Origin of the sequence: Devosia crocina, assembly GCF_900116545.1 — a bacterium.
GTDB lineage: Bacteria > Pseudomonadota > Alphaproteobacteria > Rhizobiales > Devosiaceae > Devosia > Devosia crocina.
This window is the reverse complement of the sequence record NZ_FPCK01000001.1, coordinates 1639853-1755195: the sequence shown is the minus strand read 5'-3', so window position 1 is coordinate 1755195 and position 115343 is coordinate 1639853. Positions and strand designations below refer to the sequence as shown.

Sequence of the window (115343 nt, the reverse complement as noted above, 5' to 3'; positions counted from 1 at the left end):
TCCCTATGCAAATCTGTTCCCGGCCCGGTAAAACTGTCTGGCAAATCCAAATCAGCGAGCCGAGCCATGCCCAACGCCGATATCCTTCTCACGCCACAAGAAATGGCACAGGCCGATCGTTTGGCCGTGGAATCGGGCGTAAAGTCGTTCCGCTTGATGGAGGCTGCCGGCAAAGCTCTCGCCGAGGCAATCATGGAGCGGTACTATCAGCGCTCTGTGCTGGTGCTCTGCGGCACGGGGAACAATGGTGGTGACGGCTTTGTCGCTGCCCGGCTTCTTCAGCAGCGCGGCTGGCCGGTTCAGGTGCGCATCCTGGGCGATCGCGGCTCGTTGCGCGGAGATGCCCTCGTGGCGGCCGAACAGTGGACCGGGCGAATCGACCCGCCGAGCCAGAAGGATATCGAGGACGCCGATCTTGTCATCGACGCCATCCTTGGCGCAGGCCTTGACCGCGACATCGAAGGCGAAACTGCCGACATTATAGGGCGCGTCAATGCTTCGACTCTGCCGGTGGTCAGCATAGACGTACCGAGCGGCATTGATGGCGCCACGGGCGCGGTGCGCGGTATCGCCATGATCGCCGATATGACGGTCACCTTCTTCCGTCTCAAGCCGGGTCACCTTCTTCTGCCGGGCCGGCAGCATTGCGGCGAGGTGATCCTCGCCGATATCGGTATTCCCGAAGCCGTGCTGGAGCGTATTCAGCCGCGTGCCTGGCAGAACACGCGTCAGCTCTGGACCATGCCCAATGCCATGGCGGACGGCCACAAATATGATCGCGGGCATGTCATCGTCTTGTCGGGCGATGAACTGCAGACGGGCGGCGCACGACTGGCGGCTCACGGCGCTTTCCGGGCCGGGGCCGGTGTTGTTTCCCTTGCAGGCGCAACCGACGCGTTACGGGTTCACGCAGCCCATGTTACGGCCATCATGCTCAAGCCCGTTTCAACTGCCGAAGCTTGGACGGAGCTTCTCGGTGACAAGCGCATCAACAGCGTGGTGATCGGACCTGCCGCCGGCATCGGCGAGCCAACCCGCAACATGATCCTGGCTGCGCTCCATGCAGGCCCCGCTCTGGTTATCGACGCAGATGGGATCACGAGCTTCGCCGATGACAGCCGGGCGCTGTTCGATGCTGTCCAGGCCGATCCGTCCCGCCCCGTTGTGCTGACGCCGCACGAAGGGGAATTCAACCGTCTCTTCGGTGCGGTCCCTGGTGGGAAGCTTGAACGCGCCCGCGCTGCTGCGCAGCATTCCGGCGCCATCGTACTCTACAAGGGCAGCGACACCGTCATCGCTGCGCCTGACGGGCGCGCGGCAATCAATGCCAACGCCCCGAACTGGTTGGGCACCGCAGGCTCTGGCGACGTCCTCGCCGGCATTATAGGTGGCCTGCTAGGTCAGGGCATGGACGGCTTCGAAGCTGCCTGCGCCGGTGCATGGATCCACGCAGAAGCCGCCAATCGCTTCGGCGGGCCTGGCATGATGAGTGAGGACATCCCCCTGCTGCTGCCGGGCGTCCTGGCCGGCCTCTGAAGCGGGCAGGGCGCCTAGGTCCAGCGCACGACGAGTTTCCGAAGACCATGGAAATGATAGACATCGTTATAGGCTGGAGGCTCGGCAAGGCGCAGTCGCGGCAGGCGCTCGAACAGCACTGACATGGCTTCCTGAAGCTCAATCCGTGCGAGCGGCGCCCCGATACAAAAGTGAATGCCAGCTCCGAAACTCACATTGGCACCGTCGCTGCGGAATGGATCGAAGCGATCTGGATCGGCAAAGCGCGCAGGGTCGCGATTGGCAGCGCCCAGCATCAGCCCGATGACGTCGCCTTTTCGCAGTGAGATACCCTCGACCTCGGTGTCCATCAGCGCATAGCGCGTAAACAGATGCAGCGGAGCATCGAAGCGCAGACATTCTTCGACCGTCGCTTCGGTTTGGTCCGGGCTTGCAAAGAGACTTGCGGGATCAAGACCGCTTTCGAGAATAGATTTAACCCCGTTCCCGGTGGTGTGCACCGTGGCCTCATGCCCGGCATTGAGCAAGAGGATGGCGGTGGACAGCACCTCTTCCTCGCTCAGTTTCTCGCCACCTTGTTCGGCAGAGAGCATGTGGCTGAGCAGATCCTCGCGGGGCGTCTTGCGGCGCTCGGTGATAACGCTGCGCAGATAGGCCACGAAATCGGCCGCTGCCTTGTTCGCATCGAGTTCGGTCTCGTGGGTCACCCCGAACATATACATGGTCACCATGCGGTTGGACCAGTCGAGCAGCTGCGGCGCGGCTTCTGCGGGCAGACCGATCATCTCGGCGATGATGATGGCGGGCAGAGGCGCGGCGAAGGCCTTGATCAGGTCGACCTGCTCATCGCCTTCGAAACCGTCGATGATCTCATTGGCAAGCTGACGGATTCGTGGCCGCAACTGCTCCACCTGCCTCGAAACGAAAGCCCTGTTGACCAGCGTGCGCAGGCGCGTGTGGTCTGGCGGTTCGAGGTTGAGCAGCGAATAGCGTTCCGTGAGGTCGAAGTCTGCCACGTGAGGTTTCGGCTCGGGCAACCCGATCTCCTCGCGCGTTGCAACATGCAGGATATCCCGACCGAACCGCTTGTCGCGCAGAAGCGCGGAGACCTCTCGGAACCCGGCAAAGCACCAGTGCCCGTATTCTTCCCAGAAAAAGCTCGGATTGCCGGCGTGGCGCTCTGCATAGAATGGGTATGGGTTGCCAAAAAATGCGGGGTCGCGCGGTGAGGCGCTGGCGCTGCGTTCCTTGGGGACCCCGGAGATCGGTTTGACTTGGATAATGGCGGCCATGCTCTTCCAGTATGATGTTTGACGCACTTTAGGGCGCCGTGAAAATCATGCAAACTGCTTGCCAAAAGCTAGGCATATGCAGCGGATAGAGTGCTGGTGCAGGTCGGGCCCCACCTGAAAAAACTTGGCAAGCGCCCACGAATAGGCTTGAAGGCGGGAAACGCGACAAAGGACTTCCCAGAGTGAGCGACATCACCGTTTCCGCTGCCACCGAGGCCATCTACACCTCGATCGCCAACAACAATGAAGACATCGATCTGCATATTGCCGCGCTCAAGGCTGCAATGGCGCGGGAAGGCGTAACGGAAGCCACGTTCGAGACCAGCAAGCTCGCCCAGCCCAACCGCCAGGGCCGCAAGCTCATGCAGAGCTATTTCAAGAAGAAGGGCGTGGCGGTCTCCTTCACGTGAAGTCTGAAGGCGGCATTCACCTTAGTGTCATCGCTGGGGGAGCCTGCTATTGAAGCGCGCCCCATTGCCGCCTATTTGTCGATTTACCGCCCGTTAAGGCGGTATCGCCTGTGATCGACCAGTCGCGTCGATTCGATTTTTCTGACACGCCTCTCGTCTTGCCAAGTGCGCGTTCGGGGCAGGGGCGTGTGTCAACCAAGTTCAGCCTGCCGTCCGCGAGCGACGCCGATGGGGGCCAAGGGGCAAAATATGCGGGATCCGCACGATCTTTACATGAACACGCTCGTTCCCATGGTGGTCGAGCAGTCGAACCGTGGCGAACGCGCTTTCGACATCTACTCGCGCCTCTTGCGCGAGCGCATCATTTTCGTGACGGGCGTCGTCGAGGACAATATGGCCTCGCTGATCGTCGCGCAGCTTCTGTTTCTCGAATCAGAGAACCCGAAGAAGGAAATCGCCATGTACATCAACTCGCCGGGCGGCGTGGTGACGGCTGGCCTTTCGATCTATGACACGATGCAGTTCATTCGCCCGGCCGTTGCGACCATGGTCATGGGTCAGGCTGCCTCCATGGGCTCGTTGCTGCTTGCCGCGGGCGAAAAGGGCATGCGCACTTCGCTGCCGAATTCGCGTATCATGGTGCACCAGCCTTCCGGCGGCTTCCAGGGTCAGGTGACCGACATCCTGATTCACGCCAAGGAAGTCGAGGGCTTGAAGCGCCGTCTTAATCAGATTTATGAAAAGCACACGGGCCGCACCTACGAGGAAATCGAAAACGCTCTCGAGCGCGATCGTTTCCTCTCGCCCGAAGAAGCCAAGACCTTTGGCCTCATCGACACGATCCACGAAAAGCGCGCCGCGCCTGAGGCATCTGCCTGATTTGACGCGCGTTAAGCACATCGCGGATGCGCCGTGGACTGTGATCCCGACGCAATTGCGTGCAGCCGGAACGGCCTTTAAGGTCGTTTCGGCTTAGACTTTCTTTATGCCTTGGGCGTTACGGTTTTCGATAACGCTGAATTTTGGGGGCGCTCAGCTCCCGGGAGTGACTGGATGTCCAAAGAGACAACGAACGGCGAAACCTCCAAGAACACGCTGTACTGCTCGTTCTGCGGCAAGTCCCAGCATGAGGTTCGCAAGCTGATCGCAGGGCCGACCGTATTCATCTGCGATGAATGCGTTGAGCTCTGCATGGACATCATCCGCGAAGAGAACAAGACCTCCATGGTCAAGTCCTCCGATGGCGTTCCGACCCCTGCGGAAATCTGCAAGGTGCTAGACGACTATGTCATCGGGCAGGGCCGCGCCAAGCGCGTGCTCTCCGTGGCTGTCCACAACCACTACAAGCGCCTGCACCATGCGAGCAAGAATCAGGACGTGGAACTGTCCAAGTCCAATATCCTGCTGATCGGCCCCACCGGTTCGGGCAAGACGCTTCTGGCCCAGACGTTGGCGCGCATCCTCGATGTGCCCTTTACCATGGCCGATGCGACGACCCTGACCGAAGCCGGCTATGTCGGTGAAGACGTCGAAAACATCATCCTGAAGCTTCTTCAGGCTGCCGACTACAATGTCGAGAAGGCCCAGCGCGGCATCGTCTATATCGACGAAGTCGACAAGATCTCTCGCAAGTCGGACAATCCGTCCATAACCCGCGACGTTTCGGGCGAAGGCGTGCAGCAGGCTCTTCTCAAGATCATGGAAGGCACCGTTGCCTCCGTGCCTCCGCAGGGCGGCCGCAAGCATCCGCAGCAGGAATTCCTGCAGGTCGACACGACCAATATCCTCTTCATCTGCGGTGGTGCTTTCGCGGGTCTCGAAAAGATCATCTCGGCCCGCGGCGAAGGTTCGGGCATTGGCTTCTCGGCAACCGTCAAGGATCCGCAGGACCGTCGCGTCGGCGATCTGCTCAAGGACGTCGCGCCTGAAGATCTGGTGCGTTTTGGCCTGATCCCGGAATTCATCGGTCGTCTGCCGGTCCTTGCGACCCTCGAAGACCTCGACATTCCGGCTCTGATCGAAATCCTGACTGCGCCGAAGAACGCCTTGGTGCGTCAGTATCAGCGCCTCTTCCAGATGGAAGAAGTCGAACTGACCTTCCACGAAGACGCGCTCAAGGCGATCGCGGAAAAGGCCATCGAACGCAAGACCGGTGCCCGTGGCCTCCGCTCGATCATGGAAGCGATCCTGCTCGACACCATGTACGACCTGCCCTCGCTCGAGGGTGTCGAAGAAGTGGTGATCTCGGAAGAAGTGGTTAAGGGCAAAGACGCGCGTCCACTCTACATCTATTCCGAACGCCAGAAGGACGAAGAGCCGGCTTCGGCTTGACGTCTTTGAATGTGCTAATTGAAACGCCGGGCTTAGTGCCCGGCGTTTTGCTTTTCGAGGATGGTTTTCCCCTCACCCTAACCCTCTCCCCGGAGGGGCGAGGGGACGTATCGAGTTTGGGGCAAGATCTATTCTCAACCACTGGAGCAGTCCCCTCGCCCCTCCGGGGAGAGGGTGAGGGTAGCCTTGGCAACTGCCAGCTACCCCTCCGTCACAAACTCAACCGGCCCGGGCTCTTCGCCCATGATGGATCGGCCAAACAGGCTCGCCACGAGATCGACCATCAGGGTTGCGGTCTTGCCGCCATGGTCGAGGAAGGGATTGAGTTCCACCACGTCGAGCGAGCCGACAATGCCGCTGTCGTGGAGCATCTCCATGATCAGATGGGCTTCGCGATAGGTGAGCCCGCCAGGGACCAGCGTGCCGCCGCCGGGGGCGATAGCAGGGTCGATCGCGTCCACATCGAAGCTGACATGCAGGTGGCCTTTGGCAGATTTGACCCGCTCGATGATGGGCTGCATCAGGGCGACGACTCCCACCTGATCGATTTTGCGCATGTCGATAACTTCTACCCCGCGAGCGTGCAGGAGGCGCCGCTCGTCGCGATCGATGGATCGGGCACCAAAGATGGTGACGTTCTTGGGATCGATCCTGCCCAGCCAGTCTCCCCCAAAACTGTCGTCGAACCCAGGCTCACCGCCAAGCAGCGCAAGGGGCATGCCGTGAAGGTTGCCTGAGGGCGAGGTGTCCGGGGTGTTGTAATCGGCATGGGCATCGACCCAGAGCACGTGCACCGGCTTGCCCGAGTTTTGGCAATGCCGCGACACGGCCGACAGCGTGCCCATGGCGATCGAATGATCGCCGCCGACAAAGAGCGGAAAATTGCCCTCGGCAAGAATGTCTTGTCCGGCTTGGCTCACCCGCGCCGCCAGATCCAGCACGTCGCCCTTGCGCTCCTCGGGCAGACGCCAGCTCGATGGGTTCGTGCTCATCTCGGGATGAACACGCCGTAGATCGCCATGATCCGCAACCGAGTGCTCGAGATCCACCAGAGCCTCGAGCAGACCGGCAACGCGCAGCGCCTCCGGCCCCATGCCGCAGCCGCGCACCGATGCGCCTGCTGCAGTCGCAATTCCGAGGATGTCGATGCGCTTGGGTTTGACGCTCATGGCAGCTTTCCTGTTTGGGATTGTCTTTGCTGAACCTGTAACCAGATGTGGACGGGTTATGGTTCCGCTGAACCTGCAGCACAGGCGGAACCAGATTCTCTTTTGCAGCCAAGGCACACGCGTGTTTCTGCTTCCGGCGCATGGCACCTCTGCTAAGTGAGGGGACAAGTCACAAAACGGCAATGATTGACTTGCGGGCAGGGCGCTCGACCCTATTTATTAACCTGAATCGCCCAGCCTCCAGTGTCTGGGCAGTCGCAATACGGGCGCGCTACCCCAGATTCCTCCCGGCGCGCCCCGGAAAGGAAAAATGATGTCGGACGTCAATCCCACCGGCGAAGTGAGCCGGGACCGGGTTTACCCGGTTCTTCCCCTGCGCGACATCGTGGTCTTCCCCGGAATGATCGTGCCGCTGTTTGTCGGCCGCGAAAAATCCGTCAAGGCTCTTGAAGAGGTCATGCGGGACGACAAGCACATCCTTGTCGTGACCCAGAAGAACGCGCAGGACGATGATCCCGCGCCCGATCAGATTTACTCGACCGGTACGATTGCCACGGTGCTGCAGTTGCTCAAGCTGCCCGATGGCACCGTCAAGGTGCTTGTCGAGGGCCTGAGCCGCGCGACCATCGATACCTACCTCCAGACGGAGGAATATTTCGAGGCCGAGGCCAGCCCGCTCGACGAGCCCGAAGAAGACGCGACCGAGCTTGAAGCCTTGGCGCGTTCGGCCCAGAGCGAGTTCGAAAATTACGTCAAGCTGAACAAGAAGATCTCGGCAGAGGTCGTGGCTGCGGTCGGTCAGATCGAAAGCCCGAGCAAGCTCGCTGATACCATTGCCAGCCATCTCGTGATCAAGATTCCTGAAAAGGAGGATCTGCTCTCGACCGTTTCGGTGATCGAACGTTTCCAGAAGGTCATCGGCCTGATGGAAGGCGAGATCGGCGTGCTGCAGGTCGAAAAGCGCATTCGCTCGCGCGTCAAGCGCCAGATGGAGAAGACCCAGCGCGAGTACTATCTGAATGAGCAGATGAAGGCCATTCAGAAGGAGCTCGGCGACGGCGAAGACGGCGCCAACGAGATCACCGAACTCGAAGAGCGGATTGCCAAGACCAAGCTTTCCAAGGAAGCGCGGGCCAAGGCCGATGGCGAAGTCAAAAAGCTCAAGGCCATGAGCCCGATGTCGGCTGAAGCGACGGTGGTTCGTAACTACCTTGATACGCTTCTCGGCCTGCCATGGGGCAAGAAGAGCAAGGTCAAGCGTGACCTGAACCTGGCCGAGAAGGTCCTCGACGAAGATCATTACGGCCTCGAAAAGGTCAAGGAACGCATCCTTGAATACCTGGCTGTCCAGGCCCGCACCGGCACGCTCAAGGGCCCGATCCTCTGCCTCGTTGGCCCTCCGGGTGTCGGCAAGACCTCGCTTGGCAAGTCGATCGCTAAGGCGACCGGCCGCGAATTCGTGCGCATGGCGCTCGGTGGCGTCCGTGACGAAGCCGAAATCCGCGGGCACCGCCGCACGTATATCGGCTCCATGCCCGGCAAGATCATCCAATCGCTCAAGAAGGTCGGCAAATCCAACCCGCTCTTCCTGCTCGATGAGATCGACAAGATGGGCCAGGATTTCCGCGGCGATCCGTCGTCCGCCCTGCTCGAAGTGCTCGATCCGGAACAGAACAACACGTTCGCCGATCACTACCTCGAGGTCGATTATGACCTTTCGGACGTGATGTTCGTGACGACCTCGAACACGCTCAACATCCCCGGCCCGCTGATGGACCGCATGGAGATCATCCGCCTCTCGGGCTACACCGAAGAGGAAAAGCACGCGATCTCCAAGCAGCACCTGATCCCGGAAGCCGCCAAGGAAAATGGCGTCGCGCATGGCGAATTCGTGCTCAGCGATGAGATGCTGATGAAGCTCATCCGCGGCTATACCCGCGAAGCCGGTGTCCGCAATCTCAAGCGCGAGATTTCCAAGCTCATGCGCAAGGCTGTCACCGACATCGTGCGCACCAAGGTCAAGTCGATCGAGATCACCGATGAAAGGCTCGCCGAATATCTCGGACCGCTGATCTTCAAACATGGTGAGATTGAAGCCGAATCGCAGGTCGGTCTCGTCACCGGTTTGGCCTGGACGTCTGTCGGCGGCGAAATCCTGACCATCGAAGGCGTGATGACGCCGGGCAAGGGCCGCATGTCGGTCACCGGCAACATCAAGGAAGTGATGAAGGAATCTCTGACTGCCGCCACGGCCTATGTGAAGTCCCGCTCGATCGACTACGGCATCAAGCCGCCCATGTTCGATACGCGTGACATTCATGTCCACCTGCCTGAAGGCGCCACGCCCAAGGATGGTCCCTCGGCCGGTATTGGCCTTGCCACAGCCATCGTGTCGGTGATGACCGGCATTCCGGTGCGCAACGATGTCGCGATGACTGGCGAAATCACGCTGCGGGGCAGGGTGCTTCCGATCGGTGGCCTCAAGGAGAAGCTGCTTGCAGCGCTCCGCGGTGGCATCAAGACCGTGCTGATCCCCGAGGAGAACATCCGCGATCTCCAGGAGATCCCGGACATCGTCAAGGAAGGTATGGAGATCGTGCCGGTGTCCCGCATGGGCCAGGTGATCGAGCGCGCTCTCGTGCGTGTGCCCGAGCCGATCGAGTGGAACTTCGACGAAGCTCCGGCTGTCGCAAAGACCGAAGCCACTGAAGACACCTCTGCAGGCATGACGCACTGAGCATAGCCAGAGCTGAACTGAAAACGGCGGTCCAAGGGGCCGCCGTTTTCGCTTGAATTTGCCCGTGTCGCTTTCGGGTCATCGGCAGGTGGCCCAAACGGGCGGAATGATGGTGAAAATGCCCGGAATCCGGTCTTTTCGGCCTTGTCGAGCTTAGGATTCCGCGCCATTAACATTTCCGTACCGTTCGGCCTCGCCAAAAGGGCGGAAACTCTTGCGTTTGAGCCAGAATCGACCAAGGGTTGCCGCCACCAAGCTTCGCCAGCGAGGGCGGGCATTCACTGTGAGGATACGCAATGAACAAGAACGATCTGGTTGGCGTCGTTGCCGACAAGGCTACGATCACCAAGGCTCAGGCTGCCGAGGCGGTTGACGCAGTGTTTGAGGCCATCACGGCTTCGCTCAAGGCCGGCGACGAAGTTCGTCTGGTTGGCTTCGGCACCTTTGCCGTTTCCCAGCGTAAGGCCTCCACCGGCCGCAATCCTGCCACCGGCGCCGAAATCCAAATTCCGGCCTCGAACCAGGCCAAGTTCAAGCCCGGCAAGGGCCTCAAGGACGCGATCAACTAAGACCGCGCTTCACTCGCAATTTGCCAACGGCCTCGACGTTCTGCGTCGGGGCCGTTTGCTTTTGTGCAAATTGCCTGTTGACGGCAGAGGCCCGGCACCCTAATCAGAGCGCCGTTCCAGACCAATGGTCGGACGGGCGATTAGCTCAGTTGGTAGAGCGTCTCGTTTACACCGAGAATGTCGGCGGTTCGAGTCCGTCATCGCCCACCATTTCCCCCTTCCTTTTGTGCCGCCATCTTCTTCCTCCAACCGGGGATGAAGAAACTCGGCTTGTGGCTTGAACGTAAATAGTTTTCCACAGGCTGGGGCTGTCATGTGAAGTTTTTATGAGAGTGTCGCTTGAGGCGCTTGACTTAGGAAAGGGGGCTGGGTACATCAGCCTCACGTTCAGCGAACAAGCGGTTGCAAACAACCGGTTCGCCGATGCGGGAGTAGCTCAGTTGGTTAGAGCGCCGGCCTGTCACGCCGGAGGTCGCGGGTTCGAGCCCCGTCTCTCGCGCCACCCTTTCTCTTTAAAAGTGCTAGGGAATTTATTAGGGTGGCGTCTCAGGGCTCGGCCCTGTTTCAACTTTTTTTCTGAACCAGTTTCAACTTTCTGAACTCGTTCTGTTCCGAAGCCAGCTTTTTGCGGCCGATCTTTCGAGCAAGGTCTGCCTCGCGCACGGCTGCGACCTTGACCGGCATGTAGGTCTTTTGCAGCTTCCGGTTCTCGTCGATCGAGTTGCCCATTTGGGCGGCGATCGAATGGACCGACGCGCCGCCGGCATTGGCTTCGACGGCGCCAGAGCGGCGCATATCCATTAGCCTGCGTTTTTCATCAGGGCCGAAAGTCCGCTTCCGCAAGTCGGCGAAATCATCGACGAGCGAGTCCTTCGTGTAGGGCGTAGGTGGGCGAGGTCGGCCGCCGTTGCCGGTTGGGGTAAACCCGCGCGTGCGGAACATCGGCGCGTCGTCGTGCAGCTCGAAGGGCAGGGAGGCGATATAGGTTTCGACCAGGCGACGGGTGCGGCGGGAGAGAATACCGAAGGCAGCTTCGCCGGTCTTGGCGCGATCGATTTCGAAGGCCATGTCCGATTCACTGAGCAGCGCCTTGCGCGGCGTAAGCGTTCTGGTGTCGACCGGGGCGAATTGGGTGTCCCATGAAATCGCGATTATGCAGGCAAGGCCGACATAGCCGTCGCGGATGGCCTGCTTGACCAGGCGGGCGACTTCGCCCTCGGTCCAAGTCTCAGTGCGGCCAGCGACGCCGATCTTACGGATGCCGAGCGAGGGATCATCGCCGTCGACGAGCTTGAGGCTGCGGAGCGCGCCCAGGTGAATGCAGCTGCGGGCGCGGCGGCGCTAAAAGAAGGCGAGCTGATCTATCTGACGGACGAGAAGGTGTTCGCTGGGGCTACGAGCGCGGGTGAATATGCCGGGCTGGTGGAATTCGCCACTCAGGAAGAAGCCGAAGCAGGCACGGTCGAGAACAAGGCTATGAACCCGCTGCGGGTGAAGCAGGCTGTTGCGGCTCTGGGCGGCGGTAAGGTCAGAACATCAATCAGTGGGAGCGTCCCATTACTAGCCAGTGATGCGAATGGCACGGTCATACAGAGCGGTTTTAGCTCTGCGGGATCAATTACCACCTTTCAGATTCCATCAGATGCAAACGCCACCATCGCGCAGGGTTCCATAATACGGGTGATATCCGCCAGACCGACACTTGCCTCCCGAGTGGAAGCTGATCCTGGTGTTACGCTCAATTTCATGGATGCGCCATTTATTAGCCCGCTTGGTAGCGCAGACCTTGTCAAAACAGGTGCAAACCAATGGTCGATTATCAACTATTCTGAACTTGATGGCCGCCCTACTATCTTAGGGTACTTTGCCTCTGCGACAGCTTCCGATCTCAACCTAGCCTTTGGCTCCATAGGGGTGCCCAATACGGCGGCGGGTGTGCTTCACGTGTTGTTTTGTGAAACGGCCGCACAGGCTGTCTCGACACCTGCTGGTTATACAGTCATTCCAGGGTTGCCCCAGACCACGGGGACAGCTGGAAGCACGTCCGCGACAGCCCTATATGGCTTCTATCGGGTGCTAGATGGATCCGAAACCTCCGTCAGTATTCCGGCCCCAGGCGACCATCTCGTTTATCAGTCTCTGTTCATTACCGGTGCTGACCCAGTCACGCCATTTGCTGTTGGGGCGGGAAACGTTGCAGGCACGGCAGCGACGGCGGTGTCTATGCCAACCGTAACAACGGTGCGAAACGACAATCTGGTGATTGCCGCAGTTGCCTATGCCACGGACACAAACGTTGCTCAGTTTTCCGGGCCGGTTAACACGAACCTCTCGTCGTTGATCGTTAAAAACGACCGTGCCTCTAACACTGGCAACGGCGGAGGCATTGCGCTGGTCACCGGCATCAAGGCCGCCCCTGGCGCAACGGGGATCACGACAGGCACCCTAGCCACGTCCTCTGTTCAAGCCAGATGGACTGGAGCGATCAACCCCAAGTAGCAGCTTAGCTCCCCCTCAGGAATCCCCATGCTCACCGCAACGTATAACGTCCCGGCGTCCGACTGGACGCGGGCGATCGATGCTGCTTTGCTGGAGTGGAGCGAGCATCTGGTTGGCAGCGCCAACTTCAATATTGAGCTGGCGTTCGACACTGAGACTGGCTTCCTCGCCTATGCTGGTCCGCGCCAATGGGTTGACGCTGACATTCTAGACGGCAAGACCGTTTGGCTTCCATCGGCGACAGCCGACCGGGTCACCGGAACGGACGTCGCGCCCGGTCGGGTCGACTTGCGGATCACGGTCAACCTAGACTGGCCGTGGTTCTTCGGTGAGACTGAAGCAACCCCGTCCAGCCATTATTCCGCCACTTCGGTCATGGTGCACGAACTCGCCCATGGCCTTTTCATGATCGGGTCTGAAAGTACCGTCACACCGTTCCGGCTTTGGGCTGACGCCCACCCGCATCACCACGACGACGACCACACTAATCATCTCGCAGATCGGTCGTCGGTTATGTTCTGGCAGGGGAAGCGCGGCCCAAGTTGGGAACTCTCCGACCTCGACATCATCGCAGCGGGCGGCTCCGGCTTGGCAACCCACGGCGACGATCTGATCTACCTGCCGCACTTGCCCGGCGCTACGGTAGACGACGGGCAGGGCGACGACACCGCGATCTGGCTCGGTCGGTTCAACGACTTTGACACCGTACTAGTCAACATCGAACGCCTCGAGCTGCGCGGGTCCGACCCGCTCACCACCCAGCAGCAAGAGCTTTACAGGATCTATGACGCTGCCTTTGGCCGGGTGCCTGACCTCGACGGCTTAAAATATTGGGCGGCCAGTGGCGAGGGCATCGAAAGTATGTCCGAACACTTCGTGGGATCGGACGAGTTCGCGGCGCTCTATCCGACGCGCGATCGCGGCGACTTTCTGACCGCGCTCTATGCCAATGTGCACGACCGCGCGCCGGACGAAGAGGGCTTCGCCTACTGGATGGGTCGAGTCGATTTGGACGATGCGGGGTTGCTGAAGAGCTTTGCGCTATCTGACGAAAATCGATCCGCTGACTACATCTTTCTTGCGTGAAATCCTTACCTCGTAAGGAGTAAAGTCAACCGATTTTAACTTCGGGAACTTTGCTTAATAATTTGTGGTAAAATAAAAAGTGCAAGGGTTAATGCTCTGTAAGTAATAGCATTTTTTCTTGTTTTTGAGCGATTGCCGTGGTTTACGCACACTCAGCCCAATTGACAGTCTCGGCTTACCCATAGTTATCGTTCCTCGAAATTCTTGGGAGACGAGACTTGGATACCGAAATCAGCGTAGAAATCGCCCGCCTTTATGTGTCTTTTTTTCACCGTGCGCCCGATCCGGAAGGGCTGCAGTACTGGATGGATCGCTATGAAGAAGAAGTAGCGAAGGGCCAGGATGCCGATCTGTTCCTGGAAAGCATTGCCGATAGCTTTGCCCAGAGCCCGGAAGCCAAGGCAATTTATGAAACGGTGGCTAACCCCACCCAGGCACAGCTGGAAGACTATGTTTCCGAGGCCTACAACAATCTCTTTGGTCGCGAGCCGGACGCCGAAGGTCTGGCCTACTGGACAGGACGCTGGCAGACCGAAGTCGAAGCCGGCCGCCCTGGTGTCCGCGTGCTCTTCGAGATCGAAAACGCAGCCCGTGGCAGCTCGAATGCTAATGACGTTGCTGCCCTGCAGAACAAGGCCGAAGTTGCTGCGAAATTTACCACGGACTTTATCGCCTCCAAGGCAACCTGGACACAGGCCGATATGGACAGGGCCGGCACGCTGCTCGAAGGCGTCGACCACACGCCGGCGTCAGTCGTGAAGGTGAATGAAGAAAACGCCAAGTATATCGAAGAGCGCACGCCAGTGGCTCCGGAAGAGCCTGGTCCGGTTACGCCTGGCCCAGGCCCCCAGCCTGAGCCTGATGCGACCAAAGTCACTACTGAGGCCGAGCTGCTTGCCGCACTGGAAGACAAGACGATCGAAACCATCACCGTTGCGGGCGACATAACGCTGACAGAGACGCTCGTCATTAACCGCGCGGTCACGATCTTGGGAGAGGAACTCCCGCAAATTGACAGGAAAGGCGTTGCTTACCACGAGATCACGCTGGCCGATCGCGATGTGGGCATTCAGGTTTATTCGAACGGCGTAACGTTGCAGAACCTGTACTACGACGCGTCTGCTGTGAATAAGTATGGCATCAAAGTTGAGCCAATCCATGGCTCAACCGAGAGGCTGTCCGACTTTAGTTTGAACGGTGGCTCGATCTCCGGCTCGGGCAGCTCCAACGTCGACCTGAACTCTGTCACCAAGTCGGCAATCACCAACTTTGGATCGACGTTCAGCGGCGGGAACGGCATCACTCTTACCGATAGCACTGAGGTCAGTCTCACCAATGTCAGTGTATATAGCAATGCTTGGGGCGGCGTAGCGCTTTACAGCAAGGGCGGGTATTTCCCCTTTGATGGAGGCACTTCCGGCATAACCATATCGGGTAACATTCACGACGTTCCTGCCGTTTACGCGCAGGAGCATAACTCGACTTCAGTCGAAGGCATCCGGCTAGACCTGTTTGGGAACAGCTCCGTTTACGGAGTGAGCATCGGCGACAAGACGATGTTCTTCCCGTCAGAGGGTCTGGCCTCGCAATATGCAGCTGCTCAAGTTGAGGGTAAGGCAGATATGGAAGCCATCGTTTCCCTGCTCAGCCCCAACCAAGCAGGCTACAGTGCGGACACGGGTAAAATCATTGGGGCCCACATCAGCGGCACCGATGGCTCAGATACAATTGAAGGCACCCTAGGCAACGACTTCATCTCTGCAGGAGCTGGCAACGACATTATTGACCTTACAGCACCAATGTCGGGGTCTGACACAGTCTACTTCGATACTGCGGACGGCGGCCACGACACGATCATCGGCTTCCGTGCGGCGGGTGAGGTGTTTCATCCACAGGACGATATACTCGTCCTGGAGGGCGCGGCAGATCTGCTTTCCGTTGCTTTTGTTTACGACGAAATTCACGCTGAAGAAGATGGATTTGATTTCGATCAAAACACTGTTGACGTCGTTCTGAACTTTGTTGCTGGCGGTTCTGTTACCTTTAAGGACTTCATTGGTCAAAAAACTAATACTGGTCCGTGGTTCAATAATGAGACTTCGTATCATTTTGAGGTCATCGGCGATGGTGCTATTGGTACCTACACCGGGCCCAACCTTATCGAGGACGTGAAGGCACTCTTTGGTGACTCGCTGGTTTACAGCTGGGAATACCAGTGACCGTTAGCTAGCCTGCAAGGATCGAGAAGCCCGGTGTTCGCATCGGGCTTTTTGTTGCACAATCCGCGCCAGCATCCAGAGTAACCTCAGAGACAAACATTGGGCAGGCACCGTAACCCCGAAGCGTCTGTAGAGCGCGTTCTTGAGTACAAGCGCTATTTGCGATCAATCGCAGATGAACGCCCGTTCGGGACATTGGCGCGTGTCGCGGCGGTCACCGGCGTCAGCGCCGGCCGGGTTTCGCATATGCTGAACCCGGAGAAGGGATCGCCGATCCCCGAAACACATGCCGATGCGCTGATGAATGCCATTGGCCTCAAAAGCAAAGAGCGGCGCAGGTTTGTGCAGCTCTATCTGCGCGCCCACACGGCCCGCGAAAGTGCCTTTCCGTCGCTTTTGCCACGGCCACCGACCCATCGCAGGATCTCCGTTCGCATCCCTGTTTCGCCAAGCGCCGAACTTGATGCGCTGATCGACCGAACGGTCCACAGGCTTGCCATGGAAGTCGTTCGCTCGATCATCCACGCTTCAGGCGCGCAGCCGCCTGAGGGCGACGACGAGAACTTCGACGATCTTCAATTCGTCGATGACACCGACACCTAACTAACCACGCCTCCCGCTCCGCTTTCCGCACCCGCGCCCTTCTGGTCCGCGGGCGCTTCTACGTGGGTCGACCCCAAATCGGCCGGCTGGCTGATCCTTCCCACCCCGGCCTCAGCGTCGGGTTTTTTCTTGCCTTCATCATCCAAAAGGAGACCCCGATGACCGCACCGGTTTTCGGCATGACTTTTTCGCGGCCGGACGACGAGCCGATCCCGGTCCTGGGCGCCGACTTTTCCAAGGCGCTTTTGATCGAAACTTCGGCGGATGCCGATGCGACGGCGTTTCCGCTGACGGACGCCAACAACTATGTGCCCGTGCGCATCTCGACGAGCGATGCGGCCATGGTGGCCAAGCTCGGCACAGGCGCGCTGCGCGATGCCGTCAACGCCATTAATGCCCAACTCTCGGGCCTCAATGCCGGTGGCGATGTGACTATCCTGCGTGTGGCCGAGGGGGCGAACGCGGCAGCGACGGCCGCCACTATTGCTGCAGCGCTCGATCCGGCAAAGATTGCGACGATCCCGTCGCTGGTCAATGCCACGCCGCGCCTGGTGTGGGCAGGACGCGGCGCCTATCGGCTCGACAATGAGACGGTCGGGCCGGTCGCGGCCGCCTATCACCCGGCGCTCGAGCGGCTCTTGGCCGTTGGTGTGCTCGATGTCGATGATACGTCGACGGCTAGTGCGATCAGTGCGCGCGAGACGCTCAATTCCGAGCGCATCATTCCTGTCGGCGTGGCGGCGCGGGTCTATGAGGGCGAAGACATAGTCACTCGCGCCATGGGGCCGCGCATCATCGGCCTCTTCATGCGCATCGACAATGCTAACGAAGGCAAGCCGTTCAACCCGATCGCCAATCGCACAATCTACGGTCTTGCAGGTCTCAGCCGGAGAATTCCGTTCTCGCTGCTCGATGGCTCGACCGAGGGTCAGCAGCTGCTTGAAAGCGAAGTCTCGATCGTCGTTGCCGGGGAAAGCGGTGTCGATGGCGCGATCGCCGATGGCGGTTTCAGTTTCATCGGCACAGACAACACGACGACGGGCGAGCTCTGGAAGCAGATCCACCAGGTGCGCGGAGCGGACTACCTGACCGTCAAGATGATGCAGATCACGCGGCCATTCTTTGGACGGAAGATCAGCGCCAGCATGGCGGAGGCCTGGCTGACCAGCATCAAGTTCATGCTGCGCGACCACAAGGCCGATGAAGACATCCTTGGCTACAAGGTCGAATTCCGTGCCAGCAAGAACAGCCCTGAAGAAATCCGGATGGGCAGGCTGACGGTCAATCTCAACATCGAGCCTGCGCCGGCCTTCAAGGTCGCCCATCACGAGGTGCGCCGCTATCGCCCGGCCGTCGAGGGCCTCGTCGCCGACATCATCGCGCGCCTCACCGCCGCCGCCTAAGGACAGACACCATGACACAAGCTGCACTTCACCTCCTGGTCAACGTCGATGTGCGTCGGGTTTCCAAGCCCGACTTCACGCGCAAGACCATGATCAGCACACTAACCATGCCGCCGCTGACGTTGATGACGGCCGAGCACAATCCCGGCGGCGGGACGGGCGCCGTCAACTTCACCAATCCACGCGTCGAGGCGCCTGAGCCGGCCCTTACCGCGAAGGGCATCGACACCGAGATCTTCACCGGCTTTGGCGAGGTCGATCGCTATGTGTTCGCTGCCAGCTACAAGAAGCGCGGATCTGGTGGCGGCGGCCTGGTTCCGGCCCGGGCGATCATCGAAGGCGCTGTCACGACCTGGGAGGCCGATGAGAGCGATCCGGCGGAAATGCAGGGCAGCACGCATGGCTTCAATGAAGTCACGCATTACGAGCTCGTCGTCGCCGGCGACGAGCTTTTCTATTGGGATTTCTGGGAAGGGGTGCTGCGCATGGGTGGCATTGACCTGACAGCCGCCCGTCGATCAGCGCTCGGCGCCTGATCCAAACCTTCTTTGCGGCGCCCGGGTGGCGCCGCTTTCCTTTTGAGGACGGACAATGACCGAAAATATCTCAGTGAAACTTTCCCGCCCCATCATGCACCATGGTCAGGAGGTCGCAGAGCTGACGTTCCGCGAGGCCAATGTCGGCGACATGATCGCCGCAGACGAAGTGCAGGGCGACTTTGCCAAGACGGCGGCCATGCTGGCCTCGATGGCGGGTGTCGATATCGACACGTTCAAACAGCTGCCGCTGCGCGATCTAAACAAGATCACCAAAGCGACGAACGGCTTTTTGGGAAACGACGATACCCCCGGAGGACAGTGGCTCCGCGTAGCCGTTCTCCTTTCGCACCATTGCTCGACCTCGATCTCTGAGGTTGAGCAGCTGCCGATCCGAAAAGCGGCTCGGTGGCATAACGAACTCTCGAAAATGCTGAGCGGAGGCCGCCGTGGCGAAACTCGAAAGTAGCCTGATCCTGTCGCTGATCGACAGGGTCAGCGCTCCGGCACGAAAGGTTTCCCGCGACCGTATCTCGCCTCAACGACGCCGCGAAAGCCAATCGCCGCGCGATGGAAGAGATGCAGGGTCAGGTGCTTGGTGCGGTCGGTGCCGGGTATGCGCTCTATCGTGGCCTGGCGGCGCCAGTGAATGCGGCCGTGGGCTTTGAGAGCGCCATGGCCGATATCGCCAAGGTCACCGATTTCAGCGCCGACGGCTTGAACGCTTATGGCAAGGAGCTGCGCGCCCTTGCCACGTCCGAAATTCCGATGGCTGTCAACGAACTTGCTGCGCTCTCGGCAGAAGCGGCGGCGGCCGGAATCGCGCAGGAAGACCTGCTCGAATTCACCCGCCTTACGGCCAAGGCTGCTGTTGCCTGGGGTGTTTCAGGCGCTCAAGCCGGCGAGGATCTGGCCAAGCTGCAAACGGCGCTCGGGATGACGGTGGAAGAAACGCAGAAGTATGCGGACGCCATCAATCATATCTCGGACAACACGGCTTCGACGGCGCCCAACCTGATCACATTCGCCAAGGAAGTCGCCGTTCAAGGCGAGTTCTTTGGTTTCAGCAAGGAACAGACCCTGGCCTTCGGTTCGGCCATGATCAGTGCTGGCGCTGAGGCGAATGTGGCGGGAACGTCTTTCCGCAATATGGGTCGGGCGCTGACCAAAGGAACGTCGGCCACCACAAGACAGCAGAAAGCCTTCAAAAGGCTCGGCATGGATGCGGCGAAAGTCGCCTCGGCCATGCAGGAAGATGCCGTCGGCACAACGCTCGAGGTCATCGATGCGATCGGCAGGCTGCCGGCGGAAACGCAAGCTGCTGCCATTTCCGATCTTTTCGGTGACGAAGCGCAGGCGTTGATCCCCTTGCTTGGCAATATCGACCTTTTGAAACAGTCCCTTGGGCTGGTCGGCAGCGAGATGGCCTATGTGGGCAGCGTTGGGCGAGAATTCGAGAACCGCGCTGCAAGGACCGAGTTTGCGATCCAGCGGTTCAAAAACCAGGTCAATGATCTCGGCATTACCGTTGGCAGCATCCTCTTGCCGCCTCTCAATGATTTTCTTGCGGTTGCGGGGCCGCTGGCCCTGTGGGTGGCCGAGCTGGCAGAGGCTCACCCGGACCTGACCCGAAACGTCCTTGGCGCTGCTGCCGCCCTTATCGCTGCGCGTTGCTGCCATTGGCCTCAAATTTCTCGGGCTGGTCGGCAAGGGTGGGGTCATCGATCTTCTGACCCTTGGAACCAAGGGGCTGATCGAGCCGCTTGGCAAGGTCCGCAAAGAGCTGGGCCTGATCTCGGCGCTTGCTTCAACCGGCGCTTTCAGTGGATTCGAAACCCTTGCAGCACGGCTGGGCGCCGTAGCCAAGGTGGTGCCAGGCCTGAGCCTGGCGGGGCCCGCGCTCGGCGCCATTGTGACGGCTCTTGCCGGCATTACCTTGCCTGTTGCCGCCGGCATTGCCGCGGTCGCTGGGGCTGGTTTCCTGATCTATAAATATTGGAATCGCATCGGCGCCTTTGTCAGCGGTTTTGCTTCGGCCATGGCAACGGAATTGCAGCCGGCACTTGATGCCATCAGGCCAGTCCTGGACTGGTTCGCGCCTCTTGGCGAGCTGATCGGGAACGGCTGGAACCTGGCCAAGTCGGCGCTTGATGGTGTGGGGAGCCTCCTGAGTGGATTGTTTTCGCAAGAGCAGCTTACTCCTGAACAGGAAGAAGCGCTCCGCTCATCAGGCCGCAGGCTCGCAGAGGCGCTCGTTGGCGCGTTTTCGGGCGTCGGCCAGATGTTGTCGGACGCGATCACTGGCTTCAACTGGGTGCAGACGGGTATCGACCTCATGAACGCGATCTGGAAAGGCATGAAATCCATTGCCTCCAAGATGGTGGCGGATCTCGCCAATCAGATTGCCAGCATCAACCCATTCGGAGGCGGCGGAGGCGGAGACGCTTCAGGGCCAAGGCAAGTCCAGCCTGGCGACAAAACGCCGGGAGGGGATGTCATAGGAGACGCCTTTGCCAAGGGAGGGCGGTTCAACAGCGGCGTCGCTCTGGTGGGCGAGGAGGGGCCGGAGCTTGTCGAATTTGGTGGTCCCGGAAATGTGCACACCGCTGCAGAGACGCGCGGCATCCTTGGTGGGGCAGGCGGCTCGGGTGTCGGGTCAATCACCATCGCGGCGCCCCTTATTGGCTCTGTGACTGTCCATAACATGGCCGACGTGGATCGGTTGATGAACGAGATTGGCCAGAAGCTCACCGACATGATCTCGGGTATTCAGGCCGACACGGGCTACAGGGTGGTGTGATGCTTTACTAGATCGGGTCGCTGACCCTCGACACACATCCGTTCAATGCGGACGAAATGAGCCGTTCGGCCTCGGCTGACTTTGCTGTCAAGGCGCTGGTCGGCACGCTACCGGGCCGCGAATTCATGGGAGAGGGTGACGATAAAATCACCCTCTCCGGCCAGTTGCTGCCGTTCAAAACCGGTGGCTTGACCGAGCTTCAAACGGCGCACGGCTTTCGCCAGTCGGGCCAGAAGCTGCCGGTCATGCGGGGCGACGGGAAGATGTTCGGATGGTTCGCCATTGAGAGTATTTCTGAAAGCCATCGTGACCTCATGAAAGACGGTGTCGGCTATCGCGTCATGCACACGATCGCGCTCATCAAGGTCGGTCCCGAGGGAGCTTCGCCGGGGATCATCGGCGGCATTCTTTCGCTGTTCAGCCAGGCAGGTCTTTGATGACGCAAAGCTTTACCATCAAGCGGGAGGGGGTGACCCTTGATCTCCTGCTTTATCAGGTGCACGGCGTCGAGGGGCCAGCGATGCTCGAGGTCGCGCTTGGCCTCAATCCCGGGCTGGCCGATATGGGGCCGTTCATTCCGCTCGGCACGACGGTGATCGTGCCCGACAAGCCGGCGCGGGACGTGTTCCGCGTTCGCCCGACCGTTTCTCTTTTCGGATAGTTCACATGCCATGGAAAGTGGATTGGCGTGTTCTGGTCGATGGCCAGGACATGACCTCGGCTATGCGGCCGTTCCTGATTTCGGTTTCGATCACTGATAAGGACGGCACGGCCGGCGATACCTGCCAGATGCAGTTCGACGACAGCGATGGGCAGATCAGCCTGCCCCAAGAGGGTGCAAAGGTGCAAGTCTATCTCGAGGGCGCGCTCAAGTTCGACGGGACCGTCGACACGGTGCGATTTGCGCTGTCGCGTGGCGGCGGTCGAACACTCAATGTCAGCGCCAAGGGACTTGATGCCAACGGCAAGGTCAAGCAGCCGCAGTCCTTTCATATGGATGATGCGTCGCTGCAGGGCTTTCTCGACAAGGCTGCGAGCAATGCGGGTCTTGCCGGCATCAAATTCGATCCGGCATTTGCCAATATCCAGCGAGACTATTGGTCTGCAGATTCGGAAAGCTTTCTGCACCTGGGGCAGAAGATCGCTCGGGAGGTTGGCGGGACGTTCAAGATCCGCGGCGACTGGGCCGTGGTGGCCAAGCGTGGGAGCGGGTTGTCGCCGAGCGGGGCAGCGCTGCCGCCCGTGATGGGTGTCGTTGGTGTGAACGTCATTCGCCTCGACATCGAACCGATCTCGATGCGCGATCGGTTCAAGACTTCGGTTGTGCGCTACTTCGACCGACCGGAGGCAATGTTCAAAACGGTGGAGGTGGGGACGGACGACGAGCGGGCGAAAGTTGACCGCGAAAGCCTGACCAGTGCTGTCGATGAAGCCCATGCGCGCGAGATTGCCGAGGGGCGAAAGTCAGACAGCAAGCGAGAGGGTGGCGACGGTTCGGCGGAGCTGGACCTCGACATCGACGCGCAGCCGGAAGCGCAGTTCATCCTGCGAGGTGCCCGGCCTGGGGTGGATGGCGCCTACAGGATTGCCAGCGTTGGTCATAAGGTCGATCGTGGTGGTGGCTCCACGACTTCGCTTGAGCTCAAGGAGCCGGGGCAGGGTGCGGGGTCCGATGATCGTGCGGCGTGAGGCTCTCTCAACTAGCTGCTGACGAGCGGCACAGTTGCAGGGTCCGATAGGTGGCTAGGCGGATTAGTCAGCCAGGCCCGGGGGCAACGTCCCAGATTTGAATAGGACCTTTGGCTCATCATAGGTGTCGGCCTCAACATCGACGTCAGCTGAATAGGCCCAGATACCGGCACGTGTCGGTGCGATACGTTCCGCCGCCGCGATGGCTTTGTCCGCTGTCTTGTACTGCTGCGGTTGGTCCGGCTCCAACTTTCGGCCCTTTTGCCGAAAGCCTTGAACGAAAAACAGTGTCGGCATCGCCAAACCTCCGAGGTTGGCCTGCGGCATAGCAGATTCTCAACATCACAGGAGGCATCATGGCTGATGAATGCGGTTTGACTGCAAGAATGGTTCTGAATCTCAGCGTTGCCGTAGAGCCATGAACCACGGATGGCAGACAACGCCGTAGATCGCGCCTGCCACAGCCCAGATGGTCCAATGGCCGCCATCGGTAGCAGTATCGATGACGAAGCCAAACACGCCTAGCAACACAGTGGCGATAGCGATCTTCAGAATTGGCGACATAGGTAGCCCCTTTTGATGTCGTTCTAGACGCCTGACCTTCTCAGCCAGCAGATCGTGCCTCTGCCTCAGAGCAAAACCATCGTTCGCCGTATTCGGGGCGAATGGTCGTCTCAGCATAATAGCGCTGTCCGGGAACGTGGTAGATGCGCTCGCCGCTGCCGATGCTGACATTGCCCTTGATGTTGCAATTTTGGCCGAAGCCCGCAATGGCGCGCGAAACCATAGATGCACCGCGATCAGGCGTTGCCAGGACCATCACGCCAACGAAGCCTATTGCTGCGGCGGCGCAGACAAAGATCAGATCACGCATGGGGCATCTCCTCGCCCTGATCTGTCCACTCCTTCAAGCATCAAACAAGTCCAGCCTAAGCGGCTGGTAAACGGGAAATTTCCAACATCGTTAGGAGGCTATCATGGCTGATGCAAAGTTCGCCCGGTGTCATGCCGTCACCGCGAAATGGGAGGGCGGCTGGTCGAACCACGCCGCAGACCCTGGCGGCAAGACGATGTACGGCATTACCGAAGCCGTCTATCACCAGTGGCTCCGCAAGAAGGGGCAGGGCGCCAAGCACGTGCGCAACATCACCCGGGTCGAGGCGGAACAGATCTATTTCGACCAGTACTGGAAGCCGGCAGGCGGGCCGACACTGGCCGTTGGCGTCGATCTCGCCACTTATGACGCCGCAGTCAATTCTGGCGTCTCGCGTGGCCGCAAGTGGCTGATGGCCGGGCTCGATCCGAAAGACGATCACGTCCATACCGTCAAGAATATCTGCCGCCAGCGTCTTGGCTTCGTCCAGTCTCTCAACACGTGGAAGGTGTTCGGCAGGGGCTGGGGCAACCGCATTGCCGACATTCAGGCCAAGGGCGTTGCCTGGGCACTGGCCGCCGCGAATGATCCGCACGTGGTCAAGCAGCAGCTCGAGGACGAGGCCGATAAGTCCAAGGCCACGGCCGGCCAGCAGACCGGTGCAGCAGGGGCGGCTGGCGCCGGCGGGGCAGGGGCAGTCGGCGTCGATCAAGTCGACACCACGCTCTTTGCCAATGGCTGGGTAGTCGTCGGGCTGGTGATTGTCGCCGTCGCTGTCGTCTTCGTGCTGGCCTCGCGCGCCAAGGTCAACAGCCAGCAGGCCGAGGCCTACCGGCGCGAAGCCGCGGCGCTCTAACCGGTCCAATCATCTCTGTTCGTCATCCGCCGCCTGAGGGCGGCTTTTTTCATGTCTGGAGGCAGCTCATGAACCTGCAAACATCAATCGCGACTGGCATTCTCGACGAGGTGTTCAAGCGCGCACTCAAGCCCGCCACTCATCAAGAGGTGCAGCGCGCGCCACAGGTGGCGTATGAGGCCGCAAAGGAGCTGGCGCCAGTTCTGGTCAACATGACCAACAATGAGCCGTGGTATCAGTCCCGCATGACCTGGGGCGCGATCGCGGCGATCCTCGGCGGTTTGAGCACGATGGCAAGCCTTGTCGCTGCTGGCGATTGGTCGATGGAGCTTTGGTTTGCCGGTTTGAGCAGCGTCGGCGGCGGCATCGGAACTGTTTATGGCCGATGGGTCGCCAAGAAGCCGCTGGGGCAGTGACGCATGTTCATCCGCGTCGTTACTGGCATTGCCGAGCACTTCGATGTCTGCTTCCCTGAATGGCTGGGGGCGGGCATTCTCATATGGTGGGGCGGCAATCTTGTGCTGACGCCGGTGTCATGGACAAACCCTGGGGCATGGAGCTTAATGCTTTCCATGCTCTCAGAGGACAACTGGGGGCTGGTCTGCGTTGCTGCAGGCTGTCTCTGGGCCACGGCGCTCACTGTCAACGGCACCTTTGCCGATACCGCCTATTCCCGCTTCTCTCCCAACGTGCGCGGCCTCTGCGCGCTGTTGTCTGCCGCGATCTGGTTTCTGGCTTTCATGTCGGTTCTTACCGCAGAGTCATCGGGTCGCGGCATCTATATCCTGCCACTGGCCATGAGCGTGTGGTGTGTTTTCAACGCTTGGCGAGACGTAGGCAGGGCGAGGTCGTCACGGGATGCTGGACGTTAGTTTTTTACCGGATGAATGGCAGGCCGTCGCTGCTATCGGCTTTGCTCTCAGCCTTGGTGTGTTCGCCGCTTGGGCGCGCTTCTTTGGTAAAAAAGAAGGCCCGCCCGCGCCGAAGGTGAAGGAGTTCTCTGTTTCCGGGCAGCTGGCATGGGGCCCGTCAAGGAACTGGTCGAGACGGTCGGGTTGGTTATGCAGGAGATGGTGCGGACCAATATTGCGCTCGAAGAAACGGCAAAGGCCCTAGCTCAGTTGGCCCATATTTTTGAGCAGCGCTTGGAGGAAGAGCGGAGGGATCGGGAGATCGCCGAAGAGGTGCGCCGGCAGTTGAAGGACCGGGGGTGATGATCACCCGCTCCTACTGAATAATCGTGCCATCCCCGTTAGGTGCCGGAATCGACTGTTCCTCCAAAGGCGCGCGTGTCGATTGAAATCCGCTGAGCAGGCTGACCGCGACGGCGGCGAGTGCCAACAGGGCTAGGGCGACAATCACGTTGCGGCGGTTCATCATTCGGCTCTCCTCAGGGCACATCAACGGACTTATCCGCCATTGGCTCCGCGGGCGCCTTGTTCTCTTTCCGTTCACGGTATAGGAGTCGGAACCTCGTGCATCGAGGTTTCCATGTGCAAGATTCTGATTGTCTCGAAATGGCCGGTGCCCATTTCTACCGTCATGGGTGCCCTCGTGCCTCTGGTGGGGCGGACCGTGCATGCCGGCTTCCCCAGCCCGGCCGACGATTTTATCGAGGACATGATCGACCTCAATCAGGTCCTCGTTCCCAACCCGACCGCGAGTTATCTGTGGCGCGTGGTCGGCGACTGCATGATCGATGTGAAGATTTTTCCTGGCGACGTTGTGGTGGTGGACCGGTCGCTAACTCCCAAGCATCGCGACGTCGTGCTCGTCGTCATCGATGGCGAGCCAACTCTGAAGCGCCTCAATCGCCGTGGCGGGATCATGGTGCTGCACAACGAGAACGCCAAGCTACCTCCATTCACGATTGCCGAGGGAACAGAGGTCTCGGTTTGGGGCGTTGTGACGAACACAATCCGCGGCATACGCAAGTGACGGCTATTGCGCTGATAGACGGCAACAGCTTCTACTGCTCTTGCGAGCGCGTCTTCGATCCGAAGCTCGAGCGACGACCGGTTATCGTCCTTTCGAACAACGATGGCTGCGCGGTTGCTCGGACCGCTGAAGCGAAGGCGCTAGGCATCGGCATGGGCGCGCCATTCTTCAAGATCAAAGACATCTGCCGTAGCGGCAACGTCGCTGTCTTCAGTTCCAACTATGCGCTCTACGGTGACATAAGCCGGCGTATGAATTCCGTCTATCAGGGCTTCTCGCCCGACATCGAGATTTACTCGATCGACGAGTCGTTCCTCGACGTCGAACACCTCCCCCTCAAAGACCGCACCGCCTGGGCCTCGGACCTGCGCGCGACCACGCGCCAGTGGACCGGCATCCCGTGTTGCGTCGGCATCGGACCGACGAAGACACTGGCCAAGTTGGCCAATAAGGCGGCGAAGAAGCTCCCGAGCGGTGTGCTCGATCTCAGTGATGAGAAGGTGTGCGCAGAGGTGATGGCGACGTTCCCGATAGGCAACGTCTGGGGAATCGGCCGCGCATCACAGGAGAAGCTGGCGCACCTCGGCATCGAGTACGCCGGCCAGGTGGCAGCGATGGACCCGAAACTCGCTCGTCAGCTCATGACCGTGGTCGGCGAGCGGATCATTCATGAGCTCAACGGGCGGGCAGTGATCGCATTGGAAGCCGTGGCGCCGCAGCGCAAGGGCTGCGCTGTCACTCGGAGCTTCGGGCAGCGCGTCACGTCCAAGATCGAAATGGAGCAGGCCGTCGCTGGCTATGCCACGCGCCTGGGCGAAAAACTTCGGCGCCACGGCTTGGCCACTGACCATGTAACGGTGTTCATGCATACCTCGCCCTTTGCCGACGACCCGCAGCGGTCGGTTTCAATAACGGTCGATATCGTCGTGGCGACCAACGATTCCCTGCAGTTCATTAAGGCGGCGCGTCGTGCCGTCGACGGATTATGGCGAGACGGCTTCCGCTATTCCAAGGCCGGCATTATCGCCCAAGACCTGGTGCCGCCGGCGGAACGGCAACGGGCGCTTTTCGACGCGATCGACTACGATAAGGCTGCGAAAGTCATGGCGGCTATGGACGAGGCGAATCGGCGCTGGGGCAGGGCGACCGTGGTGCCCGCTGCAACAATGGGTGCAAAGAAGAAGCAGCAAACCTTCACAACTAAGTTTGAGATGAGGTCGCCCCGGTTCACAACGCGATGGGCAGAGCTTCCCGTGTGCCGCTAAGCGATCAATCGATATCGTTTAAGCCTCTCACCTCGAGCTGTCCCCGGGCCGGATCCCAGAGTTGGCTGCTCTCAATGTCGATGGCGATAGTGTGATAGCCGCACACATAGGCGTATTCGTTCACCAGCGGCACGGCGATATCCATAGTATAGGGGCCTTCCCACATCTCCGGAATCTCGTACCATTGAGGCAGCGATATCATCGCCCGCCACACCCCATCGCCAGACTGCCCTATAACAAGGACGATCTATCGCTCGTCGGGCGTGTCTACGCTTAGGTAGTACATAGGTGCAGGCGATCGCGGGAGTTTCCGATCTGTGGTCTTTGGCCGTCCCTTAGCGAGGCGTGATTGCAGCGAAGCGAGCTCTGCAGCAGGATCGAAATCGTCATCGGTCATCGGAATCGATATCACAATAATTCGCCGCAACCGATTCTCTCCGTTTGCATTTCCGACTCACGATGCACTCGAGTTCCACATGGTTGGGCTGACGCCTAACCTCCGCACAAAGCGGCCACGCCGCAGGGACTCAGAATCTAGCTACCCTCTCCCGACCTTCCGCCCCTTCCAACTTTGCACGCTCAGTGAGACGACCCCTAGCGGCGATGACTGGCTGTTCGAAATGAAGTTCGACGGCTATCGCGCGCAGATCGCGATCGCGGGTAGCGAGGTCCGGGTCTTCACGCGTAATGGGCACGACTGGACGGAGCAGTTCAAAGTCCTCCTGCCGCCGCTTAAGACACTGACGAAGGGCTCGGTGCTGCTCGATGGCGAGATTGTCGCCATTGAAAACCAGGGCCGCACCAACTTTAGCATGCTCAAGACTGGCATCGCCGCCGGTATCCCGCTGAAATTCTATGCCTTCGATGTGTTTGAGAAGGATGGCGACGACCTGTCGTCGACCCCAATGATCGAGCGCAAGGCAATCCTTGAGGAGCTGATAGGGGAGCGCGACGCCGGCGACAGCCTCCAGTATAGCCACCATGTCGTTGACAACGGCAAATCGGTCTTCGACGCGATGTGCAAGGGCGGCCACGAAGGCATGATCGCCAAGCGCGTCGACGCCCGGTATGTCGGCGATCGGACGAAGGGCTGGCTGAAAATTAAGTGCACCAAGCGGCAGGAGTTCGTCATCGGTGGCTGGCGCCCCAGCGACAACGGTCGCGGGATGGCCAGCCTAATTGTCGGCACCTACGAAAGGGTCAGTTCAACTATCGCGGTCGCGTCGGCACAGGGTTCAGCGAGGCTATGAAGGACAAGATAATGGCGCAGCTTGAGAAGCGCCGTCTGACCAAGCCTGCCTTCGCCAGCGTGCCTCGGGACATCGCTCGCAAAGCGATGTGGGTGAAGCCGGAGCTAGTCGCCGAGGTCGCCTATGCCGAGATCACGCCCGATGGGTCACTGCGACACGCCAGCTTTCAAGGCCTTCGAGCGGATAAGAAAGCGACGCAGGTCGTGTGGAGATGCCGGCCGAGGATTCCGGCGCCAGCCTCGATCCCGTCATCGGCGTGGAGATCGCGCAAGCCCTCGGCGTAAAGCTCTCCAACTCTGACAAGGTGATGTACCCAGGCACGGATATCACGAAAGCCCACCTAGTCGCCTACTATGCTGCAGTAGCCGATCGCATGCTACCGCACCTCAAGGACCGGCCGCTATGTTGGTCCGTGACACCAATAACGATCTGACCAAGACCTTCTTTCAAAAGCATGCCCTCGCCGGCATGCCCAAGACGCTGCACGCAGGCGAACTCACGAAGATCAAAGGCAATGAAGCCCGGTTCCTATGGATTGAGGATCTCGCAGGTCTCGTCGGCGGCGTCCAAATGAACACGCTCGAATTCCACGTCTGGGGCTCGGATCGGCATGATCCGGAGCTGCCGGAGCGCATGGTGTTCGACATCGATCCCGACGAGGGCCTCGACTTCGGCGACGTGAAGCAGGCGGGGAAAGATATCCGAGACATCCTTGGCGCGGTCGGACTGAAGTCGTGGCCTCTACTCTCAGACGGCAAGGGCATCCACGTTGTCGTATCCCTCGTTCCTGAGGCCAACTGGCCCGAGGTTAAGGAGTTCTGCCAGGACTTCGCCGAGCTGCTGGCGAAGACATCGATCCAGGTGTGATCGCCGGATCGCTCCGCTTCCGTTTTGGAAACAGGCAAGTCCTTCCGGATCCGCAGGGCGCTCGAAAAGCGCAACGTAAATACCTTGAATATTTGCCACGATGTCCACCACGCCTGAGCTTGCGCATGTTTGCGGCCGCAACAGCCGGGATCACTAAGGCGCCAGCCGCGCATGTTAGGCAATGATTAACCTTAAAAGTGGTTAACGGCCCAAGCCTGTTGCCTTCGAGACGGAGAAAGGTTTGCCGACACAATCGCGATTCTGTGTCAGGCAATTCGGCAGGAGCTCTGTTATGAAAAGGGGAGAGGTACCGCCATGAAACATCGTTCCGCCGTGCTGACCCGACGCCATGTTCTCGCAGGTTTGGCTGTTTCTCCCCTCGCGCTTTCGCTACTTTCCTCGATCAGCTTGCGTGCGCAGGAAGAGCCGGTGGTCATACCGCCGCCCGAGAGGGATCTCGAGGAAGTCACCACCTCCGCAAAGGCGATTCTGGCGGGTGGCTGCTTCTGGGGCGTGCAAGGTGTGTTCCAGCGGGTAAAGGGTGTCACCAATGCCGTTTCAGGCTATTCCGGCGGCGCGGCCGAGACGGCGACATACGATCTGACGACCCGAGGCGATACCGGCCACGCCGAAACCGTCGAGGTGACTTATGACCCCTCAGTTGTCAGCTTCGGCAAGCTGCTCCAGATCTATTTCTCTGTGGCGCACAACCCGACCCAGCTCAACTATCAGGGGCCCGATCGCGGCACGCAATATCGATCGACCATATTCCCGCTTGGGAATGAGCAGGAGGCGGTGGCTCGTGCCTATATCGCGCAACTCGACCAGGCTGGTATTTTTCCCGTACCGATCGTGACAACGCTCGAGCGCTTCAGCGCATTCTATCCTGCCGAACAGTACCATCAGGATTTCCTGACCCTCAATCCGACCTGGCCATATATTGTCCAGCACGATCTGCCCAAGATTGCCGCGCTCGCGGCGATCTTCCCAGAAAACTACCGTGCCGATCCTGTTCTGGTAGGGCAGTTGCCAACCGCCTGAGGGCCGTAGCGCGGCGGCAATTGGCTCCTCCCATGCTTCGGCCCGACAGTGGTCGGTATATTGACCAAGTCTGAGTCAACGATGCGCCCGCCTGGTGTGGGTGCGTGTTGCACATGTGCATCCAACTTCGGGCGTGAAGACCAACCGGGGAACGCGGCGACAGACCCGCTCGTTTATCTGGCGAAGGTTGTCATCGAAGGAGACAGGGAATGCGCAAGATCGAAGGGATTGCCTTGGCAGTGCTCGCGAGTGCCATGGCCTCGGGTTCCGCTTTGGCAGCCGATCTCATCACCATCCCCACCAGCACGCCGGTCGAAATGCCGCTTCATGAAAATGCGGGCTTCGACTGGAATGGCTTCTATGCTGGCGTCATGGCGGGAGGGCAGCAGAGTCCCGCAGAAGAAGCCCAATATGCCCTCGGTGCTCAGGCGGGGGTCAATGCCCAGTTCGAGTTTTACCTTCTTGGTGCTGAAGTCGCGGTGCATGGCTTAGGGGGCGGTGCCGTCGACACGAGCTATGGCCAGATCCTTGGTAGGGCAGGTCTCGTCGTGACGGACGATCTGGTCGTCTATGCGGCAGGCGGCTACGGCATCGACCTCGGCGCGCCCGATGAGCAGGATGCCCTTTTTGGGGGTGGTGTCGAACTGGCGGTCACCGATTCCATGTCACTTCGTGGACAATATCTGCATGGCTTTTCGCTTGAAGGCGAGAATCCGAAAGATCAGTTCACGCTTGGCGCCAATTTCCACTTCTGATTCCGCCGACTCGAATCTGACTACTGGCTCCGCCCGCGCGGAGCCATTTGCATTTGGGGCAACAATGTGGCAGGTTGCCATCAACAAGCCCTATTTCCCGCCTTAATTGAACTCCGGTGTTTTCGCTTGATGCGTCAATTTGTATCAAATTGAAGCAATAGAGCGTCCTCTCTGCAACACCCCAGCCACATTGGTGATGGAAAGTTATCCGCGTTGAGCAATATGTGCTTGCGTGGGGTTGTGTCAGGCATGCCGCTGGGGCATTAGTCCGTCGACTACGGTTAACTCTTATGGGAGTGCAATTAATGTTTGTACGTTCTCTCTCGCTCGGCGTTGCCGCCGCTGCACTCATGGTTGGCGGCGCTCAGGCAGCTGATTTGATCATCCCGACGACTCCGCAGCCGATCTATGAATCTGCCGGTTTCGACTGGGAAGGCCTCTATGCTGGTGTTCGCATCGGCGGCCAGTGGGTTGGCGAGCAGTCCTATGGCAACATCGGCTTCGGCGACGACATCACCCAGGGCGTCATCGGCGGTGCCGTCGGTGTGAACTTCATCCCGGTCGACCCCTTCCTGCTCGGCCTGGAAGTCACCGGTGACTACGTCTGGGGCAACGACCTCGCCACCGGCGAATTCTTTGCCAACCTGCGCGCTGGCGCTGTTGTGACCGACTCGGTTCTCGTCTACGCCCTCGGTGGTGTTGGCGTTCAGACCGGCCCGGAAGGCACCAGCGGCACCGAAGGCCTCTACCAGCTCGGTGGTGGTGTTGAGTTTGCCGTCACCGACGCGATCACCGTCCGCGGTGAAATCGTTGGCCAGGGCGACTTCGCCGACAACGGCAACGACTTCTTCAACACTGCCAAGGCAACCGTCGGCGTGTTCTACCACTTCTAAGTATTGCGCCCGGCGCTTTTGCGCCGGACCGATACGGAGTGAACTTTGTGGCGAGCCGAGCGATCGGCTCGTCATTTTTACGTCTTGTTAGCACTTCTTGCCGTGCGGTTAACGCAGGTGTGGTGTCCTTGCTACACTTATGGCCAAGAAGCGTCTTATTAGCTGATCGAGTGGAGCGAGAAGCTTGCGGGCTCGTTGGAGCTCTGCCAATTTAGATTCTACCACCTACCTTTGTTGAGGGTTAAAATGACTGCTCGTTCACTGCTCATCGGCGTGTCGCTCGCCGCTCTCGGTTCGGTCGCCGCTTCGGCAGCTGACCTGATCATCCCGACCTCTCCCCAGCCGATCTACGAAGCCGCCGGCTTCGATTGGGAAGGTCTCTATGCTGGTGTGCGCATCGGCGGCCAGTGGGTTGGCGAACAGGCCTACGGTAACATCGGCTTCGGTGCCGACATCACCCAGGGCGTCATCGGCGGTGCCGTCGGTGTGAACTTCATCCCGGTCGACCCCTTCCTGCTCGGCCTGGAAGTCACCGGTGACTACATCTGGGGCAACGACCTCGCCACCGGCGAATTCTTTGCCAACCTGCGCGCTGGCGCTGTTGTGACCGACTCGGTTCTCGTCTACGCCCTCGGTGGTGTTGGCGTTCAGACCGGCCCGGAAGGCACCAGCGGCACCGAAGGCCTCTACCAGCTCGGTGGTGGTGTTGAGTTTGCCGTCACCGACGCGATCACCGTCCGCGGTGAAATCGTTGGCCAGGGCGACTTCGCCGACAACGGCAACGACTTCTTCAACACTGCCAAGGCAACTGTCGGCGTGTTCTACCACTTCTAAGATTCGGAGCCGGATCACTCCGGCGACGCAATCATATCAGGCGGCGAGTCGGTTTCGGCTCGCCGCTTTTGTTTTAGCTTGCCTTGGTTGGGACCGGTTGCCGGGACAGGGCGCAGGTCAAAATCTTCGTGTTCGGCAGTGGATTTTGCACCCTCCGCAGCCGGTTTGGCTTATAGCCTTTCCAAGCCATGTGGCTTAGATATATGAATTGTCTGGTCATATTTTCTTTCCCTTGAAACCGTCAGGGGGAAGGTCTAAGCCCTAGCCATCAACTGACGCGTTGGTCGGCTCGCCCCAATTGCTTGCTCGCCCCGCGGATCGCCGGTCTTCCCTCCGGCTCGAACCTTAGGCTGCCGCATGACTGATTTGCTCAGCAATTATTTGCCCATTCTCATTTTTATCGGATTGGCCGCCGTTATCGGTGGCGCGCTTCTGGTGGCGCCGTTTCTGGTGGCCTATCGTCGCCCCGATCCGGAGAAATTGTCTGCCTTTGAAGCGGGTTTCGATGCCTTCGACGATGCGCGCATGAAGGTCGATGTCCGGTTTTACCTGGTGTCGATTCTCTTCATCATCTTTGACCTTGAAGTGGCATTCCTCTTCCCCTGGGCTGTGGCTTTCCACGACATTGGGTGGTTCGGGTTCTGGTCCGTGATGGCCTTCCTCGGCGTTCTGACCGTCGGTTTTATCTATGAATGGCGCAAAGGAGCCCTGGAATGGGATTGAGCCCGTCCAACGCGACGCTGGTGACGCCTCGTCCAACCGGCGCGATCGACCCTTCGACCGGCAAGCCGATAGGCGCCGACGACCCGTTCTTCACCGGCGTGAACAACGAACTGGCGGACAAGGGTTTCCTTGTCACCACCGTTTCACAGCTCATCACCTGGGCCCGTACCGGCTCGCTGATGTGGATGCAGACCGGCCTTGCCTGCTGCGCCGTGGAAATGATGCAGATGTCCATGCCCCGCTACGACATTGAGCGCTTCGGCACCGCGCCCCGAGCGTCGCCGCGCCAGTCCGACGTGCTGATCGTCGCCGGTACTCTGACCAACAAGATGGCCCCGGCTCTGCGCAAGGTCTACGACCAGATGCCTGAGCCGCGCTATGTCATCTCCATGGGCTCGTGCGCTAATGGCGGCGGCTACTATCACTACTCATATTCGGTGGTGCGCGGCTGCGATCGCATTCTGCCCGTGGACGTTTACGTGCCGGGCTGCCCTCCGACCGCCGAGGCGCTTCTCTATGGCATCCTGCTGCTGCAGAAGAAGATTCGCCGCGATGGCACGATCGAACGATAGGCCGGGTTCATGACTGATACAGTTGAAACTGCCGAGCCGGTCGCTCAGGTTCATCCTCTCGAGGCGCTCGGTCAGCACATCGCCATGTCACTGGGCGAGTCGGTGCTCAGCTTTGAAATGGGCTTTGGTGATCTCACCGTGTCGGTGCGTCGCGAGTCGATCGTGGAGGTTGTGACCTTCCTGCGCGACGACTCCCGTTGCCGCTTCATTGCCTTTGTGGACGTGTGTGGCGCCGACTACCCTGCGCGCGAGTACCGGTTCGACGTGGTTTACCACTTCCTGAGCCCGCACCTGAACCAGCGCATCCGTGTCAGGCTCGAAGCAGACGAAGCGACCCCCGTGCCCTCGATCTGCGACGTTTTCCCGGGTGCCAACTGGTTCGAGCGTGAAGCCTATGACCTCTATGGCGTGCTGTTCTCCGGGCATCCGGACCTGCGCCGTATCCTGACCGATTACGGTTTCGACGGTCATCCCCTGCGCAAGGACTTCCCGCTGACCGGCTTTGTGGAAGTGCGCTACGACGAAGCTCGGCGTCGCGTGGTCTATGAGCCTGTGGCCCTTGCCCAGGAATTCCGCTCGTTCGATTACCTGTCGCCCTGGGAAGGTACTGATTACGTGCTGCCCGGCGACGAGAAGGCGAAGAACTGATGTCAGAAGTCGACGTCCGCAATTTCACGATCAATTTCGGCCCGGTTCACCCCTCGGCTCACGGCGTGTTGCGCATGATCCTCGAGCTCGATGGCGAGCTTGTCGAACGTGTCGATCCTCACGTCGGGCTGCTGCATCGTGGCACCGAAAAGCTGATCGAATACAAGACATACCTTCAGGCGCTGCCTTACTTCGATCGGCTCGACTATGTGGCGCCGATGAATCAGGAGCATGCCTTCGCCCTGGCGGTAGAGCGCATGCTCGGCATCGAAGTGCCCCGTCGTGGCCAGCTGATCCGCGTGCTTTACGCAGAAATCGGCCGGCTGCTCGCGCACCTGATGAACGTGACGACACAAGCCATGGATATCGGCGCGCTAACGCCGCCGCTATGGGGTTTCGAGCAGCGCGAGAAGCTGATGGTGTTTTATGAGCGCGCATCGGGCGCGCGCATGCACGCTGCCTATTTCCGCCCCGGTGGCGTTCACCAGGATCTGCCGCAATCGTTGATCGACGACATCGGTATTTTCTGCGAGGAATTCACCCAGGCCCTCGACGACATCGACACGCTTCTTACCGAGAACCGCATCTTCAAGCAGCGCAATGTCGATATCGGCGTCGTGCCGCTTGAGGAGGCCTGGGGCCGCGGCTTTTCCGGCGTCATGGTTCGCGCCTCGGGCGCCGCGTGGGACCTGCGTAAATCTCAGCCTTACGATGCCTATGCCGAGATGGATTTCGACATCCCGACCGGTTCCAATGGCGATTGTTACGATCGTTACCTCGTGCGCATGGAAGAAATGCGCCAGGCCAACAAGATCATGAAGCAGTGCGTGCAAAAGCTCAGCGCGCCGGAAGGGCAGGGGCCCGTCTCCTCGGTGGACGGCAAGGTTGTGCCGCCCAAGCGTGGCGAGATGAAGCAATCGATGGAAGCCCTGATCCATCATTTTAAGCTTTATACCGAAGGCTATAAGGTTCCCGCCGGCGATATCTATGCGGCCGTCGAAGCGCCCAAGGGCGAGTTCGGCGTCTACATCGTCTCCGATGGCACCAACAAGCCCTATCGCTGCCACATCCGCGCTCCGGGTTTTGCCCATCTCAGCGCCATGGACTGGCTCTGCCGCGGCCACATGCTCGCCGACGTGACGGCGATCCTAGGTTCGATTGATATTGTGTTCGGAGAGGTTGATCGCTGATGACTGTGCGACGCCTTGCAGACGAGTCGGTCCAACCGACGAGTTTCGCCTTCAATAATGATAATCAGGCCTGGGCGGAAAAGCGCATTGCGCTTTATCCGGCTGGCCGCCAGCAGTCTGCTGTCATTCCGCTGCTGATGCGGGCGCAGGAACAGGACGGCTGGGTTTCCCGTGCGACGATCGAGAAGGTCGCCGAGATGCTCGGTATGGCCTATATCCGCGTGCTCGAGGTTGCGACCTTCTACACCCAGTTCCAGTTGCAGCCTGTTGGTACACGTGCCCATGTGCAGGTCTGTGGCACCACGCCCTGCATGCTGCGCGGGGCAGGGGAACTCATCTCGGTCTGCAAGAGCCGCATCCATCACGATCCGCATCATCTGAATGCTGATGGTACGCTTTCCTGGGAAGAGGTCGAGTGCGCCGGAGCCTGCGTCAATGCACCAATGGTCACCATCTTCCAGGACACCTACGAAGATCTGACGCCAGCTCGGCTCGGAGAAATCATCGACGCCTTCCATGCCGGTCGTGGTGAAACCATCAAGCCGGGAACGCAGATCGAGCGCCTTAACGCCGCTGCCGAAGGCGGGCAGACAACTCTGCTCGAAACTCCGACGGCCACGCGCGAGAAGTTCGTGCCGCCTGCGCCGCCGGAAGGCACTGCCCCTGCGGCGGCTACTCCGGCTGCTCCCGCTGCGCCGGCCAAGAAGACGGAGCCCGACACGGCTGCGCGTCCCAAGGACGTGACCGAGGAAACCGCTCCGGCTCTCAAGGGAACTCCGGCTGAAGCCAAGGTCTCCGAGGCAAAGGCCGAGAGCGAGCGCAAGGCTGCCGATACTTCCGCCAAGGCTGACGGTACGCCCAATGCCGAGATGCGGCCCGGTGCCACCGGCGCCGAGTCGGAGGCGGGCAAAATCGACGGCGGCAAGGCTCCTGGCAAGGAAAGCGCCGATGCTGCGCCTTCCGGAGCAACGCCTACCGATGTCGACAAGACGAGCGCTGTCAAGGTTGCTCCGCCTGCCGAAGGACTTAGCCCGACGGCGGAAACCGGCGGCCCCGTGCCCCTCTTCCAGGCGCCGGAAGGTCCAGCTGACGATCTCAAGCAGATCGGCGGCGTAGGTCCGGTGATGGAATCCAAGCTCAAGGCTGTCGGCATCACCCGCTGGAGCCAGATCGCTGCGTTGACGCCCGAGGAGATCGAGCGTCTCGAAGCCAGCCTCAACTTCAAGGGCCGCGTTGCTCGTGACAACTGGCAGCAACAGGCCGAAGTCCTCGCCCGCGGCGGGGTCGAGGAATATCGCAAGGTGTTCGGGAAGGACCCGCGCTAAATGCTCGCTGATAAAGATCGCATCTTCACCAATCTCTATGGCCAGCACGACTGGCGCCTCGAAGGCGCGCGTTCGCGCGGCGCCTGGGTAGGCACCAAGGAATTCATCGATTCAGGGCGTGACTGGATCACCAACGAGGTCAAAGGGTCGGGTCTGCGCGGCCGTGGCGGCGCGGGCTTCCCGACGGGCCTCAAGTGGAGCTTCATGCCCAAGGTCAGCGATGGCCGTCCGCATTATCTGCTCGTCAACGCTGACGAATCCGAGCCCGGCACGTGCAAGGACCGCGAGATCCTGCGCCACGATCCGCACCATCTGATCGAGGGCTGCCTTCTGGCCTCTCGCGCCATGGATGCGCATCTGGCGTTCATCTATGTGCGCGGCGAGTTCATGCGCGAGCGCCAGCGTCTCGAGGAAGCCGTTCAGGAAGCCTATGACGCCAAGCTCATCGGCAAGGACAATGTCCACGGCTGGGATCTCGACATCATCGTCCATCACGGCGCCGGCGCCTATATTTGCGGCGAAGAAACCGCATTGATGGAGTCGCTCGAAGGCAAGAAGGGTCAGCCTCGCCTCAAGCCGCCATTCCCGGCCGGCATGGGCGTCTATGGCAACCCGACGACCGTGAACAATGTCGAGTCGATCGCTGTTGTTCCCGAAATCCTCCGCCGCTCGGGCGCATGGTTCAATTCCATCGGCCGCCCCAATAATGTCGGCACCAAGCTGTTCATGGTCTCTGGCCACGTCAACAAGCCGGCGACCTTCGAAGAAGCTCTTGGCGAGTCCTTCAAGGATATCATCGAAAAGCACTGCGGCGGCGTGCGCGGCGGCTGGGACAACCTGCTTGCCGTTATTCCCGGTGGTGCTTCGTGCCCCGTGGTGCGCGGTGAGGACATGATGGATGCCATCATGGACTTCGATGGTCTTCGCGAAAAGAAGTCGTCCTTCGGAACCGGCGGCATGATCATCATGGACAAGTCCACCGATATCATCCGCGCCATCTGGCGTATCGCGGCCTTCTTCAAGCATGAAAGCTGCGGCCAGTGCACGCCGTGCCGTGAAGGCACCGGCTGGATGATGCGTGTGATGGAACGCATGGTCGAGGGCCGCGCCCAAAAGCGCGAAATCGACATGCTCTTTTCGGTCACCAAGCAGATCGAAGGTCACACTATTTGTGCTCTGGGCGATGCGGCCGCATGGCCGATCCAGGGCCTGATCCGGAACTTCCGTGACGTCATCGAAGCCCGGATCGATCAATACACCTGGTCTTCGACCAGCGACGGCGCCGTGCCGTCGATTGCCGCGGAGTAAGCCGATGGCCCAGATCAAAGTCGACGGCCAGCTCGTCGAAGTTCCTGATTACTACACGCTGATGCAGGCCGCCGAAGCGGCGGGCGCAGAAATTCCGCGCTTCTGCTACCACGAGCGCCTTTCGGTGGCGGGCAATTGCCGCATGTGTCTGGTGGAAGTTAAGGGTGGTCCCCCGAAGCCGCAGGCCTCCTGCGCCATGTCGGTGAAGGACCTGCGTCCCGGCCCGAATGGCGAACCGCCCGAAATGTTCACCAACACGCCCATGGTCAAAAAGGCCCGTGAAGGCGTGATGGAATTCCTGCTGGTCAACCATCCGCTCGATTGCCCGATCTGCGATCAGGGCGGCGAGTGCGATCTGCAGGACCAGGCTATGGCCTATGGCGTCGACAAGTCGCGCTTCTTCGAAAACAAGCGCGCGGTCGAAGACAAGTATATCGGGCCGCTGGTCAAGACCTCGATGAACCGGTGCATTCACTGCACGCGTTGTGTCCGCTTCACTACCGAAGTGGCCGGCATTTCCGAAATGGGTCTGCTCGGTCGCGGTGAAGACGCCGAGATCACGACCTATCTGGAAAAAGCACTCTCGAGCGAAATGCAGGGGAATGTCATCGACCTTTGCCCGGTTGGTGCGCTGACCTCCAAGCCCTATGCTTTCAATGCTCGCCCCTGGGAGCTGAACAAGACCGAATCCATCGATGTGATGGATGCTGTCGGTTCGGCCATCCGCGTCGATAGCCGCGGCCGGGAAGTCATGCGCATCATGCCGCGGGTCAACGAAGCCATCAATGAAGAATGGATCTCGGACAAGACCCGTTTCATCTGGGATGGTCTGAAGAACCAGCGTCTTGACCGGCCCTATGTGCGCAAGGGCGGGAAACTGCAGGCCGCAACCTGGGACGAGGCACTTGCTGCTGTCGCTTCGCGCATCAAGAAGGCTGGCAACAAGGTCGGCGCCATTGCTGGCGATCTCGCCGCTGTCGAAGAGATGTACGCCCTCAAGGGCCTCCTCGCTTCGGTCGGCTCCGGCATGACCGATGTGCGCCCCGCCATGTCCGGAATCGATCCGTCCATGCCGCGATCGGCCTATCTCTTCAATCCCACCATTGCCGGCATCGAAGATGCTGACGCAATCCTCATCATCGGCGCCAATCCGCGCCGCGAGGCCGCAATCATCAATGCCCGCATCCGCAAGACCTGGCGCGCCAAAAACGTGCCGGTTGCCGTGATCGGCGAACGCGCCGACCTCACCTATAATTACGATTATCTGGGCGAAGGCTTCGAGAGCCTGGCCGATCTTGCTGCAGGCAATGGTTCTTTTGCCGAAATCCTGAGCAAGGCCGAGCGCCCGCTGATCATCGTGGGCGAGGCCGCTGTGTCGCACGCCGCCCTTGGCAAGCAGGTCGGTCGCGATGTGATCGCTCTCGCTGCAAAGCTGGCCAATGGCGCAAATGTCGCCGATGGTTGGAATGGCTTCGCGATGCTGCACAATGCAGCCAGCCGCGTTGGTGGCCTCGATATCGGTTTCGTGCCGCATGACGGCGGCGTTTGCTCGGCCGATCAGATCGCTCTGGCCGGCAAGGGTGAGCTCGACGTGCTCTTCCTGCTCGGCGCCGACGAATACGACATGACCGCCATGGGGAAGGCATTCGTCGTCTATATCGGCTCGCATGGCGATAACGGCGCTCATCGCGCCGACGTCATCCTGCCTGCTGCGACCTATACCGAAAAGTCCGGCACCTATGTGAACACCGAGGGCCGGGTTCAACAGACTGCCCGCGCCGTGTTCCCGCCGGGTGATGCCAAGGAAGATTGGGCGATCATCCGTGCGCTTTCGGGCGCCATCGGTCAGCCGCTGCCTTACAATTCGCTGGGTCAGTTGCGCAGCGCGCTTTATGCGGAATTCCCACATCTTGCGCGCGTCGATGAGGTCGAGCCAGGTGACTCCGCCGCGCTCAGCACCTATGCAAGCGCTGCGGTGATGACCCGGTCAGCCCCGTTCGGTTCGGCTGTGGCCGACTTCTATCTCAGCAACCCCATCGCACGCGCTTCTGCCGTCATGGGTGAATGCGCCGCGCTGGCTGCCGGTTTGCGCCAGGCAGCGGAGTAGGGGACCATAATGGACTTTATCACGACGGCCCTCGACTATCTGCTTGGCATCCCCTTCCTCGGTTGGGGCACGCAGATCGGCTTTATCTACAAGGCGCTGGCTCTGCTGGTTGCCCTTCTGGTTTTCACCGCCTTTATCCTCCTTGCCGACCGCAAGGTCTGGGCCGCTGTGCAGCTGCGCCGCGGTCCCAACGTGGTCGGTCCTTTCGGCCTGCTGCAGTCCTTTGCCGACTTGCTCAAGTTCGTGTTCAAGGAACCGATCATCCCCGCCGGTGCCGACAAGGCCCTGTTCCTGCTGGCTCCACTGCTCACCGCGACCCTGGCTCTCGCCGGCTGGGCAGTTGTGCCGGTGGATAATGGCTGGGCCATGGCCAACATCAATATCGGCATCCTTTACCTGCTGGGCATTTCCTCGCTCGGCGTCTATGGCGTCATCATCGGCGGCTGGGCATCGAACTCGAAGTACCCCTTCCTCGGCTCGCTCCGCTCTGCCGCGCAGATGGTGTCCTACGAAGTCTCGATCGGCCTCGTGATCATCACCGTGCTGCTGTGCGTGGGGTCGCTAAACCTGAACGAGATCGTAATCGCCCAGCAGGAAATGGGCCTTGCTCATGCTCTGGGCGTGCCGTGGCTGTCCTTCCTCAACTGGTTCTGGCTGCCGCTCTTCCCGATGTTCGTGGTGTTCTACATCTCGGCCCTTGCCGAAACCAACCGCCCACCCTTCGACCTCGCCGAAGGCGAATCAGAACTGGTGGCCGGCTTCATGACCGAATATTCGGCCGCGCCCTACATGCTGTTCATGCTCGGGGAATACATCTCGATTCTCCTGATGTGCGGCATGACCGTGATTCTGTTCATGGGTGGCTGGGCCGCACCGATCGATCTGCCCCCGTTCACCTGGATCCCGGGTGTGATCTGGTTCTTCATCAAGCTTACGCTTGTGTTTTTCATGTTCGCGATGGCCAAGTCCATCGTGCCCCGTTACCGCTATGACCAACTCATGCGTATCGGTTGGAAGCTGTTCCTGCCGCTCTCGCTCGTGATGGTCGTCATCGTTGCCTTCGTCCTCAAGCTCACCGGCTGGGGTTGGCACGGAGGGATCGCCTGATGCGCGCCACTCAAGTCATCAACACGCTTTTGATGAAGGAATTCGTTTCGGCCTTTTTCCTGGCCATGCGGTATTTCTTTGCTCCGAAGCCGACCGTGAACTACCCGTTCGAGAAGGGTGCGGTCTCGCCCCGTTTTCGCGGTGAGCACGCCCTGCGCCGTTATCCCAATGGCGAAGAGCGCTGCATCGCCTGCAAGCTGTGTGAAGCTATCTGTCCGGCTCAGGCCATAACTATCGAGGCTGGCCCGCGCCAGAACGACGGAACCCGTCGCACTGTGCGTTACGACATCGACATGGTGAAGTGCATCTATTGCGGCTTCTGCCAGGAAGCGTGTCCGGTCGATGCCATCGTCGAGGGCCCGAACTTCGAATTTGCAACTGAAACGCGCGAAGAGCTCTACTTCTCCAAGGAAAAGCTCCTGTCAAACGGCGATCGGTGGGAGCGTGAAATCGCTGCCAACCTTGCTGCCGACGCGCCTTATCGCTGAGAGGGAAGAGCATGACCCTTCCATTGTTCTTCTTCTACCTCTTTGCGACAGTTGCGATCGTTTCGGCCTTCATGGTCATCTCGTCCCGCAATCCCGTTCATGCGGTGCTCTTTCTGATCCTCACCTTCGTCAATGGCGCAGGTCTGTTCATGCTCGCCGGCGCCGAATTCCTGGCCCTGCTGCTGATCGTTGTTTATGTGGGCGCGGTCGCCGTGCTCTTCCTTTTCGTCGTGATGATGCTCGACGTCGATTTTGCCTCGCTCAAGTCGGGCATGCTGCAATATGCGCCGGTCGGCATTCTGGTCGGTATCGTGCTGCTGCTCGAACTGCTGCTGGTTGCCGGTAGCGTGTTCATTGCGCCGGAAGCGGCGAGCGGTTCAGGTCTGCCGATCGATACGACCATGGATAATACGCGCCAGCTCGGCCTGGTGCTCTACACGCGCTACGTCTTCCTGTTCCAGGGCGCCGGTGCCGTGCTCTTGGTCGCCATGATCGGGGCCATCGTGCTCACCTTGCGTCACCGGTCGACGGCCAAGCGGCAGAATCCGGTGGATCAGGTGGCGCGCCGCGCCGAAGAGACGCTCAAAGTCGTCAAGGTCAAGAGCGGTCAGGGGCTATAGGGGTTTATCATGGGCTTGGAAATCGGGCTCGGTCACTACCTGACCGTTGCAGCCATTCTGTTCACGCTTGGCGTGTTCGGCATCTTTCTCAACCGCAAGAACGTCATCGTCATCCTGATGTCGGTGGAATTGATCCTGCTTGCGGTCAATCTCAACCTGGTGGCCTTCTCGGCGCATCTCAATGACCTTCAAGGTCAGGTGTTTGCCCTGATGATCCTCACCGTTGCCGCTGCCGAAGCGGCGATCGGTCTGGCCATTCTGGTCATCTTCTATCGCAACCGTGGCTCCATCGCGGTTGAAGACGCAAATATGATGAAGGGCTGAGGCTGACGCTATGATGATTCAGGCGATTGTCTTTTTGCCCCTCATCGGGGCGCTTATTGCCGGCCTTTTGGGCCGCACCATCGGCCACCGGCCGGCGGAATTTCTCACCACGGGCCTGCTGATCATCGCAGCCGTGCTGAGCTGGATCGTGTTCATCCCCGTTGCCTTTGGTGATGGCCTCGTCGGTGCCGTCGGCGACGGCCATGCGGCCGTGCTCAAGGTCGAGGTGATGCGCTGGATCCAGGTCGGCGACATGGATCTGCGCTGGACCCTGCGCGTCGATACGCTCACCGCCATCATGCTGGTGGTGGTCAACACCGTGTCGGCTCTCGTCCATCTCTATTCGATCGGCTATATGCACGAAGATCCGCATCGTTCGCGCTTCTTCGCCTACCTCTCGCTTTTCACCTTCGCCATGCTCATGCTGGTGACGGCCGATAACTTCCTGCAGATGTTCTTCGGCTGGGAAGGCGTGGGTCTCGCCTCATACTTGCTGATCGGCTTCTGGTATACGCGTCCGTCGGCGACTGCGGCTGCCATGAAGGCCTTCATCGTCAACCGCGTGGGTGACTTCGGCTTCGCGCTCGGTATCTTTGGTGCCTTCCTCGTGCTCGGTCATATCGACTTCGACGGCGCCTTCCATGCCGCTGACGAATTTGCCACAACGGGCCTTCCCGTGATCCGCTTCCTCAATTGGGATGTGGACGCGATGACCGTCATCTGCCTGCTGCTCTTCATGGGCGCCATGGGCAAGTCGGCGCAGTTCCTGCTGCACACCTGGCTTCCCGACGCCATGGAAGGTCCGACCCCAGTTTCGGCGCTGATTCACGCCGCGACCATGGTCACCGCCGGCGTCTTCATGGTTGCTCGGCTCTCGCCGCTCTTCGAGCTCTCGCCCTTCGCGCTCAACGTCGTGATCGTCATCGGCGCCATCACCGCCTTCTTTGCGGCAACGGTCGGTCTCGTCCAAAACGACATCAAGCGCGTGATCGCCTATTCCACCTGTTCCCAGCTCGGCTATATGTTCGTTGCGCTCGGGGTAGGGGCCTACTCGGCCGGCGTTTATCACCTGTTCACGCACGCCTTCTTCAAGGCTCTGCTGTTCCTCGGCGCTGGTTCGGTGATCCATGCCATGCATCATGAGCAGGACATGCGGAACATGGGTGGCCTGCGCAAGAAGATCCCCATCACCTATGCGATGATGATGATCGGCACCCTGGCGCTCACCGGCGTTGGCATTCCGGGCACAAGCCTTGGCTTTGCCGGGTTCTTCTCCAAGGACTCGATCATCGAAAGCGCCTATGCGTTTGGCGGCAATATCGGCAGCCTTGCCTTCTGGCTTCTTGTGATCGCAGCGCTCTTCACGAGCTTTTATTCCTGGCGCCTCGTGCATCTGACCTTCCACGGCTCGCCACGCGATCCGCAGCACTTCGGTTCAGGCCCGCATCCGGATCCGGCTCATGCCGATGCCGAAACGCACCATGAGCCGATCGACGACTCCAACGCCGATGATCACGCTCATGCCTCCGTTGCTCATGCAGGGCATGGTCACGACAATCACGGTCATGGGCATCACGGCTCGGCCTATGACAACGCTCATGAATCGCCCAATGTCATGCTGGTGCCGCTTTATGTTCTGGCTGTCGGTGCTGTGCTGGCCGGTGTCGTGTTCTACGGCATGTTCTTCCACGAGGTCGAACATATCGAGCACTTCTTCGCCGGATCCATCTATGTCGACCACGACATCATCGAAGCTGCGCACCACGTGCCGCTTTGGGTCAAGTGGAGCGCCACGATTTCCATGATCCTCGGCTTTGTTGCCGCCTGGTACATGTACATCCGCCGCCCAGACGTGCCGGGCAAGCTCGCTGCGTCCAATCCGGGCCTCTACAAGTTCCTCTTGAACAAGTGGTACTTCGACGAGCTCTACAACACGATCTTCGTGCGTCCTGCGCTCTGGATCGGCCGCGCCGTCTGGCATGGCTTCGATGATTGGCTGGTCGATGGCAAAATCGCCGAAGGTCTAGGCCGTCGCGTTCAGAACGTCACCTCCTGGGTCGTCAAGCTCCAGTCTGGCTACCTCTACCACTATGCCTTCGCCATGCTGATCGGCATCGCGGCGCTCCTGACCTGGGCCATCGCGGCCGGGGGACTGATCTGATGACCTTCGACAATACCATTCTCACGATCGTGACCTTCCTGCCGCTCCTCGGCGCGGCTTTGGTTCTGGTCACGCCCAAGACGGCGCTCAACGCCATCCGCTGGACCTCGCTGGCGACGACGCTCGTCACCCTAGCCCTAGCGCTCTGGCTCTGGGCGGCCTTCGATCCGTCAAATCCGGGTTTCCAGTTCGTCGTCAATTACGACTGGCTGGGCAACAGCATCGGCTATCGCGTCGGTGTCGACGGCATCTCGGTGCTCTTTGTCGTGCTCTCCGCTCTCCTCATGCCTTTCTGCGTGCTGGCCAGCTGGGAAGCGATCGACAAGCGCCTCAAGGAATACATGGCCGTCTTCCTGATCCTGGAAGTTCTGATGATCGGCGTATTCACCACGCTCGATCTGGCCATGTTCTATGTCTTCTTCGAAGGCACGCTGCTGCCGATGTTCCTGATCATCGGTATCTGGGGCGGCAAGCGCCGTATTCAGGCCAGCTACAAGTTCTTCTTCTATACCTTCGTTGGCTCGGTTCTGATGCTTCTGGCCATCATGGCCATGTACTGGAATGCAGGCACCACGGATATCTCGCGCCTTCTGACGCATGAGTTCCCCGAAGGCATGCAGACCTGGCTCTGGTTGGCTTTCTTCGCTTCGCTCGCAGTCAAGATGCCCATGTGGCCGTTCCACCGCTGGCTGCCGGAAGCTCACGTCGAGGCACCCACTGCAGGCTCGGTGATCCTTGCCGCGATCCTGCTCAAGCTGGGCGGCTACGGCTTCCTGCGCTTCAGCTTGCCGATGTTCCCCGATGCTTCGGCCCAGTTTGCCAACTTCGTGTTCGTGCTGTCGGTTGCTGCCATCATCATCACCTCGCTCGTGGCGCTGGTGCAGACCGACATCAAGAAGCTGATCGCTTACTCCTCGGTCGCCCACATGGGCTTCGTCACCATGGGTATCTTTGCGGGCAATGCCCTCGGGATCCAGGGTGCGGTCTTCCAGATGCTGTCGCACGGGCTCGTGTCTGGCGCTCTCTTCCTTGCTGTCGGCGTCATCTACGATCGTATGCATACCCGTGAGATCGACGCCTATGGCGGTCTCGTCGAGCGCATGCCGCAATATGCCTTCGCCTTCATGGTGTTCACCATGGCTAATGTCGGCCTGCCGGGCACCTCCGGCTTCGTGGGTGAGTTCCTCACCATGATGGGCGTGTTCCAGGTCAATACCTGGGTGGCATTCGGCGCCGCTTTCGGTGTGATCCTGTCGGCCGGCTACGCGCTCTGGCTTTATCGCCGGGTCGTGTTTGGTGCGCTGACCAAGGACAGCCTCAAGAGCATCCTTGATCTCAACCTGCGCGAGAAGGTGGTGCTCTATCCGCTGATCGTGATGATCATCGTGTTCGGCTTCTATCCCGCGCCGATACTCGACACCACAGCCGCCGCGGTCGACAATCTCGTCGCCCATTACGCTGCTTCGGTTGGCCTCGACCCCTCTGTTTCCCTGGCTGAAGCCCGGGCACCACTTGAATATGCCGCGCCCACGGGCGAGGTCCAGCCGGCCGCAGAGCATGCGGCCGAGCCTGCTGCGCACTAGGAGACCGACGTGAACTCTGACGTTACTGATTTCGCAAGCGTCGCGCCTGCCTATCCCGAGCTGGTGATCGCGGTCGGCGCCCTGGTGCTCGTTATCCTGGGTGTTATCATCAACAAGGAGCGTTCGGCGCTGATCTCCTGGCTCGCCGTGCTGCTCATTGCCGCCGCTGGCGTCGTAGCCTTGGCCATGCCTGCCGATGGCGTGCTCTTCAACGGCGTCTTCATCGCTGATGCCTTCGCGCGGTACATGAAGCTCCTCGTGCTGGGCGGCGCTGCCCTGGCGCTGATCCTTGCCATGCCCAATTCCGTCGAGAACGGCGTCCACAAGTTCGAATATTCGATCCTGGCAGTGCTGGCGACGCTGGGCATGATGATCATGGTTTCGGCCAATGACCTGATGAGCCTCTATATCGGCCTCGAGCTGCAGTCTCTGGCTGCTTACGTGATCGCCGCCATCAAGACCGATGACAAGCGCGCCTCCGAAGCAGGTCTCAAGTACTTTGTGCTTGGTGCTCTGTCCTCGGGCATGCTGCTTTACGGCGCATCCCTGATCTATGGCTTCACCGGCCACACCAACCTGCAGGAAATCGTTGCCGCGATTGCCATGGAAGGCCGTTCGGTCGGTCTGATTTTCGGCATGGTGTTCCTGCTTGCCGGCGTTGCGTTCAAGATGTCTGCCGTGCCGTTCCACATGTGGACGCCCGACGTTTATGAAGGTGCGCCCACTCCGGTGACCGCTTTCTTCGCCATGGCGCCCAAGGTTGCCGCCATGGCGCTGATGGTGCGCCTCGTCATGGACACGTTCCAGCCGATCAGCTCGGATTGGCAGCAGGTCGTGATTTTCATCTCTATAGCCTCCATGGTGCTGGCGGCCTTTGCGGCCATCGGCCAGCGATCGATCAAGCGGCTTATTGCTTATTCCTCGATCGGCCATGTCGGCTTCGCGCTCGTCGGCCTCTCGTCCGGCACGCAGGTGGGTGTTGAAGGTGTTGCCATCTATATGGCGATCTACCTGACGATGACCGTTGGCCTCTTTGCCTGCGTCCTCTCGCTGCGAACCGAAAACGGCTATGTCGAAAACATCGAGGATCTGGCCGGCGCTGCTCAGGCTCGTCCCTTCGTGGCGGCCATTATGGCAATCCTGATGTTTTCGCTGATCGGCATGCCGCCGCTTGCCGGCTTCTTTGCCAAGTGGCACGTGTTCCTCGCGGCCATCGAAGCCAACCTCTATGTCCTTTCGGTCATCGGTGTTCTGGCCTCGGCCGTGAGCGCCTACTATTATCTGCGTGTCGTCAAGACGATGTATTTCGATGAGCCTAAGGCGACCTTCGCCGCTGTGCCCAACGAACTCACCATCCTGCTCGCCATCAGTGCCTTCCTGATCGTCACCTACTATTTCAGCGTCGGCAATGCGTTGACCAACTGGGCACACATTGCGGCCGGAAGCCTGTTCTAGGTGGCCGATTTCTCACTCGGCCCGAAAGCCCGTGCCGCGGGCTATCGGCTGGCCGGCTTCGACGAAATCGGCTCCACTAATAGCGAAGCGCTCGCGGCCGTGGCTGCGGGCGATCCGGGCGGCATCTGGTTCGCTGCACTCAAGCAAACTGCTGGCCGTGGTCGCCGGGGACGGGCCTGGGAAAGTCCCTCTGGCAATCTCGCTGCCAGTCTTTTGATCGTTCCGGACGCCGAGCCCAGTATTCTTGCAACGCTGGGATTCGTGGCCGGTGTCGCCATGCAGAACGCCTTTGCGCGCGTTCTACCCAACGGGGCTGTCCGCATCGGCATCGATGGCGCCGACACGCTCGATGGGTCGGGCCGCGTAGCTCTTAAATGGCCGAACGATGTGCTGGCCGACGGCGCCAAGGTCGCCGGAATCCTGCTTGAGATGGGCAAGACGCCTCAGGGCCGGAATGCGATCGTCATCGGTATCGGCGTCAATGTCATTGCAGCGCCCTCCGGTTTGCCCTATCCCGCTACCAGCCTTCTTGATCTGGGTTACGAACACAAGGCCGAGGACGTCTTCGAAGCCTTGGCGGAAGCCTGGGTCGATGCGTTCTCCCTCTGGTCCGATGGATCGGGGATAAAGCAAGTGCTCGCCCAGTGGCGAGCCTCTGCTGCGGGCATCGGTTCGCCCGTTGCTGTTGCGCAGGACGGCGTCGTCCGGCGCGGTATTTTTGAAACCATCGACGCCTCCGGTCGACTGGTCATGCGCGACGACGATGGCGCGCGGATCGTGATCACGGCGGGCGATGTGCATTTTGGGGCAACGGCCAGCGCCCGAAGCTGACCACAACACGCGCGACGACCAGCGACCAAAGCTCGCACGGCGCCGCGCACAACAAGGAAAAAGAACCCATGGCTAAGAACCAAAGGGATGAACTCGTCTTCGTGCCTCTCGGGGGGGTCGGCGAGATCGGCATGAATATGGGCGCTTACGGCTTTGGTCCCGAGCGCTCGCGCAAGTGGATCGTGGTCGATTGCGGCGTCAGCTTCGGCGGCCCCGATCTTCCCGGCATCGAACTCATCATGGCCAATCCTGAGTTCCTTGAGGAAAATGCGGATGACGTTCTGGGCCTCGTGCTGACCCACAGCCACGAAGACCACTATGGCGCTGTGCTCGATCTCTGGCCGGTTTTCGACAAGCCTGTTTATGCAACGCCCTTTACGGCAGCCATGCTTGCGGCCAAGCGGGCAGGGGACGGTATCGTCGAAAATGTCGATGTGCGCATCATGCGTCCGGGCAAGCCGTTCACGGTCGGTCCCTTCACCATCGAACCGATCAACGTTGCGCACTCGATCCCGGAATCGAACAGCCTCCTGATCACCACTCCGGTGGGCCGCGTGCTGCATACCGGTGACTGGAAGCTCGATCCTACCCCGGTCGTCAACGCACCTACGGATGTCGCGCGCCTTCAGGCGATCGGCGATGAAACCGATCTGCCCCTGGCGCTCGTCTGCGATTCCACCAATGCGCTCAAGGATGGCGAAAGCCCGAGTGAAGCCGAAATCGGCGCAACGCTTGCTGCCCTGATCGCTGAGGCACCGCATCGCGTCGCCGTGACCACTTTTGCTTCAAATGTGGGCCGCGTCGTTTCCATCGTGCGCGCCGCCCATCAGGCAGGCCGCCAGGTTGTACTTTCGGGCCGCTCGCTCCACCGCATCATGGGCATCGCCAAGGAACTCGGGATGCTCGAGGGCCTGCCGACGCTCCATGATCAGGACGCCTACAAAACCATTGCCCGCGACAAATGCGTGCTGATCTGCACGGGCTCGCAGGGCGAGGCGCGTGCCGCCATCGCTCGCATCGCCCGTGGCGACCACCCGGTGATCGATCTCAATGCCGGCGATCGCATGATCTTCTCGTCCTGGGCCATTCCCGGCAATGAGCGCGAAGTCATCGACATCCAGAACCTGCTGATCGACAAGGGCATCGAGGTCATCACCCAGAACGACGCTCTCGTCCACGTCACGGGTCACCCGCGCCGCGAAGAGCTCCGCCGTCTTTATTCCTGGGTCAAGCCGCAGGTGCTCGTCCCGGTGCATGGCGAAGCCGTTCATCTCACAGCTCATGCCAAGCTGGGGCGCGAGGCAGGCATTCCCAATGTCTGCGAAGCCCGCAATGGCGACATGGTCCGACTCTTCCCCGAGCCGATGGCCTTCCCGTCCGAAGTGCGCACCGGCGAACTCTATCTCGATGGTCTCGTGCTCTGCACTCCGGAAGAATCAGGCGTCAAAGGTCGTCGCCGCCTCTCGTTCGGCGGCATGATCGTGGTCAGCCTTGCAGTCAATTCGAACGGTCAGGTCGTCTCCGGCCCCGATTACGTCATCGAAGGCTTGCCGGAGACCGAAGACGAGTCGCTGGTCGAAATCGTGGAAGATGCAGTTACCGGCACCATCAAGAGCCTGCCGCCCAAGCGCCGCACGGATCCCGATGTGTTCAGCTCCGCGCTGTTCAAAGCCATCCGCAACGAGGTCAACGCCTTTTGGGGCCGCAAGCCGAATGTGAACGTGTTCGTTCACCGCGTTTAGGCAGTCCGGCGCGACACATTAGCACCTGTCGCGCCGCCTCCACTTGGGTTTAGGTGTCGCCATGCAGTACGGATCGATCATCGCCGTTTTCTTTGTGGTCTGGTGGCTCACCTTTGTGGCGGTCTTGCCCATCGGCAACAAAAGCCACCACGAAGAAGAATCGACAACTCTGGTTGCCGGTGGCGATCCTGGTTCGCCTGTCGCGCCGCGCCTCGTTTACAAGATGATCCTCGCCAGCATTCTGTCGGTGCTCTTCACCGCCCTGCTGCTCTGGGGTCTCACCAACGAGACGCTCCACCACTACTGGAACCGTTAGAGGCGCGTGCGCCAGTTCCGGTCTGGCGAGCACCCGGCTTGCCTGTCCCCGGCAAAACTTTGCGGGCAGCCGAGCATGTCATCAAACCTTCAAATTCTGCCATTAGGGCTTTCGCCACAAATAAAAAAGCAGGGCCGAGGCCCTGCTTTGGTGAGTTGAATCGACAATACGTTGGTCTTAGGCACGCTTTGCGAGCGGCGGCCAACGCTCCTCCCTTGACACTGTCGATTTGCAGCGGTTGGACCGCTTTCGTTTGTTGTGGCCAGAACGTAACAACAGTTTTTCGACCTGTCACGCAGATTCTGCATAGCATGCATGCTTGAAACGTATGGACGGTTGAGGTTTGAGTGGGCATCAACAAATCCTACGAGTCGATCAGGGCAGGGGACCGAAGAACCCTCGGGCATTTTCCTCCCTCGTCCTGTGCGCCAAACCAGAATTTCGGAGTTGCCATGCGCCTTTCCCGCTATTTCCTGCCGGTTCTGCGGGATGTGCCCAAGGAGGCCGAGATCGTTTCGCATCGCTTGATGCTGCGAGCCGGCATGATCCGCCAGCAGGCCTCCGGCCTCTATTCCTGGCTGCCGCTTGGCTACAAGGTGCTGATGAAGGTGCAGCGCATCATCGAAGAGGAGCAGAACCGCTCCGGCGCGATCGAACTCCTGATGCCCACCATACAGTCCGCCGATCTCTGGCGCGAATCGGGCCGCTACGATGCCTATGGCAAGGAAATGCTGCGCATCGAGGACCGGCATGAGCGCGAATTCCTCTATGGCCCGACCAATGAGGAAATGATCACCGACATTTTCCGGACCTATGTGAAGTCCTACAAGGACTTGCCGCTCAACCTTTACCACATTCAGTGGAAGTTCCGCGACGAAGTGCGTCCCCGCTTCGGCACCATGCGCAGCCGCGAATTCCTGATGAAGGACGCTTACTCCTTCGATCTGGATAAGGATTCTGCCGTAAAGGCTTACGAGCGGATGTTCGTCGCTTACTTGCGCACCTATGCCCGCATGGGTCTCACCGCTATTCCCATGCGCGCCGATACCGGCCCCATCGGTGGCGATCTCAGTCACGAGTGGATTATTCTGGCCGAGACCGGCGAAAGCCAGGTCTTCTGCCATCGTGATCTTCTTGAGAAGCCCATCCCGCCCAAGAATGTCGACTTCCGCGGTGACTTGAAGCCCATCTTCAACGATTGGACCTCGCTCTACGCCGCCACCGAGGAGATGGTTGACCACGCCGAATACGAAGCCGCCGTTCCCGAAGACAAGCGCGTCTCTGCCCGCGGTATCGAGGTCGGCCACATCTTCTATTTCGGCACCAAGTATTCCGAACCGATGAAGGCCTCGGTCACCGGCAATGACGGCAAGGAAACCGTGGTTCACATGGGCTCATACGGCATCGGCCTGACCCGTGTCGTTCCTGCCATCATTGAAGCCAGCCACGACGAAAACGGTATCGTTTGGCCGGTCTCCGTCGCGCCCTTTGAAGCTGTCCTGATCAACCTCAAGGCAGGCGATGCTGATACGGACGCTGCCTGCGACAAGCTCTACGGCGAGTTGACCGCCGCCGGTCTCGACATGCTCTACGATGATCGCGATCAGCCCGCCGGTTCGAAATTTGCCACGGCCGATCTTGTGGGTATTCCCTACCAGATCATTTTGGGCCCCCGTGGCCTCAAAACGGGCGAAGTTGAAATCAAACATCGTAAGACTGGCGAGCGCGAGACGCTGCCGCTCGCCAATGTGGTCGAGCGCGTAAGAAGCCTGATCGAACCGCAGCGGATGAACGACATTTGAGCACCAGCGCGCAGCAGGCCCCGGCCGGCCGGTCCACCCGGCCGTTTTCCCGGTTTGAATGGATGATTGCTGCGCGCTATCTGCGCGCACGGCGTAAGGAGGCGTTTATCTCGGTGATCGCCAGCCTCACCATGGTAGGCGTTGCCATTGGCGTCGCTACCCTGATCGTCGTCATGTCGGTGATGAACGGCTTTCGCGCCGAGCTTCTGACCAAGATACTGGGGCTCAACGGCCACTTTACGGCCTTTCCCATCGAAAGCCAGTTCACCGACTACAAGGAAGCCATCGCGACGCTCGAGGAAACCGAGGGCGTCGATTTTGCCGTTTATTTCGCCGAGGGCCAGGTGCTCGCCTCCGGCCGTGGCGGCTCGACCGGCGTTTCCGTGCGCGGCATGGATGCCGAAAATCTCGAAAAACTGCCGCTCCTTTACAATTCGGCAGAGCAGGGCGGTTTCGACAGCTGGGACGAAAACGACGGCATCGCCATCGGCTACCGCCTGGCACAGACGCTCGGCGTCGGCCTTGGCGATCAGGTGCAGATCATCAATCCCGACAGCGGCGCGATGACCCCCTTCGGCTCGACGCCCCAGATCAGGTCGTACCCGGTCCGCACCATCTTCAACCTTGGCATGGTCGAGTTCGACAGCCTCTTCATGTATATGCCGCTTCAGGCAGCCCAGGACTATTTCAAGCTTTACGACGACGTCCTCAAGCCCGGTATGGACCAGCTCGACCCCATGGCGTCGGACGAAGAGATCGACGCTGCCTATGAACGCATTTATCGGGCCACGGCGGCAGAAATCTTCATCCACAACCCCGATGCCGTAGGCCAGATGCGCGAGCGCCTCGCAACGCGTACCGATATCCGCCCCTTTATCCTCACCGATTGGCAGCAGCGCAACGAGACCTTCTTTTCCGCGCTTCAGGTCGAGCGCGTCGTGATGTTCACCATCCTGTCGATGATCATTCTCGTCGCCGCGTTCAACATCATCTCGAGCCTTGTCATGCTGGTGAAGGACAAGAGCAAGGACATCGCCGTGCTGCGCACCATGGGCGCTACCCGAGGCGCAATTATGCGCATTTTCTCGATCACGGGCACCACCATCGGTGTCATCGGCACGCTGACTGGCCTTGTTCTCGGCCTCATTGTCGCCGCCAACGCGGAAACCCTGCGCGCGACGATCTCCAACACTCTTGGTGTGGCGCTGTTTCCCCCGGAGGTCTTCTTCCTCTCGGCTCTGCCGAGCAAGACTGACCCGACCGAAGTCACCGTCGTCGTCGTGCTCGCTCTTGCCCTGAGCTTCCTTGCCACGCTCTATCCGGCCTGGCGCGCCGCCCAATATGACCCCGTCGAGGCGCTGCGTTATGAGTAAGCCATTCCTGACCCTTTCCGGTGTCCATCGTCACTATGGCGAGGGCCAGACCGAGGTTCGCGTGCTCGATGCTGCCGATCTTGTGGTGCAAAGCGGCGAACTCGTCGCGCTTGTCGCCCCGTCGGGTGCCGGCAAGTCCACCTTGCTCCACCTCTGCGGCCTGCTTGAAAGTCCACAGTCGGGCGAAGTCGAGATCGTGGGCGAACCGACAAGCAAGCTGAGCGACCGCGGCCGCACGCAATTGCGCCGCACGACGGTGGGCTATGTTTATCAGTTCCACCACCTCCTGCCCGAATTCAGTGCCCTCGAAAACGTCGCCATGCCCCAGTTGATCGCAGGCAAGACACCGGCGGAAGGTCACGCACGCGCCGAGGAACTGCTCGCACTGCTGGACGTCGGACACCGGGCACACCACCGTCCCGCCGAATTGTCTGGTGGCGAACAACAGCGTGTCGCCATCGCCCGCGCCGCCGCCAATCATCCCAAGGTGATCCTGGCCGACGAGCCCACCGGCAACCTCGATCCGGGCACCAGCGACCTCGTCTTCGAGGCCCTGCAAAACCTTATCCGCGCCGAGGGCGCCGCAGCGCTGATCGCCACCCACAACCACGATCTCGCCCGTCGCGCCGACCGCATCGTGACGATCCGCGACGGCAAGGTGATTCCCCACATGGTTTAACGTTGGGCACGCCATCGCCGCTTCAACCTTGTTTTTCGTTCGGGGAAGACAAGGCGAGGGCGGCAATCAACCTTCGCGCCATTTCCATTCGGCGATGATCGTGCCTCCACGGGGGCGATTCGATGCGTCTATTTCTGGCCGGACTGGTGCTTCTCGCAGGCAGATACGCCTCACCCTGACCCTCTTCCCAGAGGGGCGAGGGGACGATGGGCGAGATTGCGTTGGTCTGGTCCGCGCCGAACCCATGGTTCCTGCGTCCCCTCGCCCCTATGGGGAGAGGGTCAGGGTGAGGGGTCTTACTTGCTTTCTCGGAACCAACAGCAAATGCACAGCCTCTTTCGTGGCGCGTACAACCACGCCTAAAAGCTTGGCTAGCCATCGCATTCACGGGTCCCCGCACCCCCACACGCTAACGATCTCCTAACGCGTTAACCCTGTCCCCGCTTTCCCCGTCGTTTTGCTGGACGAGAACGAAAGCCGAACATATAAGAACAAACAGAGAAACACGGGAGACAACCATGCTCGACTTCGTCAAGGACCTCGCTGCCTTCGTGACCCTCGGTGCCTTTACCATCGGTGCGCTCACTTGGATGGATGTTCTGGCTCACCTTGTCTGATCGCCTGTGGATTGAGGGCAGGGTGATTTGACCTCGTTCCCTCAGCCGCTAATGCTGGAAGGCAGGAGACTGATATGCGCGGCCCCGGCTTTATCCACCTTCACGTTCACTCGGCTTTTTCGCTCCTTGAGGGCGCGTTGCAGCTCGAAAACATTCTCAAGCTGGCAGCAGCCGATGCTCAGCCTGCACTGGGAATCGCCGATACCGGCAATCTTTTCGGCGCGCTCGAATTTTCCGAAAAGGCGACCAAGAAGGGCATCCAGCCGCTGATCGGCGTTGAACTCGCCATCGATTTTGCCGCAGCCGAAGAGCGCGTCAGTGAACGTGGCCATGTCGCCTGGTCGGGCAAATCCAGCGTCGTCATGATGGCGCAATCGGAGGAAGGCTTCGCCAATCTCTCGCGCCTCGTTTCCCGCGCCTATATGGAAGGCGAGAACGGCCTAGCGCGCGCCCATCTCGATTGGCTGACCCCGGATGCGCTCTCGGGCATGATCTGCCTTTCTGGCGGTCCTGAAGGCGCCATCGACATGCCCTTTGCCCATGGTCAGGACGGCAATGCCATCAGGCGCCTCGATCGCCTTGCCGATCTGTTCGGCGACCGCTTCTATATCGAGCTGCAGCGCCATGGCCGGGCCCAGGAAGCCTCCGTCGAGCCCCGTCTCGTCGACTATGCCTACCGCAAGGGCATACCCATCGTTGCGACCAACGAGCCCTATTTCAAGACCGCCAAGGAATATGAAGCGCATGATGCGCTGCTGGCGATCGCGGGCAGTTCTGTTCTGGTCCAGACCGAGCGCCGCAAGCTCAACGACCAGTATTATTTCAAGACCCGCGCGGAGATGATCGAGCTGTTCTCGGATCTCCCCGAGGCGCTTGATTCAACCATCGAAATTGCCAAGCGCGTCGCGTTCCGGCCGCGAACTCGCGGTCCGATTCTGCCCAAATTCGCCGCCGGCTCGCACGCGACCGAAGACGAGGTTGTCGCCGCAGAAGCTGCTGCCTTGCGAGAAATTTCGGTCAAGGGGCTCGATGCTCGTCTCGCCGCCCACGGCCCTGGCCCCGGCAAGACCGAAGAGGAGTATCGCGAGCGGCTCGATTTCGAGCTGAACGTCATCGAGAAGATGAAATTCCCAGGCTACTTTTTGATCGTGGCCGATTTCATCCAGTGGTCCAAGGCGCAGGGTATTCCGGTGGGTCCGGGTCGCGGCTCAGGGGCCGGATCGCTTGTGGCCTATTCCACCACAATCACCGACCTAGATCCGCTACGCTACAACCTCCTGTTCGAACGCTTCCTCAATCCCGAACGCGTGTCGATGCCCGACTTCGATATCGACTTCTGCCAGGATCGGCGCGAGGAAGTCATCGAATACGTGGTGCAGAAATACGGCGCCCAGCAGGTCGCCCAGATCATTACTTTCGGTACGCTCCAGGCTCGCGCCGTGCTGCGCGACGTCGGCCGCGTCCTCCAGATGCCTTATGGCCAGGTCGACCGGATCTGTAAGCTTGTGCCGGCCAACCCGGCCGATCCCTGGTCGATCGAGCGGACCATGGCTGAGGTGCCCCAGTTCAAGCAGATGACCGAGGATGACGAGACGGTTGCCCAGCTCGTTGAAATCGCCAAGTCGCTTGAGGGCCTGTTCCGTCACGCCTCCACCCACGCCGCCGGCATCGTCATCGGCGATCGGCCACTTCAGGAACTGCTGCCGCTTTACCGCGACCCGCGCTCCGAAATGCCGGTGACGCAGTACAATCTTAAATGGGTTGAGCCTGCGGGCCTCGTCAAATTCGACTTTCTCGGCCTCAAGACGCTGACGACCATCCAATATGCTGTGCGCATGGTAGCCCAGCGCGGCATCGAACTCGATATCGACGCGATCCCCATCGACGATGCGGCCACCTATAATCTCTACGCTCGCGGCGATACCTACGGCATCTTCCAGTTTGAATCCGCCGGCATGCGCCGGGCCTTGATGGATCTCAAGCCGGACCGCATCGAAGATCTCATCGCCATGAACGCCCTCTATCGGCCTGGTCCGATGGACAACATCCCAAGCTTCATCGACCGAAAGCACGGCCGCGAAGAGGTGGAATATCCTCACCCCAAGCTCAGCCAGGTGCTCGACGAAACCTATGGCATCATCGTCTATCAGGAGCAGGTGATGCAGATCGCCCAGCTTCTGTCAGGCTATTCGTTGGGCGAAGCCGACATGCTGCGGCGCGCCATGGGCAAGAAGATCAAGGCGGAGATGGACAATCAGCGCATCCGTTTCCGCGAGGGGTCAGGGCCCCAGGGCGTCAGCGAAGCGCTTGCCGACCAGATTTTCGACCTTCTCGCCAAGTTCGCCAATTATGGCTTTAACAAGAGCCACGCCGCCGCCTATGCCTGGGTGTCCTACCAGACGGCCTATCTCAAGCAGCACTACCCGCACGAATTCTATGCGGCCTCGATGACGCTCGACATGGCGCAGACGGACAAGCTCTCCGACTTCCGGCGGGAGGCCGGCAAAAAGGGCATCGAGGTCGTCGCTCCTTGTGTTAACGCATCAGAAGTCGTGTTTTCGGTCAAGAACGACCGGATCCATTATGGCCTCTCGGCGGTCAAGGGTGTCGGCCGTGCCGTTGCCGAGCACATCGTCGAGGTCCGCGGCAACGAGCCGTTCAAGGATCTCGGTGACTTCGCCCGCCGCGTCGATCCTAAGGCGATCAACAAGCGCACGCTTGAAACGCTGGTCAATGCCGGAGCCTTCGACGCCCTTGTGCCGCGCCGGGAGGTTGCCTTTGCGGCGATGGATCAGGTTATGGGCACCGCCCAGGCGCTGACCACCGAACGCAACGAGGGGCAATGGAACATGTTTGCCTCGAGCGAACCCGAACCCTTCCGCCTGCCCACCGGCGTCCCCGCCTGGAATTCCACCGAGCGGGCTGATCGTGAACTCTCCGCCATCGGCTTCCACCTATCGGCGCATCCGCTCGATGCCTATGCGGATCTCTTCGAACGGCTGCGCGTTCAGCGCTGGGGCGATTTCGAGCGTGCGGTCAAGGATGGCGCCTCGGCCGGCCGGCTTGCCGGCACCATCGCCTCGCGTAACGACAGGCGGACGCGAAAAGGCACGCCGATGATGATCCTGAGCCTCTCCGATCAGAGCGGCACGTTCGAAGTGATCGCGTTTTCCGAGCAGATCACCCAGTTCGGCTCGATCCTGCAACCGGGCAACTCGGTGATCCTCGAAGTCGGCGCTCAGGAGCGTGCAGAAGGCATTAGCCTCATGCTCAACGGCGCCAAGCCCATTGAAGGCGCAGCTGAAAGCATCGATCGCCAGCTGACCATATTCACCGCCGACGCCAAGGCTCTCGGGCCTGTCAGCGCCCAGCTCAAGCGCGGCGGCAATGGCACGGTGAGCTTCGTCGTCATTCGTGACGCCGGTGCCAAGGAGTACGAGATCGCGTTGCCCGGCAAATACGCCGTCTCGGCCGAAGTCGCCGGCGGTATCAAGGCCTTGGACGGCATCACCGACGTGCGGTTCAACTAGCGCTAGGTTGGGCTCTGTTTCCTTTTTCCTCTTCACCACCGGACTTGTCCCGGTGGTCCATCCGCAGCAAACTGGATTGCTCGAACAAGCCGGGGAATGAGGGGTCTAGGAGAGCGGGGGCAGAGTAGGGGCTAACCAGCTTCATCAGCCGATTCGAACGCGGAGGAGGCGAGCCCGGAGCCCATCCTCCCCCGCTCAGGGGCTTTCACCCTTGCCCCCGCGTCTCGGCGCGGGTCTATGATTGACCAATGCGTCCCGCCAGGTGTGGTTCACTGACGCTTTCGTGAGTTGTCCTGTGATCATGACCGGGCAGGGCTACGGCGTGGGTTGCGCTCCGAACGGCTTTCGCTTATATCGCCCACGCGTCCGGCACTCTAGCTGGCGCGATCTCACACACGAAGCAGGCTTTCCCAAGGGGAGCGCCATCCGGTGGCGGGCAACCGCCGCAAGGCTTCGTGGAGGTATCAACCGGTAAAGGATTTATCCAATGGCTCTGCCAGAATTCTCCATGCGTCAGCTTCTCGAAGCCGGCGTGCACTTCGGCCACCAGAAGCACCGCTGGAACCCGAAGATGGAACGCTATATTTTCGGCGTTCGCAACGACATCCACATTCTCGACCTGAGCCAGACTGTGCCGGCCCTCAGCCGCGCCCTGCAGCTCGTGTCCGACACCGTAGCCGATGGCGGTCGCGTGCTTTTCGTCGGCACCAAGCGCCAGGCCGCTCCCCTCGTTGCTGAAGCTGCCAAGCAGTCGGCTCAGTACTACGTCAATTCCCGTTGGCTGGGCGGCACGCTCACCAACTGGCAGACGATCTCGAACTCCATCGCGCGCCTGCGCGAACTGGAATCGATGAGCGAAGAAGACCTCAACCTGCGCACCAAGAAAGAGCGCCTGATGATGTCCCGCGAGCAGGAGCGTCTTGAGCGCGACCTGGGCGGCATCAAGGACATGGGCAACGTTCCCTCGCTCCTCTTCGTGATCGACACCAACAAGGAAGCCAACGCCATCAAGGAAGCCCGTCGTCTGGGCATTCCGGTCGTTGCTATCGTCGACACCAACTGCGATCCCGACGTCGTCGATTATGCCATCCCCGGCAATGACGACGCCAGCCGCGCTCTCGAGCTCTATGTCTCGCTGATCTCGCGCGCTGCCCTCGATGGTATCGGCCGTTCTTCAAGCGCACTTGGTGCTGATCTCGGTGCTGCTGCAGAAGCTCCGGGCGAAGATCTTCCGAGCGAAGGCGAAGCTGTCAACTAAGTCCGGTATTGCCGGAATCGTCTTGAACGAAACTATGCGGCCCCGCTCTGGGGCCGCCGAAAGGTGAACCCATGGAAATCACTGCTGCAATGGTTAAGCAGCTCCGCGAGTCGACCGGCGTCGGCATGATGGACTGCAAGAAGGCCCTGGCCGAAACCAATGGCGACATGGAAGCTGCCGTTGACTGGCTGCGCACCCGTGGCCTGGCCAAGGCTGCCAAGAAGGCCGATCGCGTCGCCGCCGAAGGTCTCGTGGGCGTTGCCACGGACGGCACCAAGGCTTCCGTCGTCGAAGTGAATTCGGAAACTGATTTCGTTGCCCGCAACGAGCAGTTCCAGAACATCGTCAGCAACATTGCCAAGCTCGCCCTTGATGCCGAAGGCGATGTGGTAAAGCTCGGCGAAATGCCGTTCCCCGGCGCTGGTCATTCCGTATCGGCCGAGCTGACCGAAGCGATCGCCAAGATCGGCGAAAACATGAACCTGCGTCGCACTGAAACCGTTTCGGTTTCTGATGGCGTCGTGGAAAGCTATGTCCATAACGCAGTCAAGCCAGGTCTGGGGAAAATCGGCATCCTCGTTGCCCTGGAATCGACCGGCGATAAGGCCGCCCTGTCGGCTCTCGGCAAGCAGCTTGCCATGCACATCGCCGCGACCAACCCGCTGGCTGTTCGCGCTGAAGAGCTCGACCAGGAAGTGGTTGCCCGCGAGCGCGCCATCATCCTCGAGCAGGTCAAGGAATCGGGCAAGCCCGCCGACATCGCCGAGAAGATGGTCGAAGGCCGCATCCGCAAGTACTACGAAGAAGTCACGCTCCTTGCGCAGACCTTCGTGATCGACGGCGAGACCAAGGTTGAGAACGCGATCAAGAACGCGGAGAAGGAAGTCGGCGCGCCGATCACCCTGACCAAGTTCGTGCGCTACGCCCTCGGCGAAGGTATCGAAAAGGCCGAAACCGACTTCGCTGCTGAAGTCGCTGCAACGGCTGGCGTGAAGTAAGCACGCTTTGATTCTGGCAGGCGGGCCGACTGGCCCCCTGCTGCTTGCTCTCCGGCCCGTCCGGATCGAGCTTTAATCGCCTTGTATTTAATTCCAGCGTGGCTTTGCCGTCTGTTTGTGGCATCTATGCCCAAGTTTTTCTCGGGCCATGCAGAATCGCGGCCCGCAGCTCCAACGTGAGGTCCCCATGGCGTCCGGTTACAAGCGTGTCCTGCTCAAGGTTTCGGGCGAGGCGCTGGCGGGAGATCTCTCCTTCGGCATCGAACCGTCCTTTCTTCAGGGCGTCGCCAGCCAGATCGCCGATGTTGCCCGAACGGGCATCCAGGTCGCTATCGTCGTTGGCGGCGGTAACATCTTCCGCGGCATGGCCGGCGCCGCTGATGGCACCGACCGGGTAACGGCTGATACGATGGGCATGCTGGGCACCATGATCAATGCCCTTGCTCTTTCCAATGCCATTTCGCGCCAGGGCGTCAAATCCAAGCCGTTTAGCGCCGCCACCATGCCTTCGGTGGCCGATACCTTCACCGCACGCGATGCAAAACTCGCTCTCGAGGAGGGCTTCGTCGTGGTTCTCGGCGGCGGCACTGGCAATCCCTTTTTCACCACCGATACCGCCGCAACGCTGCGCGCGATCGAGCTCGAATGCGACGTGGTGCTCAAGGGTACTAAGGTCGACGGTGTCTATTCGGATGACCCCAAAAAGAACCCCGATGCGGTCCGCTACGACCAGATCAGCTTCGATGATGTGATCTCTCAGAACCTTAAGGTCATGGATACGGCCGCTTTCGCCCTTGCCCGCGACAGCCGCATGCCGATAATCGTATATTCCCTTGACGATGATGCCGGTCTGTCCGGCATCCTAGAGGGCAGGGGAGCCTCGACCCTGGTCGGCGATCTGAGCTGACTTCGGTTCGTCCCCGCTGCACCTTTGGTGTAACAACAAGATGAGCGCGCCAGACCGAGCGGCGCCAAGCGACTGGAAGGACGACGGCCATGGCCTATGATCTGAGCGACCTCAAAAACCGGATGCAGAAATCGATATCCTCGCTCAAGGACGAACTCTCGGGTCTGCGTACCGGCCGTGCCAGCGCGAGCCTTTTGGAGCCGGTCACCGTTGATGCCTATGGCTCGCGCATGCCGCTCAACCAGGTGGCGACGGTAACCGTGCCCGAGCCGCGCATGCTTTCGGTGCAGGTCTGGGACCGCGGCATGGCCAATGCTGTGGAAAAAGCCATCCGTGACAGCGGCCTCGGGCTGAACCCGATGGGCGAGGGCCAGGTGATCCGTGTGCCGCTGCCCGAGCTTAACGAGCAGCGTCGTAAGGAACTCGCCAAGGTTGCGCACACTTATGCCGAACAGGCCCGTGTCGCTGTGCGTCATATCCGCCGCGACGGCATGGACGCCTTGAAAAAGGCGGAGAAGGACGGCGACATGAGCCAGGACGATGCGAAAAAGCAGTCCGAGCTCGTCCAGAAGGCGACCGACGAATCCGTGGCCGAGATCGACAAGATCGTGGCGGCCAAGGAACAGGAAATCATGCAGGTCTAAGGATCTGCATCACGCGCCAGGAGGGGCGTTGATGGCAAGCGAGACCGCCGCCAAGGTCATCCCGGGCTCCGGCCCGGGTTTGCGTATTCCGGTTCACCTCGGGGTGATCATGGATGGCAATGGCCGGTGGGCCAAGGCACGGGGCAAGATGCGAACCGAAGGTCACGTTCAGGGCGTCAACGCCTTGCGCACGCTCGTCCAATCCTGCATCACCCATGGCGTCGGCTATGTCACGGTGTTCAGCTTTTCTTCCGAGAACTGGACGCGTCCCCCCGAAGAAGTTTCCTTTATCTTCAATCTTCTGCGCCGCTTTGTTGCGTCCGATCTTCAGCGTCTGATCCGCAACAATGTCAAGGTGCGCATCATCGGTTCGCGCCAGGGGCTCGAGCCTTCGCTGATCCGCCTGATCGATGATGCCGAGGCCAAGACTGCGGGCAATACCGGCCTCGTGCTCTGCGTCGCCTTTAATTATGGCGGCCGCGCCGAGATTGCCGATGCCATGCGCACGCTTGCGCATGAGGTTGCGGCCGGTCGCCTCGATCCCATGTCGATCTGCGAGGCGACGATCACCAGAAGCCTTTATAGCGCCGATATTCCCGACCCGGATCTGATCATCCGCACCAGCGGAGAGCAGCGCCTGTCGAATTTCCTGCTTTGGCAATCGGCCTATTCCGAATTTGTTTTCGTGCCGGAAAACTGGCCCGATTTCGACGAGGAGAGCTTCCTGAGGGTGCTTGAGACATATTCCTTGCGCGATCGGCGCTTTGGTGGCTTGGGGTCCAGCGGAACTTGACGGAGCAAGGCACCCCTCCACCGGCACCATCCTCACCCCCGCGTCGCAACTGGGCTGATGTCGGCCCGCGTATTGTCTCCGCTTTCGTTCTGATTCTCGTCACGGCGACGGCGCTTTATCTCGGCAGCTATTTCTTTTCCGCCGTGGTCGGCGCGGTCTATGCCGGCGCCTATCGCGAGTGGGAAACCATGATTTCCCGCGCCCCCCTCGGCAATATCGGCATGATCCTTGTCGGGCTCGTTGCCCTGTCCGGACTGCTGTTTCCGCTTCTTGGGCCTCTTTCCTCGGTTCTGTGCATCGGCCTTGCCTGCCTCCTTTCCATCCGCCTTGGCCGCGAAGCGCTTGTCTGGCGCATTGCGGGCCTCTTGATTTTCGGCACGCTCATAGGCGCTGCAGTTACCATGCGGGGCGATGGTGTCGCCGGTATCTGGGCCGGGCTTCTCCTCGGCACGGTTGTCTGGATGACCGATTCCGCCGCATTCTTCACCGGCCGTCAGATCGGCGGAGAAAAGCTTGCCCCGGGCATATCGCCGTCCAAGACCTGGTCGGGCGCGCTCGGCGGCCTTGCCCTTGGCTCGGTTGCCGGGCTCGTCGTCTGGACCCTGCTGACGGATTCGCCGTGGGGGATCGGGCTGATGATCGTCGTCTCGATCAGCATCCTGGGCCAACTGGGTGATCTGGCCGAAAGCGCGGTCAAACGCCATTTCCACATCAAGGATAGCGGCCACATCATTCCCGGCCATGGCGGATTGATGGATCGGCTCGATAGCCTCACATTGGGCATTATCTTCGTCTTGATCGTCGGGGGATTGCACGGCGGATTCGGCGCGGTTGCCGAGGGACTGCTTTACTGGTAGCTGCCGCCGTCCAGGCGCTGCTGCAGCTGGGGAATGACAATGCTCGACTTTCCGCTTTGGATTCTTTCCTACATCGTTCCCTTTCTGGCGGTGCTGACGGTCATCGTCTTTGTCCACGAGATGGGCCATTTTCTTGTCGCCCGCTGGAATGGCGTTGCCGTTCACACCTTCTCGGTCGGTTTCGGGCGCGAATTGTTTGGCTGGACTGATCGGCATGGCACGCGCTGGCGCCTGTCTGCCATCCCGCTCGGTGGGTATGTCCGGTTCGTGGGCGATATGAACGCGGCCAGCGTGCCGGACACGGATTCTCCCATGTTGAAGGATCCGGCTCTTGCGCCGCATCTGTTTGTCAACAAGTCGGTCTGGCAGCGCATCGCCATTGTCGCGGCGGGACCGATCGCCAATGTCATACTCACCTTTCTCATTCTCTATGCCCTTCTGCTCGGCTATGGACGCTATACCGTTCCCGCCGTGATCGGCGAGGTCCTGCCCGGTTCGGTCGCTGAAGCAGCCGGCTTCGAGGCCGGTGACGAGATTGTCGCGGTCGATGGCTATGCCGTTCGTGGTTTCGAGGATTTCCAGCGCTTTGTGGCCACCAGTCCCGCCCGGCAGGTCGCGATCTACTATGAGCGCAATGGTGCCGTTCAGTCCCTGACCCTGGTGCCCGAAGCGGTGCAGATCGAGGATCGCTTTGGCAACAATCAACGTATCGGCCGCATCGGGGTGAGCCGCGATATCGAGGAGACCGATGTTGTTCTTTACCGGCCCGGGCCAGTCGAGGCCATCGGTCTGACGCTGGAGGAAATCCGCTTCATCATCCAGCGTACCGGGGCTTTCCTTGGCGATTTCTTTGTTGGCCGGGGCGATGTCGAACAGCTCAGCGGGCCCGTCAAAGTCGCAAAGGTGTCAGGTGAGGTTGCTACCCTGGGGGTCGTGGCGCTCATCAATCTGATGGCGCTGCTGTCACTTAACATTGGGATATTCAACCTCTTGCCTGTTCCAATGCTCGACGGCGGGCATCTCTTGTACTATTTCATTGAAGCCATTCGTGGTCGGCCTCTCAGCATGCGCGTGCAGGAGATCGGCTTCCGCTTTGGTTTTGCCCTCGTGGTGACCCTGATGGTCTTCACCTTGTTCAACGACACGGTTTTCGACCATTTTGGGATACTGCGGTAATGTTCAGTTAACCTTGGTTCGCAAGGTGTTGCACGAATACAAGCGCGCCAATGAATTGCTAACCGCGTCTGGGCTTGCCGCTTGTCCGTGGTTAAAAAAACAGTAAAACACTTCAATGGAGTTAGCTTGGGGGAGCGGCGTATGGCGATTCCCCGGGCCGGTCGCAGAAGGCAATAACAATATGATTAACCCCACCAAGCTGATGCGTGGCGCGGTTTCCGCGATCGCGATTATGGGGGCGAGCCCCATGGTTGGTGCCGGACTTCCGGTGCTGGGCGTTGCTGTCGCGCAGGCTCAGGAGCAGTTGGTTGGCTCTGTCTTGTTCGAGGGCAACCGCCGTTTCTCCGATGCTCAGCTTCTGGCGATGGTCGATCTGGCAGCGTCCGGCATCTACACGCCGCAGCGTTTGGCTGCAGACGTGGAGAGCATCCGTCTCGCGTACGATCGTGACGGTTTTATGGGCGTCACGGTCACCTCGCGCACCGAGTCGACGGCCGATGGTCGCGTCCGGGTGATCTTCCAGGTCAATGAAGGCGAGCGCGCAGGTATCGCGGCGATCAACTTCACTGGCAACAACGCGATCAGCGGCGGTAACCTCAAGGGAGCCATGCTGACTAAGGAGAGCGGCATTCTTAGCTGGCTCCTGCGCGACGACACCTATGACGAGCGCAAGCTGGCCGTTGATCGCGAGCGCATCCGTCTTTACTACGCAAATCGCGGCTATCCCGACGCGCAGGTCAATTCGGTCGCTGAGTATGACGCCGCGCGCAACGCCTATTTCATCAACTTCACCATCAATGAAGGTCAGCGCTACCGCTTCGGCAATATCGGTATCGAGACCAGCATCGACGGCCTCAACACCGAAGTTCTGCGCTCGACCGTTCAGACCGGGCAGGGTGCTCAGTACTCTGTGACCAATCTGCAGTCGACTATCGAAGACATGGCCTACGAAGCCACGGCTCAGGGTTATTCCTTTGCCGACGTTCGTGCCCGTCTTGATCGCGACGTTGCCTCCGGCACTTTCAACATCACCTATCTCGTGGATGAAGGTGCGCGCATCTATGTCGAGCGCATCAACATCACCGGCAACACCAAGACCCGCGATTTCGTGATCCGTCGCGAGCTGGCCTTCGGCGAGGGCGATCCGTTCAACCGCTCCATGGTCATTCGTGGTCGCGATGCAATCCAGGATCTGGGCTACTTCTCGGCTGTCGAAGTTACGACTGTTGCAGGCTCCTCGCCCGACAAGGTTGTCCTCAACGTCAACGTGACTGAAACCTCTACCGGTGAATACGGCGCCAGCGCCGGCTATTCCACGACCGATGGTATCCTCGGCGAAGTCTCGCTGACCGAACGGAACTTCCTCGGTCGCGGTCAGTACCTGCGTGCCGCCATCGGTGCGACGCAGTCCGGCCGCACCTTCGACTTCTCCTTCACCGAGCCCCGCTTCATGGGTCTCAAGGTGTCGGCTGGCGTTGATGCCTACCACCGTATCACAGACGAAACGACAACCACCTTCTACGGCTCGCAGACCACCGGCGGCCAGCTTCGCTTCGGTGTGCCGGTAACGAGCGCTCTGACCGCGTCGCTCTTCGGCGGCTACGAGCGCAAGGTGATCGCGGACGTCGACAACGGCGACAATAACGAGTTCCGCTCGTCGCTCGTGACCGATGGTCAGGAATTCAACAAGGCTTTCGTCGGCTACACCCTGACCTGGAACGGCCTCGACGATACGCGCGATCCGACCAACGGCCTCTACGCCACCTTCTCCCAGCAATATATCGGCTGGGATCATAACCTGCTCAAGTCCGAGGCGCGGGCGCGTTATTTCATGCCCATTATCGAGGACAGCGGCATCATCGCCAGCGTTCGCGGTCAGGCCGGTATCGTCAACAACCTCGACGACAACCCGGTTCATTCTGTGGAAGCCTTCATGCCGGGTGCAAACCTCATCCGTGGTTTCCAGAGCCGTGGCGTTGGTCCGCGCCTCACCACCGGCGAGTATCTCGGTGCCACCATGTATGCCGGCGTCTCGGCCGAGGTCGAGTTCCCGATCCCGGCTCTGCCGGAAAGCTATGGCCTCAGCGGCGCCCTGTTCGCCGATGCTGCCTGGATCGACGGCCTGCCCGGCACTGGTGTCGGTGTTCTCGATCCGAACAGCCAGGATTCGCCATGGCGTGCTTCGGTGGGTGCATCGCTCATCTGGGATTCACCGTTCGGTCCTCTGCGTGGCGACGTCTCGCACGTCCTCAACAAGTCGACGGCAGACCGCACTCAGGTCTTCCAGATCACACTGCAGACCTTGCTCTAAGCCGGTCTACGTGGAAGAAGTCATCGAGCTGCGGTGCGGTAGCACCGCAGCTCTTTGTTTTGAAGTGCGCTCATGGTTGATACCCGATTTCACCGATTTTCCGGCCCTATCGCTATTGCAGCGCTGCTCGATGAGCTTGGACAGGCCGAACTGGCTAACGGGTTGTCCGCCCCCGGCCGCATGGTGGAAGGCGTCTCGGAACTCGATTTGGCCGGTGCCGGCGACTTGGTCCTTGCCAGCCAGCCCGCTTACGCCGAAAGCCTGAGCCAGACCCGCGCGAGCTTTGCGCTTGTCGATCCCAAGCTGGTCGATCGCGTACCTGCCGGGGTCGAGGCGATCGCCTTGCCTCGTGCCCACATCCTTTTCGCTAGCATTCTCGACCGTCTTTACCCCGCCAGCACCAGGGCAATCCTGGCCGGCACGCGGGAGGATCTTGGCGCGCCTATTTTCGAGCGCGATGTCACCATCGGCTCCAATGTTGTAATCGGTGCAGGCGTCGAGATCGGCCGCGGCACCATAATCGGCGCCAATACCGTCATTGGTCCGGGTGTCACCATCGGCCGCAACTGCATCATCGCGGCCAATTGCACCATCGACTGCGCCCATGTGGGCAACGAGGTTGTTATCCATTCCGGCGTGCGCATCGGCACGGAAGGCTTCGGCTGGCTCGATCACGGCCAGGGCAACCGCAAGATCCCGCAGCTGGGCCGCGTCATCGTTCAGGACCGGGTAGAAATTGGCGCAAACAGCACCATCGATCGCGGCGCCCTGGGCGATACTGTCATCGGCGATGGTACCAAGATCGATAACCTCGTCCAAATCGGCCACAATTGCCGCATCGGCCGAAACTGTCTGATCGCCGCCATGAGCGGACTGTCCGGTTCGACCATCGTTGAAGATGGCGTGCTTATGGGCGGCGGTGTGGGCACCTCGGGACACCTGCGGATCGGCGCGGGCTCTGTGATTCACGGCCGCGCGGCCGTTACCAAGGACTGGCCCGCAGGCTCCAAACTTGCTGGAGCCCCGGCGCAAGATATAAGGGACTTCTGGCGTGAACTCGCTGTCACGCGGAAACTGGCCAAAGGAGACAAGCGGGGATGACGGAAACGGTCGTTGCTGCCACTGAACTCGATGCCATGAGCATCACCGATATCCTCAGCACTCTTCCGCACCGGTATCCGATGCTGATGATCGACAAGATCATCGAAATCGATGGTGACGATTCTGCCATCGGCATCAAGAATGTCACGGTCAACGAGCCTGCCTTTCAGGGCCATTTTCCCGGCACCCCGATTTTTCCTGGCGTTTTGATCATCGAAGGCATGGCCCAGGTCTGCGGCGCCATCGCCATCCGTCACGACTCCCGCGATGACAAGAAGAGCATCGTCATGCTGCTCGGTGTGGACAAGGCGAAGTTCCGCCGCCCCGCTGGCCCTGGCGACACGCTCGAATATCACGTCACCAAGATTCAGCGCCGCCGCAATGTCGGCCGCTATCGCGCCGAAGCCAAGGTGAATGGCTCCGTGGTCGCAGAGGCGGAGATCACCGCCATGATCTCCGAGGCCAAGGGTGACTGAGTCGACGATTCACCCCACCGCGATCGTCGCTCCGGGCGCCCAGATCGGCGCGGGCGTCAAGATCGGCCCCTTTTGCATGGTCGGCGAAAATGCTGTGCTGCATGATGGGGTGGAGTTGATTTCGCACGTCGTCGTCGATGGCCGTACGGCGATCGGAGCCGATACGCGTATCTTTCCTTTCGCCTCCGTTGGCCACCAGCCGCAGGACCTGAAATTCCATGGCGAGGAGTCGCGGCTCGAAATTGGCGCGCGCTGCACCATCCGCGAATCGGTCACCATCAATCCCGGCACCGAAGGCGGCGGCATGCTGACCAAGGTCGGCGATGATTGCCTGTTGATGGCAGGCTCGCACGTCGCTCACGATGCGATCGTGGGCAACAATGTCGTCCTTGCAAACTATGTCGGCATCGCCGGCCATGCCGTTGTCGGAGATTATGTCCGCTTCGGTGGCATTTGTGCCGTGCACCAAAAGGTGCGCATCGGCTCGCACGCCTTCATCGGCGCCCACAGCATGGTCGATGGCGACGTTATTCCCTATGGCATGGCGGTCGGCAATCGCGCGCGCCTTGCCGGGCTCAACCTTGTCGGTCTTCGGCGCGCCAGCCTGGATCGCGAAGCGATCCACCGCCTGCGTGCCGCCTATCGCATGATCTTTTCAAGCGAAGGCACGCTGCGCGAGCGGGTCGATGATGCCGCCGTCATGTTCAAGGACGAGAGCCTGGTTCAGGACGTCGTGGCCTTCATCGCCTCGGCCAAGGATCGGCCGCTGACCTTGCCGCGCGCGGATTCGGACGAGGAATAGGTGAGCCCGGCGAGCGAGCCTTTCCGGCTCTTCATTCTCGCCGGTGAACCTTCCGGCGATCGCATCGCGGCAGATCTCGTTCGGCGTCTGCGTGGAAAAACGCCGGTTACCCTGTCCGGCGTCGGTGGCGATGCACTTGCCGCACAAGGGCTTCAAACCCTGTTCGACATGAACGAGCTTTCGGTCATGGGCTGGGCCGACGTGCTGCCGCGCCTGCCCAAACTGCTTTGGCGCGCCCGCCAGGTCGCTCGAGCCATCGTCCGCGCCCGCCCCGATGTTGCGGTCCTTGTCGACGCGCAGGTCTTTTCGTCCATTGTCGCCAGGCAGGTGCACAAGGCCGCGCCCGACATCCCGGTTCTTCTCTGTGTCGCGCCCGCCGTCTGGGCCTGGAAGCCTGAGCGCGCGCAGCACCTCACGCCCCGGTTTCGCGAGGTCATGGCCGTCCTTCCCTTCGAACCCGCCTTCATGCGCGGGGCAGGGGGACCGCCAACCTCCTATATCGGCCATCCGGCATCCGCCGCCCTTGAGTCGAGGCCGGCCGTCCCCGCCTCAGGCCCGATTCTGCTTTTGCCCGGCAGTCGCGATGGCGAACTCCGCCGTCACCTCCCCTTGATGCGGAGCGTTGCCGAGCGCCTTGCGGCCCATCCGCGGGTGACCGGCTTTATCTTGCCCACGCCGCGCCGCCTCGAACAGCACCTTCGTGGTGAGGTCGAAGCTTGGCCCGTCAAGGTGGAGGTGGTCAGCGGGGAAGCGGACAAGGCATCGGCCTTCGCCAGAGCCGTCGCTGCGGTCGCCGTGACCGGCACGGTTACACTCGAGCTGGCCCTCGCCGGCGTGCCGATGGTCACGACCTATGTGGCCGACAAGGGTCAGGCGAAGCGCTGGTTCAAATACAAGGTCAAGTTCGCCTCGCTACCCAATGCCATTCTCGACGAGACCCTCGTTCCCGAAATCCTGCAGCTAGAGGCCGATCCTGCGCCGCTTGCTCAAGCCATCGAACAGCTCCTCGATGCGCCCTCGGCAAGCCAAAGCCAGCTCGATGGCTTTGCCCGCATCAGGCACCTGATGGAAGCCGGCACGGAGACTGATCCCCAGGTCGATCCCGCCGAACGCGTTCTCAGCCATCGCCCAAGCTGAAAAAGAAAGACCCCGCCGAAGCGGGGCCTTTGTTATTGTGCGCCTCGATCAGCGGCTGCCAATCGCCTGGTAGTCGCGTGCGCCCGAGCCGTTATAAAGCTGGCGCGGGCGGCCGATCTTCTTTTGCGGATCGCCGATCATTTCCTTCCACTGGCTGATCCAGCCGGTGGTGCGAGCCACCGCAAACAGCACGGTGAACATCGAGGTCGGGAAGCCGATCGCATCCAGGATCACGCCGGAATAGAAATCCACATTGGGATAGAGCTTGCGGTCGATAAAGTACTGGTCTTCAAGCGCGATGCGTTCCAGTTCCTGAGCGACCTGCAGCGTCGGATTGTTCTCGACGCCCAGAATCGCGAGCACTTCCTTGGCCGTGGCCTGCATGACCTTGGCGCGCGGATCAAAGTTCTTGTAGACGCGGTGACCAAAGCCCATCAGGCGGAACGGATCGTTCTTGTCCTTGGCGCGGGCGATGAACTCGGGAATGCGATCGACCGTCCCGATTTCGCGCAGCATGTTGAGGCAGGCTTCGTTGGCGCCGCCATGGGCAGGGCCCCAGAGACACGCAACGCCAGCAGCGATACAGGCGAACGGGTTGGCATCCGACGAACCCGACAGGCGCACCGTCGAGGTAGATGCGTTCTGTTCGTGGTCGGCATGGAGCGTGAAGATCAGGTCCATGGCGCGGGCGATCTTGGGATCGACCTTGTATTCTTCGGCCGGAACCGAAAAGCACATATGGAGGAAGTTCGACGCATAATCGAGGTCGTTGCGCGGGTACACGAACGGCTGGCCGACCGAATATTTGTAGGCCATGGCCGCGATCGTCGGCATCTTGGCGATCATGCGGATCGAGGCGATCTCGCGCTGCTGCGGATCGTTGACGTCGGTTGAGTCGTGATAAAACGCCGCCATGGCACCGACGACACCGGTCATGATCGCCATCGGGTGGGCGTCGCGACGGAAGCCGCGATAGAAATAATGCATCTGCTCGTGCACCATGGTGTGGCGCGTGACGAGCTCTTCGAATTCCTTGAACTGCTGGGCAGACGGCAATTCGCCGTAAAGCAGCAGATAGCAGACTTCGAGATAGTTGGACTTTTCGGCCAGTTGCTCGATCGGGTAGCCCCGATACAGCAGTTCGCCCTTGTCGCCATCGATATAGGTAATGGCGCTGTCGCAGGCTGCGGTCGAGGTGAAGCCAGGATCGTAGGTGAAAAGGCCAGTCTTAGCGTAGAGCGATCGGATGTCGACGACATCCGGCCCCACCGTTCCGCTCAAAATCGGGAATTCGACGGTCTGATCTCCGACGACGAGTTTGGCGACTTTTTCGGTCATTGAGCTCTCCTCGTATAACCCGGCTCCGAGGGAAGGATTTGATGAAGCCGGGCAGCACCGCAGCGGGTGCCGATTGTCGAGCGCAGAGGTATCAGTTTTTGTGCCTGAGAGGCAACCGATAGGTAAGCAGAGGTTACCCTCTGCTTACCCTGGTCTTAAGCGATTTGATCACCCAGGCGTGCCATCGATTCCTCGCGCCCGATCAGCACCATGACCTCGAAGATTCCCGGCGAAATCGTGCGGCCGGTGAGGGCTGCGCGCAGCGGCTGAGCGAGCTTGCCGAGCTTCAGACCCTTCTCTTCCGCCAGCTTGCGCATGGCCGCGTCGATCTCGGGCACTGACCAATCGGCAAGCCCCCCTAACGTTTCGGCAATGGCCGCCAGCACCGTCTTGGCTTCGGGGGTAAGCAGCGCCGATGCGGCCGCATCCGGGGTGATGGGGCGCACGGCGTAAATGAACTGGGCAAGGTCGATCAGCTCGAGCACCGTTTTGGCGCGCGGCTGCAGCTCGGGCAGGGCGGCCAGTACCGTGTTGTGGTTGTCCGCCAGGCCCTTGGCATCCTCGTCGCGGCCTACTTCCTTGGCCGTGTCGATCATCACCTGGTAGAGATAGCTCGGATCGGCCTCGCGGATATAATGGCCGTTGATGTTTTCGAGTTTGACGAAGTCGAAGCGGGCCGCACCCTTGTTGAGCGCTTCGAGGCTGAACCACTCGACCATCTGATCGGTCGAGAAGATTTCCTCGTCGCCATGGCTCCAGCCCAGACGGGCAAGATAGTTGCGAAGCGCTGCAGGCAAGTAGCCCATCTGGCGATACGCTTCGACGCCGAGCGCGCCATGACGCTTGGAGAGCTTGGCGCCATCCGGACCATGGATCAGCGGAATATGCGCCATCTCCGGCACGGTCCAGCCCATGGCGTTGTAGATGATGATCTGGCGGGCAGCATTGGTCAGGTGATCGTCGCCGCGGATGATGTGGGTTACGCCCATGTCGTGATCGTCCACCACCACCGCATGCATATAGGTCGGTGTGCCGTCCGAACGCAGGATGATGAAGTCGTCAAGATTCTCGGTCTTGAAGACGACATCGCCCTGCACATGGTCGCGCACCACGATCTCGCCGGAAAGCGGCGCCTTGATGCGGATGACAGGCGAAATACCCTCCGGTGCCTCCTTGGGGTCCCGATCGCGCCAAACGCCATTGTAGCGTGGCGGCTTGCCGGCAGCGCGCGCTTCCTCGCGCATCTGGTCCAGTTCCTCGGGCGAGCAATAGCAATAATAGGCGTGGCCCATCTTTACTAGTTCATGGGCAACCTCGGCATGGCGCGAGGCGCGCGAAAACTGGCTGATCGGTTCCCCTTCCCAGTCAAGGCCCAGCCACTTCAACCCATCGATCAGCGCCGTAACCGCAGCTTCCGTTGAGCGTTCGCGATCCGTGTCCTCGATGCGCAGCAGCATCTTGCCGCCCTTGTTCTGGGCATAGGCCCAGCTGAACAGGGCCGTGCGCGCACCGCCGATGTGAAGGTACCCAGTAGGAGAGGGGGCAAAACGAGTGACAACCTGGGACATGGCAACCGGAACGAATTGAGGAATTTCGGGGCGTGTGTAGCATAGGCGGGCTTGAGCGCAAGGGCAGGGGTGCGTGGTGGGGACTGGGGGCATGGAAGGATCAGGCGAGGCAGCGCTTCCCGCGCCTCTCGTCCGCACGCCTGGAGCGTCCTGGCGCAGGCTCGCGGCCCACTCTCGTCAGTCCTTTCTCGATGCGCTCGCCTCTGCTGCACGGGGCAGACGCGGTTTCGTTCTCCTGCCGTTCAGCGCCATTTTCGGGCTAGCGCTCTATGCGCTCCTGCCAAGTCAACCGAGCGCGCTCCATATGGCTCTGGCTGCGCTTTTCGTCCTCGCGCTCACCCTCTGGGCCATCGCTTCCCGCTCCGATGCCGCCCTGCGCCTGATCCCGCAGCTTGCCGCTTTTGCGTGGGGCTTCGGTCTCCTCGCCATGCACGGCGTTGCCTTCGGCACCCCCATGCTCTCCTGGCCTGCCTATGGCACCTATTCGGCTCAGGTGGATGAAATCCTCTCGGCAGATGGCGAAGGCACGCGTGTCGTTGTTTCCGCAATTACTCCGGCCGAAGGCACCCGCAGTCTCGACATTCGCCGCGCCCGCCTGTTCCTGCCCACAGAACCCGAGGTCCGCATCGGAGACACGATCAGCGGCCGCTTCCGGCTGGCCGCCGTTCCCGGTCCGGTTCTGCCGGGGGCCTTCGATAGCCAGTTTCACGCCTATTTTGCCGGCATAGGCGCTTACGGCAGCGCCATCGGTCCGGTCGAGATCAGCGTGCCCGGCGATGAAACCGATCTCGCCCGTCAGGTCTATGGTCTTCGCTCCTTTATTGCCGATCGCATCGATGAGGCTCTCGAAGGCAGCAGCGCCGCGATCGGGCGTGCCATGGTTGTGGGCGATCAGAGCGCGATCACCGACGAAACGCGTGAAGTCATGGCTGCCTCCGGCCTTGCCCATGTCTATTCTATCTCGGGCCTTCATCTTTCCATCGTTGCCGGCGGCATTTTCTGGCTAATGCGCTGGCTTCTGGCGAGCCTGCCCACGGTGCTGATCTGGCCCATCAAGCACATCGCCGCCATAGCCGGGCTGCTCGCTGCCTTCGGCTATCTGCTCCTCGCCGGCGGGCTCGACAACATCCCTGCCTTCCGCTCGACGCTCATGCTGGCGTTGATCTTCGGCGCCGTGCTCGCCGGGCGGCGGGCGCTCACCATGCGCAATGTCGCCATCGCCGCGCTCGTTATCATCGCCATCGATCCCGCAAGCGTTTTCCGCGCCAGCTTCCAGCTGTCTTTTGCGGCCGTTGTGGGGTTGATCGGCATCTTCGAATTGCCGCGCATCTTTGCCAGCGACGCTAGAAATCCGGTAACCCGTGCGCTACATTTTGTGTCCGCCACTGCCTGGACCAGCCTTGTCGCCGGGGTCGCCACGCTCCTCTTCTCAGCCTACCATTTCCAACAGACAGCCCCCTTGGGCGTCCTCGGCAATGTGCTGGCGCTGCCTTTCGTCAGCATGATCATGTGGTTCGGCGTCCTTGCCATCCTCACCATGCCTGTCGGGCTCGATGGCATCTTCTTCAAACTCATGGGCTGGAATATCGATCGCATGGTCGATGTGGCCAACCTTGTGGCCGGGTGGAGCCAGCACCTGACCGGCAATCCACTGCTTGCCGGCTGGACGCTGCTTGCGGGCCTTCTGGCACTAGCCTGGTTCGCATTCATCGAAAACCGCTGGCGCCTGCTCCTGCCCGCGCTCATCGTGCCGGTTGTGCTGGCCTTCGGTCTCGAGCCGCGCCCCGACGTTCTGATCGCCGACACCACCCAGGCCGTCGCGGTGCGCGATGGATCCGGGCTCAGCCTCGTCAGCGGCCGTCCCGGCAGTTTCGCGGTGGATGTATGGAGCCGGCATTATCAGACCACCGTCGCCGCAAAACATTCCGGCACGCGCTGCGACAGCATTGGCTGCATCGTTACGACGCCCGCCTTTACCATCGCCATCGTCCGCAATGCTGCTGCCTTTGCCGAGGACTGCCATGGCCCCGCGCTCGTCGTCGCGCGCATCGATCCACCCCGCGGCTGCGGCACCAGCACCCAGCTGATCGGACCGTCGGAGCTTGCGGCCGGAGGCGTTCATTGGCTCCGCTGGAATGAGGCAGCCGGGCGGTTCGATATCCGCCCGGCTATTTCTTCGCTCAATCGGCCTTGGCGAGTCGGGCCACGGTGACCCCGGCAGCGGGCATTTCGCTCTCGCCCACCACATACTCGCTCTCGTCTTCGGCCAGGTTCAGCGTTGCCGGACCTGCAGAATAATTGACATAGATCCGGTAGCCGCCCCGTGAGCGGGCGCGCACTCCCGCCGGCAGGTTGAGCGTCGGCAAGTCGGCCTCGGCAATCAGATAATCGGCAATGCGCTGCATCAGCGCTCTGTCGCCGCTGGCAGTGAGATAGAAGATCTTGCCCTGCGACACGAGCACCGGCACGCCTTCGCTGTCCTCCATCACGATCTCGCCGCGCGTCTCCACCTTTTCGCGCCACAGCTTGGTCGAACCGCCACCCTTGACCGGGATCGAAACATGGCCCGGGATACTGTCGACCCGCATCACGCGTGCATCGAGCAGGTTTGGCGACAGATCCGGGCCCAGCCGCGCGGGGATCGAGAAGTTTTTGGTCTTGGAGCCCGTGCGCGGCCCCACCAAAAGATAACCTTCGAAACTCTCGACTGCCTCGCGCAATTGGTCGGTCCAGGCAAACAGCGCCGGAGTCGCCACGATGTCATAGCCCGCAAAGCTGTTGGTCTTGGGTGACAGGATATCGATATCGACGCCGTGCTTGCGGAACGCGGCATAGATCTCGCGAACATGGGCGCCGTGGCTGAAGCCCTTGGATTGCGGCTGCACCTCCCAGGCCCATTCGCTGTCATAATCGAAAACCAGCGCTACCCGCGCCTTCCCAACAGGTCCTGAAAGCGCAGTCTGTTTGAGCTCGCGCGAAACCTGGCTCGCCTCGTCATGAGCCGGTGCAGGTTCGCTATCGGGCCGCAACAACCCGGCATGCATCTGCTCCTGCGCAAAGGGCGCCTGCCGCCAGCGGAAGTAGGAAACGACTTCCGCCCCGTGCGCGAACGCTTCCCAGGCCCAGAGCCGCGCCATGCCGGGCAGGGGGTCGGGGTTGAAACTGGCCCAGTTCACCGGCCCCGGCTGCTGCTCCATCACCCACCAGCGGCCATGGCCCACCGTGCGGTAGAGGTCGTGGTGGAACGCTGCATTGTCGGGATCGCCCTGGCGCAGATATTGGCGCTTGATCTCTTCGCTTTCATCGCTCACCGCCAGGTGCCCGATTGGGTATGAATCCCAGCTCGCCACATCCAGCGTTTCGGCCAGGTCGTAATGGTCGAATTCGCTATAGCGGCTCATGAAATTGTGGATCACCGGCAGGTCTGGCCGCTTGGCCTTGAGAATGTCGTACTGCACCTTGTTGAAGGCGCTGACCTGGTCCGACGAATAGCGCCGGAAATCGAGATCGTGGATCGGGTTCGGCTCGCAGACCAGCAGATTGGGCAGCTCGATCTGGTCGAAGCTGTTGTACTCCATGGACCAGAAGACGTTGCCCCAAGCCTCGTTCAGCGCCTCGATCAACCCGTATCTCTGCGCAAGCCATTTGCGAAAGCCCTCGAGCGCTGCCGGCGAATAGGAATAGGTCGTGCCGTGGCAGCCATATTCGTTGTCCGTCTGCCAGCCGCCCAGCGCAGGATGATCGCTCAAAGCATCTGCAAGGATCTGGGTAATGCGGGCCGATTCTTCCCGATAAGGCAGGTGCGAGAAATCATAATGACGCCGCGAGCCAAAGCCTTTCCGGCGGCCATGCGCATCGACGGCCAGCATGTCGGGATGCTTGTCGACCATCCAGCGCGGCGGGGTGGCTGTGGGCGTGCCCACGATCACCTTGAGCCCATGACGGCCGAGCACATCCATGGCCCGGATCATCCAGTCCAGCTGCAAATCGCCCGGCGTCGGCTCAAGCCGTGACCAGGCGAATTCGCCGATGCGGACATATTGGATGCCGACATCGGCCATACGCGCCGCGTCCTTGTCCCACCAGTCTTCCGGCCAGTGTTCGGGGTAGTAGCAAACGCCCAGGGTAGGTTCGATGGTCATGGTGTGCTCAAAGCTTGATCGGCGTTTCGGGCTGGCCGGCGACATCGACCTCGATGGCGAAAACGCCACCCGCGACCTTTTCCGCCGCCAGCTGTTCCGGCGACAATCCCTTGGCCGCGGTGGTGATGAACAGTGTCTTCAGATCCTTGCCGCCAAAGGCCGGGCAGGTGACCTGGCTCACCGGCACTTCCACGATCCGGTCGATGCTGCCGTCCGGCGCATGGCGCACGACGCAGCTGCCGCCCCATTTGGCGTTCCAGAGATAGCCTTCGCTATCGACCACGGCCCCATCGGGATGCCCGCGGCCGTCCGCGACATCGGCGAACACTTCCCACTCGCCCTGCGGCAGGCCCGTTTCCGGGTCCGTCAGGCACTTGAGGATCTTCTTGGTCGGTGTGTCAGTGAAATAGGCGATCCGCCCATCGGGCGAAAAGCAGGTCGCATTGGGAATGGCAACGTTCTCGATGATCCGGGTCAACTGCCCCGCGCGGTAGTGGTAGACCGCCCCGTTCTTTGGTCCCTCGTCCTTGACCATCGTGCCGATCCAGAAAGCACCCGACGGATGGACACGGCTATCGTTGGAGCGGTTGGCGGGCACGTCCCGCTCGATATCCTCCAGCCGGTTCATCCCCCCGACCCGCAGGTCGAACTCGATCAGCCCGTTCTCGCTGGCAATGGCGACGCGATCGCGATCGATGATGGCTGCTGCAGTCACTGCCTCGTTGAAGAGCCAGCTTTCCTCAATTTTACCCGCTGTGTTGGCAGCAAACAGGGACTGCTCGTTGATGTCGAACCAGAAGAGCTGCTGGCGCTCGGCATGCCAGATCGGGCCTTCACCCAGTTCACATTTGCTGTCGATCAGAAGGCGGGCGGTTTCGCTCATGCCTTGGCTCCCTTGTCATAGGCGGCAACGGCAGTGGCGGCGCGCTCGGCGACCTCCGCAACGCTCATGCCAGGTTTGAAAATATATGTGCCGAGGCCGAAGCCGGTGCAGCCTACAGCGAAGAACTCATCGAAATTGTCGGGATTGGCGCCGCCCACAGCATAGGTGGGCATATCGGGCGGCAGCACCGCCTTCATCGCCTTGATGCCTTTGGACCCCAGCACTTCGGCCGGAAAGAATTTAAGTCCCGAGGCGCCGGTGCGAATGGCCTTGAAGGCGTCGCTGGGTGAAAAGACGCCCGGATAGGACTTCATCCCCAGCCGCACCGTCTCGGCGATCACTGCCTCGTTAGTGTCGGGCGAAACGATGAACGTGCCCCCCGCAGCAGAGACGGCCCGCACGTCTTCCTCCGAAAGCACGGTGCCCGCCCCGATGTCAGCTCGGTCCGACAGCGCCTTGGCTGCCCGCGCGATGCTTTCGGTGGCGTTGGGCGAGTTGAGCGGGACCTCGATCAGAGTGATGCCTGACTCGACAAGGGCAGTGCACACGGGCACCGCCTCCTCATTGGTGATGCCGCGCAGAATGGCGATGATGTGGCGATGAGTCATGATTGATGTCCTTCAGGCAGCTTCGCGCGCACTCTTGAGCCCGGCCAGCACAACGGCCGTGGCATCCACCGGTCGCCCGGTAGCGCCCGCCATCTCCAGCACCTGGGCATAAAGTGCGCACAGCGTATGCGAGCCGATAAGCGGAACCGGATCGTTACCGATCTGGTGGCGATTGGCGGCGATTTCCGTTCCGATCAGGAGGCCGGAAAGGTAGCCCGCGCACCAGGCCGGCTCCCGCCCCGAAATCAGCGCACTCGCGCGAACGCGGAAAAGTTGGCCCAGGAGATCGGCAGGGTGAGAAAGGCCATCGCCCGCTCCAGCCTTGAACCCCTCGTTGCGCACTTCTCCAGAGAGGTCGCCACCCAGCGAATGGCGCAACACCGAATGGGTCGAAAGCAGTTCAAACATCTCGCCGGTCATGGCGGTGGTGAAGTGTGCGATCCGCGTGCCCTCGAGCATCGCCCACTTGGAATGCGTACCCGGCATGCAAACGAGACCCCGGTAACCCGGCAGCGTCGCAGCGAGCCCCAGCAACTGGGTTTCCTCGCCGCGCATCACATTGTCGCCGCCTTGCCGCTGGCAGACACCGGGAAGAATCGACACCCTGAGATCCGCCGAGCCGCTATCGGGATGCACCGCGCCCCGGATGAGGCCGCTCAGATCCGTGGGCGCTTCGAGATATGGCGCTTCCAGCCAGCCCTGGCGCGCTCCGGCCATGCCGCAAACCAAGACATCGGTGGGGCCATCGAGCGGCACGTCGGTAAGAAGGTCGGCCAAAGCTGCGGGATAGTCCTCGCGGGTGAGCTTGCCCATACCCTTGGGCGAAGTGCGCGACCCCAGCACATTGCCTGTCGCATCGATCGTCCATGCGCGTAGATTGGATGTTCCCCAATCTACCGCGACCCAAGCCACAGATTCGCTCAAACCTCAGTCTCCTCACCGAATGCCGTCAGGTGCGGCGCGACCCTAAAGGGCTTCGTCCGCTCTGGATAGGGCGTTCCGCGATCCCGCTCTCGCAGCGCGAATGGGCGTTCTCCTCGTTTGGTAAGATTTTCCCGGCCTGGCGGCAAAAGAGGCCCTGTTACAGCGGACAAATCAATTATATGATTTTTCCGAGGTCGGCCGCCCCGTGCGGCGATCGCCGTTCACGACGGCACAAACCCGAGGCCCCACGCGCCGCATTCATGCGGACGGAAAAGGAATTTGACGATGACGACTGACAATTGCGCCGGTGCTCCGCGCAAACTGCGCTCGCGTGCCTGGTTCGACAATCCCGACAACCCCGACATGACCGCGCTCTATCTTGAGCGTTACATGAATTTCGGTGTGTCGCGGGAAGAGCTGCAGTCGGGCAAGCCGATCATCGGCATCGCGCAGACCGGTTCCGACCTCAGCCCCTGTAACCGCCACCACATGGTTCTTGCAGAGCGCGTGCGTGAGGGTATCCGCGAAGCAGGCGGCATCGCCATCGAGTTTCCGGTCCATCCTATTCAGGAAACCGGCAAGCGTCCCACTGCCGGCCTTGACCGCAACCTTGCCTATCTCGGTCTTGTCGAGGTGCTTTATGGCTACCCGCTCGATGGCGTGGTGCTGACCATCGGCTGCGACAAGACTACGCCCGCCATGCTCATGGGCGCGGCAACGGTGAACATTCCCGCCATTGCGCTTTCCGTCGGTCCCATGCTCAACGGCTGGCACAAGGGCGAGCGCACCGGATCGGGCACCATCGTCTGGAAAGCCCGTCAGATGCTCGCCGCCGGCGAAATCGACTACCCCAAGTTCATCGAGCTCGTGGCCTCGTCCGCCCCGTCGACCGGCTATTGCAACACCATGGGCACGGCGACCACGATGAACTCGCTGGCCGAGGCTCTCGGCATGCAGCTGCCCGGATCCGCCGCCATTCCCGCGCCCTATCGCGACCGTCAGGAAATGGCCTATCGCACCGGCAAGCGCGCCGTGGAACTGGTGCATGAGGACCTCAAGCCCTCCGACATCCTGACCAAGGAAAACTTCCTCAACGCCATCGTCGTCAATTCGGCCATCGGCGGCTCCACCAATGCGCCGATCCACATCAATGCCATTGCCAAGCATATCGGGGTCGAGCTCAGCATCGACGAGTGGCAGCAGCACGGCCACAAGGTCCCGCTGCTCGTCAACCTGCAGCCGGCCGGCGAATATCTGGGCGAAGACTACTATCACGCCGGTGGCGTCCCCGCCGTCGTCAACGAGCTGATGGCGCAGGGCCTCATTCACGAGAACGCTCCGACCGTCAACGGCAAGACCATCGGCGAAAACTGCCGCGACGCCCGGATTGAGGACGACAAGGTCATCCGCCACTTCGACAATCCTCTCAAGAGCGAAGCCGGCTTCCTTGTCCTGCGCGGCAATCTTTTCGACAACGCCATCATGAAGACATCGGTGATCTCGCCCGAGTTCCGCGAGCGCTACCTATCGGACCCGGCCCATCCGGGCATGTTCGAAGGCAAGGCAGTGGTTTTCGATGGTCCGGAAGACTACCACCACCGCATCGACGATCCCTCGCTCGAGATCGACGAACACACGCTGCTCTTCATGCGCGGCGCCGGTCCCATCGGCTATCCCGGTGCGGCCGAAGTCGTCAACATGCGGCCCCCGGCTTATCTGATCAAGAAGGGCGTGCACTCGCTCGCCTGCATCGGCGATGGCCGTCAGTCGGGCACGTCGGGCTCACCCTCGATCCTCAACGCTTCGCCCGAAGCGGCTGCCGGCGGCAATCTCGCCATCCTCAAGACCGGCGATCGCGTGCGCATCGACCTCAACAAGGGCGAGGCCGATATCCTGATTTCAGCCGAAGAGATCGCCACCCGCCGCGCCGCGCTTGAAGCCGATGGCGGCTACAAGTTCCCCAAGCACCAGACTCCCTGGCAGGAAATCCAGCGTGGTCTTGTCGGGCAGCTGGGCGACGGCGCCATTCTCAAGCCGGCCGAAAAGTATCAGCGCATCGCCCAGAGCGAAGGCCTGCCGCGCGATAATCACTAGAAAAAGCGGGCCATCGCTGCATCTGCAGCGGTGGCCCATGTTGGGGTCAAACCCGGCCGTAGCGGCGCTTCAGATGCGCCTTGAAATAATCGGCATTCAGCGGCTCGCCGGTAGCCCGCGTGATCAGCTCGGGCGTCGAATAGCGCGATCCCTGGCTCCAGATATTGTCGGCACGCCACCCATTGATGGCCCCGAACTCGCCCTTCGCCATCTGTGCCCGCGCATCGGGAATCGTCTTCTCCATCGCCACCCATTGCTGCGCCGCGATCATCGCCCCTAGCGTATAGCTGGGGAAATAACCAAAAGCGCCACCTGGCCAATGCACGTCCTGCATCGGCCCGTCCTTGGGGTCGTTGATGGTGGAAATGCCAAGATATTCCGTCATCTTGGCGTCCCAGGCTTCCGGGATCTGGCTGGCCTCGAGCTTGCCCGCCACCAGGTCCTGTTCGAGCTCATAGCGCAGGATAATGTGGAGCGGATATGTCACCTCGTCGGCATCGACGCGGATATAGCCGCGCTCGACATGATTCACCTCATTGAGAATGTCGGCGATCTCCCAGCCCGGAATCGCGTCTTCGCCCAGATACTGGGTAACGAGCGGCAGCATATGCTCCCAGAATTCTGGGCTGCGTGAAAGCTGCATCTCCACAAAGAGGCTCTGGCTCTCGTGAATGCCCATGCCCCGCGCCTTGCCCAGCGGCCAATGCGACCAGTCCTTGGGCAGGCCCTGCTCATAAAGGGCGTGTCCCGTTTCATGCAGCACGCCCATGAGCGAAGACAAAAATTCATCCGTGCGGTAGCGCGTCGTCATGCGCACATCGGTTGGCACGCCGCCGCAGAAGGGATGGTGTGACACCGCAAGCGAGCCATGGGTGAAATCAAAGCCCACCGCCCGCATGGCGGCAAGCCCCAGCTCGCGCTGCTTCTCGATCGGGTAGGGGGCGTTGAGCGGCTTGCGCGGCCGTTTGGCGAGCCGCTCCTCCTGCACCGCAAGTGCCTCGGGCACGAAGTCGCGGAGGAAGCTCTTGAGATCGGCGAAAACGGGGTCAATTTCCGCCACCCGGTTGCCTGGATCATATTGATCCATCAGCGCGTCATAAGGGGCAAGGCCGGTAGCCTCCGCGCGCAGCGCCGCCTCTTCGCGCACCAGCGCCACCACACCTTCGAGCGCGGGCAGAAAGCTGTCCCAGTCCCCTTTGGCCCGTAGTTCGCGCCAGAGCTGTTCCGAGCGCATGGTGGCGGCCGTGCGGCGCTCGACGAATTCGGTCGGCAGGCATGTCGCATTGATATAGTTGCGCTCGAACTCGTCGATCGCGAGCCCCTGATCGGCGCTCAGCGTCTCGTTCCGTGCCGCCGCGATCCAGTCGCCGATTTCGGGCGCGGTGGCCTGGGCGTGGAACATGCCGGCCAGGTTCGCCATGGCTTCGGCGCGCTTTTCCCCGCCACCCACCGCCATATGCGTGGCCTCGTCGGCTCCCAGAATCGAAAGCGCATGTTCCAGCGCTTCGAGCTTGCGGCCAAGGGCATCGAGTTTGGCAAAGGACATGGGTACTCTCCTGATCAGACCCGATCTGTTTCACAGCGCGCCCGGCCGATCAAGCACCCGGCGCCGTGTCATCCCGCGCAAAGAAAAGCCCCGCAATCGCTTGCGGGGCTTTTCAGATCAGTGAAAAATCCAAGATTTACTTGATCTTGGCTTCCTTGAATTCAACGTGCTTGCGAGCGACCGGATCGTACTTCTTGAACGCCAGCTTTTCAGTCTGGGTACGAGCATTCTTCTTGGTCACGTAGAAATAGCCGGTATCGGCGGTCGACACGAGCTTGATCTTGATGGTGGCGGCTTTTGCCATTTCGCGGTCCTTCACAAAACGAAAAGGCGCCGCGAGCCGAGGCAGCGCCGGAATTTGGGCGCAACCTACGGATTTGCCGGAAGTTGTCAAGACAATAGAGGTGCATGGAGACACTCGCATGACCACACCGACAGAATTGCTGCACCGATTGCAGATCCGCGCCGGAACCAGGCTCTGGCTGATCAACGTGCCCCAGCATGTCGCCGAGGAAATCACCGCCGGCGCCGAGGTCGAGCCCGTAAGTGGCGATTCCTATTACGATGGTGCATTGGCCTGCTTCGCGAACCCTGCAGAGGTGGAAACCATGGTGCCTCGCATTCTCAAGGAACTGCCGCCCGATGGCTTGCTGTGGGTGGCTTATCGGAAAGGCGAGGCGGGCAAGGCCGCAGGGCTGACGCGAGATCGGGGTTGGGACGTTCTGGAAGCCGGAGGGCTAAGACCAGTGCGCAATGTGGCGCTGGACGAAGAGTGGTCAGCGCTACGGTTTCGCCCGAAGGAGATGGTCAAGGCCGCCCAGGGGAGCTAGCTGCTTCATAGGCACGCGATGCGTGGATCGACGCAGGCTATTCGCCTTGGCTTGAGCAGTCCTCGTGCTCAAGCCGGCGATCACTCGGCGGGACCGATCCGGGCTTGCCTCAGTCCTTCTGCCCGCCAAACCCATACATCCGGGTCGCCCATTGCAGCCCCACGATCGCGCCCTTGATCGACGGCAGCATCATCAGCGGCAGAATGATCGCAAGCGGAATCATGCTCAGGAGATAGGTCATGGGATTGACGTGCCACACCATGTCCATATGCATCATCACCCCCACCAGCAGGTGGCCGACGATCATGATGGCGATATAGGGCGGGAAGTCGTCGGCACGGTGATGGGAAAACTCTTCACCGCATACGTCGCACTGATCCGCAACCTTGAGGTAGGCACGAAAGATCTTGCCTTGGCCGCAGTGCGGACAGCGGCAAAGCGCGCCCCGCCACATGGCCTGGCCGACGCTGCGCTCTTCGAGAACCCGGGTCTTGTCCATCCGATTACCTCTTCTTTCGGCCCTTGGGACCGTAGCTCTTAGATGGGCCCCTGCGGGGCCGGCGACCAGATGGCGGATTGCCGCGGGTCCCTTCCGACAGGAGCTCGAAGCGTAACGCACCGGCAACCGGTGCGGCCTCAACTAAACGTACGCTAACCCGATCCCCCAGCGTGAATGTTTCCCCCGTCCGCTCGCCCACCATGGCCTGCCGCTCCTCGACATGGCGATAGTAATCCTGCCCAAGGGTCGAGGCAGGGATAAACCCATCCGCCCCTGTTTCGAGAAGCCGGATAAAAAGTCCCGAGCGGGTTACGCCGGAAACGCGGCCCTCGAAGCGCGCGCCGATCCGTTGCGCCAGAAATTGCGCCAGAAGCCGGTCGGAGGTCTCGCGCTCCGCCAGCATCGCCCGACGCTCGGTTGCCGAAATATGTTGCGCGATCCCCGGCAGCTTGCTCGCTTCCTGGTCCGAAAGCCCATCTTCGCCAAAACCCAGCGCCCGAACCAGCGCGCGGTGCACGATCAGGTCGGCATAGCGGCGGATCGGGGAGGTGAAATGGGCATAGCGGTCGAGGTTGAGCCCGAAATGGCCATAGTTCTCGGCCGAATACTCGGCCTGCGCCTGGCTACGCAGCACCATCTCGCTAACCTGCTCGACATTGCCGGCCTTGCGCGCCTGGTTGAGAATGCCGTTGAAGTCGGAAGCGCGAACGCTGTCAGACTTCTTCACCGAAATGTCGAGACTGCCGAGGAAATCGCGCAGCGATTGCAGCTTTTCCGAACTCGGCTCGTCATGCACGCGATAGAGCAGCTCGCTCCGCTTCTGTTCGAGCGTTTCGGCAGCGGCGACATTCGCCGCGATCATCATTTCTTCAATGAGGCGGTGGGCCTCGAGGCGTTCGGGCACGCGGATATCGGCCACCATGCCCTTGTCGTCGAGAATGATCTTGCGCTCGGGCAGGTCGAGATCGAGCGGTCCGCGCCGGTCGCGCGCGGTGGACATAGCGTCATAGGCCGCCCAGAGCGGCCGCAGGATCGGCTCGAGCAGCGGGCCGGTCTTGTCGTCGGCATTGCCATCGATGGCGGCTTGCGCCTGTTGATAGCTGAGCTTGGCCGCCGAACGCATCAGGATGCGGTGGAACGAGTGGCTGATCTTGTGCCCATCGGCATTGAGCACCATGCGCACCGCCAGCGCTGCGCGCGCTTCGCCTTCCTTGAGCGAACAAAGCTCGTTGGAGATTCGCTCGGGCAGCATGGGTACGACACGGTCAGGGAAGTAGACCGAATTGCCCCGCAGATACGCCTCCCGGTCGAGCGCCGTGCCTGGCCGCACATAAGCGGCCACATCGGCAATCGCCACTGTCACCACATGTCCGCCCGCGTTCTTCGGGTCGTCGTCCGGCGCCGCATAAACCGCGTCGTCATGGTCCTTGGCGTCGGCGGGGTCGATGGTGATCAGCGGCAGGTCTCGCCAATCCTCGCGTCCCCTAAGCGTAGCTTCCTTGGCCTCTTCAGCCTCGCGGATGACACTCGTGGGAAACACATAGGGAATTTCAAGATTGTGGATCGCGATCATCGACACCGCGCCTTCAGAGGCGGGATTGCCGATGACATTTGTCACCCGGGCGCGCGGAATCATCAGCCGGCCTGAAAGCTTGACCTCCACCTCGACGAGATCGCCATCCTTGGAGTCGCCGAGATCGCCCAGAGGAATGCGCATTTCCTTCTGCTTGCGATCCACAGGGATCAGGCGCGCACCTTCGTTGTCCATGCGCACGATACCGATCTGCGCCCGCCGCGGCTTGTCGAGCACCTTCATTGGCTTGGCCGTATAGAAGGGCACGGGACCGTCACCGGCATCGATCCGCGCCAGAATTCGGTCGCCTGGCGCAGGCACTACACGGGCATGGCTGCCGACCAGCACCTCGACCCGGGGCTTTTCGCCTTCCTCTGCATTCCACTGCGCAGGAAACGCATGTAGTGCATCCGGGTCGGCATCGCCCGGGATATCGAGCACGGTCACAGGGGGCAGGGCAGCCGTGCGCCGCAACGCCTTGCGCGTGCGCGTGATCACGCCCTCGCCCTCAAGCTCGGCAAGCATTGCCTTGAATGGCCGCCGCATGTCGCCGCGGATGCCGAAGACCTTGGCAAGATCACGCTTGCCCTTGATTTCGGCATCCTGAGCCAGCGCCTCGAGCAACTGCTCGCGCGTCGGCAATTCACCGGCGCGCGGTTGCACACTGCGCTTGGGTCCTGAGGTGTTTTTCGGTTTGGTTTTTTTCGTTGTCATCTTGACAGATATGTAGGTGATCGCCGCCGCTTTGCCAAATCCGGAGCGGCACGATCGTTCCAGCATAAGCCTCGGAGATATCCCACATCTGATTGTATCAGTGGTTGAATCGCTTGCTGTATTGGGTCATGTTTGCCGCCGACTACGCCTTGGGGAGGCACTTGGCGTAGTCATCTATTGAGGAGACATCTATGCGATCTGCTTTGATCGGGCTGGCGACAGCCCTGTTGATCCTGCCTGCGGCTGCGTCCATGGCGCAGGATTTTCCGTTTGAACTGGGCGGTGAGGTCATCGACTTTGCCGACACCGATGCACTCGGCCTTCCCGTTCCCGAAGGCATCGAGACCATCACCATCTTTGCGCCGGAAGCCGGAGCCCGTCAGTTCAACCACGGCGTCGTGCTGCTGCCGTTCAAGGACAAGCTCTACGCCCAGTGGCAGAGTTCGGATAAGGACGAGGACGCCCCCGAGACCGTCGTCCTCTATAGTTCGAGCACGGATGGCGAAACCTGGTCCGAGCCTCAGGCGCTCACCGAGCCACAGGAGAACGGCTATATCAGCTCGGGCGGCTGGTGGACCGACGGCGAGACCCTGGTCGCCTATCTCAATACATGGCCTGCAGATCTCGAAGTCCGCGGCGGCTATGTTCAATATGTCACGAGCGAAGACGGCGAAACCTGGAGCGAGCCGCAACGCGTCACCATGGCCGATGGTGAGCCGCTTGACGCCATTTTCGAGCAGGACCCGCGCGCTCTGCCGAGCGGCCGCATCATCAATTCGGCCCATTTCCAGCCCGGCCTCATCGCCGCGCCCATCTACACCGACGATCCCTTGGGCGTCAGCGGTTGGGTCCGGGGCGAGATGGAAAACCTGTCCAGCGCCAGCGCCGATATCAGCCGCGAACTCGAGCCGAGCTGGTTTCTGCGCCAGGACGGCGCGGCCGTCACCATCTTCCGCGATCAGGGCAGCAGCTTCTTCCGTCTCGCCTCGGTCAGCACCGATGAAGGCGAAACCTGGAGCAAGCCGGTCATGACCAATATGCCCGATGCCCGCACCAAGCAGAGCGCCGGAAACCTGCCCGACGGCCGCGTCTATATCGTGGGCAATCCCCACGCCAACCGCGCCCGCTTCCCGCTCGCCGTCATGCTCAGCGACGATGGCTATATGTTCGACTACGGCTATGTGCTGCGCACGACAGAGGACATGCAGCCGCTACGCTTCGAAGGCAAATACAAGCGCCCCGGCTATTCCTATCCCAAGAGCGTGGTGTGGAATGACCACCTTTATGCCGCCTACGCAACCAACAAGGAAGATGCGCAGCTGACGCGTGTGCCCCTCTCCTCGTTGGTGCGTCCTGCCGAAGACTGACGCGATCGGGCGGGCGCACCTTGCCCGCCCATTTGCACCCATCGCCACTCCGGCCGATGATGATCGCAACTTAAATTGCGATTCTGATATGACCATTCCCTTTTTCGACGGCCACAACGACACGCTGCTCAAGCTCATCGATGATCCGCGCCCGGACAAGATCGAGCTCTTCACCAACGGCATGCCCGAAGCCCATATCGATCTGCCGCGCGCCCGGTCCGCAGCCATGGTCGGCGGCTTTTTCGCCATGTTTCCCCCGCCGCTCAAGGCCAGCCTGAGCGCGGTCGCGGCGAGCCCCACAACGTCGCGGGGCGAATTGCCGCCTCAGCTCGATATCGCCGAGGCCCAGCGCTCGACCAATGCCATGGCTGCCTTGCTCCTGCGGTTGGAAAAGGCAGGGTCTCTGGCGATCTGCCGCACGGAGGCGGAACTGCGCAACGCCGTCGCTGCGGACCGGCTGGCAGCCATTTTCCACCATGAGGGCGCCGAGGCGATCGACACCGATTTCAACGCGCTTGAAGTGCTCTATGCCGCCGGCTTCCGCTCGCTCGGCATCACCTGGAGCCGCGCCAATGCCTTCGGCACCGGCGTGCCCTTTCGCTTCCCCGCCGATCCCGATATCGGCCCGGGCCTGACCGATGCGGGCAAGGAGCTCGTGCGCGTCTGCGATCGCATGGGGATCATGATCGATCTCTCCCATCTCAACGCCGCCGGCTTCCGCGACGTGGCCGCCATTTCCACCAGGCCGCTCGTCGCCACCCATTCCAACGTTCACGCCATCTGCCCCTCGACGCGCAATCTCCTGGATTGGCAACTGGCGGCCATTCGCGAGAGCGGTGGCGTGGTCGGCCTCAACTTCGCCACCGGCTTCCTGCGGCCGGATGGCAAGATGGAGCCGGACATGGAGATCGACCTGATGGTCCGTCACGTCGAAGCGCTGGTAGAGGCACTGGGCGAGGATGGCGTGGCCTTGGGATCGGATTTCGACGGGGCCAACATGCCGGCGCCGATCAAGGATGTGACGGGGGTGCCGAAACTGCTGCAGGCGCTGCTGGACAAGGGGTTTGGGGAGGGCCTGGTGCGCAAGATCGCGCTCCAGAACTGGCTAGGGGTGATCGGGCGGACGATGGGGTAGGGGCTCGCTCAGGCTGAAGCAAGACCCCTCACCCAGGCCCTCTCCCCACAGGGGCGAGGGGATGTCATCGAGTTTGAAGCTTGATCTATCAAAGACCACCAACCTGGTCCCCTCGCCCCTATGGGGGAGAGGGTTAGGGTGAGGGGGAGGCGCCCTCAGAACGGCGGGTCTTCGTCTGTGACGGTGGCGGCTTTCTTCTTCGCCGGCGCCTTCTTGGCAGCCGGCTTCTTCTCAGCCGTTGCCTTGGCGGTCGTTTTCTTTGCCGCAGCCTTTTTGGCTGGCGCCTTCTTCACCTTGGTGCCGGTCGCCTCCGCGCGCGCCGCGATCCATTCTATCGCCTGTTCGACCGTCACGTCCTCGGGCTTGATGTCCTTGGGAATGGTCGCGTTGACCTTGCCCTGGTTGACATAGGGGCCATAACGCCCTGCGCGGACGGTGATCGGCCCGTTGTCGTGCTCGAAGGTCTGGATCGCCGCGACAGCTGCGCCGCCCCCGCGCTTGAAGCCGCCGGCCGCCTTTTGCGCCAGCAGGTCCACCGCCCGGTTAAGCCCGACGGTAAACACCTCTTCGACATCGGGCAGGTTGGCATATTTGCCATCATGCAGAATGAACGGGCCATAGCGCCCGATACCGGCCGATATCGGCAGGCCGCTTTCCGGATGCAAGCCGACTTCGCGCGGCAAGGACAATAGCTGCAGGGCCTTTTCCAGGGTCATCGATCCCGGGTCCCACCCCTTGGGCAGGGACGAGCGCTTGGGCTCCTTGCCTTCGCCAAGCTGGACATAGGGACCGAAACGCCCCGATTTCAGATGCACTTCCTCGCCCGATTCCGGATCGGTGCCCAGAATGCCGTCGCCCGCTGCCGCTTCGCTCGACTGGCCCGAGGCAGCGTCGGAAAGCTGCATCGTGTGCTTGCACTCGGGATAGTTCGAACAGCCGATAAAGGCGCCGAATTTACCGAGCTTTAGCGAAAGCGTGCCGGTGCCGCAGGTCGGGCAGCGGCGTGGATCGGATCCGTCTTCCTTGGGCGGGAAAATGCGGCTCGCCAGGAGATCGTTGAGCGCGTCGAGAACTTCGGAAACCCGCAGGTCCTTGATCTCGTCGATATTGCCCGTGAAATCCTTCCAGAATTCGCGAAGCACTTCCTTGTAGTCGAGCTTGCCGTCGGAAATCTCGTCGAGCTGTTCCTCGAGGCCTGCGGTAAAGCCATATTCGACATAGCGGGTGAAGAAGCTTTCGAGGAACGCGGTGACGATGCGGCCGCGATCTTCGGGCACCAGTGCCTTGCCCTCGAGGCGCACATAGTTGCGGTCCTTGAGCGTCGAGACGATGGCAGCATAGGTCGAAGGCCGGCCGATACCGACTTCTTCCATCTTTTTGATCAGGCTCGCTTCGGTATAGCGGCTCGGCGGCTGGGTGAAATGCTGCTCGATGTCGACCTTTTGGAGCGCTGGCTTGTCACCCACCTTGAGCGGCGGCAATTCGCGGCTGTCTTCATCTTCGGTTTCCTCGTCGCTCTTGGCCTCCACGCCATAAAGCTTGAGAAAACCCGGGAAGGTGACGACAGAACCAACGGCGCGCAGGCTCACGGTGCGGCCGGGCACATTCACCGCGATATCCACTGAAGTGCGATCGATTTCGGCCGATGCCATCTGCGAGGCGACGGTCCGCCGCCAGATCAGGCCGTAGAGTTTCTGCTGGTCGGCATCGAGATGCAGGTCCTCGGGCCGCTTGAACATGTCGGTGGGACGGATCGCCTCGTGCGCTTCCTGGGCGTTCTTGGCTTTCGAGGAATAGACCCGCGCTTTTTCGGGCAGGAATTCGTTGCCGTAATATTTGCCGATCACCGAGCGGGCCATGGCGATGCCTTCAGGCGCCATCTGCACCGCGTCCGTACGCATATAGGTGATCAGCCCGTCCTCGTAGAGCCGCTGGGCGATCTGCATCGTGCGCGATGGCGAAAGGCCAAGGCGCGAGGAGGCGTCCTGCTGCAGCGAGGAGGTGGTGAAGGGCGCATAGGGATTGCGCTTGGTCGGCTTCTTTTCGACATTGGAGACGTTGAACTGCCCGGCCTCGATCAGCGACTTGAGCGCCCCGGCATCTTCACCATTCTTGATATCGAGCTTGTCGGTCTTCTTGCCGTCCACGGAAAACAGACGCGCGACAAAGCCCTTGCCGTTCTGGGCAAGAGACGCTTCAACGGACCAATATTCTTCCGCCTTGAATTTTTCGATTTCGGCTTCACGGTCGGAAACGAGGCGCAGCGACACCGACTGCACGCGCCCGGCGGATCGGGAGCCGGGCAACTTGCGCCAGAGGATCGGGGACAGCGTGAACCCCACAAGATAGTCGAGTGCGCGGCGCGCCAGGTAAGCGTCGACCAGCGGCATGTCGACATCGCGCGGATTGGCCATGGCCGTGGTCACGGCATCCTTGGTGATGGCGTTGAAGACGACACGCTGGACCTGCTGGTCCTTTTTCAGCGCCTTTTTCTGCCGCAGCACATCCAGAATGTGCCAGGAGATCGCTTCGCCTTCGCGATCAGGATCAGTCGCAAGGATCAGCCCGTCGGCTCCCTTGAGCGCGTTGGCGATATCGGACACACGCTTCTTGGAGGCCGTATCGACCTCCCAGGACATGGCGAAATCTTCATCGGGACGAACCGAGCCGTCCTTTGCCGGAAGGTCGCGGATATGGCCGAAGCTGGCCAGGACTTCATAGTCCTTGCCCAAATACTTGTTGATTGTCTTAGCCTTAGCCGGACTTTCAACGACGACGACCTTCATGGATGTTCCGTTCCGCAACGCTGCACTTGAGAGCGCGCAACATGGTGAACGCGAAAGGCGGTGTCAACGGGGGCTGGTGCCGTCCGTGTGTCTCCGCCGCTCAGGTGCCTTGGTAGACGCTGGTCAGAACCTCGATTTCGCGTGATCCACCCGAAACGATCTCGACCTCCCGGTTGTAGACCTGCTCACCCTGCTTGGCGAGAATAACATAGACGCCCTCTGCCAGCACCGTTGAAGGGAATGCGCCGCGCTCGGTGAAGACCGTTGCGCCCTCTGCCGTCTGGATCGTCCATTCGACGTCGGCGATCGCTTCGCCGCCTTCTTCGGAGACCAGTTTCAGCGATACCTCGCTGGCATGGTGATAGAGCGTGGCGTCGGTCAGCTCGCCCGGTTCCACCCTCAGGTCGGCGCGCACCGTCGCGTTGATCGTGCCGAAATGCGACACGATATGATAGGTGCCGGCATTGAGCGTAACGATGTCGTTTGGCGGCAGTCCCTCAGCAATCGGCACCCGATCGCTTTCTGAGCCCGCGGTGAAGATATCGAAGCGTAGCTGCGTCGGCGCAATCGGAATGTCTCCCGTCACTGCCGAATTGAGCCTCAGCGCGCCGGCCTCTAGATCGATCACCTTTTCATTTTGCCCCGGCGCCACCGAAAGCGGCTCGCTCAACTGCGCGCGGCCATAGGCGGCATGCACGACATATTGACCCGGTGGCAATTCCAGTTGCGCGGTGGCCGCTTCAGATTTGGCCACCAATTGCATGTTCCCGGCCGCATCAGGCGCGGTTTCGTAGACACGCCAGACAACGCCCTCGGGAATGGTGGGGCCATCCTGGGTGATGCGCGCGGTCAGCGTCACGGCCTGGGGCACGTCGGTCACCGCCGCAATCGCATCGGCTGCCGTCGTTCCGGTCGGCGTTGGCGTCGACTGTGCGGCATCGCGGTCAGGCCGCGGGCGGGGCAGGGGCGGTATCTCGGTTGTGTCCTGCGCGACGCTGGGAGTGGCCGGCGGCAGCACAAGGCTCGAAAGTCCGAACAAGACGCCGGTGATCAGGCGAGAAACGGGAAGCATGGTTTACGGGCCATCGCAAGAATTCAGGGCGCGTCCAACTTCGGTGAAGTCACAGGGCGCGGTCAGGGAAAAGCTGTGTCATAACACGCCTCGCTTGAAAACCGCCGCCGTTCGGTTCAAATCATTTTCATTCATGACCACTCTGATCAGGAAATCCCATGCCCGCCCGTCCAGAACTGCGTGACTATCTGCTGACGCGTCGCTCCGTCGGCCAAGCCTTTCTGGCCGAGCCCGGACCGAGCCCCGACGAGCTGCAAACGCTTTTGACCATCGCGACCCGCGTGCCCGACCATGGCAAGCTGGCCCCCTGGCGCCTCGTGACATTCACCGGGGATAATCGCGCCCGCGCTGGCGAAGCTCTGGCCGAACTCGCTCGCACCAAGCGCCCCGGCATCGACGAGGCGAGCCTTGAAAACGAACGCCGCCAGTTTCTTCCCGCGCCGCTCGTCGTCGGTGTGATCTCGACCGCGGCGCCGCACGTCAAGATACCCGAATTCGAGCAATTGCTCTCCGCCGGCAATGTTGCGTTCAATCTTGTCCACGGTGCCTATGCCCTCGGCTTCGCCGCCACATGGGTCACCCGCTGGTACAGTTTTGATTCTGATGCGGCGACACTTCTCGGTGCGCGAACAGGGGAGCGGTTTGTCGGCTTCGTCCACATCGGCACGCCCACCACCGTAATCGAAGATCGCCCACGTCCCGATCTCGCCGCCATCGTGTCCGAATGGGCACCGCAACGCGTTTAGCGGCTCTTTGTGTTAACCAGTTGTTAGCAATAACGGTGCATTCGTTAACCAATTGAGCATAAACCGCAGGCCGATAATGGGCGTCCAGTCCATCTCTGTTCCCCAAAATGTTGCCACCGCTCTGACTGCGGCTGGCAGCCGGAACGGCGTGGATTTCTCCTATCTTCTGCAAACCGCAATCCGCGAAAGCAGCCTCAATCCCGAGGCGCGGGCAAGCACGTCCTCGGCCGTCGGCCTCTTCCAATTTCTCGAGGGCACCTGGCTCCAGGTCATGAAGGAAGACGGCCCACGCCTTGGATATGGGCAGTATGCGAGCCTCATCCAGAAGGGCAGCAACGGCAGCTATCGCATTGCAGATCCAGCGACAAAAGCTGCAGTCCTCAAGCTGCGGGAAGACCCGCAGATAGCCGCCGACCTTGCCGCAGCCTTTACCCGCGGAAATGGCGAATACCTTGCGAACCGCTTCGGCCGGAACCCAAGTGCCGGCGAACTCTACATTGCGCACTTCCTCGGCGCCGAGGGCGCCGAGCGCATGTTCCGCGCCGGCCTTGAAAATCCCGATCAGCTGGCGGTCAATCTCTTTCCACGCCAGGCCGATGCCAATCACAACATCTTCTATTCAAACGGCCAACCCCGCACCATCCGCGAAGTTTACCGCGTCCTCGTCGCCAAGCACGAAGGCGTTGGGAATGCCGCATTCGCAGCCCAGCAGATGACGGGCGCATCGCCGTCTGCCGGCGTTCCCGATGGGGCGCCCGCAGTGCCCTCACGTTTTTCGAGCGAGAACATGTCCTTTACCGGTCTCTTCAAGACCGTACCCGACGAAGCCGAAGCACCTGCCGGAGGATCGGCCTTCTTTACTCAGCTCTACGCCCGTTAGTGCTGGTTAACAAAGCCCTCTTCCTCATGGTGAACCGTTCCTTAAGGTCTCTGCGCTAGTGTTTCTCTGCTCTGGTGCGGAGAAAGCCATGATCGAGTATAGCGAGTTTGTCCGGTTGTGCCGGTCCAGCGACAGCGATGAGCGCGGCCATGCCGCCCACCTCGCCGCGCTTGCTTATCTCGACCACAGTGGACCCGGTGATGAACACGCAGCGCTCTATGCCGCTCTTATCGGTTTTCTCGACGACCCTTCGGTAAAGGTGCGAGCAGCACTGGCCTACGGCCTCCTTCACTCCGAAGCAGCACCACGGCCGATTATCATGGCCTTACTGCAGGATAGCGCGATCATCTCACGGGCGGTCCTGCAATATTCGCCCATCCTGATCGATGCTGACCTATCCGTTTCGATCAAGACCGGCGGCCGCGCAATCTGGCTCGCCATTTCACAAAGAAGCTCCCTGTCGCACCGTGTTGCGGCACTTCTCGTTGATCAGGGCGACGAAGATATCACTCTGCGCATCATCCGGCGGCACGACATAGAACTCGATCCCTCGCTGCTGACCACCCTTGCCCAAGCGCGCGGCTCTGACGCGCAGATGCGTGGCGCTCTGCTCAGCCGCAATGATCTGCCTGCACCGGCAAGGCTGATTTTGGTGCAAAGAGTAGCGGAAGCTCTGCGCGCGACGCGGATCGTCAAGGGCGCTCTTGCGCCGGAGCGGCTGGAGCGCCTTTTGCGGGACGGCGCAGACACCGCTCTCTCGGCGATCGGGGAGACGGAATCCTGTTACGCTCGCAAGGACTTTGTCGCCGATCTTGTTGTCTCGAGCCGGATCAACGCGCGCGTGCTCCTGCATGCCGTCGTCACCGGGCATGTGATGTTCTTTGCTTCCTGCATCGCAGAACTGGCCGGCGTAATGCGTGATAAGGTCTTTACGCTTCTGGAGGGCGGAAGCCGCGCCTCTTTGGCTGCACTGTTTCTTCGTGCCGGCCTACCGGTCTCACTCGGTAAGGTGTTGATCCGGTTGGTTATCCACGCGCGAACGGCCGATCTCGCCGATGACGTGGCCGCCCGTCACTACGTCGTCACAGCGATGACCGAAGAGATGATCGCCGATCACGACGGCGATATCCCTGCTGATCTGCAAGAAGCGTTTGCCTATCTTAGTGAACAGAACATCGCGCTTGCGCGCAAAGCCGCTCGTGGGGTCATGCGGGCGTTTGCCCATACAACGAGCCTGCAGATGGCTCTGCCCCCGGCGGAAGCGCCAGAAATGCTCGAACTGCCTGCCGCCTAGAACTTGAACTGTTCGCTGAGAATGCGCTCTTCAAGGCTCTTTCCGGGGTCGAAGAGCAGCGTCACGCCATGCGTGCGATCTTCGTGGACGGTGACCTCGCGAACGTTCTGGATCTCGACATTGTCGGCAACTGCACTGACCGGCCGCTTCCCAGCTTCGCGCAGAGTGAAGCGCACCTTGGCGCTGTTCGTGAGAATCGCGCCGCGCCAGCGCCGGGGGCGGAATGGGGAAATGGGCGTCAGCGCCAGAAGGGGCGCCTCGATCGGCAGGATCGGCCCATGTGCCGACAGATTATATGCAGTCGATCCCGCAGGTGTGGCCAGCAAGATGCCGTCGCAGATTAGCTCTTCGAGCCGAACTTCGTTATCGACCGAGATCTGGACCTTGGCCGCTTGGTGAGTAGAGCGAAACAGGGACACTTCGTTGAAGGCGAGGGCGGTCTGACGCCCTCCGGAGCCATCGACCACTTCCATGAACAGGGGGTAGATCTCCGTTCTGTGCGCGCGTTCGAGGCGCTGCACCAGTTCAGTTTCGGAGAAGTCGTTCATCATGAAACCGACAGACCCGAAATTCATCCCGTAAACGGGCGTTCCGCGGCTCATGACGTCGTGCAGGGTCTGCAGCATCAACCCGTCGCCGCCCAAGGCGATAACGAAATCCGCTTCTTCCGTCGAGACCGTGCCGAACTGCTGGCGCAGTCGCGCAGCGGCGGCCTCGGCGCCTGCCGTTTCATTGGTCACAACGGCTATGCGTGGATCAGACACTGCGTTTCCTGCCCCCAATTGCATACGTCCATGCCGGAAAGCAGGAGTGCTGCGGCAATTGCGGTAGACTGCGCACCCCGGCGTGGTCAAGGGCAAAGCGCGCCCCTACGTTCAGCGCTTACCGGTCCATCACCCGGGAAATGGCGCGAGCCAGTTGCGCCTGATCGAATGGTTTACCCAGACGCTCCACGTCGCGGCCTTGAAGGTTGATATCATCTCCATAGCCGCTGGCGATGATGGCTGGCATACCGGCGCGCACTTGATCGATAGCTGCAATCAGCTCCGTGCCGGTCATGTTTGGCATGGCCTGATCGGTAATGACGAGGTCGATATCCTGATGTTCCTTGAAGCGCGCCAAGGCGTCGCGGCCGGAATAGGCTTCAACAACATCGTGTCCGAGATCTTCGAGCAGCGCCACGGTGTTCATCAGCACCAGCGCATCATCGTCGGCGACCAGGATTTTCAGGCGGCATTCCGCCTGGGGAACCACCTGCGGAAGCTCTGGAGCGACCTTGACCGGCTCAACCCCCACGATAGGTAGCCAGAGAATGGCGCTGGTGCCTTTTCTTACGGCGCTCTGCAATTCGAATGTGCCGCCGAGCTGCTTGGCCATGCCATGGACCATAGGCAGGCCCAGTCCCGTTCCCTTGCCGACCCCCTTGGTCGTAAAGAATGGTTCTGTCGCCCGCCTCAATGTTTCTGCATCCATTCCAGTGCCGCTGTCCTTGACTGCAAGGCGGAGGTAGGTGCCGGGCGCAAGTTCCCGCGACGAGCGCTTTTCCACTTGTTCGCAGGTGGCGGATATCACGATCGGCCCACCGTCCGGGGACGCATCACGCGCATTGACGATCAGGTTCAGGAGCGCCATCTCCAACTGGTTGGCATCTGCGCGAACGGCTGGCAATTTCAGCGGAAAGCGAGTGGAGATCGGCCATTCCGGTCCAATCGAGCGCTGCACCAGGTCATTCATGCCCGAGAGCAGTTGCACCACATCAACACAGTCGAGGTTGAGATCCTGCCGCCGTGCGAAGGCCAGCATGCGCTGCGTCAGGGTTGCTCCCCGCTGAGCGCCTTCCTTGGCGTTGTCGAGCAGACGGTGCAGCGTCGGATCGTCGGGCAAACGCTTCCGCAGAAGGTCGAGACTGCTCATGACTGCCATCAGCAGATTATTGAAGTCGTGCGCCACGCCACCGGTCAGCTGTCCGATCGCCTCCATTTTCTGGGACTGGAACAGGGCCTCACGCGCAGCTTCCAGCTCGCGTTGAGATATCTCGCGCTCCGTGACATCCCTTGTGATCTTGGCAAAGCCAATCGGGCGCCCTTCGTCGTCGCGGATAGCGTCAAGGACGACACTGGCACGGAACCGCTCGCCGTTCTTGCGCACTCTCCATCCTTCAGCAAGGAAGCGCCCCTCCGTGCGCGCCGTTTCGAGTGCCCTGACGGGTTCGCCGTTCGCCCGGTCTTCCTCAGTATAGAACTGGGAGAAGTGCTGGCCCATGATCTCTTCGGGCTCATAGCCCTTGATCCGGCGGGCGCCTTCGTTCCAACTCGAAACGTGGCCATCCAGGTCCAGCATATAGATGGCGTAATCGGTGACGCCTTGGACCAGGTGCCTGAACTGTTCTTCGCTCTCGTTGAGCGCAGCTTCGACCTGCCGCCTATCCGTTACGTCCCGCCCATAGGCATAAACCTGGCCGTGTTCGAGCGTAGTGTGCCACTCGATGCGGTGATAGGTTCCATCGATTGCGCGGAAGCGGTTCTCGTAATTATTGAGATCCTGATCGCTCAACGCACGGGACAGCGCGGAATTGCTCGGCGCGACGTCATCTGGGTGCATGAAATCGCTGAAGTGTCGCCCGATAACATCCTCGGGCGCATGTCCCAAGATGCGCGTCCATGAAGGGCTGACGGAAACAAAACGCCCCTCGACATCGACGACCACCATGATGTCACGCGAAACGCTCCAGATCCTGTCCGCGCGACGCCGCTCGTTGCTCAGGGCCACGATATGAGCAAGCGCAGCACCGATCTGACTGGCTGCAAGCTGCGCCATGTTCAGGATATCTGGATCATCGCCTCGATAGGGGTTGAGCCCCAGAAACAGCGTGCCGGCCGACTGCTCAGCCCCAAACTGGGGTATCGCAATCGCAATGGCCTTGGTAGGTCGCCGGTCCCACGCGCCGGTGGGCCAGTCAATTCCACTCGGAAGATCGACAATGAGGCCATGAGAATCCGGGGTAACGTCGTTAAGCCCTGCTGTAGCCCAAGCCGGTTCTGTCTGCTCCCCCTCAAGGCGAAGCGCGGCAAATGGAAAGTCGCGCTCATTGGTCGCAAAGGCCGAGTGGACTGCTGTTAGCAGTGAAGGCTTGTCGGTTGCCGTAGAGAGCTTGAGGCCCAATTGGCGGAGCGTCTCGAGGCGCCGTTCGCTGATGATGCGGCCTGTTTCTTCGGTTACGACGCAAAGAAGTCCACCGACTGTGTCATCCCCAGCAAAGAGCGGACTATACGAAAAGCTGTGGTAGGTTTCCTCAGGATAGCCGCTGCGCTCGAGAATAAGCAGCAGCGCCTTGTTCCAGGTGGCTTCACCGGAACGCACGCGCGCCACCTGATCAGCAACATCGTCATACACCTCAGCCCACACCTGCTTGAGCGGCCGTCCAAGCATGTGAGGGTGTTTGATACCAAGTGTGGGGATATAGGCGTCATTGTAGAAGAAGTGTAGGTCAGGTCCCCAGCCCAGCCACATCTCGAAGCGCGATGTCAGCATGATCTTGAGCGGTATACGCAAGGCATCCGGCCAGTGTGTGGGATCCCCCAGGGCAGTTCCTGCCCAATCAGTCTCGCGCATACGTTGCGCCATCTCGCTGCTGCCAGGAAAAATGTCAGCAAGTTCAATATCGGTAACGCTAACCACTGCTCTCCCCCGAATGGCTGCGTCCGAACGACGAGGCACTATGATTGGTTGCAGAGCACTTAGGCTAACATGAGTCACGGATGAAGCGGCGATATGAAATCGCCCTAGAGCGGGAGGCAGGAAGGCGGCGCCAAAATCTGCAGCACTCCGAAAGCTTGACAGCTCTCCGCTGATCGGCGCTTTGTTCGCCCATGATGCAGCCTCGCCCAATTGTCGTTCTCGATCAGCTCTCGCGTAAGCTCGGTGGGGTGTCGGCCCTTGATGGCTTCTCGCTCAGTATCGATGAGGGAGAGATCGTTTGCCTTGTGGGCCATTCGGGCTGCGGTAAGTCCACGCTCCTGCGTGTCATCGCAGGCATTGAGACGCTTGATGCTGGAGCCGTTACGCTGAACGGTCAGCTTGTCTCGGGGCAATCGGTTTTCGTCGAGCCCGAGCAGCGTAAAGTCGGCTTCATGTTTCAGGACTATGCGCTTTTTCCGCACCTGACCGCGCGACAGAATATCGCATTTGGCCTCAAGCGGATGGACCGCACGGCTCGCGACGAGCGCGTAAGCGACATCATTAAGCGGCTAGGCATCGATGCTCTGAGCGCTAAATACCCTCATCAACTGTCCGGCGGTGAACAGCAACGGATCGCGTTGGCGCGAGCCTTGGCGCCCCAGCCGGCCATCCTTCTGATGGATGAGCCGTTTTCTAACCTGGACCGGGGGCTGCGCGAAAGTGTGCGGCTCGAAACTCTGAACCTGCTTCGTGCGCTAGGCACCACGGCGATTATCGTGACGCACGACCCCGAAGAGGCACTGTCGACCGGAGACACAGTCGCCCTGATGCACAAGGGGCGTCTGGTAGAGGCGGGGACGGGCGAGGCAGTCTACGCCAAGCCTCAAACCGCCTATGCCGCCAGCTTTTTCTCTCAGCTTAATCGCGTGCCGGCATGCAGGGATGGAGCAGCAGCATCAAGCCCGCTGGGGCGATTTCCTCTCGCCCCTGATCATCCTGAACCTATCGAGCTGCTGATCCGCCCGCATTCGCTGTTTCTGACGCAGGATGGAACGGCAGCAAGAGTTGTCGATCGTGCGTTCCGCGGCGAGATCGAACAACTTGTACTTGCTGTCGACGGTCTTGCAGAGCCGCTGATCATGCGCAGCAGCCGCAACAGTGGAGCCGAGATCGGGCAGATCGTTCGCGTTTCAGTCAGGCCAGAGGAGGCGATGATCTTCGATTCAAGCCATAGGGAAAGCTCCACCTGATAACTTGATTTGCAACATCATGTATGACATTCAGGCCTCGGGCGCGTCCTAGGCCTCAAGCGCCCTTGATGCATGATTACACCAAGGGAATATCATCACCATGTTTGCAAAGACCTTCGGCGTCGCCAGTCTGCTGGCCCTTAGCCTCGCCGTTCCTGCTCTGGCGCAGGAAGTCAACATCTATACGACGCGCGAGCCGGGGCTGATCCAGCCTATTCTCGATGCCTTCACTGCCGAAACCGGTGTGACGGTCAACACGGTCTTCCTTGAAAACGGCCTCATTGAGCGCGTTCAGGCCGAAGGCGAAAGCTCCCCTGCCGATATCCTGATGACAGTCGATTTCGGCGCCCTGATCGATCTGGTCAACGCGGGGGTGACTCAGCCGGTGCAGTCGGATGTTCTGGAAGAGGCGATCCCAGCAGCCTTGCGTGATGCGGATGGCAACTGGTTTGCCCTTTCTGGCCGCGCCCGTGTCGTCTATGCAGCCAAGGACCTTGCTCTGGACAGCATCACCTACGAGCAGCTGGCCGACGAGGAGTGGAAGGGCCGCCTCTGCATTCGCTCAGGTCAGCATCCCTATAACACCGCCATGTTTGCCGCCTACATGGCCAAGCATGGCGAGGAAGCCAGCAAGACCTGGCTCGAAGGTATCAAGGCCAACCAGGCCCGTGCGGCTGCGGGCGGCGACCGTGACGGCGCGCGTGATATCGCCGCCGGCATCTGCGATATCGCTGTTGCCAACTCCTACTATTATGGCCTGATGACAAGCGGCGCCGGTGGCGAAGAGCAGAAGGCCTGGGCCGACGAGGTCAAGGTGATCCTGCCGACATTTGAAGGTGGCGGTACTCTGGTCAATGTCAGCGGTGCTGCGGTGGCGGCACATGCGCCGAACCGCGATGAAGCAGTTCAGCTGCTCGAATATCTCGCTTCTGAAGAAGCCCAGAAACTTTACGCGGAAGCTAACTTCGAGCATCCCGTCAATGCAAGCGCCGATGTCCACCCCATCATCGGCGAAATCGGCGAACTGAACGTGGATTCCATGGCTCTGACCGAAATTCTCCCGTTCCGTCAGCGCGCCAGCGAGCTGGTTGACGAAGTCAACTTCGATACCTTCGAAAACTGATGAAGATGCGGCAGGTTCGCCTGCCGCATTCCCGATGACGGTTTCTGCGTTCAGCTCTCAGGCAAGGCAGCGCAGCCTGCCAATCACAATCTGGACTGCGACGGCTCTAGCCGTTGCGGCATTTGTGCTTTTGCCGGTGGCGACAATCGCCCTGATTTCGCTGGCCGACACGGGCACACTCTGGAGTCACGTGGTCGCACATGTGCTGCCACAAGCAGTCTGGAACACCGTAGTGCTTCTTCTGGGCACGGGCGTTCTGGCAATCAGCATCGGAACAGGCGCTGCCTGGCTCGTCACGGCCTATGATTTTCGGGGTAGAGGCTTTGTCGAATGGGCCCTGCTGCTTCCGCTCGCCGTGCCCACCTATATCATGGCTTATGCCTATCTCGATGTTCTCAGCCCACTTGGTCCATTCCAGGGCGCCATTCGTTGGCTCCTAGGCTATTCGAGCCCGCGTGAATTTCGCCTGCCGGATATCAGGTCGATGTGGGGTGCGATCCTCGTCTTCGGTTTCGTGCTCTATCCCTATGTCTACCTGACCGTCAGAGCGATGTTCCTCACTCAGGCCGCCAACTATGTGGAAGTGTCGCGAACGCTTGGGGTCAGCCGCAATCTGGTCTTCTGGCGTGTCGCTCTGCCGCTTGCCCGTCCGGCCATCGCGGTGGGCGCAGCACTTGCCTTGATGGAAGTGCTCAACGACGTCGGCGCAGTGCAGTTTTTGGGCGTAAGAACCCTCACCGCGTCGGTTTATACCACCTGGATCGTGCGGGCTGATCTGGCAGGCGCGGCGCAGATCGCCATGTCCATGTTGGTTTTCGTGACCGCTCTTGTGCTCTTTGAAAGAGTTGCGCGGCGCAACCAGCGCTATGCGAGCAGTGCTCAACGATCCAGATCCATGCCGCCAGAGCAGCTCCGCGGGCCCAAGGCGCTTCTCGTTTTCGCGCTGAGCCTCTTCCCCATCCTTGTCGGCTTCCTTGGTCCTGCGATCTATCTGATCGTTGCTGCAGTCCATCGTCTCGAATTTGCAGGATTCTCGCCTGCGTTGCTGCGCGCTGCCATCAACACCGTTTCAGCCTCGGCGTTGGCAACGGTGATCATTCTGATCCTCGGATTTCTGTTGCCCTACGCTGCCCGAATGCGGCCGGGGCAGGGGACGCCGATTGCTGCACGTGTTGCGACTCTCGGCTACGCAGTTCCCGGCACCGTACTCGCGATCGGTATATTGATCCCCGTCGCGGCCTTCGATCGTACCCTGGACGCCTGGTTACGCGCCAATCTGGGCTGGTCTTCCGGGCTCCTGCTGCTCGGCTCGGGAGCGGCGCTGATCTATGCCTATACGGCGCGCTTCCTGGCTATCGCAGTAGGTGGAGTCGAGGCCGGGTTGAGCCGGCTGCCGCTGTCGTTCGACCACGCAGCACGCACGCTGGGGCAGGGGCCGGGCGGCATGCTCAGGCATGTCCACCTGCCGCTGACACGTCCGGCGCTGACCGCCGCGGGGCTGCTGGTCTTTGTCGACTGCATGAAGGAGCTTCCCGCAACGCTTCTGCTTCGGCCGCTCAACTTCGAGAGCCTCTCGACGCTTTTGTATGGTGAAGCGGCTCGCGGCACATACGAGGATGCAGCAATCGCTGCCCTCATGATCGTGGCAATTGGCATCCTGCCGGTGATCCTTCTTGCCCGTAGCGGAAGCGCCGCGAGGCGCTGACATCTAACTGCCGATGCTTCCCGCGGAACCGATGCCGTTGCCTGGCATTGGTCACCAGACCGGAGGTGGCCATGTCCCGCAAAGAGAACTTCAAGCCCTACAAGGGTCCTGCCGGCGGCTGGGGCTCGGCCAAGTCGGTGACGCGGCACATGATCAAGCAGGGCGTGCCGAGTGCTGCCGCAGAGCTCGCCAAGCAGAACAAGCAAGATGGCTTCATGTGTGTCAGCTGTGCTTGGGCCAAGCCGCAGCCGCCGCATCCTGCGGAGTTTTGCGAGAATGGCGCCAAGGCAACGTTTTTCGAAATTACCCACGCGCGCACTACCCCTGAGTTTTTTGCCCAACATACCCTGACTGAGCTGCGAAACTGGAGCGACCATGATCTCGAGAACGAGGGCCGGCTCACTCATCCCATGCGGTACAACCGGCAGACTGACCGGTACGAGGCGGTGGACTGGTCGGAAGCCATACGTGACATCGGCCAGGAGCTCATTGGCATCCGCGCCCGAGACCCAAAGCGTGCTGTTTTCTACACGTCAGGCCGGGCTTCGCTCGAGACCGCCTATATGTACCAGCTGTTTGCGCGGATATACGGCAACAATAACCTGCCCGACAGCTCCAATATGTGCCACGAGACGACCTCGGTTGCGCTGCCGGAATCGATCGGCGTCCCTATCGGCACCGTGCGTCTCGAAGACTTCGAAGCGGCCAGCACAATTTTCTTTTTCGGACAGAATGTCGGCTCCAACAGTCCGCGCATGCTGCATCAGCTCAAGGACGCGGTAGACCGGGGCGCAACCATCATCACGTTCAATCCCCTGCGCGAACGCGGGCTCGAACGCTTCGTCGATCCACAAAATCCCGTTCAGATGCTGACGCCGAACGAAACCAAGATCAGCACGCTCTATCATCAGGTGCGCGCGGGCGGCGATATCGCTGTCATTGCAGGTATTTGCAAGGCGCTATTCGACCTTGATGACAAGGCGCAGGAGAAGGGGCGGCCCTCCGTTTTCGACACTGCGTTCATTGAAGAACACACAGCCGGGCTGGCCCATTTCGAAGCTTATATCCGTCAGCAGAGCTGGGCTGACATCGAGCGTGAAGGCGGCGTATCGCGTAAAGACCTGGAGGTCGTCGCCGGCATTTATGCCAAGGCGGAAAATGTCATCGGCATCTACGGCATGGGGCTCACTCAGCACAAATTGGGCATCGATACCGTGCAGATGCTTGTCAATCTGCTGTTGTTGCGCGGCAATATAGGCAAGTTGGGTGCCGGAATTTGTCCCGTACGCGGGCACTCGAACGTGCAGGGCCAACGTACGGTCGGCATCGCCGAGAAACCTGAACTCGTGCCGCTCGACAAACTGGCCGAGCTCTACCACTTCGAGCCGCCGCGAGAGAAGGGCCTCAACACCGTCGAAGCCTGCGAAGCGATCGTCGATGGGGATGTCGATGCATTCATCGGGCTGGGCGGCAACTTCCTCCGTGCCATTCCGGACCGCGATGTGATGGAGCGCAATTGGCCGCGCATGCGGCTGACGGTCCAGATCGCGACCAAGCTCAACCGCTCGCATCTGTTCTGCGGCGATGTCGCCTATCTGCTGCCATGCCTGGGACGCATCGAGATCGACCGGCAGGCGAGTGGCGAGCAGCTGGTGACGATGGAGGACTCCACGGGGGTCTTTCACAAGTCGCGTGGCATGCGTGAGCCGGCGAGCGAAACCCTGCGCTCTGAACCGTGGGTCGTGGCTGAACTGGCCAAGGCCAGCGTGGGTGAAGCAGCAAGCGTCGATTGGGACGCCTGGGTGGCAGATTACGCCCTTGTTCGCGACGCTATTGCCGCGACCTTTCCCGATATGTTCGCTCGCTTCAACGAACGCATAAACGAGCCCGGTGGCTTCGGACGACCGATCCCCGCGCGCGAACGGATCTGGAAAACCGATAACGGGAAAGCCAACTTCAAATTGCCGCAGGCGCTCCATGCCAGCTTCGATCCTGGCACGGACAAGAACGTGCTGCGCCTGATTACCCTCCGGAGCAACGACCAGTTCAACACCACCGTCTATGGCTATGACGACAGGTTCCGCGGCATCGAAGGCACGCGCATGGTGGTGCTGATGAACGAGAGTGATATAGATCGTTTCGGTTTGTCCGAGGGCGAGGTGATTGGCATGCAGACGGTCGCCGACGACACCGTCGATCGGCGCATGCATGGCTTCAAAGTAGTCCGCTACAATATTCCGGAAGGATGTATCGGCGCCTATTACCCTGAGGCCAACGCTCTTATTCCACTGTACCAGCACGCGCAAAGGAGCTTCGTGCCCGCAGCTAAGTCCGTGCCGGTGCGGGTGCTGAAGTCTGGCGGCGAAGCCAGATGATGTCGAGCGGCTTTGCTGTTGCCCGTGACGTCCGGCCCTTGCGGGTGCAGGAGTTTGCTTCACTTCATCAGCGGGCAGTTCCCGAGGAAGAGCCCGTGGCGATCGTCTGCAATGGCACGACGCTTTCGGTGATGATGGCAACGCCAGCTGACCTCGCTGATTTCGGGCTTGGCTATCTCCTGAGCGAGCAGATCATCTCCTCCCCTGCGGAAGTCGAGCGCAGCGAAGTCATCAAGCACGATAACGGCATAGAAGTACGCCACTGGATTGCCGAGCCCTGCGCGCAGGCACTTCTCGCACGCCGAAGGCATATGGTGGGACCCACCGGTTGCGGCCTCTGCGGAATCGAAAGCCTTAACCAGGCCCTGCGCGCGCTTCCAAAAGTGGAAGCTGATCTTGCCGTCAGCGGTTCCAGTATACGACGCGCCATGACTGACCTCCGCGACCTACAGGTCCTGAACGCTGCCACACGCGGCGTTCACGCTGCGGCGGCCTGGAGCCGAAATGAAGGCCATGTGCTGGTTCGCGAAGATGTTGGGCGGCACAATGCGCTCGATAAGCTTGCCGGCGCCATGGCGAGTGCCAGGATCGTGCCAGAGGTGTTGCTTCTGACCAGCAGGGTATCGGTCGATCTGGTTCAAAAGGCTGCCATTGCCGGCTTTCCGATCATGGCTGCGGTGTCGGTTCCTACACATCGCAGCATCGAGGCCGCCGAAGCTGCAGGCATTACGCTTGTCGGCATTGCACGAGACGACGGGTTTGAGGTTTTCTCTCACGCGCAACGGATCGTGGGATGTGCCCCGGCTCGCGAAGCCTCACCAGCAGATGCCCGCGCTCCGTCGCCTCTGGCCGGCGATGTTCCAGATGCAATGCCGGATCGCCCTCGTTATCTTCCTGTGGGTTGACCGTACCGTCGCAGCATTAACTCCCCTGAGGGATCGTCCTTCATCCTTTTCTCGCAGCACGATGGCGCAGCTTTTGCGGTCGGTGCTCGGCGATTAGCCTCGCTTATTAACCTTTGTGGATGCCGAGGCCGGTCTGCTGACCTATGCCCGTTCTCTATAAGGGGCGACGAGATGAATGAGATTTCCTTTAGACGTGTTGGTTTGCAGCGGGAGCAGGAAACCAAGTTCGGTACGCAGATGCTTTCTGACGGCGTCCGCTTCCGGCTGTGGGCGCCGTTCTCGGAGGCTGTGTCGCTCAAGATCTACGATCTTGAAATGACCGTTCCCATGACCGCCGCTGCCCGGGGATGGTACGAGGTCGAGGTGGAAGAAGCCCGGCCCGGTATGCGCTATCGCTTCGTACTCGAAAATGGCCAGGAGGTGCCAGATCCGGCCTCACGCTTTCAGCCGGAAGATGTCGATGGCCCCAGCGAGATCATAGACCCGCGCAACTACGCCTGGCAGGACGGCGGCTGGCGGGGCCAGCCTTGGGAAGAGACCATTATCTATGAGATACACATCGGCACCTTCACCCCAGAAGGAACGTTTCGGGCAGCCATAGACAAACTCGATACGCTGTTGGAGCTCGGGGTCACCGCTATCGAGATCATGCCCATTGCAGATTTCGCAGGCCGCTGGAACTGGGGCTATGATGGCGCACACCTGTTTTCGCCGGATCATACCTATGGCAGTCCTGAGGACCTTAAGGCTTTGGTCGATGCAGCCCATGGCAAGGGGCTCAGCGTTTTCCTCGACGTGGTCTATAATCACTTCGGACCAAAGGGGAACTATCTTGGTGTCTATGCTCCCCTGATGAATGCAGAACACCAGACACCCTGGGGCCCTGCGGTCAACTTCGATGCTGAGGGGTCTGCCGTCATCCGGGATTTCGTGTTTGCCAATGCGCGGTACTGGCTGAACGAATATCGCTTCGATGGCCTGCGCTTCGATGCTGTACACGAGATCCGGGACTTCGGTCCGCGCCATCTTTTGCAGGACCTCGCAGAACAAATCCGGGCCTCCACGGATGGCCGCTATATCCATCTTGTGGCCGAGAATGCGGACAACCAGGCGGGTTGGCTCAAGCGCCGCGACGATGGTGCTCCCTGGCTCTACGAAGCGCAGTGGAGCGACGATATCCACCACAGCCTCCACACAGCCCTGACTGGCGAGACGTTCTGGTATTATGCAGATTTTGATGGCCGGACCGATCTCGTCGGACGCTCCCTCGCCGAAGGGCTCGGCTGGCAGGGTGAACGCATGGAGCATGAAGGGCGGGAGAAAGGAGAGCCAAGTGCTTTTCTTCCCCCTACGGCCTTTGTGTCCTACGCGCAAAACCACGATCAGATCGGCAACAGGCCCTTTGGTGAGCGCATAAGCCATCTTGTTGATGAGGCCCGCGTGCGCCTTTGGGCCGCCATCTACCTGCTGTCGCCACAAATCCCCATGCTGTTCATGGGCGAGGAATGGGGTGCCAAGCAACCATTCCAGTTCTTCTCCGATGTCGGCGATGATCTGGCAGATGCCATTCGCAGGGGCCGCGAGGAGGAGATGGCGAGTTTCCCAAGACGTGAGGGGCAGGGCGTGCCACCTGACCCAATGGCAAAGGAAACATTTCTATCGTGCAAGCTCGATTGGGCTGATCGTGTCGAGGGTGAACACGCGCGCTTCCTGTCGATCTACCGTCGGCTCATCGCTTTGCGCAAGAAGGAGATCATACCACGGCTATACGGCATGAGCGGCTACAATGGACGTTTCGAGCTTCTGACCGACAAGGCTGTGCGCGTGTGTTGGCTGATGGGAGACGGCAGCGAGCTCTCGCTGATCGCCAATCTCTCTGACGAGCCGATCGAAGGGGTCGACGTTCGGGGCAGCGATCACCTCTGGCTGGAGGGGTCAGCAAGCGGCGATACGCTTGGTGGCTGGAGCGCAGTTTTCCATCTCAAGAAGCCGGATTAGCGTTGGCGAGGTGGCGGCATACCGCCACCTTTGGGCCGGAAAAAGCGAGCCTACTGAGCATAGGATCTTCGATATTCTAGCCACTCATCACGTCAGCCATCTGAGCGACTCCTTGAGCTTTTGCGCCGCGCCGGTATCGAACCAGCGCCCATGGGAGAAGATCACGCGCTCAGGTTCCAGTTCGATAATCCGGCGAGCAGCAGCTTTCGCTTCCTCGCCGCCCATCCGGAAGGCCATACGCACATAGATCGGAGCTTTGCCGTGGGGAGCCACGGACCCAACCAGACGCGCTCCGAACGAGAGCAGCCCTGGCAATTTGTCCTGTTCCACATTGACCACGAGATCCGTCAGAACGAGCGTTCTGGAAGGACGATGAAACAGGGCGGCTTCCGTGATACCCATCCCACGAACGAGAATGCAATCGACAGCACCTCCCCATGCTTGCTGCACCTTGCCGGGAAGATCGTGGTCGAGCCTGAGGGCCGATTTCACCACCGCCCGGCGTTTCCGCAAGCCGGGAACGGACCAATATGTCGCGCTGGCAAGCTGCGCTTGCCAGCCCTGCACATAAGCCCAGTGGACCGTATTGGGCGCGACCACATGGCCGATGCGTCCGAGCTCTTCGAGCGCGGCTTGCGTTTGCGGCGTGTGGCGGGTGGGTGAATGAAGCAGCAGCGATCCGTCGGGAAGTCGCAGCACAGTCATGCGTACGGGCAGCGGAGCGCCAGCTACTTCGTGGCCGCCATCGACAACCCAGACGTCCTCCGCGACACGCTTGGGCAAACCGAGCGGTGGGTAAGTGACCTCAGTCATGGCGGGACCGGTCAGATGATGGGTTTGCCGCCCGTCACGGCGATCGTGGCCCCCGAAACGTAGCTCGATTCATCGCTCGCCAACATGACATAAACCGGTGCCAATTCGCGGGGTTGCGCCGGCCGCTCCATCGGGACCTGCTTGCCGAAATTCTTCACCTTCTCATCTGGCATAGTGGAAGGAATAAGTGGCGTCCAAACGGGGCCGGGGGCAACCGTGTTGGCCCGTATGCCTTTCTCTGCGAGCATCTGTGCGAGGCCAGCGGTGAAGTTCTGAATGGCGCCCTTGGTGGTCGCGTAGGCCAAAAGGGCAGGGCTGGGGCTGTCCGCGTTGACGGAGGAGGTGTTGATGATCGAGGCACCCTCCTTCATGTGCGCCACCGCAGCCTTGGTGATGTAGAACATCGCCGAGATGTTGGTCGCCATGGTCACTTCCCACTCCTCGTCCGGGATCTCCTCGAGCGAGTCGAATGTGTTTTGGTGCGCTGCATTGTTGACCAGAATGTCGATGCCGCCGAAAGCGTCGGCGGTTTGGCGGACCAACTCGCGGCAGTGTTCACGGTCCGAGATGTCGCCGGGGATGAGAACGCATTTTCTGCCAGCCTCTTCGATATTCCGGCGGGTGTCTTCGGCATCGTCGTCTTCGTTGAGATATGAAATGGCGACATCGGCGCCTTCGCGCGCAAATGCGATTGCTACGGCGCGCCCGATGCCGGAATCACCACCGGTGATCAGCGCCTTCTTGCCCGCAAGGCGACCGCTGCCTTTGTAGCTCGCCTCGCCATGATCGGGCACCGGATCCATTTTTGCGGTGCTGCCTGGGATGGCTTGTGGCTGTTCAGGAAAAGGGGGCTTGGGGAATTGCGACACGGGACACTCCTGAGTTTGCCCATGACCAACGCCTGCCGCGCCCGATCGTTCGGCTAACTAGCTTATGCAAAGAGTTCAGCCGACCTCCACGAATGTGGCTCCGCCGCGCTTCCTCCCCCCTGTTCATTCTCCTCCCGCCTCGTCATCGAGCCAATAAGCAGTGCCTTCGATGACGAGAGTGTCCGGCCTCTTCCTATCGGTGCTCTCAGGGCGGGCGAGGAAAAGGCGCTCCACTTCACCATCATTTTCAAGGATCAGCGTGAAGTCCTCGATCCGATATCGCGCCAGTGTGTCGGGATCATCTTCGCCTGACACAATGATATAGCTGGTGCCCAAATTGCCGGCAACGAAGCCGCCGCGGCTGTATCGCACCGCTCCGTCCTCAGAGAACGCGAAGCGCCGGTCCTGCCGGGCCCCGCCCATGCCCACCTGCAGATAATAATACTCCGCATCGAGCAGCTGCGCATCGAAAGGAACGAGGCGGTGTGGCGTCTCGATGATGTGTTCAGCGCCTGAGTTGACACCACCAGTCGAGGTCAACGTTATTTTCCCATCGCGCTCGGCCCAGGTGAACCAACGATCCGGTTCCCGATGTTGCGACAGGGTGACCGCGAGGTCAGTGAAGGGGAAACTCCATTGATGCAGATAGGCGGTGCCATCACGCAGAAGCACATAAAGGTCCTCCTGCCTATCGACATATCCATTGCCGAAGCCATCGAGGCGTGTGTCGAAGCTCGCATCGTAGATGAGGCGATCTACATCGTTTAGCGCGATGCCTGCGGCGGGACCGGCGTAAGCCTCGCTGAACTCCAGCGGACGCAGCATGAGTCCAGCACTATCCTCTTCCTGGACCATCGGCCGTCCAGTCTCCTCCAGGGTGAAGAGGCTGCAATTATTGAGGGTAACGGTCCCACCCTCTGTACTATCTACGACGCCGCGCGGCAGGCCCACGAGGACCATATCCTGTCCCACGGATGCAGCCATGCGCGCCTCATGCGCATCTTCTGAAAACGATCTGCATCTAGCCTTGAAAGCCGATTGCATGTCATCGCGCCACTCCCGCAACTCGTCGTCTTCCGTCACGCGGCCGAACAGGATCTGTACGCCATCTGCTTCAAGCCGAGCTTCCGCGTGCTCTTCGCGCGCGGCTCGCAGATTGCGCAACTCGCGAGCACCCTCCTTGCTGCCAATCTGGGCCATCTGGATTTCCAGCCGTGCCGAGAGTGTTGCAAGCGGCAATATTTCTGTCTCCTCCAACGTTTTGACTAGAGGCACCATCTCCGGACGATCTGGTATGTCGATCCCCAACTTGCGTGTGAGCGAGAGCAATTCCCGCACGCTCGAGCGAACGGCGAATTGTTCATCAGAGAGTACCTCATCGAGTTTATCGCACTGTGCAGTATCGCGTTGCAGATCCCTGGAGATGGTCTCTGCAAGCGCAGCGCTTTGTGATTCGAGCTGTTCTTGGAGCTCCGGAATTTGCCTAGTAAGGCCAGACATCACACGATCATAATCAGCCTGATCGTTGCCGTACCGCCAATCGGCCAGAATATCTCTTCGCTGGGATACGCTTGCCGCGTCGAGCCTGTCGCATTGCTCCTGGTAATGCGAAGCGGCTTCGAATGCAGCAACGGCCTTACCGATATGACGGCTCAGATCCTCGACTTCATCAGCGCTGGCGCAACCGCATGCGAGAAGGCAGAAAACCAACGTCGCCAAGCTCGTTCTCATGCGCAAGCTCCGATGATCCGATCAACGCGAACCGAGGGTGGCTCGCCGGACGCAAGGATCGCGCCCTCGATCTCAAGACATCTCCGATCTTCCCACGCTGCTTCGATCTCCCGCGCGTGATCGGGCGTTGCGACCAAGACAGGTAACGTTTCTCCGCTCCACAAGGGCCGGATCGGATCACGGTCGGTGTCATCAAGGTCGATTATGCCCCGCCATGGACATGGCGCCACCGTGCACATCACGCCAGTGCTCCCGATCGAGAGCCGCCGTGTGTCCGAAGGCGGCTCACCTGCAGCCACGCCAAAGGAAAGTGTTGCCAGACAGACCCCTAATGGAACTCGGAAGATGCGCATGGTGTAGCTCCTCGTTTCATCCATGAGACGACGGAAGCGAGTCTGATCTTGGTGCGCACTGTCAAAGAAACCAGACGCCGAGTTCGGGGCAAAGAGCCATACGGCTGCATTATGTCGCTAGATATGGGCTCAGAAGATAGAGCGCGTAGGCC

The 115343-nt window shown here is 60.6% G+C and carries 101 protein-coding genes, 2 tRNA genes and 2 pseudogenes; 80 read left to right on the top strand and 25 right to left on the bottom strand.

Annotated features, from left to right (window positions below):
* Window positions 1–66: 66 nt before the first annotated feature.
* Entirely contained in the window at window positions 67–1536 is a 1470-nt protein-coding gene (locus tag BM364_RS08460; RefSeq protein ID WP_092423282.1) for an NAD(P)H-hydrate dehydratase, read from the top strand.
* Window positions 1537–1550: 14 nt separating this feature from the next.
* On the opposite strand, the gene BM364_RS08455 is transcribed toward BM364_RS08460, so the two are convergent.
* A complete protein-coding gene (locus BM364_RS08455; RefSeq protein ID WP_092423280.1) occupies window positions 1551–2807 on the bottom strand; it encodes a cytochrome P450 in 1257 nt (418 codons plus the stop codon).
* Window positions 2808–2989: 182 nt separating this feature from the next.
* Between BM364_RS08455 and BM364_RS08450 the strand changes: the two genes are divergently transcribed.
* From BM364_RS08450 to clpX, 3 genes are all read left to right on the top strand, one after another.
* Window positions 2990–3217, top strand: coding sequence for a hypothetical protein (locus BM364_RS08450; RefSeq protein WP_092423278.1), 228 nt, complete (start codon window positions 2990–2992; stop codon window positions 3215–3217).
* A 249-nt stretch (window positions 3218–3466) separates the two neighbouring features.
* Window positions 3467–4096 carry an ATP-dependent Clp protease proteolytic subunit gene (locus tag BM364_RS08445; RefSeq protein ID WP_092424007.1) on the top strand — a complete coding sequence of 210 codons (630 nt, stop codon included), beginning with the start codon at window positions 3467–3469 and terminating at the stop codon, window positions 4094–4096.
* A 174-nt stretch (window positions 4097–4270) separates the two neighbouring features.
* Window positions 4271–5548, top strand: a complete 1278-nt coding sequence (gene clpX / locus BM364_RS08440) for an ATP-dependent Clp protease ATP-binding subunit ClpX (protein WP_092423276.1) — start codon at window positions 4271–4273, stop codon at window positions 5546–5548.
* A 200-nt stretch (window positions 5549–5748) separates the two neighbouring features.
* On the opposite strand, the gene rocF is transcribed toward clpX, so the two are convergent.
* Window positions 5749–6717 carry an arginase gene (gene rocF, locus BM364_RS08435; protein ID WP_092423274.1) on the bottom strand — a complete coding sequence of 323 codons (969 nt, stop codon included), beginning with the start codon at window positions 6715–6717 and terminating at the stop codon, window positions 5749–5751.
* A gap of 310 nt (window positions 6718–7027) precedes the next feature.
* Between rocF and lon the strand changes: the two genes are divergently transcribed.
* The 4 genes from lon to BM364_RS08415 all read left to right on the top strand — a co-directional run bounded on the left by lon (window position 7028) and on the right by BM364_RS08415 (window position 10525).
* Window positions 7028–9454: an endopeptidase La gene (gene lon, locus BM364_RS08430; RefSeq protein WP_425284874.1), complete on the top strand. Its 2427-nt coding sequence runs from the start codon at window positions 7028–7030 to the stop codon at window positions 9452–9454.
* A 296-nt stretch (window positions 9455–9750) separates the two neighbouring features.
* Window positions 9751–10023 carry an HU family DNA-binding protein gene (locus tag BM364_RS08425; RefSeq protein WP_092423272.1) on the top strand — a complete coding sequence of 91 codons (273 nt, stop codon included), beginning with the start codon at window positions 9751–9753 and terminating at the stop codon, window positions 10021–10023.
* 134 nt (window positions 10024–10157) lie between these two features.
* Window positions 10158–10233: transfer RNA gene (locus tag BM364_RS08420), tRNA-Val, on the top strand.
* Between the two features lie 215 nt (window positions 10234–10448).
* Window positions 10449–10525 (top strand) — tRNA-Asp (locus tag BM364_RS08415).
* A 62-nt stretch (window positions 10526–10587) separates the two neighbouring features.
* On the opposite strand, the gene BM364_RS08410 is transcribed toward BM364_RS08415, so the two are convergent.
* Window positions 10588–11091 carry a hypothetical protein gene (locus BM364_RS08410; protein ID WP_092423270.1) on the bottom strand — a complete coding sequence of 168 codons (504 nt, stop codon included), beginning with the start codon at window positions 11089–11091 and terminating at the stop codon, window positions 10588–10590.
* A 246-nt stretch (window positions 11092–11337) separates the two neighbouring features.
* On the opposite strand from BM364_RS08410, the gene BM364_RS08405 reads away from it, so the two are divergent.
* From BM364_RS08405 to BM364_RS08350, 12 genes and pseudogenes are all read left to right on the top strand, one after another.
* Complete coding sequence (locus BM364_RS08405; RefSeq protein WP_092423268.1) at window positions 11338–12522, top strand: hypothetical protein; 1185 nt, start codon at window positions 11338–11340, stop codon at window positions 12520–12522.
* 27 nt (window positions 12523–12549) lie between these two features.
* Window positions 12550–13608: a DUF4214 domain-containing protein gene (locus tag BM364_RS08400; RefSeq protein WP_092423266.1), complete on the top strand. Its 1059-nt coding sequence runs from the start codon at window positions 12550–12552 to the stop codon at window positions 13606–13608.
* A 218-nt stretch (window positions 13609–13826) separates the two neighbouring features.
* Window positions 13827–15827 carry a DUF4214 domain-containing protein gene (locus BM364_RS08395; protein ID WP_092423262.1) on the top strand — a complete coding sequence of 667 codons (2001 nt, stop codon included), beginning with the start codon at window positions 13827–13829 and terminating at the stop codon, window positions 15825–15827.
* A gap of 99 nt (window positions 15828–15926) precedes the next feature.
* Window positions 15927–16430, top strand: coding sequence for a hypothetical protein (locus BM364_RS08390; protein WP_139232549.1), 504 nt, complete (start codon window positions 15927–15929; stop codon window positions 16428–16430).
* Window positions 16431–16588: 158 nt separating this feature from the next.
* Complete coding sequence (locus BM364_RS08385) at window positions 16589–17833, top strand: phage tail sheath protein (RefSeq protein WP_092424003.1); 1245 nt, start codon at window positions 16589–16591, stop codon at window positions 17831–17833.
* Between the two features lie 11 nt (window positions 17834–17844).
* Entirely contained in the window at window positions 17845–18369 is a 525-nt protein-coding gene (locus BM364_RS08380; RefSeq protein WP_092423258.1) for a phage major tail tube protein, read from the top strand.
* A 55-nt stretch (window positions 18370–18424) separates the two neighbouring features.
* On the top strand, window positions 18425–18838 hold the full coding sequence (locus BM364_RS08375) for a phage tail assembly protein (protein ID WP_092423256.1): 414 nt from the start codon (window positions 18425–18427) through the stop codon (window positions 18836–18838).
* Between the two features lie 101 nt (window positions 18839–18939).
* Window positions 18940–19974, top strand: a pseudogene (locus tag BM364_RS18875) (phage tail tape measure protein); the annotation flags it as partial.
* A gap of 34 nt (window positions 19975–20008) precedes the next feature.
* On the top strand, window positions 20009–21169 hold the full coding sequence (locus BM364_RS08365) for a phage tail tape measure protein (RefSeq protein ID WP_244542803.1): 1161 nt from the start codon (window positions 20009–20011) through the stop codon (window positions 21167–21169).
* 11 nt (window positions 21170–21180) lie between these two features.
* Window positions 21181–21606, top strand: coding sequence for a phage tail protein (locus BM364_RS08360; RefSeq protein WP_342028847.1), 426 nt, complete (start codon window positions 21181–21183; stop codon window positions 21604–21606).
* A complete protein-coding gene (locus tag BM364_RS08355) occupies window positions 21606–21830 on the top strand; it encodes a tail protein X (protein WP_092423250.1) in 225 nt (74 codons plus the stop codon). Before BM364_RS08360 ends, BM364_RS08355 begins: the two co-directional genes overlap by 1 nt.
* Before the next feature lie 5 nt (window positions 21831–21835).
* Complete coding sequence (locus tag BM364_RS08350) at window positions 21836–22858, top strand: phage late control D family protein (protein WP_139232547.1); 1023 nt, start codon at window positions 21836–21838, stop codon at window positions 22856–22858.
* Window positions 22859–22921: 63 nt separating this feature from the next.
* On the opposite strand, the gene BM364_RS08345 is transcribed toward BM364_RS08350, so the two are convergent.
* The 3 genes from BM364_RS08345 to BM364_RS08340 form a co-directional block, all read right to left on the bottom strand.
* Window positions 22922–23185, bottom strand: a complete 264-nt coding sequence (locus BM364_RS08345) for a hypothetical protein (RefSeq protein ID WP_092423247.1) — start codon at window positions 23183–23185, stop codon at window positions 22922–22924.
* Between the two features lie 72 nt (window positions 23186–23257).
* Entirely contained in the window at window positions 23258–23422 is a 165-nt protein-coding gene (locus tag BM364_RS18460; protein WP_175528525.1) for a hypothetical protein, read from the bottom strand.
* Between the two features lie 40 nt (window positions 23423–23462).
* Complete coding sequence (locus BM364_RS08340) at window positions 23463–23678, bottom strand: sunset domain-containing protein (RefSeq protein WP_244542837.1); 216 nt, start codon at window positions 23676–23678, stop codon at window positions 23463–23465.
* Between the two features lie 157 nt (window positions 23679–23835).
* Between BM364_RS08340 and BM364_RS08335 the strand changes: the two genes are divergently transcribed.
* From BM364_RS08335 to BM364_RS08320, 4 genes are all read left to right on the top strand, one after another.
* Complete coding sequence (locus BM364_RS08335) at window positions 23836–24588, top strand: glycoside hydrolase family 108 protein (protein ID WP_092423243.1); 753 nt, start codon at window positions 23836–23838, stop codon at window positions 24586–24588.
* Between the two features lie 68 nt (window positions 24589–24656).
* Complete coding sequence (locus tag BM364_RS08330; protein WP_092423241.1) at window positions 24657–25004, top strand: hypothetical protein; 348 nt, start codon at window positions 24657–24659, stop codon at window positions 25002–25004.
* A gap of 3 nt (window positions 25005–25007) precedes the next feature.
* Entirely contained in the window at window positions 25008–25460 is a 453-nt protein-coding gene (locus BM364_RS08325; protein WP_092423239.1) for a hypothetical protein, read from the top strand.
* Window positions 25461–25607: 147 nt separating this feature from the next.
* Entirely contained in the window at window positions 25608–25802 is a 195-nt protein-coding gene (locus tag BM364_RS08320) for a hypothetical protein (protein WP_092423237.1), read from the top strand.
* Between the two features lie 13 nt (window positions 25803–25815).
* On the opposite strand, the gene BM364_RS18455 is transcribed toward BM364_RS08320, so the two are convergent.
* Window positions 25816–25968 (bottom strand): hypothetical protein, encoded by a 153-nt coding sequence (locus BM364_RS18455; protein WP_175528524.1) that lies wholly within the window; start codon window positions 25966–25968, stop codon window positions 25816–25818.
* Window positions 25969–26079: 111 nt separating this feature from the next.
* Between BM364_RS18455 and BM364_RS08315 the strand changes: the two genes are divergently transcribed.
* On the top strand, window positions 26080–26526 hold the full coding sequence (locus BM364_RS08315) for a LexA family protein (protein ID WP_244542801.1): 447 nt from the start codon (window positions 26080–26082) through the stop codon (window positions 26524–26526).
* Window positions 26523–27791: a Y-family DNA polymerase gene (locus tag BM364_RS08310; protein WP_092423235.1), complete on the top strand. Its 1269-nt coding sequence runs from the start codon at window positions 26523–26525 to the stop codon at window positions 27789–27791. The genes BM364_RS08315 and BM364_RS08310 overlap by 4 nt, the downstream gene beginning before the upstream one ends.
* Window positions 27792–27795: 4 nt before the next feature.
* Here the strand turns inward: BM364_RS08310 and BM364_RS08305 are convergent, their stop codons facing one another.
* Complete coding sequence (locus tag BM364_RS08305) at window positions 27796–27993, bottom strand: hypothetical protein (RefSeq protein WP_092423233.1); 198 nt, start codon at window positions 27991–27993, stop codon at window positions 27796–27798.
* A 274-nt stretch (window positions 27994–28267) separates the two neighbouring features.
* Between BM364_RS08305 and BM364_RS18450 the strand changes: the two genes are divergently transcribed.
* The 40 genes and pseudogenes from BM364_RS18450 to BM364_RS08115 all read left to right on the top strand — a co-directional run bounded on the left by BM364_RS18450 (window position 28268) and on the right by BM364_RS08115 (window position 72392).
* Window positions 28268–29041, top strand: a complete 774-nt coding sequence (locus BM364_RS18450) for an ATP-dependent DNA ligase (RefSeq protein ID WP_280140636.1) — start codon at window positions 28268–28270, stop codon at window positions 29039–29041.
* Window positions 29038–29325 (top strand): ATP dependent DNA ligase, encoded by a 288-nt coding sequence (locus BM364_RS18650; protein WP_244542800.1) that lies wholly within the window; start codon window positions 29038–29040, stop codon window positions 29323–29325. Before BM364_RS18450 ends, BM364_RS18650 begins: the two co-directional genes overlap by 4 nt.
* A pseudogene (ligD, locus tag BM364_RS18445) lies at window positions 29253–29908 on the top strand (non-homologous end-joining DNA ligase LigD). The gene BM364_RS18650 and the pseudogene ligD overlap by 73 nt, the downstream one beginning before the upstream one ends.
* Before the next feature lie 315 nt (window positions 29909–30223).
* Window positions 30224–30949 carry a peptide-methionine (S)-S-oxide reductase MsrA gene (msrA, locus tag BM364_RS08295; RefSeq protein WP_092423231.1) on the top strand — a complete coding sequence of 242 codons (726 nt, stop codon included), beginning with the start codon at window positions 30224–30226 and terminating at the stop codon, window positions 30947–30949.
* A 209-nt stretch (window positions 30950–31158) separates the two neighbouring features.
* Complete coding sequence (locus BM364_RS08290; protein WP_092423229.1) at window positions 31159–31704, top strand: outer membrane protein; 546 nt, start codon at window positions 31159–31161, stop codon at window positions 31702–31704.
* Between the two features lie 305 nt (window positions 31705–32009).
* On the top strand, window positions 32010–32597 hold the full coding sequence (locus BM364_RS08285; protein WP_175528521.1) for an outer membrane protein: 588 nt from the start codon (window positions 32010–32012) through the stop codon (window positions 32595–32597).
* 246 nt (window positions 32598–32843) lie between these two features.
* Entirely contained in the window at window positions 32844–33431 is a 588-nt protein-coding gene (locus tag BM364_RS08280; RefSeq protein WP_092423225.1) for an outer membrane protein, read from the top strand.
* Window positions 33432–33788: 357 nt separating this feature from the next.
* Window positions 33789–34154 carry an NADH-quinone oxidoreductase subunit A gene (locus BM364_RS08275; protein ID WP_092423223.1) on the top strand — a complete coding sequence of 122 codons (366 nt, stop codon included), beginning with the start codon at window positions 33789–33791 and terminating at the stop codon, window positions 34152–34154.
* Entirely contained in the window at window positions 34145–34726 is a 582-nt protein-coding gene (locus tag BM364_RS08270; protein WP_175528520.1) for a NuoB/complex I 20 kDa subunit family protein, read from the top strand. Before BM364_RS08275 ends, BM364_RS08270 begins: the two co-directional genes overlap by 10 nt.
* Before the next feature lie 9 nt (window positions 34727–34735).
* Window positions 34736–35374 carry an NADH-quinone oxidoreductase subunit C gene (locus BM364_RS08265; RefSeq protein ID WP_092423219.1) on the top strand — a complete coding sequence of 213 codons (639 nt, stop codon included), beginning with the start codon at window positions 34736–34738 and terminating at the stop codon, window positions 35372–35374.
* Entirely contained in the window at window positions 35374–36564 is a 1191-nt protein-coding gene (locus BM364_RS08260; RefSeq protein ID WP_092423217.1) for an NADH-quinone oxidoreductase subunit D, read from the top strand. The genes BM364_RS08265 and BM364_RS08260 overlap by 1 nt, the downstream gene beginning before the upstream one ends.
* Window positions 36564–37889: an NADH-quinone oxidoreductase subunit NuoE gene (gene nuoE, locus BM364_RS08255; RefSeq protein WP_092423215.1), complete on the top strand. Its 1326-nt coding sequence runs from the start codon at window positions 36564–36566 to the stop codon at window positions 37887–37889. Before BM364_RS08260 ends, nuoE begins: the two co-directional genes overlap by 1 nt.
* Window positions 37890–39197, top strand: a complete 1308-nt coding sequence (gene nuoF, locus BM364_RS08250; RefSeq protein ID WP_092423213.1) for an NADH-quinone oxidoreductase subunit NuoF — start codon at window positions 37890–37892, stop codon at window positions 39195–39197. It abuts the gene before it with no gap.
* A 4-nt stretch (window positions 39198–39201) separates the two neighbouring features.
* A complete protein-coding gene (nuoG, locus tag BM364_RS08245) occupies window positions 39202–41304 on the top strand; it encodes an NADH-quinone oxidoreductase subunit NuoG (protein ID WP_092423211.1) in 2103 nt (700 codons plus the stop codon).
* A gap of 9 nt (window positions 41305–41313) precedes the next feature.
* Window positions 41314–42411 (top strand): NADH-quinone oxidoreductase subunit NuoH, encoded by a 1098-nt coding sequence (gene nuoH, locus BM364_RS08240; protein WP_092423209.1) that lies wholly within the window; start codon window positions 41314–41316, stop codon window positions 42409–42411.
* On the top strand, window positions 42411–42899 hold the full coding sequence (nuoI, locus tag BM364_RS08235; RefSeq protein WP_092423207.1) for an NADH-quinone oxidoreductase subunit NuoI: 489 nt from the start codon (window positions 42411–42413) through the stop codon (window positions 42897–42899). Before nuoH ends, nuoI begins: the two co-directional genes overlap by 1 nt.
* An 11-nt stretch (window positions 42900–42910) precedes the next feature.
* Window positions 42911–43519: an NADH-quinone oxidoreductase subunit J gene (locus tag BM364_RS08230; RefSeq protein ID WP_092423204.1), complete on the top strand. Its 609-nt coding sequence runs from the start codon at window positions 42911–42913 to the stop codon at window positions 43517–43519.
* Between the two features lie 15 nt (window positions 43520–43534).
* The gene (nuoK, locus tag BM364_RS08225; RefSeq protein ID WP_092423999.1) at window positions 43535–43843 is read left to right on the top strand and encodes an NADH-quinone oxidoreductase subunit NuoK; all 309 of its coding nucleotides are present in this window, start codon (window positions 43535–43537) and stop codon (window positions 43841–43843) included.
* A gap of 10 nt (window positions 43844–43853) precedes the next feature.
* Window positions 43854–46004: an NADH-quinone oxidoreductase subunit L gene (gene nuoL / locus BM364_RS08220; RefSeq protein WP_092423202.1), complete on the top strand. Its 2151-nt coding sequence runs from the start codon at window positions 43854–43856 to the stop codon at window positions 46002–46004.
* Window positions 46004–47587 carry an NADH-quinone oxidoreductase subunit M gene (locus tag BM364_RS08215; protein WP_092423200.1) on the top strand — a complete coding sequence of 528 codons (1584 nt, stop codon included), beginning with the start codon at window positions 46004–46006 and terminating at the stop codon, window positions 47585–47587. Before nuoL ends, BM364_RS08215 begins: the two co-directional genes overlap by 1 nt.
* A gap of 9 nt (window positions 47588–47596) precedes the next feature.
* Complete coding sequence (gene nuoN / locus BM364_RS08210; protein ID WP_092423198.1) at window positions 47597–49042, top strand: NADH-quinone oxidoreductase subunit NuoN; 1446 nt, start codon at window positions 47597–47599, stop codon at window positions 49040–49042.
* Window positions 49043–49873, top strand: a complete 831-nt coding sequence (locus BM364_RS08205; RefSeq protein ID WP_092423196.1) for a biotin--[acetyl-CoA-carboxylase] ligase — start codon at window positions 49043–49045, stop codon at window positions 49871–49873.
* A gap of 68 nt (window positions 49874–49941) precedes the next feature.
* Window positions 49942–51615, top strand: coding sequence for a ribonuclease J (locus tag BM364_RS08200; protein WP_092423194.1), 1674 nt, complete (start codon window positions 49942–49944; stop codon window positions 51613–51615).
* Between the two features lie 61 nt (window positions 51616–51676).
* A complete protein-coding gene (locus BM364_RS08195; protein WP_092423192.1) occupies window positions 51677–51931 on the top strand; it encodes a DUF1467 family protein in 255 nt (84 codons plus the stop codon).
* Between the two features lie 452 nt (window positions 51932–52383).
* On the top strand, window positions 52384–53733 hold the full coding sequence (gene proS / locus BM364_RS08190) for a proline--tRNA ligase (RefSeq protein WP_092423190.1): 1350 nt from the start codon (window positions 52384–52386) through the stop codon (window positions 53731–53733).
* Between the two features lie 62 nt (window positions 53734–53795).
* Window positions 53796–55106: an FtsX-like permease family protein gene (locus tag BM364_RS08185; protein ID WP_092423188.1), complete on the top strand. Its 1311-nt coding sequence runs from the start codon at window positions 53796–53798 to the stop codon at window positions 55104–55106.
* Window positions 55099–55785: an ABC transporter ATP-binding protein gene (locus BM364_RS08180; RefSeq protein WP_092423186.1), complete on the top strand. Its 687-nt coding sequence runs from the start codon at window positions 55099–55101 to the stop codon at window positions 55783–55785. Before BM364_RS08185 ends, BM364_RS08180 begins: the two co-directional genes overlap by 8 nt.
* A 691-nt stretch (window positions 55786–56476) precedes the next feature.
* Entirely contained in the window at window positions 56477–59932 is a 3456-nt protein-coding gene (gene dnaE, locus BM364_RS08175) for a DNA polymerase III subunit alpha (RefSeq protein ID WP_092423184.1), read from the top strand.
* 487 nt (window positions 59933–60419) lie between these two features.
* The gene (gene rpsB, locus BM364_RS08170; protein ID WP_092423182.1) at window positions 60420–61190 is read left to right on the top strand and encodes a 30S ribosomal protein S2; all 771 of its coding nucleotides are present in this window, start codon (window positions 60420–60422) and stop codon (window positions 61188–61190) included.
* A 71-nt stretch (window positions 61191–61261) separates the two neighbouring features.
* Window positions 61262–62188, top strand: a complete 927-nt coding sequence (gene tsf / locus BM364_RS08165) for a translation elongation factor Ts (RefSeq protein WP_092423180.1) — start codon at window positions 61262–61264, stop codon at window positions 62186–62188.
* Window positions 62189–62375: 187 nt separating this feature from the next.
* Window positions 62376–63095 (top strand): UMP kinase, encoded by a 720-nt coding sequence (gene pyrH, locus BM364_RS08160; protein ID WP_092423997.1) that lies wholly within the window; start codon window positions 62376–62378, stop codon window positions 63093–63095.
* An 89-nt stretch (window positions 63096–63184) separates the two neighbouring features.
* A complete protein-coding gene (gene frr / locus BM364_RS08155; RefSeq protein WP_092423178.1) occupies window positions 63185–63739 on the top strand; it encodes a ribosome recycling factor in 555 nt (184 codons plus the stop codon).
* A 31-nt stretch (window positions 63740–63770) separates the two neighbouring features.
* Window positions 63771–64532 carry an undecaprenyl pyrophosphate synthase gene (locus BM364_RS08150; protein WP_092423176.1) on the top strand — a complete coding sequence of 254 codons (762 nt, stop codon included), beginning with the start codon at window positions 63771–63773 and terminating at the stop codon, window positions 64530–64532.
* Window positions 64529–65389: a phosphatidate cytidylyltransferase gene (locus BM364_RS08145; protein ID WP_175528519.1), complete on the top strand. Its 861-nt coding sequence runs from the start codon at window positions 64529–64531 to the stop codon at window positions 65387–65389. The genes BM364_RS08150 and BM364_RS08145 overlap by 4 nt, the downstream gene beginning before the upstream one ends.
* A 39-nt stretch (window positions 65390–65428) precedes the next feature.
* Window positions 65429–66565: an RIP metalloprotease RseP gene (rseP, locus tag BM364_RS08140; protein WP_244542799.1), complete on the top strand. Its 1137-nt coding sequence runs from the start codon at window positions 65429–65431 to the stop codon at window positions 66563–66565.
* Window positions 66566–66746: 181 nt separating this feature from the next.
* Entirely contained in the window at window positions 66747–68876 is a 2130-nt protein-coding gene (gene bamA, locus BM364_RS08135) for an outer membrane protein assembly factor BamA (protein WP_175528518.1), read from the top strand.
* Between the two features lie 72 nt (window positions 68877–68948).
* A complete protein-coding gene (gene lpxD, locus BM364_RS08130; protein ID WP_092423168.1) occupies window positions 68949–69977 on the top strand; it encodes a UDP-3-O-(3-hydroxymyristoyl)glucosamine N-acyltransferase in 1029 nt (342 codons plus the stop codon).
* A complete protein-coding gene (gene fabZ, locus BM364_RS08125) occupies window positions 69974–70453 on the top strand; it encodes a 3-hydroxyacyl-ACP dehydratase FabZ (protein WP_092423166.1) in 480 nt (159 codons plus the stop codon). The genes lpxD and fabZ overlap by 4 nt, the downstream gene beginning before the upstream one ends.
* Complete coding sequence (lpxA, locus tag BM364_RS08120; RefSeq protein WP_092423164.1) at window positions 70446–71255, top strand: acyl-ACP--UDP-N-acetylglucosamine O-acyltransferase; 810 nt, start codon at window positions 70446–70448, stop codon at window positions 71253–71255. Before fabZ ends, lpxA begins: the two co-directional genes overlap by 8 nt.
* Window positions 71256–72392 (top strand): lipid-A-disaccharide synthase, encoded by a 1137-nt coding sequence (locus BM364_RS08115; protein ID WP_092423162.1) that lies wholly within the window; start codon window positions 71256–71258, stop codon window positions 72390–72392. It abuts the gene before it with no gap.
* 48 nt (window positions 72393–72440) lie between these two features.
* Here BM364_RS08115 and gltA read toward each other — a convergent pair whose 3' ends face one another.
* Together gltA and gltX are read right to left on the bottom strand one after the other, a co-directional pair.
* On the bottom strand, window positions 72441–73730 hold the full coding sequence (gltA, locus tag BM364_RS08110) for a citrate synthase (RefSeq protein ID WP_092423160.1): 1290 nt from the start codon (window positions 73728–73730) through the stop codon (window positions 72441–72443).
* Between the two features lie 155 nt (window positions 73731–73885).
* Window positions 73886–75298 carry a glutamate--tRNA ligase gene (gene gltX, locus BM364_RS08105; RefSeq protein WP_092423158.1) on the bottom strand — a complete coding sequence of 471 codons (1413 nt, stop codon included), beginning with the start codon at window positions 75296–75298 and terminating at the stop codon, window positions 73886–73888.
* A 91-nt stretch (window positions 75299–75389) separates the two neighbouring features.
* Here gltX and BM364_RS08100 point away from each other — a divergent pair, with 91 nt between their 5' ends.
* Window positions 75390–77510, top strand: coding sequence for a ComEC/Rec2 family competence protein (locus BM364_RS08100; protein ID WP_092423156.1), 2121 nt, complete (start codon window positions 75390–75392; stop codon window positions 77508–77510).
* Here BM364_RS08100 and BM364_RS08095 read toward each other — a convergent pair.
* The 4 genes from BM364_RS08095 to BM364_RS08080 are packed head-to-tail and all read right to left on the bottom strand — an operon-like array spanning window position 77479 to window position 81855.
* A complete protein-coding gene (locus tag BM364_RS08095) occupies window positions 77479–79440 on the bottom strand; it encodes a beta-galactosidase (RefSeq protein WP_092423154.1) in 1962 nt (653 codons plus the stop codon). The two genes, BM364_RS08100 and BM364_RS08095, sit on opposite strands and share 32 nt — an antisense overlap.
* A gap of 7 nt (window positions 79441–79447) precedes the next feature.
* Complete coding sequence (locus tag BM364_RS08090) at window positions 79448–80323, bottom strand: SMP-30/gluconolactonase/LRE family protein (RefSeq protein WP_092423152.1); 876 nt, start codon at window positions 80321–80323, stop codon at window positions 79448–79450.
* Window positions 80320–80931, bottom strand: coding sequence for a 2-dehydro-3-deoxy-6-phosphogalactonate aldolase (locus BM364_RS08085; RefSeq protein ID WP_092423150.1), 612 nt, complete (start codon window positions 80929–80931; stop codon window positions 80320–80322). The genes BM364_RS08090 and BM364_RS08085 overlap by 4 nt, the downstream gene beginning before the upstream one ends.
* A 12-nt stretch (window positions 80932–80943) precedes the next feature.
* Entirely contained in the window at window positions 80944–81855 is a 912-nt protein-coding gene (locus tag BM364_RS08080; RefSeq protein WP_092423147.1) for a 2-dehydro-3-deoxygalactonokinase, read from the bottom strand.
* Between the two features lie 285 nt (window positions 81856–82140).
* Here BM364_RS08080 and BM364_RS08075 point away from each other — a divergent pair, with 285 nt between their 5' ends.
* Window positions 82141–83949 (top strand): IlvD/Edd family dehydratase, encoded by a 1809-nt coding sequence (locus tag BM364_RS08075; RefSeq protein WP_092423145.1) that lies wholly within the window; start codon window positions 82141–82143, stop codon window positions 83947–83949.
* Window positions 83950–83995: 46 nt separating this feature from the next.
* Here BM364_RS08075 and BM364_RS08070 read toward each other — a convergent pair whose 3' ends face one another.
* Together BM364_RS08070 and rpmG are read right to left on the bottom strand one after the other, a co-directional pair.
* On the bottom strand, window positions 83996–85495 hold the full coding sequence (locus BM364_RS08070) for a carboxypeptidase M32 (RefSeq protein ID WP_092423143.1): 1500 nt from the start codon (window positions 85493–85495) through the stop codon (window positions 83996–83998).
* A gap of 136 nt (window positions 85496–85631) precedes the next feature.
* Window positions 85632–85799: a 50S ribosomal protein L33 gene (gene rpmG, locus BM364_RS08065; RefSeq protein ID WP_046143529.1), complete on the bottom strand. Its 168-nt coding sequence runs from the start codon at window positions 85797–85799 to the stop codon at window positions 85632–85634.
* A gap of 118 nt (window positions 85800–85917) precedes the next feature.
* On the opposite strand from rpmG, the gene BM364_RS08060 reads away from it, so the two are divergent.
* Window positions 85918–86325 carry a hypothetical protein gene (locus BM364_RS08060; protein WP_092423141.1) on the top strand — a complete coding sequence of 136 codons (408 nt, stop codon included), beginning with the start codon at window positions 85918–85920 and terminating at the stop codon, window positions 86323–86325.
* 109 nt (window positions 86326–86434) lie between these two features.
* On the opposite strand, the gene BM364_RS08055 is transcribed toward BM364_RS08060, so the two are convergent.
* Together BM364_RS08055 and rnr are read right to left on the bottom strand one after the other, a co-directional pair.
* Window positions 86435–86824 carry a DUF983 domain-containing protein gene (locus BM364_RS08055; RefSeq protein WP_092423139.1) on the bottom strand — a complete coding sequence of 130 codons (390 nt, stop codon included), beginning with the start codon at window positions 86822–86824 and terminating at the stop codon, window positions 86435–86437.
* Between the two features lie 4 nt (window positions 86825–86828).
* Window positions 86829–89111 carry a ribonuclease R gene (gene rnr / locus BM364_RS08050; protein WP_092423995.1) on the bottom strand — a complete coding sequence of 761 codons (2283 nt, stop codon included), beginning with the start codon at window positions 89109–89111 and terminating at the stop codon, window positions 86829–86831.
* A 191-nt stretch (window positions 89112–89302) separates the two neighbouring features.
* Here rnr and BM364_RS08045 point away from each other — a divergent pair, with 191 nt between their 5' ends.
* Entirely contained in the window at window positions 89303–90478 is a 1176-nt protein-coding gene (locus BM364_RS08045; RefSeq protein ID WP_092423137.1) for a sialidase family protein, read from the top strand.
* 88 nt (window positions 90479–90566) lie between these two features.
* Complete coding sequence (locus BM364_RS08040) at window positions 90567–91613, top strand: dipeptidase (protein WP_092423135.1); 1047 nt, start codon at window positions 90567–90569, stop codon at window positions 91611–91613.
* Window positions 91614–91768: 155 nt separating this feature from the next.
* On the opposite strand, the gene topA is transcribed toward BM364_RS08040, so the two are convergent.
* Window positions 91769–94399, bottom strand: a complete 2631-nt coding sequence (gene topA / locus BM364_RS08035; protein WP_092423133.1) for a type I DNA topoisomerase — start codon at window positions 94397–94399, stop codon at window positions 91769–91771.
* A gap of 100 nt (window positions 94400–94499) precedes the next feature.
* Window positions 94500–95471: a hypothetical protein gene (locus BM364_RS08030; RefSeq protein ID WP_092423131.1), complete on the bottom strand. Its 972-nt coding sequence runs from the start codon at window positions 95469–95471 to the stop codon at window positions 94500–94502.
* A 158-nt stretch (window positions 95472–95629) separates the two neighbouring features.
* Here BM364_RS08030 and BM364_RS08025 point away from each other — a divergent pair, with 158 nt between their 5' ends.
* The 3 genes from BM364_RS08025 to BM364_RS08015 all read left to right on the top strand — a co-directional run bounded on the left by BM364_RS08025 (window position 95630) and on the right by BM364_RS08015 (window position 98391).
* The gene (locus BM364_RS08025; protein WP_092423129.1) at window positions 95630–96217 is read left to right on the top strand and encodes a nitroreductase family protein; all 588 of its coding nucleotides are present in this window, start codon (window positions 95630–95632) and stop codon (window positions 96215–96217) included.
* Window positions 96218–96293: 76 nt separating this feature from the next.
* The gene (locus tag BM364_RS08020) at window positions 96294–97097 is read left to right on the top strand and encodes a transglycosylase SLT domain-containing protein (protein WP_092423127.1); all 804 of its coding nucleotides are present in this window, start codon (window positions 96294–96296) and stop codon (window positions 97095–97097) included.
* A gap of 88 nt (window positions 97098–97185) precedes the next feature.
* Window positions 97186–98391 carry a DUF2336 domain-containing protein gene (locus BM364_RS08015; RefSeq protein WP_092423125.1) on the top strand — a complete coding sequence of 402 codons (1206 nt, stop codon included), beginning with the start codon at window positions 97186–97188 and terminating at the stop codon, window positions 98389–98391.
* On the opposite strand, the gene BM364_RS08010 is transcribed toward BM364_RS08015, so the two are convergent.
* Both BM364_RS08010 and BM364_RS08005 read right to left on the bottom strand, forming a co-directional pair.
* The gene (locus tag BM364_RS08010; RefSeq protein ID WP_244542798.1) at window positions 98388–99155 is read right to left on the bottom strand and encodes an NAD kinase; all 768 of its coding nucleotides are present in this window, start codon (window positions 99153–99155) and stop codon (window positions 98388–98390) included. The genes BM364_RS08015 and BM364_RS08010 overlap by 4 nt on opposite strands.
* Window positions 99156–99273: 118 nt before the next feature.
* Window positions 99274–101208, bottom strand: coding sequence for a hybrid sensor histidine kinase/response regulator (locus tag BM364_RS08005; protein WP_092423993.1), 1935 nt, complete (start codon window positions 101206–101208; stop codon window positions 99274–99276).
* A 1052-nt stretch (window positions 101209–102260) separates the two neighbouring features.
* Between BM364_RS08005 and BM364_RS08000 the strand changes: the two genes are divergently transcribed.
* From BM364_RS08000 to treZ, 6 genes are all read left to right on the top strand, one after another.
* Complete coding sequence (locus BM364_RS08000) at window positions 102261–103319, top strand: ABC transporter ATP-binding protein (RefSeq protein WP_092423121.1); 1059 nt, start codon at window positions 102261–102263, stop codon at window positions 103317–103319.
* A 100-nt stretch (window positions 103320–103419) separates the two neighbouring features.
* Window positions 103420–104442, top strand: coding sequence for an extracellular solute-binding protein (locus BM364_RS07995; RefSeq protein WP_425284873.1), 1023 nt, complete (start codon window positions 103420–103422; stop codon window positions 104440–104442).
* Between the two features lie 34 nt (window positions 104443–104476).
* Window positions 104477–106147: an ABC transporter permease gene (locus BM364_RS07990; protein ID WP_092423117.1), complete on the top strand. Its 1671-nt coding sequence runs from the start codon at window positions 104477–104479 to the stop codon at window positions 106145–106147.
* A gap of 71 nt (window positions 106148–106218) precedes the next feature.
* Window positions 106219–108522, top strand: coding sequence for an FdhF/YdeP family oxidoreductase (locus BM364_RS07985; protein WP_092423115.1), 2304 nt, complete (start codon window positions 106219–106221; stop codon window positions 108520–108522).
* Complete coding sequence (gene fdhD / locus BM364_RS07980; RefSeq protein WP_244542796.1) at window positions 108519–109427, top strand: formate dehydrogenase accessory sulfurtransferase FdhD; 909 nt, start codon at window positions 108519–108521, stop codon at window positions 109425–109427. The genes BM364_RS07985 and fdhD overlap by 4 nt, the downstream gene beginning before the upstream one ends.
* Before the next feature lie 171 nt (window positions 109428–109598).
* Window positions 109599–111425 carry a malto-oligosyltrehalose trehalohydrolase gene (gene treZ, locus BM364_RS07975; RefSeq protein ID WP_092423111.1) on the top strand — a complete coding sequence of 609 codons (1827 nt, stop codon included), beginning with the start codon at window positions 109599–109601 and terminating at the stop codon, window positions 111423–111425.
* Between the two features lie 87 nt (window positions 111426–111512).
* Here treZ and BM364_RS07970 read toward each other — a convergent pair whose 3' ends face one another.
* From BM364_RS07970 to BM364_RS07960, 3 genes are all read right to left on the bottom strand, one after another.
* Window positions 111513–112238 carry a DUF4336 domain-containing protein gene (locus tag BM364_RS07970; protein ID WP_092423109.1) on the bottom strand — a complete coding sequence of 242 codons (726 nt, stop codon included), beginning with the start codon at window positions 112236–112238 and terminating at the stop codon, window positions 111513–111515.
* A gap of 11 nt (window positions 112239–112249) precedes the next feature.
* The gene (locus BM364_RS07965; RefSeq protein ID WP_092423107.1) at window positions 112250–113107 is read right to left on the bottom strand and encodes an SDR family oxidoreductase; all 858 of its coding nucleotides are present in this window, start codon (window positions 113105–113107) and stop codon (window positions 112250–112252) included.
* 123 nt (window positions 113108–113230) lie between these two features.
* On the bottom strand, window positions 113231–114826 hold the full coding sequence (locus BM364_RS07960; RefSeq protein ID WP_139232546.1) for a hypothetical protein: 1596 nt from the start codon (window positions 114824–114826) through the stop codon (window positions 113231–113233).
* Between the last annotated feature and the right edge of the window lie 517 nt (window positions 114827–115343).

Bases quoted from the DNA above. Each gene is read 5' to 3' on its own strand.
- BM364_RS08460 (WP_092423282.1), top strand. From the start codon at position 67: ATGCCCAACGCCGATATCCTTCTCACGCCACAAGAAATGGCACAGGCC.
- BM364_RS08455 (WP_092423280.1), bottom strand. From the start codon at position 2,807: ATGGCCGCCATTATCCAAGTCAAACCGATCTCCGGGGTCCCCAAGGAA.
- BM364_RS08445 (WP_092424007.1), top strand. From the start codon at position 3,467: ATGCGGGATCCGCACGATCTTTACATGAACACGCTCGTTCCCATGGTG.
- clpX (WP_092423276.1), top strand. From the start codon at position 4,271: ATGTCCAAAGAGACAACGAACGGCGAAACCTCCAAGAACACGCTGTAC.
- rocF (WP_092423274.1), bottom strand. From the start codon at position 6,717: ATGAGCGTCAAACCCAAGCGCATCGACATCCTCGGAATTGCGACTGCA.
- lon (WP_425284874.1), top strand. From the start codon at position 7,028: ATGATGTCGGACGTCAATCCCACCGGCGAAGTGAGCCGGGACCGGGTT.
- BM364_RS08425 (WP_092423272.1), top strand. From the start codon at position 9,751: ATGAACAAGAACGATCTGGTTGGCGTCGTTGCCGACAAGGCTACGATC.
- BM364_RS08410 (WP_092423270.1), bottom strand. From the start codon at position 11,091: ATGGCCTTCGAAATCGATCGCGCCAAGACCGGCGAAGCTGCCTTCGGT.
- BM364_RS08400 (WP_092423266.1), top strand. From the start codon at position 12,550: ATGCTCACCGCAACGTATAACGTCCCGGCGTCCGACTGGACGCGGGCG.
- BM364_RS08385 (WP_092424003.1), top strand. From the start codon at position 16,589: ATGACCGCACCGGTTTTCGGCATGACTTTTTCGCGGCCGGACGACGAG.
- BM364_RS08380 (WP_092423258.1), top strand. From the start codon at position 17,845: ATGACACAAGCTGCACTTCACCTCCTGGTCAACGTCGATGTGCGTCGG.
- BM364_RS08375 (WP_092423256.1), top strand. From the start codon at position 18,425: ATGACCGAAAATATCTCAGTGAAACTTTCCCGCCCCATCATGCACCAT.
- BM364_RS08355 (WP_092423250.1), top strand. From the start codon at position 21,606: ATGACGCAAAGCTTTACCATCAAGCGGGAGGGGGTGACCCTTGATCTC.
- BM364_RS08350 (WP_139232547.1), top strand. From the start codon at position 21,836: ATGCCATGGAAAGTGGATTGGCGTGTTCTGGTCGATGGCCAGGACATG.
- BM364_RS08345 (WP_092423247.1), bottom strand. From the start codon at position 23,185: ATGCCGCAGGCCAACCTCGGAGGTTTGGCGATGCCGACACTGTTTTTC.
- BM364_RS18460 (WP_175528525.1), bottom strand. From the start codon at position 23,422: ATGTCGCCAATTCTGAAGATCGCTATCGCCACTGTGTTGCTAGGCGTG.
- BM364_RS08340 (WP_244542837.1), bottom strand. From the start codon at position 23,678: ATGGTCCTGGCAACGCCTGATCGCGGTGCATCTATGGTTTCGCGCGCC.
- BM364_RS08335 (WP_092423243.1), top strand. From the start codon at position 23,836: ATGGCTGATGCAAAGTTCGCCCGGTGTCATGCCGTCACCGCGAAATGG.
- BM364_RS08330 (WP_092423241.1), top strand. From the start codon at position 24,657: ATGAACCTGCAAACATCAATCGCGACTGGCATTCTCGACGAGGTGTTC.
- BM364_RS08325 (WP_092423239.1), top strand. From the start codon at position 25,008: ATGTTCATCCGCGTCGTTACTGGCATTGCCGAGCACTTCGATGTCTGC.
- BM364_RS08320 (WP_092423237.1), top strand. From the start codon at position 25,608: ATGGGGCCCGTCAAGGAACTGGTCGAGACGGTCGGGTTGGTTATGCAG.
- BM364_RS18455 (WP_175528524.1), bottom strand. From the start codon at position 25,968: ATGATGAACCGCCGCAACGTGATTGTCGCCCTAGCCCTGTTGGCACTC.
- BM364_RS08315 (WP_244542801.1), top strand. From the start codon at position 26,080: ATGTGCAAGATTCTGATTGTCTCGAAATGGCCGGTGCCCATTTCTACC.
- BM364_RS08305 (WP_092423233.1), bottom strand. From the start codon at position 27,993: ATGATATCGCTGCCTCAATGGTACGAGATTCCGGAGATGTGGGAAGGC.
- BM364_RS18450 (WP_280140636.1), top strand. From the start codon at position 28,268: ATGGTTGGGCTGACGCCTAACCTCCGCACAAAGCGGCCACGCCGCAGG.
- BM364_RS18650 (WP_244542800.1), top strand. From the start codon at position 29,038: ATGAAGGACAAGATAATGGCGCAGCTTGAGAAGCGCCGTCTGACCAAG.
- msrA (WP_092423231.1), top strand. From the start codon at position 30,224: ATGAAACATCGTTCCGCCGTGCTGACCCGACGCCATGTTCTCGCAGGT.
- BM364_RS08290 (WP_092423229.1), top strand. From the start codon at position 31,159: ATGCGCAAGATCGAAGGGATTGCCTTGGCAGTGCTCGCGAGTGCCATG.
- BM364_RS08285 (WP_175528521.1), top strand. From the start codon at position 32,010: ATGTTTGTACGTTCTCTCTCGCTCGGCGTTGCCGCCGCTGCACTCATG.
- BM364_RS08280 (WP_092423225.1), top strand. From the start codon at position 32,844: ATGACTGCTCGTTCACTGCTCATCGGCGTGTCGCTCGCCGCTCTCGGT.
- BM364_RS08275 (WP_092423223.1), top strand. From the start codon at position 33,789: ATGACTGATTTGCTCAGCAATTATTTGCCCATTCTCATTTTTATCGGA.
- BM364_RS08270 (WP_175528520.1), top strand. From the start codon at position 34,145: ATGGGATTGAGCCCGTCCAACGCGACGCTGGTGACGCCTCGTCCAACC.
- BM364_RS08265 (WP_092423219.1), top strand. From the start codon at position 34,736: ATGACTGATACAGTTGAAACTGCCGAGCCGGTCGCTCAGGTTCATCCT.
- BM364_RS08260 (WP_092423217.1), top strand. From the start codon at position 35,374: ATGTCAGAAGTCGACGTCCGCAATTTCACGATCAATTTCGGCCCGGTT.
- nuoE (WP_092423215.1), top strand. From the start codon at position 36,564: ATGACTGTGCGACGCCTTGCAGACGAGTCGGTCCAACCGACGAGTTTC.
- nuoF (WP_092423213.1), top strand. From the start codon at position 37,890: ATGCTCGCTGATAAAGATCGCATCTTCACCAATCTCTATGGCCAGCAC.
- nuoG (WP_092423211.1), top strand. From the start codon at position 39,202: ATGGCCCAGATCAAAGTCGACGGCCAGCTCGTCGAAGTTCCTGATTAC.
- nuoH (WP_092423209.1), top strand. From the start codon at position 41,314: ATGGACTTTATCACGACGGCCCTCGACTATCTGCTTGGCATCCCCTTC.
- nuoI (WP_092423207.1), top strand. From the start codon at position 42,411: ATGCGCGCCACTCAAGTCATCAACACGCTTTTGATGAAGGAATTCGTT.
- BM364_RS08230 (WP_092423204.1), top strand. From the start codon at position 42,911: ATGACCCTTCCATTGTTCTTCTTCTACCTCTTTGCGACAGTTGCGATC.
- nuoL (WP_092423202.1), top strand. From the start codon at position 43,854: ATGATGATTCAGGCGATTGTCTTTTTGCCCCTCATCGGGGCGCTTATT.
- BM364_RS08215 (WP_092423200.1), top strand. From the start codon at position 46,004: ATGACCTTCGACAATACCATTCTCACGATCGTGACCTTCCTGCCGCTC.
- BM364_RS08200 (WP_092423194.1), top strand. From the start codon at position 49,942: ATGGCTAAGAACCAAAGGGATGAACTCGTCTTCGTGCCTCTCGGGGGG.
- BM364_RS08195 (WP_092423192.1), top strand. From the start codon at position 51,677: ATGCAGTACGGATCGATCATCGCCGTTTTCTTTGTGGTCTGGTGGCTC.
- proS (WP_092423190.1), top strand. From the start codon at position 52,384: ATGCGCCTTTCCCGCTATTTCCTGCCGGTTCTGCGGGATGTGCCCAAG.
- BM364_RS08185 (WP_092423188.1), top strand. From the start codon at position 53,796: ATGATTGCTGCGCGCTATCTGCGCGCACGGCGTAAGGAGGCGTTTATC.
- BM364_RS08180 (WP_092423186.1), top strand. From the start codon at position 55,099: ATGAGTAAGCCATTCCTGACCCTTTCCGGTGTCCATCGTCACTATGGC.
- dnaE (WP_092423184.1), top strand. From the start codon at position 56,477: ATGCGCGGCCCCGGCTTTATCCACCTTCACGTTCACTCGGCTTTTTCG.
- rpsB (WP_092423182.1), top strand. From the start codon at position 60,420: ATGGCTCTGCCAGAATTCTCCATGCGTCAGCTTCTCGAAGCCGGCGTG.
- tsf (WP_092423180.1), top strand. From the start codon at position 61,262: ATGGAAATCACTGCTGCAATGGTTAAGCAGCTCCGCGAGTCGACCGGC.
- pyrH (WP_092423997.1), top strand. From the start codon at position 62,376: ATGGCGTCCGGTTACAAGCGTGTCCTGCTCAAGGTTTCGGGCGAGGCG.
- frr (WP_092423178.1), top strand. From the start codon at position 63,185: ATGGCCTATGATCTGAGCGACCTCAAAAACCGGATGCAGAAATCGATA.
- BM364_RS08150 (WP_092423176.1), top strand. From the start codon at position 63,771: ATGGCAAGCGAGACCGCCGCCAAGGTCATCCCGGGCTCCGGCCCGGGT.
- rseP (WP_244542799.1), top strand. From the start codon at position 65,429: ATGCTCGACTTTCCGCTTTGGATTCTTTCCTACATCGTTCCCTTTCTG.
- bamA (WP_175528518.1), top strand. From the start codon at position 66,747: ATGATTAACCCCACCAAGCTGATGCGTGGCGCGGTTTCCGCGATCGCG.
- lpxD (WP_092423168.1), top strand. From the start codon at position 68,949: ATGGTTGATACCCGATTTCACCGATTTTCCGGCCCTATCGCTATTGCA.
- fabZ (WP_092423166.1), top strand. From the start codon at position 69,974: ATGACGGAAACGGTCGTTGCTGCCACTGAACTCGATGCCATGAGCATC.
- gltA (WP_092423160.1), bottom strand. From the start codon at position 73,730: ATGACCGAAAAAGTCGCCAAACTCGTCGTCGGAGATCAGACCGTCGAA.
- gltX (WP_092423158.1), bottom strand. From the start codon at position 75,298: ATGTCCCAGGTTGTCACTCGTTTTGCCCCCTCTCCTACTGGGTACCTT.
- BM364_RS08100 (WP_092423156.1), top strand. From the start codon at position 75,390: ATGGAAGGATCAGGCGAGGCAGCGCTTCCCGCGCCTCTCGTCCGCACG.
- BM364_RS08095 (WP_092423154.1), bottom strand. From the start codon at position 79,440: ATGACCATCGAACCTACCCTGGGCGTTTGCTACTACCCCGAACACTGG.
- BM364_RS08090 (WP_092423152.1), bottom strand. From the start codon at position 80,323: ATGAGCGAAACCGCCCGCCTTCTGATCGACAGCAAATGTGAACTGGGT.
- BM364_RS08085 (WP_092423150.1), bottom strand. From the start codon at position 80,931: ATGACTCATCGCCACATCATCGCCATTCTGCGCGGCATCACCAATGAG.
- BM364_RS08075 (WP_092423145.1), top strand. From the start codon at position 82,141: ATGACGACTGACAATTGCGCCGGTGCTCCGCGCAAACTGCGCTCGCGT.
- BM364_RS08070 (WP_092423143.1), bottom strand. From the start codon at position 85,495: ATGTCCTTTGCCAAACTCGATGCCCTTGGCCGCAAGCTCGAAGCGCTG.
- rpmG (WP_046143529.1), bottom strand. From the start codon at position 85,799: ATGGCAAAAGCCGCCACCATCAAGATCAAGCTCGTGTCGACCGCCGAT.
- BM364_RS08060 (WP_092423141.1), top strand. From the start codon at position 85,918: ATGACCACACCGACAGAATTGCTGCACCGATTGCAGATCCGCGCCGGA.
- BM364_RS08055 (WP_092423139.1), bottom strand. From the start codon at position 86,824: ATGGACAAGACCCGGGTTCTCGAAGAGCGCAGCGTCGGCCAGGCCATG.
- rnr (WP_092423995.1), bottom strand. From the start codon at position 89,111: ATGACAACGAAAAAAACCAAACCGAAAAACACCTCAGGACCCAAGCGC.
- BM364_RS08045 (WP_092423137.1), top strand. From the start codon at position 89,303: ATGCGATCTGCTTTGATCGGGCTGGCGACAGCCCTGTTGATCCTGCCT.
- BM364_RS08040 (WP_092423135.1), top strand. From the start codon at position 90,567: ATGACCATTCCCTTTTTCGACGGCCACAACGACACGCTGCTCAAGCTC.
- topA (WP_092423133.1), bottom strand. From the start codon at position 94,399: ATGAAGGTCGTCGTCGTTGAAAGTCCGGCTAAGGCTAAGACAATCAAC.
- BM364_RS08030 (WP_092423131.1), bottom strand. From the start codon at position 95,471: ATGCTTCCCGTTTCTCGCCTGATCACCGGCGTCTTGTTCGGACTTTCG.
- BM364_RS08025 (WP_092423129.1), top strand. From the start codon at position 95,630: ATGCCCGCCCGTCCAGAACTGCGTGACTATCTGCTGACGCGTCGCTCC.
- BM364_RS08020 (WP_092423127.1), top strand. From the start codon at position 96,294: ATGGGCGTCCAGTCCATCTCTGTTCCCCAAAATGTTGCCACCGCTCTG.
- BM364_RS08015 (WP_092423125.1), top strand. From the start codon at position 97,186: ATGATCGAGTATAGCGAGTTTGTCCGGTTGTGCCGGTCCAGCGACAGC.
- BM364_RS08005 (WP_092423993.1), bottom strand. From the start codon at position 101,208: ATGGCGCAGCTTGCAGCCAGTCAGATCGGTGCTGCGCTTGCTCATATC.
- BM364_RS08000 (WP_092423121.1), top strand. From the start codon at position 102,261: ATGATGCAGCCTCGCCCAATTGTCGTTCTCGATCAGCTCTCGCGTAAG.
- BM364_RS07995 (WP_425284873.1), top strand. From the start codon at position 103,420: ATGTTTGCAAAGACCTTCGGCGTCGCCAGTCTGCTGGCCCTTAGCCTC.
- BM364_RS07990 (WP_092423117.1), top strand. From the start codon at position 104,477: ATGACGGTTTCTGCGTTCAGCTCTCAGGCAAGGCAGCGCAGCCTGCCA.
- BM364_RS07985 (WP_092423115.1), top strand. From the start codon at position 106,219: ATGTCCCGCAAAGAGAACTTCAAGCCCTACAAGGGTCCTGCCGGCGGC.
- fdhD (WP_244542796.1), top strand. From the start codon at position 108,519: ATGATGTCGAGCGGCTTTGCTGTTGCCCGTGACGTCCGGCCCTTGCGG.
- treZ (WP_092423111.1), top strand. From the start codon at position 109,599: ATGAATGAGATTTCCTTTAGACGTGTTGGTTTGCAGCGGGAGCAGGAA.
- BM364_RS07970 (WP_092423109.1), bottom strand. From the start codon at position 112,238: ATGACTGAGGTCACTTACCCACCGCTCGGTTTGCCCAAGCGTGTCGCG.